Source organism: Pseudovibrio ascidiaceicola (assembly GCF_900114245.1).
GTDB lineage: Bacteria > Pseudomonadota > Alphaproteobacteria > Rhizobiales > Stappiaceae > Pseudovibrio > Pseudovibrio ascidiaceicola.
Window position 1 is genome coordinate 229,842 of sequence record NZ_FOSK01000002.1, and the last position, 99,614, is coordinate 329,455.

Here is a 99,614-nt window from a genome sequence, read left to right on the forward strand (position 1 = left end):
ATCATTGATGTTGATGCGAAAAACGCTGCTATGGCACTTGGCCTAGAACTTGTTGAAGATGCAGGCCTTCTTGACGAAGTGGCTGGCCTCAACGAGTGGCCGACTGTGCTTATCGGTTCTTATGATGAGAGTTTCCTTCAGCTGCCTGACGAAGTTATTCAGCTCACCATTAAGGTGAACCAGAAAAACTTCGTACTGAGTGATCCAGCGACATCCCGCCTCTCCAACAAATTTGCGATGACTGCAAATATCGTTGCGAAGGATGGTGGTACCAAGATCATTGCTGGTAACGAAAAGGTTGTTTCTGCACGCCTTGCTGATGCCAAGTTCTTCTGGGAAACGGACCTGAAAACCAAGCTGGACAGCAACGTCTCCAAGCTTAAGGACATTGTGTTCCATGAGAAGCTGGGCACTGTCGCTGCCCGCGTTGATCGCCTTGAACGCCTTGCTGCGGAAATCGCTCCACTCGTTGGCGCTGATATCGAGCAGACCAAGCGGGCAGCACGTCTTGCGAAAGCTGACCTCGTTTCTGCGATGGTCTTCGAGTTCCCTGAGCTGCAAGGCCTGATGGGTCGCTACTACGCGGAAGCGCAGGGCGAAGAGGCTGCTGTTTCTCAGGCGATTGAAGATCACTACAAGCCAGCTGGCGCGTCTGATGATGTGCCAACATCACCCGTTTCTATCGCTGTTGCTTTGGCAGACAAACTGGACATCCTTGCTGGCTTCTGGGCAATCGACGAGAAGCCGACCGGCTCGAAAGATCCATTTGCGCTGCGCCGTGCTGCGCTGGGTGTTATCCGCCTTGTGCTGGAAAACGACCTTCGCCTGCCACTTCGTGACGTTCTGGTTCAAAGCCTGCGCCGCAATCTTGCAGACATTGCTGCTGCTCGCGGTGAAAGCGCGCTGTCCGACCTTCCGTTTATCGGTAAAGGCAAAACTGGCGAAGGCGTTGTTAAGGACATCTTCTCCATGGTTTCCAAAGCTGCTGATGTGGTGCTGGCAAACGTTTCCGACAAGATCCCTGAGACCTCTCTGGAATCCGGCCTGATTGACGATCTCCTTGGCTTCTTTGCAGACCGCATGAAGGTGGTTCTGAAAGACAAGGGTGTACGTCATGATCTGATCGATGCTGTCCTAGCTCGTGGTGGTCAGGACGACATCACGCTGATCGTCAAGCAAGCGGAAGCTCTTGCTGGGCTGCTTGGCAGCGAAGACGGCGTCAATCTGCTGGCAGGTTACAAACGCGCTGCCAACATTCTGCGTGCGGAAGAGAAGAAAGACGGCAAAGCCTTTGCGGGCAAACCTGATGCTGCTCTGCTGGAAGAACAGGCCGAGAAGGATCTGGCAACCGCACTGGATAGCGTTCTGGTTGAAATTAAGCCGTTGCTTGATGCTGCTGACTTCTCTGCTGCAATGGCTGCTCTTGCCAAACTGCGCGGTCCTGTTGACGGCTTCTTTGACGACATTCACGTGAATGCTGAAAAGCCAGAGGTTCGTGAGAACCGTCTGAAGATCCTGTCAGAAATTCGTGCAGCTGTTCATCAGGTTGCTGATTTCTCAAAGATCGCTGGCTAAGCTGACATCATAAGACATTTTAAAGCCCGGTTCTCGCTTGAGTTACCGGGCTTTTTATTTGATTAGGTTTTGACGGCCTTTTCGTATTCAACCGCTGTCTGTGCGATCTCTTCTTTCAGCCAATCCCGCAGCTTGCGAACGCTGGGGCTGCGTAAGGCCCCTTCTCTGCAGATGAACCAGTAGGATCGCCCTGTTGAACAGCGGTGATCGAACGGAATCTTCAACTGACCTTGCTTCACAGCATTGGCGACCAGCGTATCCCAGCCCAGAAAGACCCCGTGACCTGCAATTGCAGCATCCATGCAGAGCGATGCATTGGAGAAACCATGACCTCGTGGAAGCTGGCTTTCCTTGAGACCAAACGGGGCCAACCAGTCGCTCCAACGGTAATAGGAGTTATAGTCGCGGATGATCACTTCATTCAAAAGATCCTGCGGCTCTTTGAGGCGCTCCGCGATCTCAGGAGAGCAGACCGGATAAATGAAGTGCTCGCACAGGCGCTCTGAGTAAACGTCATCAGGTGCTCGTTTATGGACGCGCACGCAGGCGTCCACGTCGGAGTGGTTGAGGTTCACCAACTGATCGTTGGCATCCAGTCTGAGGTTAATGTCCGGGTTTGCCTTCATGAAACTGCTGAGGCGCCAGACAAGCCATTTCTCAGCTAAAAGCGGGGCTACAGACAGGAAGAGGCTTTCTTCTCTGTCCCGGTCTGCCAGTGCGACAGCTTCAGAGATTTGCTTTAAGCCCAGTGTGAGTTCTCGGCAAATCTCGGTGCCAAGGCTTGTCAGCTTCAATCCGCCTGTCTCTCGTGTAAACAGCGGGCGGCCCAACTGATGCTCAGTTTTATGCAGTTGCTGGCTGACGGCGCCGGACGTAATGCCCAGTTCTTCAGCCGCATTTTTCAGGGAGCCCAAGCGCCCGACAGCTTCAACAACGCGGAGGCCAGCAAGACTGACTTGATTGAGATTTTTCATCGAGGACAGTTCCGAGCAGTAAATCTAAACCGGGGTTTAGTTATTCCAGATAGCACTTGCAACGCAATTGACGCATTGTCGCTCCATCAAGTCACAAAGGAAATGACAATGAAAAATCTTTTTAAAGATCTGTTGCGCGGAAAATCCCCCCGAAAGGCCAAAGTAGCTGCAGGCTCAAAGCCTTATTGTGCTGACCCACTTTCACACCCTGCTCTTCAGCGGATGGATACGCGCGAAATTGGTGATGTTTACATCAACCCAGAAAAAACGCTGCCTTAAGAGCAGCGTTTTTTATTTTGTCCCTCAATATGGGATGCCAATCTTTTTATAAATGAAATGCATTAGCCACGCAGGTCCAACCATCAGGAACTGAAGATCCTTAAAGAAGGACGGCTTTTTCCCCTCAATATGATGGCCGATAAACTGGCCGACCCATGCAATCACAAACACTATCAAAGCTGTCTGCCAGAGTGGGATACCAAGCCCAAATTGCTGATAGGTCATGTTAATCCAGATCATCAATGCTGAGAACGCGGCCATGCCGATTGCCAATGTGATGGACAATGACAGATAGTAGATGATCGACAGCCCCAGCCCGATCGTGCACCAGTTCAACCACGGTGAGATATTCGAAAAACCGATGGGTGTTGGAACAGACCACAGCAGTGCAGTCACCGTCCAAAAAATGATCGGCACACAGATCCAGTGAATGGCTTTGTTTTTGTGATTTTGGTGGCTTTCGCCGTACTCGCCCAAAAGGCGATCAATGCGACGCCCGGTTGCTTCTGAAAAGCTCATACTACCCTCCCCGTAATATCAAGCGGTATCAATGCAGCCAGCATGCCGTATGGGGAAAGTATTTTCAAGCTGACAAAACTTCGGCGGGCATATTAACCAGTGCCCGCCGAAGGAGTTGTTTTAGCTATGTGGTGTCAGGCAAACGCCGGCATTTTCCTTACGACATTGCGCATCAACTGCTGAAAGTGCAGTCATATTGACGATGCCGCGTGAGGTCACGGATGGTGTGATGATGTGGGCGGTTTTCTTCGCGCCCAGCAAAATCGGACCGACATGAAGCGCGTCTGTCATTGCCTTGATGAGGTTCAATGCGATGTTGGAGGCGTCCAGAGTTGGGAACACCAGCAGGTTTGCAGGACCGGAGATATGCGCATCTGGCATGTAGCGTTTCAGGATTTCCGGCTTCAATGCTGCGTCACCATGCATTTCGCCTTCTGCTTCCAGATCAGGCATTTGCTTCCAGACCATCTGCAGGGCTTCCCGCATTTTGTTGGAGGTCTCGGACGGACGAGAGCCAAAGTTGGAGTGCGAGAGCAATGCAACGCGTGGTGTGATACCGAAGCGTTTGATCTGCTCGGATGCCAAATGGGTGATCTCGGCGATCTCTTCCGCAGATGGGCATTCTGTAACGTAGGTGTCTGCCAGGAAGTAAGCACCACTGGAGTTGATCAGCAGAGAGAGCGTGGAGAAATCTCTGATGCCTTCGGAGCAGCCAATGATGTTGTTGATGTCGCGCAGGTGCTTATCAAAACGGCCTTCGAGGCCTGTGATGAGCGCGTCAGCTTCTTCTCTATGCAACGCCAAAGCGCCAATGACGGTTGAGTTCGTGCGCACCATGGTTCTGGCGGCTTCTGGCGTTACGCCTTTGCGGCCAACCAGTTGCACCAGTGTATCAACATAGGAGCGGTAGCGCGGATCGTCTTCCGGGTTCACAAACTCAAAATCTGTGCCTGGACGGATGCGCAAGCCGAAGCGCTCACAGCGATTTTCCAGAACCTGAGGACGACCAATGAGGATTGGTGTCGCGAGGCCCTCTTCAAGCACCACCTGAGCGGCGCGCAGCACGCGTTCGTCTTCACCATCGGCATAGATCACGCGCTGTTTGTCTGCTTTTGCCTGCGCGATGATTGGCTTCATCACCATACCGGAACGGAACACGAAACGGTTCAGCTTGTCCATGTAGGTGTCGAAGTCTTCGATCGGGCGGGTTGCTACGCCAGTTTCCATGGCGGCTTTTGCAACAGCAGGGGCAATGCGCAGGATAAGGCGGTTATCGAACGGAGATGGAATGAGGTAGTTCGGGCCGAATGTGTGGGTGACACCGCCATAGGCTTTGGCCACCACATCGGTCGGTTCTTCCCGTGCCAAAGCAGCAATTGCCTCAACAGCGGCCAGCTTCATTTCTTCGTTGATGGCAGTTGCACCAACATCCAGAGCGCCGCGGAAGATGTATGGGAAGCAGAGGACGTTATTCACCTGGTTCGGGTAATCCGACCGGCCTGTACACATCACCACATCATCACGAACGGCCAGTGCATCTTCTGGCATAATTTCCGGGTTTGGGTTGGCAAGTCCCATCACCAGAGGGCGTTTTGCCATCTTTGCAACCATCTCCGGCTTCAGCACACCAGCTGCGGACAGGCCGATGAAGACGTCAGCGCCTTCGATGATATCATCCAGCGTGCGCTTGTCGGTTTTCTGCGCGAAGACGGATTTCCACTCATCCATAAGGGCTTCGCGGCCTTCGTAGACAACGCCCTCAATGTCAGAAACCCAGATATTCTCGCGCTTTACACCAGAGGCGACAAGCAGGTTAAGACAAGCCAGCGCCGCAGCGCCCGCGCCGGATGCGACGACCTTGATCTCATCCAGCTTTTTGCCGGAGAGTTCCATGCCATTGCGCACCGCAGCTGACACGATGATCGCGGTACCGTGCTGATCATCATGGAAAACCGGGATATTCATTCTTTCGCGCAGGCGTTTTTCGATCTGGAAACACTCTGGCGCCTTGATGTCTTCCAGATTGATACCGCCGAAGGTTGGCTCCAGAACGCCAACGGCATCAACGAACTTATCAACGTTGGTCTCATCAACTTCGATATCAAAGACATCAATGCCAGCGAACTTTTTGAAGAGGACAGCCTTACCTTCCATCACCGGCTTGGATGCCAGAGGACCAATCGCGCCCAGACCAAGGACTGCGGTACCATTGGAGATCACTGCAACAAGGTTTTGACGTGCGGTGTAATCAGCCGCTTTTGACTCATCCTTATGGATTGCCAAACACGGAGCAGCAACGCCCGGAGAATAGGCAAGCGCCAAATCTCGCTGGTTTCCCAATGGCTTCGTTGCCTGAATTTCCAATTTACCCGCGCGCGGATACTCATGGTAAAAGAGCGCTTGTTCATCGAGTTCGCCGGAGGTAGGGCGTTTTTTGTCCGTCATCGTCTATTCTTGCCTGACCGAGTGAATGAGCGGCTCGCCACCGGGAATCATTATGACTTCCGGTTCAGATGTCGCAGTTTTGCAAAACCTAGACCATCGCCTAGGATTTTGCAGTATCTCAATACGTCTTAAAGCGTATAAATGCGCGAATTAGAATAAGCAAAACGATTGCATTCAAAATATGCCACAAGGAATGTGTTCCAACGGGCAAAATCGAGCAAATTGGTTCGTCTAAAATCCGGAAACTCATCGAAAGTGCGAAGACCACGCCTGCGGCTAGCAGAGCGTTGGATGTTTGCCTGTTTTTGCTGCGGGTCAGGCCTGCAAAAAGCAGGATTGCGAGGAGTGCCGGGAAGTAGCCAGCAGTGGATCCGAGTATCCCTTCAACCAGCCTTGGGCCAAATGCCATTGCCCCAAAGAAGAGCAGCGTTGCGCCCAGTGATATCAAGAGGTTGGCACCCATATATCGACGTGTGGCAAGGTAGAAGTAAACCAGCATGAAGATCGCGATCGGGATGACATCAGCCAGCATGGACCAGAGGGTTGCGAAGGTGTGAAACAGGAACGATCCGATCCCGATAATGGCCAGCAAAGCGATGAGGACCAGCGCTGCGTTATCTTGTGCGTTGGTTTGCGTTGAACGCGTTTTTTTTGCGTTGCTGCGTGCGTTCAACCAAAATTGAAGGGCAATTAGCGCAGCAATGATAAAAGCAGCGTTGCTCACTGCATTGAGTGGCTCAGACCAGAACGCAGCGGAGGTCCTCTCGCAGTATTGGTTCAGATGCTGATTCCAATTCATGAGACCTCCAAACCGGTACCGTGCTACCTCGTGGCGTTTTGAAAGATCATAGTACCGTTCAACCAATGGACCCGGCTAGCCTTCAAAACCTTCTGGAGCTGATCCTGTCGGCTCACTCCTGACGCATTCGCGAGCGCTTGTTGTAGATGGTCTTTGTGCATCAGCATGGGGAGCTGGTGGCATGATGTTTTCAGCAACCGATGCCTGAGGGTTATAAGCTTCTGCTTGAGTTGTGCGACAGTGCCGAATTCTTCTGTGCGGCTGGGAAACACGCCAATCAGATTTTTAGCAGTTCCTACCCGCTCCGCACGCTCTATAAAGGCAGCTGCTTCTGCCTGCCAGCCCGCTTGTAATATGGCTCCGGGTTGGATCACCAAAATCCAGTTGGAACGAGTGCACTGTTTGAGCCCTTGCGCCAGAGCTGAGCCCGCTTTTGCAGTGGTGCTGACGAAATCTGCGCCGCTGGCATCCGCGACGATCTCGGTCCCATCAGATGAACCTTCATCGGCGATAATGACTTCTTTCAGGATACCTTCTGCGGAAGCTGGGACCAGGGCGGACAGGGTGAGAACCAGTCGGTGCTCACTGTTGTGGGTGGGAATAAGTGCACTAATCATTCCAACAGCTTACAGTGATTTGCCTTATCTTTGGAAAGTAAAGGCTTGCAAATCCAGATATTTTGAGCAATGTTCCACTTATGTTCTCATGAGAAGACGAAAGTGCATGCCCCATGTCAACTGCACAAAATCACAGGGCCGAAACTGAGGCCGCTGATCCTTTAGGGTCTTCGCTTCCGGTCAACATGACAGGGCGAGGCCGTGCTGCACATTCCAACAAGGCTGGCCGGTTTGAGGCGGAAAGCCGGGAACTGATGGATGACGGCTGGGGAACAATTGATGAACTTCCGCCGATTAAGACGGAAGTGCAGATTGAAGCTGCACGGCATGTGATCACTAAAAACAGCTCTCCTGACCTTCCTTTTGATCGCTCGATCAATCCGTACCGGGGGTGTGAGCATGGCTGCATCTACTGCTTTGCGCGACCAACTCATGCGTATATGGGGTTGTCGCCGGGGTTGGACTTTGAGAGCCGTTTGTTTGCCAAACCCAATGCAGCTCAGGTGCTGGAGCGGGAGCTGGGTGCATCCTCCTATCAGCCGAAACCCATTGCGATTGGAACCAATACTGATCCTTATCAACCGATTGAACGCACGCACAAAATCATGCGTGATGTTCTGGAGGTGCTGAACAAGACGGGGCATCCGGTGACGATCGTCACCAAGTCCGCCTTGGTTATGCGGGATATCGATATTCTCAGTGAAATGGCCGAGCGCAATCTGGCCAAGGTGGCTATCTCGGTGACGACGCTAGACCGGAAGATTGCGCGGAGCCTTGAACCGCGCGCCTCTACTCCGCCTCGCCGTTTGCAAGCAATCAAAGCGCTGTCTGATGCGGGTATTCCAACCGCTGTGCTGGCTGCTCCTATCATTCCCGGACTGACGGATCATGAGCTTGAGAGCATTCTTGAGGTCTGTAAGGAACACGGCGCAACAGAGGCCAGCTATATTCTGCTGCGTCTTCCTCGTGAGGTTTCTGAGCTCTTTAAGGAATGGCTTTTGCGGGAAGCTCCAGGGAGTTACCGGCGTGTGCTCAGCCTTTTGCGTTCCATGCGTGATGGAAAGGACTATGACGCCCAGTGGACGCAGCGCTTTAAGGGCAAAGGCCCTTATGCAGACCAGCTGGCAAAGCGCTTTCAGCTGGCGTGCAAGAGCAAGGGTTTATCCTCACGTTCACTAAAGCTGTCCTGTGACCAGTTCATCAAACCAACTTGCGGCGGTGTGCAGCTTTCATTGCTGTAGACGAGGCATGTTGTGATGCTTGAAAGCTGATGGGCTGCGTGGCAAAGAGAGGCATGTCGTATTTTGCAAACTCCCTCTTTGATATCGCCTTTCCTGATGCTCCCGATATGCGCTTTGAGCGCTCCGTTGAGCGCGACTTACAAGGACGTTTTGCTGGTATTGATGAAGCTGGGCGCGGACCATGGGCTGGCCCTGTGGTGGTTGCTGCGGCCAGCCTTGACTACGACAACCTGCCAGAGGGGCTGAACGATTCCAAAAAGTTGACCGAGGCCAAGCGCGAGGAGCTCTTTGAGCAGATCCTTGAGATGGCTGATGTGAGTGTGTGCGTGCAAAGCGCGCGAACCGTTGACCGGATCAACATTCGCGAAGCAACGCTGCAAGGTATGCGCACCTGCGCCCGCTCGCTCAGCGTTCCGGTGAAACGGTTCTTCATTGATGGCAAGGATGTGCCCCATCACTTGCCGCAGGAAGGGCAAGCACTGATCAAGGGTGATGGCCGTTGCCTCGCGATCTCCGCCGCCTCAATCGTTGCCAAAGTGACCCGAGATCGTCTGATGGTGAAGATGGACAGGGACTTCCCAGAATACGGCTTCGCCAAACATAAGGGCTACGGCACCAAACAGCACCAGGAAGCCCTAGCAGCACACGGCGTAACCCCGCTCCACCGCTGCTCCTTCCGACCTATTCGGGAGATGATTGAAGCAGGGTAACGCTTCAATCAAACTTGGCCAGCACTGCCAGTATACCGGCTTGTTATACTCTGCCTCTGAAATAGCCTTAGATCGAAACATTCTGTTTGTTTAACTCGCCTCTATGCTTGTCTAAATACAGTGCCTTCAATGCGCTGTGTTTAGATTTTTCGAGGTGAGCCCCACACTGAGGTGCGGCATTGGAGGCCATAGCCATCAAATAGATGGGTATAAACCAAGCGCAAATTTCCAAGTATCAAGCTGCTATCATCTCAAAAAAATAGAATACGTACTTTATTTTCAGCAAGTTATGCCTGTGTGTAATTTTGACTTTTCCAAACTTAGTCGATTACCTAAATATCTTACAATTGTGATAGCAATCGAAATGATATCATTTAAAAATCAGTAATTTGATTTATGTTCAGTAAGTTAAAATGTTGATTTACCTTAGATCATGGAAAATCGATTCACATGACAAAGCTGCTCCATAATTTAAATTGGAATTTTAAATTCTTTTTCCCTTTCACTTTTATTCTTTCATTTTTTGCAATTACACTTCTAAATTTGATTTTAGCTACACCAACAACTGCTGCCGTTAGCTGCAACTTCCCTGATAGTACGAACAATGGAATTGCAGTTAATCTGACATTGGACACCTGCACGGTCACGCTCACCCCTACCAATGATGAAGCATTTTTCACTTTCTTTGATAATACATTAGAGAATGCTGGAATTGCGGTATCTACAGACATTCCAAGCACAGGTTTGGGAGTGAATTCCCTCTCTATCAACGGCACACCACAAATTATTAATAATGGTGTCAATGCTTTCAATGAGAACTTACCGGACAATACGACAATTACGCTCACGGGAACTCATAATAACAACACCCAAAATTTCGCCCTTTCACTCACTCGCGCTGGTGGAACAATCACTCTTTCAGGTTCAACCAGTGGAGGAATACCAAGTGCGATCTCTGTTACTTCTGGCAATAATCAAAATATAGAGGTCTCTACCTCGTTTACAAATCCACTCGTTGTTACCGTAACTGACAGCGGGGGGGACCCTGTCGCCGATGAAACTGTTACTTTCACAGCTCCTGCAACTGGTGCCAGCCTAAGCTCTGTCACTCAGACCGCAACAACAAATGCTTCTGGCGTGGCAAGCTTGAGTGCAACAGCTAATGCGACCAGTGGCAGCTATGTGGTAGAGGCCAGCGTTGGCGGGGTTGTAACGACAGCGGACTTTTCCTTAACCAACGATGCTGGAGCAGCCTCTTCCGTTTCGGTGACTTCCGGAAACAACCAGAACACTGCCATTTCTTCTGCCTTCACAAATCCATTGGTTGTGACTGTAACAGACAGTGGCGGCAACCCTGTTGCCAGTGAGACTGTGACGTTTGCTGCTCCCGCCACGGGTGCGAGCTTGAGCTCCGTTACACAGACAGCAACAACAAATGCTTTTGGTGTGGCGAGTTTGAGTGCAACAGCTAATGCAACCAGTGGCAGTTATGTGGTGGAGGCCAGCGTTGGCGGGGTTGTAACGACTGCAGACTTTTCCTTAACCAACGATACCGGATCAGCCTCTTCAGTTTCCGTGACTTCGGGAAACAATCAGAGCACTGCTATTTCTTCTGCCTTCGCAAATCCGTTGGTTGTGACTGTGACTGATAGTGGCGGCAATCCAATTGCTAGTGAGACCGTGACATTTACCGCGCCCGCCACGGGTGCGAGCTTGAGCTCCGTTACACAAACAGCAACCACAAATGCTTCTGGCGTGGCAAGCTTGAGTGCAACAGCTAATGGAACTGGTGGAAGCTATGTGGTTGAAGCCAGTGTGAGCGGCGTAGTCTCAACTGCAGATTTTTCTCTTTCCAACACAACAGGACCCTCTTTGATTGTTGTAAGCTCAGGTAATAGCCAGAGCACTGAGATTTCAAGCAGCTTCTCTGATCCGCTTGTTGTTACAGTCACCGATACGGGCGGAAATCCCGTCGCAAATGAGACAATTACATTTACAGCACCGTCCTCCGGTGCAAGCCTAGCTGTAGTTACGCAAACAGCCACAACCAATGCGGCTGGAGTAGCGAGTTTGAGTGCAACAGCAAACGGTATAGCAGGGAGCTACGTGGTTGCAGCCAGCGCTGTTGGTGTTAGTAGTTCGGCAGACTTTTCACTGACAAATGCACGCGACAGCAACGCTGATATTGTGCGAACAAAAGCAGTCATAGGTGCCTTCATCGGTGCACGAGCTAATCAAATTGTGGCTGAACAACCGAAGCTGGTACAAAGGTTAAGAACCGGGAAATTCGGTCAACAAAAAGGCTTAAACAGCTTCTTTTACGATGTTTCCTCTGCACGTCAGCAGGCTTCCTTCCAGTTCAGTTACGCCTCCTTTATGAACAAGCTGACTTCCCTCAATAACGATAGCTCTTCGCAATCCAGAAGTCGCATCACCAATGGGTTTGAGCAGGTTGAACAGCAGAAGCAAAATATAGAGCTTAGCTGGGCCGCGGATACAATCACGCAACCTCATAAAGCCACAGCAGCGATTAATAGTCTCGTTTCGGATAATGAACTATCGGATGACGGTTATTCACCCTCTGGGTTTGATATTTGGGCACAAGGGTCCTACATTCGCGTCGAAAACAACGATTTTGGAAGCAACAATGGACTGTTCTATGTTGGTGTCGATTACCGCCATGAGGATACTTTCCTTTTAGGCTTTCTGACACAACTGGATATCTCTGAAGAGAACAACAATACAGCCAACACTTCAGCCAGTGGTGTGGGCTGGATGTTTGGTCCTTACGCGGTTCTTCGCCTACAACCTAATCTCTACATGAATGGCCAGATCACTTATGGGCGTTCCAGCAATGACGTTGATGCACTTGGGCTGGGAACTGATAATTTTGATACTGAGCGACTGCTGCTCCAAGCTGGTTTAACTGGAGATTTTAGTCTGAATGAGCTGACGATCAATCCGTTTGCCAACCTCACTTATTATTATGAGAAACAAGAGGAGTATGTTGACCAGCTAGGCAACACAATCTCCGATCAAACCTTTACTCTTGGGCGATTAGAATTCGGGCCACGTGTCTCCTATGACTATTTGAGCGAGACAGGCTACTTGTTCTCTCCCTTCCTATCTGTTTCAGGAATTTATGATTTCAATCGCCTGATTAGTGACATTCCAACAGACGCAACGTTGGCTTCAGCGGATGAGAACTTCCGCGCCAGGGTAGAAGGTGGGGCAGAACTGTTCATTCCAAGTCCTGGAATTCGGGTTCTGGGAGAAGGATTTTACGACGGGATTGGAGTTTCAGGCTATGAGGCATACGGCGGCAAACTGAGCGCAAATATTCAGTTTTAAAGTCCGGCTAAAAGGCGAGTTGTTTGATAATCATCCAAACCGCTTGAACTCCAATAATAAGGATGCCGTAAGACCTCACAAGCTCTACCAATGCTCTCGCATTATAACGCAGAGTTGAATGACCTTGCGGCACTTACTCCCGTTTGAGTGCATTTTGGCACAACCTGGGGGCGTAACAGCTCACATCATGGCGGCATTGCAACTCTAAATTCAGGAGCATTGAAATGCCAGTTATCACAGGTGCCGTGCGGAACGAGACCCTCCCAGTCCAACCACAGGCGGTTCAGAACACTGCCAAGCCTGCTGAGCTGCAAGACACGTATAAGGAGCGTCATCTTGGAGATCTTGGTATCAACGTAAAATACAATCCCGCTATTCCAGAGCGGCAAGTGGATTCCAGCCTTGCTGCAGTTTCAGTGCACCGCATGGTCAATGACAAACTTGGGATGACGACAAATGCGCTTCACAACGTCGTGGAGGGCGGTAAGGATGCAGTGCTGTCTGCTAAAGCCCCATTCCTAACCAGCGCCTCACCCGCTCAGGAAACAGCTGGGACACACAAGTCAGTTGCTGCCTCTCCTGCTGATATCGCGAATTTGCCGGATGGATCATATCTGCAAACGCAGGGCAGATGGCTGGATGCTTCAACCGTGCAGGTGCCTGCGCCTGGAAATGTGTTTGGCGCAAGCGGGCTGTTTGCCTCTGCTGAGACGAGCCTCGATATTCCTCTTGTGACGCCAATCAGTCCTAACCGGGATGACATCGCAGCTGCCTTCGGTGTCAAAATCTTTGATGAGGGACAGACAGTGCCGCTGAAGTTTGATGGCAATCTCAATGCAGTTGAGTATGAGTTCGGCAAGGCCTACCCACAATACCGGCTGGATGTGGCAAACGGCTTCTTTATTGAAACGCACGACTTCCCGCATGTGTTCATGCCAGCTTCTGAGCAGAGCGAGATTGTCATCACTGTGGGGACACAGCTTGAAGAAGATCAGTTTGCTCTCACGAACTTCCTTGTTCCACATGGCAGCGGAATTTTGGTGCCGGGGAATACAATTCACGCCGATGCGTTCAGCTCAGGCAGCATCATTGCGTTGCTGACACATTGTACGGAAGCTGATGTTGTTTTGATGCACCAGCCGGATGACAGCCCATTGCCAATTAAAATCGACACCTCAGAGAGACTGGGACTTGCTGAGTGGCATGTCTAAGACACTAAGAACGAGTAGTGTTTAGACAAAGAAAAAGGCTCCCGAAATTCGGGAGCCTTTTTTGATATTCTTGTCAGAAATTCTGAGGATCAATTCAGGTTTTCAGAAACCTGTTTGATGCTCTGCTTGAGCACTTTATCCTGAACTTCTTCTTTGGCAGTGCTGGAAGCGACGATGGTTTCAGCTGCCTGAACTGCAACATCTGCAGCACGGGAGCGAACCTGTGCAATCGCATTTGCTTCAGCCTGAGCGATTTTCGCTTCGGCTGCTTTGGTGCGACGTGCAATCATCTCTTCGAGAGCTGCCTTGGCTTCTTCAGCCAGACGATCAGCTTCAACTTTTGCGTCAGCAACGATCTGATCTGCTTCCGCTTCAGCCTCTTTACGCTTGCGCTGGTACTCGGCCATCAGAGCCTGAGCTTCTTCACGCAGCTTACGGGCGCCTTCAAGCTCTTGCTTGATGTTGTCCGCTTGCTGGTCAAGCATTGCACCAACCTTGCCAGGTACTTTCAGGTACCACAGCAGGGCAAAGAAGAGGATGAGACCAACGAGTGCCCAAAGGCTTGCATCGAACATTCTGTCACCCCTTACTTAAGTGCAGCATCAACGGCTTTGGCAACTTCAGCTTTCGCTGGAGCACGGCCACCGATAAGTGCCTTCACAAGCTCACCTGTCGTCTCGGCGGCGATTTCGCCAACATGAGACAGGCTTTCAGCTGTGATCTTGGAAATGCTCTGTTCAGATTCGGAAAGCTTAGCTGCCAGCTGCTCTTCAGCCGCTGCGCGGGCGCTTTCTGTCTCTGCTTTCACCTTAGAACGTGCATCATGAGCCATGGTAGTGGCTTTTTTGCGCGCTTCAGCTAGAGCACTTTCGTAGGATGCAATGGCTTCATCTGTCTCTTGCTTGAGACGGGATGCTTCTGCCATATCACCTGCGATGCGATCGCGACGATCTTCAAGGATACCGCCGATGCGTGGAAGGACCACTTTCGACATTACCCAGTAGAAAACGCCGAAGGAAAGAACCAACCACAACAGCTGAGACGGGTAAGTCGTGCTGTCGAACGGAGGAAAGCTACCGCCATCCTCTACAATGCCAACTTCGGCAGTTGTATTCAGGTTGCCTTGAGTATTCGACATCAACTTCTCCGTGAACGCTCTTCGTACGTTTTATGATTTTAGAGACGGTCCCTACCATGAGGAACCGTCATCATAAAACGCTCTAATCTTTGTCGTCGATTATACTGCGAACAGCAGCAGAAGTGCGACGAGAAGGGAGAAGATGCCGAGAGCTTCGGTCACAGCAAAGCCGAGGATGAGGCGGCCAAACTGTCCATCTGCAGCAGATGGGTTGCGCAGTGCGCCGGCAAGGAAGTTGCCGAAGATGTTACCAAGACCGAGAGCTGCACCACCCATACCAAGGCAGGCGATACCGGCACCGATGTATTTTGCTGCTTCTGCTTCCATGACATGTGCTCCTAAACTAGCAATATCGTCTATGACTTTGTTTTGGGTTTGAAACCCGGATTCTACACGTTACTTAGTGGCTCGGATGGAGCGCATCTGCAAGATACATGCACGTAAGAACGGTAAAGACGTAGGCCTGAAGGAATGCCACGAGGAACTCAAGAGCCGTGATGGCAACTGTGAGTATCAGAGGCAGGACCGCAGATGCGACGCCAACTGCACCGAAGCCGGTGAGCATGACAACAAAACCTGCGAAAACCTTCAGAGTGATGTGACCAGCAAGCATGTTTGCGAACAAACGAACGGACAGGCTAACTGGACGTGAAAGGAAAGAGATAACTTCAATCGCGGACACCAGAGGAATAACCCCTGCTGGAACCCCACTTGGAACGAACAGCTTAAGGAAGCCTGCGCCGTGCTTGAAGAAACCGTAGATCGTTACAGTGCCAATCACGAGAATTGCGAGTGCAAATGTCACGATGATCTGACTTGTAACGGTGAAGAAGTATGGGAACATCCCGAGCATGTTTGCAACGAATACGAACATGAACAGGGAGAAGACGAGCGGGAAGAACCGCATTCCGTCATTGCCTGCTGATCCTCGCAATGTGGCAGCAACAAACTCGTAGGACATTTCCGCCATGAGTTGAGCGCGGCTTGGGACCAGACCACGTCTGTTGGTAGACAGAACGAGGAACAAGGTCGCTACAGCGACGGTGACAACCATGAACAAGGAAGCGTTGGTAAAGGAGAAATCAACACCGCCAATCTCCACAGGAAAGATCTTGGAGATATGAAACTGGTGGATCGGATCGATCGCGTTGCCTGAATTTCCAGCCACAGGTAGTACCCCTGAAGTGCCAATTTACGAGCGCAAGAGCGCGATGAATTAGTTAGTCCTGCTTCTTGCCGGAATTCATCCGTCTTTCAGGACCGGCGACTTTGCCCGCCTCCCGAAGGACGTTTAATATTCCCGCAACAAAGCCAAGCATAAGGAGAATTATCATCCCCCACGGCTTGGTCCCGATCCAGCTATCCGCCATCCAGCCGAGTGCCCCCCCGACAAAGATAGCGGCAATAAACTCGGAAGACATCTTCCAAGCCTGTGACAAGCCTGACATCGCGCTGGTCTTGTTCGGCACCTCTTTAGCAGAGGCTTCGTCCAAGCGTGTATCCAACGTTTTGCCGAGCTTTTCTAGCCGCTCAGACAGGTGACGATCAGTTTCTTTCATGTCTTTTTTACTCTGCTTATTCTCATCGGGAGACATGTTCATTCTTCCTAGATACCGGCAGATAGTTCAAAGACATGGATGCCCCTGAAAGTCGGGGGCACCATAATGCTCGTGATCTGCACTGTCAAGGTTAGAGCTACTTAAGCTAAATAACTGATATCTAAGGATTTTCCAGAGTTTCTAACAGAGAATACGTATAAAGGATACTTTCAAGGCCGTATTGTACCCTATTTTAGGCCGGTTCAGTGAATCGCTCAGCCGTCTCAAGATCTACTGATACGAGCTGTGAGACCCCTCTTTCAGCCATGGTTACACCGAACAATCTGGACATGCGCGCCATGGTAATCGGGTTATGTGTAATCACGGTAAAGCGGGTCTGGGTGTTCTGTGCCATGTCCTCCAGCAGAGCACAATAACGCTCCACGTTGGCGTCATCCAACGGAGCGTCAACCTCGTCCAGAACACAGATTGGGGCCGGATTCGTAAGGAAAACTGCGAATATGAGTGCCATGGCGGTGAGAGCCTGCTCTCCACCTGAAAGCAGTGTCATGGTCTGTGGTTTCTTGCCCGGAGGACGTGCAAAGATCTCCAGACCAGCATCGAGCGGGTCTTCCGCATCCACCAGTTTCAGCTCTGCAGTTCCACCGCCGAACAAGTGTGTGAATAAACGCTTGAAGTGGCCGTTGACCTGATCAAAAGAGTTCAAGAGACGCTCTCTCGCTTCCTTGTTCAGGTTCATGATTCCTGTGCGCAACTTCCTGATGGCCTCAATAAGGTCGTCTCTTTCGGTGATCAGCGTGTCTCGCTGCTCCGTAATTTCCTGCATTTCCTCATCGGCACGTAGGTTTACGCCTCCAAGACGTTCACGCTCAGCCTTCAAACGATCAAGCTTGCGTTCGGCACCTTCGGCATCCGGCAAAGGCGCATCTTGTGACAGTCCGGCCATCTCGTGCAGACGAGAGACATTGACTTCCAGCACCTCATCCACGCGGCGCTCAATTTCCAAGCGGCGTTCTTTGGCTGCCTCAAGACGTTCTTCCGCACGAACCTTGCGCTCACGGGCGCCGGATAAGCCCTCCATAGCCTCGCGGGCTTTCTGGTCAGCGATCAGCTGGCGCTTTTCGCCTTCTGCGAGTTTGTCGTCAGCAGCCTTGCGAGAATCTTCTGCGCTCGACAGGCCATTTAACAGATCCTGACGCTTGAGTTCGATTTCCTCTGGGCTCTCTAAAAGGATGAGACGCTCTTCTGCCGCGTCATCCCGGCGCTGACGCAGGACGGAGATTTGTTTGTCTGCATTTTGCGCGCGCTGAACCCAGTTTTGCCTGTCGCGCTCGATGGTCTCAAGGCGCCTCGCACGCAGCTCCCCTTCCCGCTTGAGTGCATCAGTGGCCCCTTTGGCCTCTGCCAGCTTGCTGCGGCAGGTGGAAACATCTTTGGACGCGCTTTCTAGTTCAGCCGTTACGCCTGCAATGTCTGGCAACTCATCGAGTGCGCCTTCCGCCTCTTCGAGTGAGGCTGCTGTTTCCTCGTAGTCTTCGTTTGCACGGCGGAGCTGTTCTTCAAGCGTTGTTTTACGAACCGACAATTCAGTCAGGGCACGCTCAGCAGTCGCGAGCTCTTCGCGCAAGGCGACAATGCGAGATTGCTCCAGACGCAGCTTCTGACGCATGTCCTGCTCAGTAACTTCAGCTTGACGTCGATGCTCGGTCGCGGTCTCCAGCGCTTCTTTCTTTTCTTCCACCAGATCTCTCGTCTGCTCGACAAGGTCTTCCAGTTCCGCCAAGCGGTTTCGTTGTGCGAGGCGTTGTGCGGCAGGTGTTGGAGCGTCGGCTGCGATGATCAAACCATCCCAGCGCCACAGATCCCCTTGCTTGCTGACCAGTCGCTGGCCGACTTTCAGCTCTTTGCGCAAAGCTGAGCCGTGTTCAGCCTCAATCAGCCCAACCTGAGAGAGACGACGTGCCAGCTCATTGGGCGCCTGCACATATTCGGAAAGCGGTGTAGCACCTGCTGGAAGGCTCGGGTCACTGCCCGTACCCGCATTCAGGCTCCAACGAACGGGCGCATCTTCTTCCATTGCAGCATCAAGGTCTTCACCCAAGGCGGCACCCAGCGCTGTTTCCAACCCCGGGTTCACACTCATGCGGTCTACAGCGGGTGTCCAGTCTCCGCTTTGGCCAGCAGAAAGGACGGCCTGCAGTGTCTTGGCTTCTGTCTCATATCTAGAGAGAGCTGAATGTGCTTCATTCAATGGGTTGCGGCAGTTGTTTTCTGTTTCGCGTGCCGTTGCCAGAGTTTCTTCCGCCTCAACTGCGGTTTCTTCTGCTTCAGCCAGCTCCTCAAGAGCCATTTCCAGCTCTTCTCGTTTATCGCTTGGGCCACTGGCTGTTTTCAGCTCCGCTTCCACAGCCTCAAGCTGCCCCTTGAAGCGGTCTACCTCTTCTTTAAAGCGGGCGCTCTTCTGGCGAATGCCTGAGATCTGATTGTCGAGCTGTGTGTGCTTGGCAAGGAGACTGGCGTGATCCTGTGTGATCCGCGAGTGCTTCATCTCACTGGCATCAAGGTTGTCTTCCGCGGTCAACACCAGTTCCTCAGCTTCAGCAGCCCGCTCATCCAAGGTCTCGGCAGCTTCGAGGAGTTCTTGTTTTTCCTCTTCCAATTCTTCCAGATGGCTGGTGTTTTCGCTGGCAAGCTGGGCTTCGCGCTCGATGTCCTGCTCCATCTGAGCAAGACGCGCCTGAAGGTCCATCAGCTTTTCTTTGATGCGCCGATCTTCTGACTCAAGATCGTTTTTCGCGATAATCAGATGTTGGAGCGCAGCAGCAGCACCACCGGCAGCTTCTCGAAGCTTTGGAATTTCATGGGCAGCGAGGGCCTGCTCTTTCGCAGTAGAGGCCTGAAGACCGGCGATGTCTCGCATACCGATCTCAGCATCCGCATATTGCTTGCGGGCGGCATCCAGCGCGGCTGTTGCTTCCTGCCAGCGCAGATACAGGATCGTCGCTTCGGCCTTGCGGATTTCTGAAGAGAGGTTGCGGTAGCGGGTGGCTTGTCTTGCTTGCCGTTTCAGGCCGTCGAGTTGGCCTTCAATCTGAACAACCACATCTTCCAGACGTTCCAGATTGGTTTCAGCAGCCCGCAGACGGATTTCAGCTTCTTTCCGGCGACTGTGTAAGCCAGAGATGCCAGCGGCTTCTTCCAGGATCTTTCTGCGCGAGGTTGGTTTGGACGAAATCAGCTCGCCGATTTGCCCCTGCCGCACCATTGCCGGTGAGCGTGCGCCGGTGGACGCGTCGGCAAACAGCAGCTGTACGTCTCTTGCGCGGGCGTCCTTGCCGTTGATCTTATAGACAGAGCCAGCTTCACGTTCGATGCGGCGGGTGACTTCCAGCGTATCACTGTCGTTATACCCAGTGGGTGCTGTTCGATCTTGGTTGTCGAGAAAGAGTGTAACTTCGGCTGTGTTACGTGCCGGACGGTTGAGGCTACCCGAGAAAATAACATCATCCATTCCGGAGGCGCGCATGTTCTTATAGGAGTTCTCTCCCATGACCCAGCGCAGCGCTTCTACAAGATTGGACTTTCCGCAGCCATTGGGCCCGACAACGCCTGTCAGGCCGTCTTCAATGACAAACTCCATAGGCTCAACAAAGGATTTGAACCCGAGGACACGGAGGCGCTGAAACTTCATAGAGCGCCCCCTATTCTTACAACAGGGTGTAAGCGATCATACGCGCATAGATCTGCGAGCAGGAGATTCAGCCCTGAGGGCTGCCCGCTTGCCTTACAGATTCTTATCCACGTACTTGCTGAACTCCTCAAGAGAGAGCGCTCCGCTTACTTTCTCACCGTTGATAAAGAAGGTCGGTGTTGAATCTACACCCAGCTTGTCTGAGCCGTAGTCACGAACTTCGGTTACTCCGTCTAGTATTTCCTGATTCGTCAAGCAAGCCTTTACAGCTTCTTCAGTGAAACCGATCTGCTTGCCCATATTCAACAGGGCGCTGTATGGATCATTGGTGAATGCCCAGTTGCGCTGCTGTTCAAACATCAAAGACATAATGTCGAAGTATTTGTCCTCTGGTGCACAGCGCGCAAGCATAAAGCCAGCTGCAGCGACTGTATCCAGCGGGAATTCACGGAAGATGAAACGCACTTTGCCAGTGTCGATGTATTTCTTCTTCAGCTCTTTGTATGTGGTGTTGTGGAAGTTGGCGCAGTGACCACATGTCAAAGATGCATATTCAATGATGGTGACTGGAGCATCTGCCTGGCCGATAACCTTATCACCCAGTGGGCCAACCTTGTTCAGGTCTGCCTCGGAGTAGGACTGAGCAGAGGCAACAGTTGGCATAGCAGCAAAGGCCAGAGAAGCAGCAGTAAGAGCACTGGTGCGCTCAAGAAACTTACGGCGAGAGAGTGTCACGTTTTTCTATCCCAAGTTAAAAAGTGTTGCCTGTTGGCTGACCCGGCGCTTTTTTCGCCAAAAGACAGCCAGCGACTGGCCCAGAGTATAACCACTCCAATCCAAGAGCCATTGATCACAAACTGGTGAACATCCGCAGAATACAGCCATGCCCACAGCTCGCTTTCCAGCAACAATTGGTTTTCAGGAAACTATGGCAAATACTTGTCAGATGCCACCGATTATCCTGAGTAGTCATATTAAATTTTGGTAAGGCAGCTGGATTGACGTTTGCGTTAGGCGAGAAAACGATTTTCTTCGTTTAAAACAAAGGACTTCTGCCATTTCGCGGTAAACGAGCGGAAACCGCCCTAAGATATCCGCTATGATTAAATTTGCACTGCTAATACATACCCACAGAATTTATGCATGGAAAACAACAATAATTTCTCGCGTTGTTTTGTTTTTGCCTCATTAATGAGTTATTAAATATTTACAGAACTCTCTAACAAGATATACGGATACATTATGAAGCGCTTGACTGCCTTAATGCTTCTCAGCACACCACTGATTGCCTGCCAAGCCTCTGTATCTGAAGATTTCGTTGAAGCTATACCTACAGCTACTCAAGAAACGACGATTGAAACGACCGCTATACCTGCAACGTCCAATACAATTTATACAGGCACAGCAGATTTGGGTGCACTTACCTCTACGAACTGGGTCGTCAGCGAAGGCAGCGGGAACAGCTCTGCCCCTTGCCGGGTTCAGTTTAGCAAGACCCCGTCAGGCGAAGCTGTTGTGACACCAGCTGTGACCAGCAGTTTTCCAAACGGGCATGCGGCAACAAGCGGCTGTACCAATGAAGAGCTGAGCAGCGTGACGGCGTGGGCGGTGAATGGTGATACCATTGAGCTGCGGAATGCGCAGGAAACAACGACAGCCTATCTTTTGATGGAACGCCCTGACCTCTTGCTGGGTTATACTGCAAAGGGACATGATCTGGTCGTCAGCCAGTAATCACTCTTCCAGCGCATCAGGACTTTATGGATGGATCAGGAGTTGCTTGCAGGTGTGCGGGCAATGAGGTTCTTGCCGAGCTTTTCCAGCGCATTCTTCAACCGCTCATCAGAGACTGCCGCAACCTTTTGCTCGATGCGGCGGTTTTCAATTTCTGACAGCTTACGAAGAGGTTTTGGTGTGATCTTTTTGGTTCTGAGCGCCGGCCGTTGCACAACCTTGATGCGGCCAACGGCATTCCAGCCTAAAAAGGCGTTTATGCGATCTCGCAGTTGTGGAGCTTCATGCGTGAAGAACAAAGCAGTGGAGCCATCTGCATGAACAAGAAGGGTTGCAGGTTCTGCAACTGGCTCTCCGTCAGAGCTTTTAGCTCTTGGCCAAACAAGCCTACCGGGCTGTACTTTTCCGTGATACTTCTTGCCGACAAGTTCTGGCCAAGCGGTGAGAAGGTCGGCACTGGCAAATCCGCGCTTGCGCGCGACAGGGTGCATGGTCTTACCAATCAGCTCGTTTAGCTGATGGCTTGATCTCCTGGAAACCCGATTTTGCGCAGTTGCTTTCATCGTCTTCATCACGCCATTAGATTAAGGCACATATATGACCATTGCTTTATATTAGTCTTAATTCAGTCCCGTTTTCCGCGGTACCATGAATTACCAAGGGAACCCCAATTATTTAGGGATCAAAACCAAGGTTAACCCACAAAACCATGCAAGATAATCTAGTTGTTCTTTACTGGTATGACAGAAATTCTCGCCAACTGCCATGGCGAACAGCTCCTGCTGATATACTTTCCGGTGTAAAACCAGACCCTTACCACGTCTGGCTCTCCGAAATCATGCTTCAGCAGACTACTGTTGCGGCGGTAAAAAACTACTTCAAACTCTTCATAAAGACATGGCCTACACTTGCTGATATGGCCAATGCGGAGGAAGAGGACATCCTAAAAGCGTGGGCTGGGCTTGGTTATTATTCCCGTGCAAGAAATCTGTATAAGTGTGCAAAATTTGTCCAATTGCATCACAATGGACGTTTTCCAGAGGAAGAAGAGCGGCTTTTGAAGCTCCCTGGCATCGGTCCCTACACGGCTGCTGCAATCTCCACGATAGCCTTTGGACGCCATGCAGCTGTGGTTGATGGCAATGTGGAGAGGGTTCTGTCCCGTCGCCATGCATTGCTGACCGAGCTCCCTGCCCTCAAAGCTGAAGTGAAGCCATTGATGGCTGAAGTGACGCCGCATGACCGTCCCGGCGACTTTGCCCAGGCCATCATGGACCTTGGCGCCACAATCTGTACGCCGAAGTCTCCGGCCTGTGGCATCTGCCCATGGATGGATGTTTGTGAGGGTCGCAAGCAAGGCATTGCGGACACTCTGCCACGCAAAGCCCCCAAGAAGGTGAAACCAACGCGACGTGGCATGGCCTTTCTGCTCAGCGACGCACGTGGTCGCATTCTTCTGCGCAAACGCCAAGATAAAGGACTGCTTGCAGGCATGAGTGAGCCAATCACCACCCACTGGGCGGACGATGCGGCGATGGCAGACCTTTCACATGCTCCGATCACTGCGGATTGGGTGCGTACGCCGAAGGATGTGAAGCACACCTTCACGCACTTCCATCTGGAAATGAGCGTCTGGCAAGCACAGGCACCCGCTCACTACGATGAGCCTGACGGGTATTGGTGGTCCGCGCCAGATGAGCTTGAGGGAGAAGCCTTGCCAACAGTGATGATGAAAGCTCTTAAGGCTGGTAGCGTGATTTAAGTGCGCAGCAAAAAGCCGGGTCTGGGCCCGGCTTTTCATATTCTTGCAGATGCTGATTGGCGCTTATTGGAATGCGGTTTCCATAAAGCTGCGGAGTTTACGAGAGTGGAGCCGTTCCAACGGCATTTCCCTCAGGACCTCCATGGTCTTCACGCCAATCTCCAGATGCTGGTTCACTTGCGTCCGGTAGAAGTCTGTTGCCATGCCGGGCAGCTTCAACTCCCCATGAAGCGGCTTGTCTGATACGCAGAGCAAAGTCCCGTAGGGAACGCGGAAGCGGAAACCGTTGGCGGCGATGGTTGCGGATTCCATATCCAGCGCGATCGCACGGGACTGGGAGAAACGCTGCACCGGCTCGCGGTGGTCACGCAGTTCCCAGTTGCGGTTATCGATGGAGGCTACGGTTCCTGTGCGCATCACACGCTTCAGATCATAGCCGCTGTAACCAGTGGTCTTTTCAACCGCATCTTCCAGCGCGACCTGCACTTCTGCCAGTGGCGGGATTGGAACCCATGTTGGCAGGTCAGCATCCAGCACCTTGTCTTCACGTACATAACCATGAGCCAACACGTAATCACCCAGCTGCTGGCTGCTTCTGAGCCCAGCGCAGTGACCAAGCATCAACCAGGCATGCGGGCGAAGCACTGCAATGTGGTCGGTTATGGTCTTTGCATTGGATGGACCTACACCGATGTTCACCATGGTGATACCGGAGTTATCTTCTCGCAGCAGGTGATAGGCTGGCATTTGTGGCAGGCGCGGCGGGGCCACACCTTCGCGCGGCTCTTTATCACCGGCATAGGTGATGAGATTGCCCGGTTCTACAAAGGCTACATATCCGCTGTTCGGATCGTTGATCAGCTCCTTCGCCATCTGCGCAAAGCCATCAATGTAAAACTGATAGTTTGTGAAGAGCACGAAGTTCTGGAAATAACGCGGTGCGGTTGCGGTGTAGTGCTGCAAGCGATGCAGGGAATAATCCACACGCGGTGCCGTAAACGGCGCCAACGGCTCAAAGCCATCTTTTGAGCGGTAGGTGCCATTGGAGATGGCATCATCCATGACAGCAAGATCAGGCACATCAAACACATCACGCAACGGGCGCTCTTCGCTGGATGGCAGAGCGCCTTCCACGTGTGCGCCATCATAAAAGGCAAAGTGCAGAGGGATTGGCTGATCACTTTCAGCGATCACGACTTCAAGGCCATGGTTTTTGATCAGAAGATCAATCTGGTGTTCCAGATAGTGTTTAAAGAGATCTGGCCGGGTGACTGTGGTTTTGTATTTGCCAGGTCTTGCCACAAAGCCGTAGGACAGGCGCGTATCAACGCGGATGTGGCTGGATACTTCAAACCGTAGCTCCGGGTAAAATGCTCTGACCCGGTTTTCTGGCATGCTGCCCTGTGCAGCCTCTTTAAAATTCTCACGTAGAAAATCAGTCGCCCGATCAAACAAATAGATCAGGTGCGCAACAGCTTCACTGGCATCTTTAAAGGATTGTGGGGGAATTGTCTCAGGCGTACGGATGGAACGGCTTTCCATCACAACGTCGCTATCGGATATAGTCGACACGTTCGGTTTCTCCTCTTTCGTGTCACTATATATCTGAGGGATGTTTACGACAGGGTCAAGACAAACTGCGGACAAATATGGTTTATTTTTTAGTGAGTGAGGATATTTTCACGCAGCGTCAGATTCAGCTCTGCACACAGAATTGAGAATTATAGCTACGTTTTTCCCCTTATCTCCTTCAGTTTATTCTGTAAAACTATCCCGAAAATTGCATGGGCGAGCTCTAGAGGCACTTTACGGGGCTACGCTTCAGATGATCGGGAGGGATCTTTTTATGCATTTTGTTCGTACTGCTGCGCTTGGTTTGGTGGCTGGCACCTGCCTTACTGTGAGCGCACAAGCTGCCCAGTTGGGGCCACGGCCTGCTTTTCTCGTAGAGCAGATGCAAGAGAGCCCGTTGAAGGATAAGTTGCTCGCCTGTATCGGCAATCCTGCAAAGGCTTCCAGTTTCACGATCGGGCATCGTGGGGCACCACTGCAGTTTCCTGAGCATACGTTAGAGTCTTATCAAGCTGCGGCTGTGATGGGTGCGGGTGTGCAGGAATGTGATGTTACCTTCACCAAGGATAAGGAGCTGGTCTGCCGTCATTCTCAAAATGATCTGGCGACAACAACAGATATTCTCGCGACTGATCTGGCAAGCACGTGTGTTGCTCCGTTTACTGCTGCTGCCAATGGCGAGAAAGCAGCGGCAGAGTGCAGAACCTCTGAGATCACATTGGCGGAGTTCCAAGGTCTCACTGGCAAAATGGACGCCTCAAATCCAGCAGCAACAACGGTTGAGGACTTCCTGAAAGGCACAGCTGACTGGCGCACAGACCTTTATGCGGCAGCTGGCGCAGGTGGCACTTTGATGACCCATGCTCAATCCATTGAGCTCTTCAAAGAACAGGGCGTCAAGTTTACGCCGGAGTTGAAGCGCCCAAGTGTGAAGATGCCGTTTGACGGGTTCACTCAGGAAGATTTCGCTCAGAAGCTGATTGATGAGTATAAAGCAGCAGGTATTCCGGCTTCTGACGTTTATCCGCAGTCCTTCTTTTTGGATGACGTGCTGTACTGGATCAAGAATGAGCCTGAGTTTGGCAAGCAGGCCGTGTTCCTTGATGGCCGCTTCCGTATGCAGGGCTTTGACACATCTGATCCAACCAGCTTCAAGCCGTCCATGGCTGAGTTGAAAGAGATGGGCGTGAACTATATCTCCCCTCCTCTCTGGATGCTTGTCACTCTGGATGACGGGAAGATCGTGCCGTCTGCTTATGCAAAGGCTGCGAATGAGGCTGGCATCAAGATCTTCACATGGACGCTGGAGCGCTCTGGCCTGCTCTCTCACAACAAAGGCGGCTGGTATTACCGCAGCATCAACGATGCAATCACCAGCGAAGGTAGCGTTTATGAGCTGCTGGATGTGCTGGCGCAGGATGTGAAGGTGAGCGGCGTGTTTTCTGACTGGCCAGCGACCGTCACGTTCTACGCCAACTGCATGGGGATTGAGTAAGCCCTTCTCCTGCACTGATTTGCAATTTGGAAGCGCGCCTCATATGGCGCGCTTTTTTTGCGCTGTCCGCTGCGTAAGCCCTGCCATACTCGTTAACCGATTTACCCGCTGTCCCCGCAGTGCGTTTACCTTGTTCTTTTTAGCCAGCAAAAAAGCTTGACTCTCAAAAAAATATTTAGGGTCTCTATTTTCGCCATTTTAACTCCTCATAAACCTCTACCCCAAGGGAATCTGCGGTCGAATATTAATGAGGGTTAACTTCGAGACGAATATTCGAATCTGTAAATAAAGCGTTGATTCTAAAAGAATAAAAGATATCCACTATTAACCTCTGGTTTACCATAGTGGGTAACCATAGCACTCATGAATTGCGTGAGGTGTTGCGTCGCAATGAGAGTACAGCGTAAAGAAGGGGTGTCCTTGATGGCACCCCACATTTCCACCAAGCCAGACTGGCTTGATACAATTATTAAGGGCGACTGTGTTGAGGCTTTGAACAAGCTTCCGGACAACAGCGTGGATGTGGTTTTCGCCGATCCCCCTTATAACCTACAGCTGGGCGGAGATCTGCACAGGCCTGATCATTCGAAGGTAGATGCCTGCGATGATCACTGGGATCAGTTCTCCAGCTTTAAAGCTTATGATGAGTTCACTCGTGCTTGGCTGCAGGCGGTTCGCCGCGTGTTGAAGCCAAACGGGTCCATCTGGGTTATTGGCTCTTATCACAACATTTTCCGCGTTGGTGCGGTGATGCAGGACCTTGGGTTCTGGATCAACAATGATGTGGTTTGGCTGAAAACAAACCCGATGCCGAACTTCCGTGGCAAACGTTTTACTAATGCTCATGAGACGCTCATCTGGGCCTGCCCTTCACAAGAGAGCAAGCCGACCTTTAACTACGATGCGATGAAGACGTTTAACGACGACCTTCAGATGCGGTCTGACTGGGTGCTGCCTATCTGTACTGGTCATGAACGCCTGAAGGACGACAACGGCGACAAAGTGCATCCAACTCAGAAGCCGGAGAGCCTGCTTTACCGCGTGCTGCTCTCCACTTCAAACCAGGGCGATGTGATCCTTGATCCATTCTTTGGCACAGGCACCACTGGTGCTGTTGCCAAGAAGCTTGGCCGCCACTTTGTGGGATGTGAGCGTGAAGACTCTTACATTAAAGCCGCTTCCGAACGGATTGACCGGGTTACACCTGCCAACGATGATTTTCTGGCGATGACACAAGGCAAACGTGCTCTTCCACGAGTTCCGTTTGGCAACCTGTTGGAGACCGGATTATTGACACCGGGCGCGGAACTAACCGATGCCCGTGGACGCTTCAAGGCTACGGTTCGCGCCGATGGTTCCTTGATCTGCGGCGAGCATTCAGGATCCATCCATAAGGTGGGTGCGCTCGTTCAGGGTCAGCAAGCCTGCAATGGCTGGACCTTCTGGCACATTAAACGTGGCAAGGCCCTTGAGCCGGTTGACGCCCTTCGGGAAGTCGTCCGTTCACAGATGCCTAAGTAGCGTCTTACACAGTTCGTGTGGCGATCTCGCCCCACGGTTTACAGGGTTTGTCCCTGCTTCATATCCATATGACTTGGCCCCTGCCTTTCTAGGCGGGGGCTTTTTTTTTATGGTTTGGTACAAAACCTCTGGCAAGTAAGTCGCTTTACCCCTTGCGCTTTCCAAACGGCCAGAATGATTTACGAGGCGATGGAGGCGCAGCCCGATCCTCGGCCCCGACACCTTCCAACTTGTTTTCGTCTGCGTCGGGCAGAACAACATGAAGAGATGGAATTTCCTGCCGATATCCCTGAGGTTTATAGAATACTCTGATCCTTTCCTCCTCCGTTCCACCAATGGTGTCACCATCATTGATTATCGGACCATTTTTAATGAGGTAGATGCCAAGGTTAAGCAGGAAGTCGACTTTATCTGAGGTCAAGTTCGCTGATGCAGAGGTCTCAACTTCTCGTCCGATAAAAGGAAGCAGTCCATTTGTTGCTAAAATTGCTTTCTGCTTACCGTCTGACGTTACGCCTCCATTAAAGAACATCACAGACGCCCAAGCAAAAAGAGGTATCTCTCCCTGCGCCAAAGATTGAGCATAGGCTTTTAGATTTTGAGGTGGGATAACAGTTTTCCCATCTACTCCCACTTGTGCCATTACAGACAATTTCTCACTCAGATACGATGAGAACAGCGTCATTGTCTTAGCTGCCTTAAGCACATCAGGGTGCTCTTTGGCCGCCCCTAGAACCGACAGCACAATATGCGATTTGTGTTCTGATAAAACCGCTCCTGCCTCTGGCCACTGCTTGTCAATTTTTACCGCTTCTTCATATGCATTTACAGGCAGAGGAAAACCAATATTCATAACCGCGAGGGTTACGCCGTTGACCTGAATGACATGTGCATCTGTGTTTTCATCTTCACTCACCGGACATTCAATATGGAACGGCTGATCCAGATATGTATCTGAAGAATTCTGGCACAAATCTGCCATTGAAAGATCAACTGGTTGCGCCAAAACCAGATACGTTAAAAACAAACTCATAATACCCTCGCAAGGAAATCTCTAATAAATCAGAGCAATAGTCATATCCTGATCCCACATCGCAACCTCGCAATTCACTGAGAGTATAAGGATCAAACCAAGTTCTATAGAACACAGTTTGATTGATACGCTCAGAAGCTTTAGCGTGGCAGAATGACTATTGAGCACACTCTATTTGAAGAAGCTAAGCTGCTGATTGAGCGCCGCTATCCTATTGGGTGGGGTGGTGCTGCTTCTATTAGAACTGAGAGCGGCAAAATCCTGACCAGTATTGCACCAGATACCAAGAATGATGGCCTATCCCTTTGCATGGAAGTAGGTGCAATTCTGGAAGCGCATAAGCTTGATGAGGTTGTCACTCATTCCCTGTGTATCTACCGCGAAGATGAAAACAGCACTTTTGTTATTCTAACTCCTTGTGGAATTTGTCAGGAGCGGTTGGTGCATTGGGGTGGGGATGTGAAGGCGGCGATTTCTAACAGCGCAAATGAGCTGATCTTTAAGAACCTGCGAGACTTGCAACCCCATCATTGGTCCATCGTCAATTGTGAAGTGCTGTAGTTTGCAATGAGGTGGCCAGATCTAAGCTGACCACCCTCTTTTCGATTACACAAACTCCACCAGAGCCTTACGCCGCTTGCCAACTGCGAGCGTCAAACGCTCACCCGGTTTCAGGTCTCCCTCTGAGATCATCCGGGTTTCTTCCAGAACGATAGATGTGTTGAGGCGGACGCCGCCGCCGCGGATGAGGCGGCGGGCTTCGCTGTTGGTGGTGACGAAGCCGGTTTTTACCAGCAGGTCCAGGAGACCGAGTGGTTTGGCAAGGAGGGATAGAGGTAGCTCGTGGGTTGGCTGAGAGAGGTCTTCCTGACCGCTGAAGAGCGCCTCGCCTTGCTGGAGAGCAGCTTCTGCTGCGGCCAGACCGTGGACGATGCCGGTGACTTGTGTTGCTAGTATCTTCTTAGCCTCGTTCAGCTCTTGCCCCTGCAAGGAAGACAAGCGATCAATCTCGCCCAGTGGCAGATCGGTGAAGAGTTTGAGCAGTCGCGGCACATCTGCATCGTCTGCATTGCGCCAGAATTGCCAAAAGCCGAAGCTGGACAGGCGGGATGGGTTAAGCCACACCGCGCCTTCTGCGGTTTTGCCCATTTTGCTGCCCGAAGCTGTTGTCAGCAGTGGCAATGTGAAGCCGAAGAGCTGGCTGCCGGAACGGCGACCAAGGTCTACGCCATTGACGATGTTGCCCCACTGATCGGAACCACCGATCTGCAATGTACAGTCGAAACGTTGGTTGAGCTCAACAAAATCAACAGCTTGCAGCATCATGTAGCAGAATTCCAGCACCGACAACGGTTGCTGCGCCTCAAGGCGAGAGCGGACGCTGTCAAAGGTCATCATACGGTTGACGGTGAAGTGCGTGCCGAAGTCGCGCAGGAACTCGAGGAAGCGGAATTCATCCAGCCACTCAGCGTTGTTGACGATTTGGCCCTGCCCTTCAGACAAGTCGAAGAGACGTTCTACGGTTGCGCGGATACCTGCGAGATTGTGCTCAATCTGGGCATCATCCAGCAGCGGGCGGCTTTCACTGCGGAAGCTCGGGTCACCAACGCGGGTTGTACCACCGCCCACCAACAAGATCGGTTTATGTCCGGTTTTCTGCAGCCAGCGCATGGCCATTAATGGCAGCAGGTGCCCCACATGCAGACTGTCAGCCGTTGCATCAAATCCAGCGTATGCGGTGATAGGACCTGCTTGCAGCTTTTCATCCAGTGCTTCCAGATCCGTGCATTGATGCAGGAAGCCGCGATCGATCAGCAGTTGAAGGGCTTCAGATTTGGGGCGGAAGCAGCGCGTTGTATCTACCATTGTGTGTTTCATAATGCTCTCCTTCGCCGCGCAGGAGAGCTAAAACACGAAAGCCGCCTACGCGGCGGCTTTTGGTTCTGACCTCAATTTTACATGAGTTTATAGGAACGCGGCCGCCGATATGTCGGACGCATAATAATAAACCGCAGAAATGATGGTCAGGTTCTTGTTCATGCCCAAGTGTATGACCGCAACGCCCCTGCCCTGTCAAGAAAGTTTTGGCAGTTTGTGCCTCAAACATAAATCAAAAAGCTTACTTTCAGCATATTCGATCCTCTCGAGCAATTTTCCTTGGACAGATTTAGTGTACTGTAACTCATTGAGGTATAACCGGAAAAGCCTCCTTAGATGTCTATATACCTTCAATTTAGATTGCCTACAGCTAGTTTTCACAGATGGTCGAGCTATCTGCATTGAAATAGTCTTGAGATGTGAAGAGGAACATACCGTTGAGGCCGCATGATCATTGTAAATCTGAAGGGGAGGTTGGGTAACCAGCTGTTCCAATGGGCTGCTGCACGATATCTCGCGGACGCCTCAAAGAGCGAAATTGTTCTGTATTCCGGAGAGCGCGATCGGAAGGCTGGCAGGACACCACCTCTGATGGGATTTCCCCTCCCCACACGTGTGGCACAACCAAAAGACTTCAGGAAGGTTTTCTTTCCATTTGGAAAATTTTCCAAACAACTTCAGCAAGTGTTGCGGCATGTAAGAGCCTTTAAATCCAGACAGATTCTATCATTGGATGAACTGGAAGCTGCAAGAAGATCTCCATGCAAAAACTATCTTTTAAATGGCTACTTCATGTCTTCTCATATAGCGGATGCCATAAGAAAGACGTTGCAACAGGATTTAAACCTACTGGACTTTACACCATCTCGATATCCCTATCTTGACATTGTTGATCACCCACGCGCTGTCGCACTTCATATACGCCGAGGTGACTTTGCGACTGGGCCGGCGAGACAAAGTTATGGACTGTGCAGCGTGGAGTACTATCTCCGCTCGCTGCAAACTCTGGAAGACAAAATAGGCCCTGTGAAGCCTGTTGTGTTCTCTGATGACATCAGCTGGTGTGAAGACGTGTTAGCGCATGTTCCAAATGTTACCTTCTTCAAAGCGCCAACAGATGGAAGAGATTTCGAGGACATGATGCTTATGTCCCGCTGCGCCCACCAAATTATAGCAAACAGTACCTACAGCTGGTGGGCTGCTTATCTGAACAAAAACCCGGAGAAACAAGTGTTTGCTCCATATCCTTGGCGCGCAGCCAAAGAACATCAAAACCAATATTTCCTGCCTGAGAACTGGCAAAGAGTAGCAAAGTACGCTTCATCAGTTTCCCCAAGTCCAATGCTCCAGAGTACCTAGGGTAACTCTGGCGCTCCGGGCTAATAAAAACGAGCTAGCCTTTTTTTTGAAACAGCTCGCAAACGTTAAGCTGTACTTTTGAGCATATTCAGCTTTTTGATGAGGCTGGCTAACTCTTTCATATCATTAAAGATTGCCATTGGGTTTTGCTGTTCAAGGCGGTTGTGTAAATCTGCGTTGCCGTGGGAGGCTCCGGTGAAGCCGAGGGCTGTCATGCCTGCTGCTCGGGCAGCTTGCAAGCCGAGGTGGCTATCTTCAACAACCACGCATTTTTCGGGGGCGACGCCCATCTCGCTTGCTGCTTTCAGGAAAACGTCCGGCGCCGGCTTGCCCTTTTCAACCAGATCTGCCGAGAAGTACTTGCTCTCAAACCGATCGTATAGATTTGTTAGTTTGAGCGTATGATCCAAACGATCCATGGAACTGCCGGAGGCGATGCACATTTGCAAATTCGGAAATGAGTTGTCCAACTCATGCAATGCTTCATGGATACCAGCAATTGGTTTGAGATGCTGCTCAAAGGCTGCCTTTAACGCCTCATCCTGATTTACGAGTGCCTCATGGTGACGGATGTTTACGCCAATTTCCGCTTCAACCTGGCTGAACACTTCTGCTGATGACACACCGCAGAAGCGTGCGATCATTTCTTCCGTGCTGATGGGGTATCCAGCTTTGGTGAAGCCTTCGGCCTCAACCTGACACCCAATCCACTCGCTATCAATCAGACAGCCATCACAATCCCAAATAAGTAAATCGTAGTTCATAAGCAAATCCAGTTGGTTACATCCGGTGCAGTGTTGTCAGCAAGCATGGCTTTTTCATGATACCACTGATGCGCATTACAACTTATCCTTGCAGACCTAGCATGGTTTCGGCTCAACCTAGGAGATTTACTCCCAAAAACCTAGTAGTGAGCCTTTGCCAAAGCTCCGCTAGGCTGAGAGGCAAACATACTGATTTGTGTACGGGGGACGTATGTCAGTTGCTTCTCAGGTGCGAAAGTCTGGTGCTGCGCGACGGCGCAAGCTCAAACCAACATTGATTGTCCGTATCCGCGGCGGCATTGGCAATCAGCTTTTTCAGTATGCTTTCGGGCGGAAAATCGCGCTTGAAACGGGGATGAAACTTCGTTTCGACCACAGTGAGTACGAGCAGTACTTCAACCGCTCCTATTGCCTCAACCTTTTCAAAACGCAGGGTTTATCTGCCACTGAATCTGAAATGTCCGCAGTGCTTTGGCCTGCGCAGGCGTTTGGGCAAACCGTCAAGATATGCCGCAAGTTCTATCCCTTTTATCAGCGTCGTTACATCCGCGAGGACGAGTTGCTACGAGATGGAGATACTCCCATCTTCAAGCAAAGCGCTTATCTGGATGGGTACTGGCAGAAGTGGGAGGCTCCCTTCTCCATTATGGAGCAGTTACGAGAAGAGATCACACTCAAGAAACCGATGGTGCTTGAGCGACAGAAACTGCTGCAACGGATTAACTCAGGTCCGTCTGCTGCCCTCCACGTACGTTATGGCGATTATAGTCAGGCGCACAATTTGCAGAATTTTGGACTGTGCTCTGCTGGCTATTACAAGGGTGCGATGGACTTCCTTTCAGAGCGTATTCCCGGCCTGACCTTCTATGTCTTCTCCGACAGCCCTGAACGAGCACGTGAGGTGGTTCCTCTGCAAGACAACGTGTTTTTTGCGGATCCGATGCAGGATGGGAAAGACTATGAAGATCTGATGGTTATGTCATCATGCGATCACATCGTCACCGCCAACAGCACCTTCAGCTGGTGGGCTGCTTTTTTGAATAAGAATGAAGAGAAACACGTGATTGCGCCGCTTAAATGGTTCAAGAACCCCAATCTGGACGACAGTTTGATTGTTCCGCCGCACTGGCAGCGATTATAGCGCCTGCATTTTTGCAACTAAAGCAGTTCGCATTTAAATTGAAGCATCTGAACTGCTTTAGCCTTTGTGTTTGCGTATCTTTATCCGAAAACCGGTTCCCACTTTTCGGCGATACGCTGTAACTTAAGCAAACTCCAAAGCGTCGACTTCGTGCAGGATCTGCCCGATTGCGTTTTGCGACAGAGAGAAGTGTTGGTGTGCCCCACTCTTTTCACCAATAACTGGTGCGTATCTTAGCCCCCTCACATGCGCCAGCCATGCATAAGCGCTCTGGACGTAATCAGCTGGAAAGATCTCAATCAGTTTGCCGCCTGCTTGTGCAAACAGCAGGTTCGTCAGGCCTGCGCCATGGGTTCCAACGATGATCCTTGCGTTGTTGAAGAGTTCAACCTGCTCTTTGTGGCTGAGTTTGCCGGGAATAACACTTTGGAAGCCACGTGCCTCCAACTGCTCTTTGAGTGACTTCTCGTTCAAGATTCGGCGTGTTTTTGCATCGTCTCGTGCAATATAGAGCCTTGTGGCTGGCGTCTTGTGCATATCAAGTTGATAGGCGGCCAGATAATGTGTCGCGACCATAGATGCTGCTTGCTCGCTGGCAGGGACTCTGTATTCGCAGTTCATTGCTGGCGTGCAGTGAAACAACGTCTTGCAATGGATGCGTTCGTTCGCTTTGCACTCTTCCAGACTTAGAAGCGGTGTCTCTTGGGTCAGATGCTCGTAAAACTCTTTCTGAAACTCAGGAAGGTCTTCCCGAAGCAGTATTTTCAACGGGAATATCAGTGGCCCCAGTTGCTCCAACAGAAACAGAAGCGGGAAGGCCACATCACATAGGAAATGGTAGTAGTGGCGATGACCAGCGGCCATGCCCAGCATGTTGATGGCTGCGGTCTGGATCGTTCTGTCCTTTAACCGCGCAAACCGCATGGTGTTGGGCGCTGCGGCTTCTATCTGGCGATGCTGCGCCTTTAAGACAGTTGCTCCAGTGCTGCCGAGGACCAGTGCATCAACGAGTTTATACATCCTGAGCTGCGTGTGACCGGCTGGCGTGATTGGCAAAGGGTAGCGGCTTTGCTCCAATGCGCCATGCTCTTCAAAAAACGCCTGCACCTCTTGCGGCAGCGCACGAGAGCTGCGCTCATCAACGGTTAGCAGGTGCTCATTTGGCGCAAGCCTTGGATTTGCGTTGTCTGGAAAGAAGTTGTTTCGATCTCCAATGGACGGGAAGGTTCTGGCAAGGGTTGATTGCGCCCGGAACCGAAGTTGCCGACTTGTTGGCAGCCAACTGCGCCATTTAGGTGCCTTACGCATCCCCCACCTCACCCGTTTTATCTGCTAAGCACGAATGACCGTATACCGGGCAAGACACCTCCAGTATCCGCGTATTCTGATAAATCAATAATCGTGGGTATGGATTGGGTACGCGCAGAAAAAAAAGCCCGGCGTCTTTTGCAAGAGCCGGGCTGTAAGTTTTTCCAAAAAACGCGTTGTTACGCGAGTTCCGGTTCCACCTTGGTTGGTTCTGGAGCCACCCATTTTAGGATTGGTTTACGCGCTGCCGCTGTTTCATCCAGACGACGGCGCGGAGCCAGGAACGGAGCACCTTCGAAGCGATCTTTTTCGCCTGCTTTTGCACTCATCACCAGATCGCGCATGGTAGCGACGAACAGGTCGAGAGATGCGCGGCTTTCGCTTTCGGTTGGTTCGATCAACATTGCACCACTTACGACCAGTGGGAAGTACATGGTCATTGGATGGTAGCCTTCGTCGATCATCGCTTTTGCGAAGTCGAGCGTGGAGACGCCAGTGTCATTCAAGAAGCTGTCGTCAAACAGAACTTCGTGCATGCATGGTTTCACACCGAATGGCAGAGTCATCAGGTCCTGCAAGCCAACGCGGACGTAGTTGGCGTTCAGCACAGCATCTTCAGATGCCTGCTTCAGGCCATCAGAACCATGAGACTGCATGTAGGACAGAGCGCGTACATACATGCCCATCTGACCGAAGAATGCGGTCATACGGCCAAATGGCTGTTCACCGTCCTTCAACTGATCGGTTGTCTCAACAACTTCCAGCTCATCGCCGTTTTTACGGATGAATGGAAGCGGTGCGTATGGTGCCAGACGATCAGACAGAACAACCGGACCAGAACCTGGGCCACCACCGCCATGCGGCGTGGAGAAGGTTTTGTGCAGGTTGATGTGCATGGCGTCGATGCCAAGATCACCCGGCTTTGCCTTACCAACAATCGCGTTGAAGTTTGCGCCATCGCAGTAGAAGTAGCCACCAGCTTCATGGATTGCGTTTGCAATCTCAATTACTTCTGGCTCAAACAAACCACAGGTGTTCGGGTTGGTGAGCATAAGCGCTGCCACCTGACCTGCGTGAGCTTCGATCTTTTCGATCACAGCTTCCACAGCCACCGTGCCGTCTTCACGTGCAGGAATGGACACAACTTTGTAGCCAACCAGTGCAGCAGTTGCCGGGTTGGTGCCGTGAGCACTTTCCGGAACCAGAACGATGGAACGTTCTTCACCTTTGGCTGCAATTGCATGCTTGATAGACATCATCCCGCACTGCTCACCGTGAGCACCAGCTTTCGGGCTCATGGCCACAGCGTTGGTGCCGGTGAGTTCCATCAGCCAGTCAGCCAGTTCAGAGATCAGCTCGAAAGCGCCCGGAACTGTGGAGATTGGCTGCAATGGGTGAATGTCAGCAAAGCCCGGCAGACGCGCCATCTTTTCGTTAAGGCGCGGGTTATGCTTCATGGTGCAGGAACCCAATGGATACAGGCCTGAATCAATCGCATAGTTGTTGCGGGACATGCGGACGTAGTGGCGCATGGTTTCCGGCTCGGACAGAGCTGGAAGCTCTACCGGCTCAGAACGCATGTGGTTGCCGAGGCGTGGAACGAAGTCCATTGGCTCGTCAAGATCCACACCACAATTGTCCATGTGGCCGATCTCAAAGATGAGCGGCTCTTCCATGTCCAATGCTTTGTTGCCCGTAAAGGTCTGGTGCGGCATTGGGGGGCCAGCTTCACCAGCGCGTGTTGGACGTCCCTGATGGTTCATAGTCATGCCAGCACCTCCTTCAGAGCCTGCGCGTAGGCTGCACGGTCCTCATCGGTGTTCACTTCTGTGCTTGCAACAACGATCAGGTTGTCGATATCACCACCGGATTTGTCCAGACGGCAAACAGGAACACCGCCCAGAACGCCCTTTGCAGCAAGAGCTTCAATCACATCATGTGCATTCTTTGGCGTGCGAATTGTGAACTCGTTGAAGTACGCGGAGTTCAGAACTTCAACACCGTCAACCGCAGAAAGGGCATCTGCCAAAGCAACTGCGCTCATGTGGTTGATGCGAGCAAGGCGTGCGAGGCCTTTGCCGCCCAACAAGGTCATGTGGATGGTGAACGCCAAGGAACACAGACCGGAGTTGGTGCAGATGTTGGAGGTCGCTTTGTCACGACGGATATGCTGCTCACGGGTGGAGAGGGTCAACACAAAACCGCGCTTGCCTTCAGCATCCGTTGTTTCACCACAAACACGACCCGGCATATTGCGGATGTATTTCTGACGTGTTGCAAACAGACCAACGTAAGGGCCACCGAATGTAAGTGGGTTACCGATGGACTGGCCTTCACCAACCACGATGTCCGCACCCTGAGCGCCTGGGCTTTCCAGAAGGCCGAGGGAAACAACTTCGGTGAACACTGCGATCAACAGAGCTTTGTGCTTGTGCGCTTTTTCTGCAATCGGCTTCAGATCGATCAGCTGACCGTAGAAAGACGGAGACTGAACCACCACACAGGAGGTTTCGTCGTCGATCTGCGCCAGAATGTCTTCTGTGCCAGTTGGGTCTGCCGGGAGGGCCGCAACAGATGCACCAGGCAGCTTTGCAGAAACACCTTCAACCACTTCACGGTACTGCGGATGCAAACCGCCGGAAAGAACCGCTTTTTTCTTGCGGGTTACACGGTGCGCCATCAACACAGCTTCAGCTGTACCGGTAGATCCATCGTACATGGACGCGTTGGCGACTTCCATTCCGGTCAGGTTTGCCACCTGTGTCTGGAATTCGAAGAGTGCCTGCAGCGTGCCCTGTGTGATTTCTGGCTGATACGGTGTGTAGCTTGTCAGAAATTCAGAACGCTGGATCAGGTGGTCAACTGTTGCTGGCACGTGGTGTTTGTACGCCCCTGCCCCAACGAAGAACGGTAGAGATCCAGCACTGACATTCTTGTTCGCCATTGCGCTGAGCTGGCGCTCAACTTGCATTTCTGTCTTGCGACGCGGCAAGGTTGTCAGTTCTTCAAGGCGAACGGCCTCTGGGATATCGGCAAACAGCTCATCGATTGAGTCTACGCCGATACGCGCCAGCATGTCGGCGCGGTCGTTGTCTGAAAGCGGAAGATACCGCATGTTCTCTCTCCATCAGATTGTCTGATGCACATTGCAGCAAAAGCGAACAGGGCTTCTGCCATTTCCTGCCATGCGGCTGTCGTGCATGGCAGGTGATGAACGGCTTTTGGCTTATTGCGTATTCTTATTCCGAAAACCGGTCGGGCTTTTCGGGAGTACGCTTTGCCTTAAAGCGTTTCTACAAATGCTTTGTAGTCAGCTTCGCTCATCAGGGCTTCAAGCTGTGCAGCATTCCCGAGCTTCATTTTGAAGAACCAGGCAGCGCCTTCTGGGTCTTCATTCACTTTTGCAGGCTCATCAACGAGCAGTTCGTTGCCTTCAACGATCTCACCATCGAGCGGCGCATATACTTCAGATGCAGCTTTCACGGATTCCACGACAGCAACTTCATCGTCCTGATCGACGTTTTTGCCGTTTTCTGGCAGTTCGACGAACACAACATCGCCCAGCTGGCTCTGTGCGAACTCAGTGATACCGACGGTTGCTACGTCTCCCTCAACCTTCAGCCACTCGTGGTCTTTTGTGAAATATGTGCTCATTTAAGCGTTCCCTACACTGTCGTTTGTCGATTGGATTGTGATTGGGGCAGCCCGCTGCCCTCACCGGAATTATTTTGGTTTGCGGTAGTAGCGCTGCGCTACAAACGGCATCTCAGCAACCTTGGCAGGAAGCGCGCGGCCACGAACCACAAGCTCCAGTTCTGTGCCAATTTCTGCCAGATTGGACGGGACATAACCCATCGCAACTGGTGCGCCGAGAGTTGGCCCATAACCGCCAGATGTGACGCGGCCAATAATTTCTTCTGTACCCGGGACGCGGATTTCCGCGCCTTCACGTGCTGGTGCGCGGCCTTCAAGCAGCAAGCCTACACGGAGGTTTTCAGTGCCTTCTGCCAGCTGTTTCAGCACACGCTCACCACCTGGGAAATCACCTGCTTCTTTACGGCGCTTCTGCATGCAGAAGGTGATGTTGCCTTCAACCGGTGTGGTGTTTTCGTCGATGTCGTGGCCATAAAGGCAAAGACCTGCTTCAAGGCGCAGGCTATCACGAGCACCAAGCCCGATGGATTCAACCCGCTCATCTGCGAGCAGCGCTTTTGCAACTGCTTCAGCAGCGCCAGCAGGAATGGAAATCTCATAGCCGTCTTCGCCAGTGTATCCTGAGCGAGAGGCGATAACGGAGATGCCGTCAAATTCCAGAGGACGCGCTTCCATGAAGCCCATTTCTGCAGCTTCTGGTGCATGCAGCGCCATCACTTCAGCAGCTTTTGGACCTTGGATTGCGATCAATGCGCGATCTTCAACGATCTCAAGCTTTACGTTTTCTGGAAGGGCTGCTGCGATGATTTCATAATCGTTGTCTTTACATGCAGCATTTACGACGAGCATGAGGCGACCATCATCTTCGCTTGCCAGCGGGCGAGAGACCATGAGGTCATCAATGATGCAGCCATTGTCGTTAAGCAGAACGGTGTAACGCTGTTTGCCCGGCTTCAGTTCCTTCATGTTGGAAGGAACGAGCGTTTCCAGAGCAGCCGCAGTGGTTGCGTGGTCTGGGCCTACAAGCCAAGCCTGCCCCATGTGAGACACATCGAAGAGGCCTGCGCTTTCACGTGTAAAGAGGTGTTCTTTCATCACGCCGAGCGGGAACTGCACTGGCATATCATAACCAGCGAACGGCACCATTTTAGCGCCAAGCTCTACATGAAGATCGAAAAGCGGTGTTTTTAGCAGGTCTGCAGCTTCAGCCATATGGTCCCCTCAGACAGTGGCGTACACATCGAAAACCATTCCAAATTCGCGGAATGATCGAGTACGCCCCCTCTGTCTCGAGAACCTGAGAGATTTCCCGCGCTGGTAGCTACAAATACCAAAGCGGTTACTCCTTCGGTGAGAGCCTTAACATGCGATCCATCAGGATTGCGTGCTCGGCACTGCTTTCCAGAGTGTTGCTTACTGTGCGGTCCTTTTGCCTGAGAGTTTCCGGGGCGGTTGCTCCTTCGGCGATAACCCAATGGGTGGCTTATTCTCTCCCGCACAGCTCTATCACTCGCCAGCCCTCCTCAGACCCGGCGAATGTATTCCCCCTGAATGACTGCAACGTGTCATTCAAGAAGGCTGGCGCGACACTTTGACGCCAAGCTGTAATCACTTACTAACCTATTTTTCACTTTTCGTCGAATCCAAATACAACATTTTGTCGCGGTTCATTCGGAAGAATAATATTTTCTTCCACAAATGCCCATGTTGCAGACGGTGATCCGGCCCCTAAAGTGACAGGAACGCTGAAGAGTTTGGAGTAGATTGTTTTTTCTCCGCCATCCACATCTTGTGTGACTGCTACACGCACAGGAAGCAATATTTCGCCGCCTTTCCAGGTTGGACCGGGCGTAATGTTACCCGCGATGCCCAATTTCATTGCGGAATTCTGGCCGGACTTTTTACAAGTACGCGCCCAATCCGTAATGATGGCCTGATAGCTCAGATTCTCAGGCGTCTTTTCTTTTCCGCGCGGGTACACCGTCAGGATGGTTGTTCCTGAAAGCTCCTGCAAAGCGGGGCATAAGGCTGGTGCCTGGAGAACGGACAGATCAAAGGTCTTTTCAGTTGCAGGCGGGTTTGCAGAGGATGCTTCCAGCTCGTTGTCTGATGACATAAAGCTGCCGCAACCTGCCAGTGAAGCACCAAGTGCTACCAGAAGAATTGCCCGTCCTGTGTTTTTGAGCAGTGATTTTGCCAATAAATTGCCCACCATTCGAATCCCAAATTTACCTGCAGTTTTTGTTTCTATATCAGCCACAAACGCAAATGGCGAGATACATCAGGCACCTGAAACACAGTAGAGGAAGCTGACAGGCTGAATATTGGAGAAAATCAGCGCTTGTTGCCCGATTAAAAACTCTTTTTCTTGACAGAGGCAGTCAACATCCTTCAATTGCTCAAAGTCAAAACTCAGGAATACGTCATGCAGGTTACGCCGACCACAAAGGCACCGGTCAAAATTCTTCTTTGCGCTCCACGTGGCTTTTGTGCCGGTGTTGACCGCGCGATCCAGATCGTCGACCTCGCGCTCGAGAAATACGGTGCCCCTGTTTATGTGCGCCACGAGATCGTTCACAATAAGTATGTGGTTGAATCTCTGCGCAACAAAGGTGCTGTTTTTGTTGAGGAATTAGATGAGATTCCGGTAGACGACCGCCCTGTTATATTCTCTGCGCACGGTGTACCGAAATCTGTACCTGAGGCTGCACGACTGCGTAATCTGTTCTTTCTTGATGCAACCTGTCCGTTGGTTTCCAAGGTGCATAAAGAGGCTATTTTGCACGACAGACGCGAGCGCGAAATTCTGCTGATCGGTCATAAAGGCCATCCAGAAGTTGTCGGCACCATGGGGCAGCTGCCGCGCGGACGCGTCTCTCTTATTGAGACTGCAGAGGATGCTCGCCAGTTTAAACCGAAGACTGACCGGCAATTGGCGTGGATTTCTCAGACAACTCTTTCTGTTGATGACACCGAAGAGATTGTCCAAATTCTTGAAGAGCGCTTCCCGACCATTGCGAAGCCGCACAAGGATGACATCTGCTACGCGACAACAAATCGCCAGCACGCCGTGAAGGAAATTGCACCTAAGTGCGATGCCATGATTGTGGTTGGCGCGCCAAACTCTTCCAACTCCAAGCGCCTGCGCGAAGTTGGTGAGAGAGCGGGTTGTGAGAAGGCTTTCCTCATTCAACGGGCCTCTGAGATCTTCTGGGATGATTTTAAAGGAGCAAAGACAATCGGCATCACTGCTGGTGCATCTGCTCCCGAAATCCTTGTTGAAGAAATTGTTGAATCCTTCCGTGAGCATTTTGATGTGACACTGGAAACCGTTACAACTGCTGAAGAAGACATTTCATTCAATCTACCGAAAGAGTTACGGACCGCTGCCGCGCCTAGCGGAACAAGTCCGGCTGAATAGTTATGGCTGTATATACCGATGTTTCCGATGAAGAGCTGGGCGCTTTCATCGACCGTTTCAACATTGGCAATTTGCTCTCTTACAAGGGCATTGCTGAAGGTGTCGAGAACTCCAACTATCTGGTTCATACGGAGACGGGCTACTACATCCTGACGCTCTACGAAAAACGGGTTAATCCTGATGATTTGCCGTTTTTCCTTGGATTGATGCAACACCTTGCCGCTAAGGACCTGAACTGCCCTACCCCACTGATTGACCGCGACGGGCAGATGCTTGGTGAGCTTGCGGGACGTCCTGCAGCCATGGTCACTTTCCTTGATGGTATGTGGGTTCGTAAGCCTCAGCTGGTACATTGCGCAGAGCTGGGCAAAGGCATGGCACGGATGCATCTGGCGGGCGCTGACTTTGAGATCAAGCGACCAAACTCATTGAGTGTTGACGGCTGGGCACCCTTGCTGGATGCCAGTCGTGAGCGTGCGCATGAAGTGAAGGCTGGCCTTGCAGAAGAGCTGACTGCAGAACTGGATGAACTGCAGGCGCTGTGGCCGAAAGAACTGCCAAACGGTGTTATTCACGCCGATCTTTTCCCGGACAATGTATTTTATCTGGGCAAGGAACTTTCCGGTCTGATCGACTTCTATTTTGCCTGTAATGATGCTTTTGCCTATGACGTGGCGATCTGCATCAATGCATGGTGCTTTGAGCCAGATGGCATGTTCAATGTCACGAAAGCACGGGCATTGCTGGAAGGCTACCGTAGTGTGCGCCCGTTCAGTGAGCTTGAGTTCGACAACCTGCCTTTGCTGTGCCGTGGTGCAGCGCTGCGCTTCCTGCTGACGCGTCTTTACGACTGGTTGTCAGTGCCGGAAGGTGCGCTTGTTGTTCCTAAAGATCCACTTGAATACCTGCATAAACTCAGGTTCCATCGTGGCGTATCCAATGCGAGTGCATACGGGCTGGATAAATGACCGATACCAAACGTGTTGAGACGTGGACTGATGGAGCTTGCTCCGGCAACCCTGGGCCTGGTGGCTGGGGCGTGCTGTTGCGCTTTGGTGAACACGAGAAAGAATTGTGCGGCGGCGAACCCGCAACGACCAACAACCGCATGGAGTTGATGGCAGCCATTCAGGCTCTTGATTCCCTGAAGCGGTCCTGTGCCGTCGATCTTTATACCGACAGCTCTTATGTGAAAAACGGCATCACACAGTGGATGCATAACTGGAAGCGTAAGGGTTGGCGGACTGCGTCCAATTCACCCGTTAAAAACGCTGATTTATGGCAACTGCTGGATACAGCGGCACAACGCCATGATGTTGCGTGGCATTGGATCAAAGGTCATGCCGGGCACGAAGAAAACGAGCGTGCTGATGAACTTGCGCGTAAGGGTATGAAACCCTTTCAGAAATCCAAGTAAGTCGGGAAGGCAAGGTCAGGTTTATGGAAAACCAGCTTCCCCACTCTCGGCCGGATGAGGCGAAGAAGAAATCGCGCAAGGCCAAGCGCGTGCTTATTCTTGCCAATCCAACAGCAACGTCTTTCCGTTTTCAGAGCATCACTGAGATCGTGAAGTGCCTTGAGGACGCTGGGATGAAGGTGGAGTTGAAACTCACCAGCCGTGCCAGTGAAATCGCTGAGACCTGCATGGACCCTGATCTGAATACGGATATTCTGGCTGTCGCTGGTGGGGACGCCTCTGTCAGTGAGGCTGCATCTGCCATGCTGGGGCGTGGAATGAAGCCGCATCTGGCAATTATTCCATTTGGCACTGCAAATGTACTTGCCCACGAACTGGGTGTGCCGAATACCCCACGTGAGATTGCTAAAACCATCATCGCAGGCAAGACGACGAAACTGCACAATGGCTTTGCCAACGGGCGCCCGTTTTTCCTTTCCACCTCAACCGGCTTTGATGCAGAAGTGGTGCATGTTGTACCTTTGCGCCTGAAGCGGCGCTATGGTCGGTTTGCTTATCTCTTCATTGCCGCCCAGCTGGCCTTTTCGCGCCGTAAAGGCAGCTTTAAAGTCCGTGCAGACGATGAAGAACTGCAATGTGCCATGGTGTTGATCACCAATGGTCGCTATTACGCTGGTAAGCACCTCGTCGTGCCGGATGCTTCCATTTTAGAGAAGAAGTTGCACCTACTGATCTTCAAAGAAGACGGAGTGTGGGCGCTCTTCAAATACGCATGCCGCTTACTTACTGGCAGCGTCGCCAAATCCCATAATGTTGAGTGCCGAACCATCAAAACAGCCCGTATAGATGCCTATCGCGCGGCAGCTGTTCAAATCGACGGAGAGCCGTTTGGTGGCACACCGCTTGAGGTTTCTGTTGGTGACTGTGAATTATCAGTTATTTCTGGTAACTAGAACAGTCCCTCCCTTCAGAAGCCCGTTTGATGGTTACAGCCTCAAATTTACGTAGTGCTTCCCGCAGGTTACAGGCGACACATCCCTTCAGTATATTTTAGAGTTGAAGCTTTCACAAATTATCTCATGATATGAATAGCTTAGGCTGAGACAATAGGCCGCCTGCGCGTTAATATCTGCGCAATATATAATTGATAATGCGTACATCAGTTTCCAAACTAATGATTCTAGTTACCGTATATTGATGTAAAGGCCGGTGGTCACATGATACCTCGTCCGAAACTTTTAGAGATAGAGAACCGAGACTTCAAACGGCATGCCTGTCATTGGCCTGCGGTTCTGCTTACGGATAATTTCAACCGATCCTGCGTGATTGAAGATATCAGCAACGGTGGTTGCCGATTGCTGATCAATACCGGAAAGCTCGTTTCCGGAGACACGGTGAAAATTCAAGTACCAACCCGCAAGCTTTCCTTCAGCGGCAAGGTCGTCTGGCTGCATTGCGAAGAAGCAGGCATCAAGTTCACTTCCAAGCCTGCCAAACTCTGATAAGTGACAGGCATTGCCGGGAGTTACTTCGGTTTTGGATAGGGTATTGGGCCGCTAAAACCAACAGCAGCCTTCCAAGTGCGGATGCTATGACTTTTGTGCTTCACCGCTGCTTTCAGGTAACTTTTGTTCCTGCCGATGCCCATTGGATAGCGCTTATTTTGCTGCGCTTCGTAGGCTGCACTTTGGCTGCTACAAACCTGTTTGCGCATGTTTTCAGGCTGACGGTGCAGATCGTTTGCAATTTCTTTTAGTTGCTGACCATTGGGGGGCAGTTCACCAGCCATTGCCTCAGTCAGGAGTTTGGCTGCTCTTTCGCTACGCTCCCGCCCCGTCGTCGCGCCAAGAACGATTGCCATAAAGCGCTGCCCGCCACGATCTGTAAGTGCAACGATATTGCGGCCAGATGAACAGACAAAGCCTGTCTTCATACCGACGGTACCCGGCAGTCGTGTCAGCAACTCATTGTAAGATTTGATTTCTACGCCATTAATGAGCACTTTTGATGTGGCGAACACGTCACGATACTGTGGGAACCGCAGATAGACTTCACTCGCCAGAATTGCCAGATCACGTGCGGATGTTTGCTGAGCGGGTTCGAACAAGCCGTTGGCATTCACAAAGTGGCTTGCGGTCATCCCAAGACGTTGCGCGGTGGCATTCATACGCTGAGCGAATGCATCTTCACTCCCCGCGACACTTTCTGCCAGCGCAACTGCGACATCATTGGCTGATCCAACAAGCACCGCATAAAGCGCATCCTGCAGTGTCATGACGCTTCCGACCTTCAAGCCGGACTTCAAAGAATCCTGCTTCATCGCCCAAGGGGACATCACCACCGACGTTTCAAGGTCAACTTCTCTGTTGGCAAGAGCCTCAAAGGTTACGAGTGCGGTCATCAACTTGGTTGTTGAGGCGGGATACCAAGGATTGCCTGCATCTTCAGCGTAGAGGACCTTTTGCGTATCGAGGTTCAAAACCAGCGATGGTGTGGCGCTTGCCGGTGTTAGGACACCAGTTGAAACAAGGACCAAGCCCAAAGCGACGTGTAGTTTTCGACACGCATTACCAAAACAAAACATGCAGCTAATAATCTCAGATAGGGAAAAGAGAGCCCGAACAGATGTCCCTAGAAATTTGCTTCGAGTATGTCACCACATGAGTTATTCAGTGAAAATTCAGCGGTGATTGATCAAATTTTCTATAACAAAGATGCGAAAGTCGCATGGCCACAAATTCCCATTGCAACCACGCAGATCCTTTATAGTTTTCCTAGTCGCTTTAGCTCTGATTATTACGGTCCTGTTGGGCGAACTGCTCTTTAAGCATCCGGCCAGCTTCAGCAGCGCGCATTGGTTGGCCGAAGTGGAAGCCCTGAACATATTCGCAGCCGAGCTGGAAGAGCTCCAGCGCATCAGACTCAGTCTCCGCACCTTCCGCAACCACTTCCATACCAAGATCATGACCCAGCGCGACGATGGTACGCAGGATGACCGGACGAGCGCTCTGGCCGTTTGGACGGACGAAGGACTGGTCGATCTTGATGGTGTCGAACTGGAAGCGCTGCAGGTAGCTCAGGGATGAATAGCCGGTGCCGAAATCATCCAGTGACAGGCCAGCACCAAGCCCTTTCAAACGCTCAAGAACCTGCACGGAGAATTCCGGATTTTGCATGACCAGAGATTCAGTCAGCTCTAGTTTCAAAGAGCCAGGCGTTAGAGCTGTGCGTGCTAGCACGGCCTTCACATCATTGATGAGGTCTGGCTTCAAGAGCTGGCGGGACGAGATGTTTACGGAGACGAACAGCGGTAGTGCGTGTTTGAACTCACGCTGCCATTGTGCAAGCTGACGAGCGCCCTTCTCCATTACCCGCAGGCCGAGTTCATTAATCAGACCGCTTTGCTCAGCAACCGGAATGAACTCGGATGGTGGTATCAGGCCGCGGCTTGGATGCTCCCAGCGAGCCAGCGCTTCAAAGCCTGCTGTGGTCTTGTCGGAAAGACGGACGATTGGCTGGAAGACGACCTTGATTTCATCTTTTTCAAGAGCGGAACGCAGGTCATTGTCCAGTGCGAGTGTGTTACTGGCAACTGGCTTCAACGTTGGGCGGAAGATCTCGATGCGGTCACCACCGAGGCGCTTGGCGTGATTGAGTGCAATTTCCGCGTCGCGCATCAGGTCAGTTGCCTTTTCAGGGCCACCATCAAAGATTGAAGCGCCGATGGATGCTGTCAGGAACACTTCCTGATCACCAAAGGTGACTGGTGTGCGCAGAGATTTGCGCAGCTCATCCGCAAAGGATGCGATGCGTGTTGCGTCTTGCTCGGAGATCATGAGCACTGCGAAGGTATCTGCAGAGATGCGAGACAGAGAGTCCTGCGGTTTGATCAGGCGAGACAAGCGGCGTGCAGCGGTGAGCAGCATGGAATCGCCTGCCGTCTGACCGATACTGTCGTTAACCTGCTTGAAGCGGTCAAGATCAATCAGAATAACAGTCGGGTTGCCATTGCCTTCTGCTCGTGAACGAGCAAGCGCAGCAACGAGGCGGTCCATAAACAGTTCGCGATTTGGCAAGCCGGTCAGGTTGTCGTGCACGGCATCGTGCATCAGGCGCTCTTCAGCGGTTTTCTGAGAGGTGATGTCCAGCAGCGTACCAACGCAGCGGATCACTTCACCATCAGAGCCGAGCACCGGACGGGCACGCATCTTGAACCAGCGGTAATGACCATCTTCCCCGCGCAGACGGAACGCCTGATTGACGCGGCCACGGCGATGGTCAATTACTGCATCCAATGTGCCACGGAACAGGTCACGGTCCTGCGGGTGCAGAATTTCGAGCCAGAGACGAGCCGGACCGTCCAGAAGACCCGGCTTGATGCCTAGAGCTTCTTCCAGCCCACCACTGGTGTGGATTTTGTCGCGGTCCACATCCCAGTCCCAGATGATGTCACCGGAGCCTGTCAGAGCCAGTGCGCGGCGCTCAACATCGCTCACCACACTGTGGGAAAGGCCGGAGCCTGCGAAGGCGTGCTGCATGACGGTGAAACCGAGCAGTAGGACGAAGAGGACAAGACCACCTGCGAGCGCTGGCTGAACCAGATCGCTTTGCAACATGCCTGTCGTTGCCATCCACGCAGCGAACAGCCATGCGAGGAACAGGAACCATGTTGGCAGCAGCATAATCGCGCGCTCGAACCCGCGAACGGTGAGCATCAGGATGACACCGAAGCCAGCGATTGCCACACCACCCATCAGAATACGGGAGATGCCCGCAGCAATGGTTGGATCCCAAAGCGCCAAGCCAAACAGGCTGAGCACTGTGATGAACAAGCCGATCGCGAGGTGTGTGTAATGAATGTGCCAGCGGCTAAGACCGAGGTAGGCGTAAAGAAAGACCACAAGCGCGGCTGTGAGACTGATTTCCGCCACCGCTCGATAGAGCTGATCATCCCCTAGCGTTCGCCCGAAGACGAGATTCCAAAAGCCAAAGTCGATACACAAATAAACCAGAACGGCCCACGCAAGAGCCGCAGTTGCCGGGAAGAGAACTGTTCCCTTCACCACGAACAAGATGGTGAGGAACAGCGCTAAGAGGCCAGCAATGCCGAGCACGATACCACGGTAGAGCGTGTAGGCGTTGATGTTGTCTTTGTAAGCTTCCGGTTTCCAGAGGCGGAGTTCCGGCAGGCTTGGCGTATTCACCTCGGCAATGAAGGTAACATTAGCACCCGGATCCAGCGTGATGCGGTAGATATCCGCTTCCGTGCTGCGTTCACGGATTGGTGGGATGCCCTGACTTGGGGTCAGGGAAACTATGCGGCGTTGACCCAGGTCTGGCACTAGCACACCGCCGCCGGTCATTTTGTAGTAAGGCGCAACAAGCAGGCGATCGATCTGCTCCTCCCCCGGATTGGAGAGTGCGAACACGGCCCAGGAGCTGGCGGTATCATCAACAGAACGCACTTCAATGCGTCGGACGATGCCGTCAGAATCCGGAGCGGTGGAGACCTGAATGCTTTTACTGGTGTTGGGATAGATATCGACAGAGCTGGTCAGATCGAGTGCATCAACATCCTTGGGGACGACAATCGCCTCCAAAGCCAAGGCTTGTGACGCAACCACAATGAGCAGGAGAGCGCTTAACAGAACAGCCTGAATAACGTTCTGCATGCGCTGACAATAAGTCCCTGACACCGGCTTCTCCACGATAACGAAAAATTAACTGAATTCCTTGCCAAGATCATTACATCGTCAAGGCGCCAGTTTCATGGTTCAAGCATGTGTTACAGGCAATTTATCCCCATCTGCCTCTGATTGTGGCAGGACTTTGGCTGGTATAGGCGCAGAATCCCGGATTTTGCCAAACAAAATATGGTCTTGCCACATTCCGTTTATGAACAAATACGAGGGTGCAAAGCCCAGTTCAGAGAATCCAACCTTCATTAAGAGCGCCCTGGAGACTTCATTTGATGGCAGGCAGGCTGCTTCGATGCGGTGCAGATGCAAATCATTGAAGCAGAAACAACAGACACGCTGAACGGCCTCTTTCATAAAGCCATTGCCCGCAAAGGATGCTCCCATCCAGTACCCAAGCGAGGTTGCCTGTGCGACACCGCGACGGACATTGGAAAGGTTCAGGCCCCCCATCAACTCGTCGGTATCCCGGTTGAACAGAAAAAACGGGTAGTGAGAGCCTTCGCGGATATTGCGATTGTAGCGCCGAATACGTTTTCGGAAGGCAGCTTTTGTCAGATCATCTGCTGGCCACGTGGGTTCCCACGGCTGCAGGAAGTCTCTGCTCTGAGCTCGCAGATCAGCCCATTGCGCAAAATCCGCCATGGATGGCGCACGCAAGTACAGGCGGCCTGTGGTCAATACCGCAAGAGATTGGGGAGATGTGCTTGTTTTAAAAAATGACACAGCTTCTCTCCCCTCTTAATCAGAGCTCCATTATGCAAAAAGCATTACCTGAATTGCAACAGGCTTATGCTTTGATCCCTGCCAAACGCTCTTTTAATTCAGCATAGTTAAGCATAGGTGCCTTTGGTCCAACCTTCACATATGTGGGGTTGTCAGAGGCAAATAGTTTTTCTGCCAGCATCTGTACACGGTCAGAGGTTACAGCATTGAGGCGGCGTTCCAACTCTTCCAGTGCGACTGGATGACCGTAGATCATAACCTGACGAGCGATCTGACCTGCGCGCGCTGCCGGGCTTTCCAGTGCCATCAGCAAACCGGATCGCAGCTGGGCTTTTGCACGGGACACTTCTTTTTCGGTCACGCCCTTAGCAATTTCTTTCAGCTGCTCCACGAGCACTTCTGTCAGTTCAGCGGCATCTTCTGGTCCAGTCGCCGCATGAACGCCAAAGAAGCCGGTATCCGCGAATGCCCAATGGAAGGCATAGACAGAATAGCAAAGGCCGCGTTTTTCGCGCACTTCCTGGAAGAGGCGCGATGACATGCCGCCACCGAGAATGGAGGCAAGCACCTGCACCGCATAGTAGTCTTCATGCTCGTACGGCAGGCCTTCAAAACCAAGGATGACTTGTAGTTCCTGCAGTTCGCGCTCGATGGAGCCTTCACCGCCGACATACTTTGCCACATAGTCTTCATCTGGCGCGACATTCGACAGCTTTGAGAAACTGGCTTCAGCCAGTTCTACAAGCGCTTCATGATCGACTGCACCAGCAGCTGCAAGCACCATATCGGATGCAGTGTATTTACGCGCTACGTATTGACGGATGGCATCCGCAGAAAAGCCCGTGACGGTTTCAGGCGTGCCAAGAATTGGACGACCGAGTGGCTGGTCTGGCCATGCGGTTTCCAAAAGCACATCAAATACCTGATCATCAGGCATGTCTTGTGCTGCGCCAATTTCTTGAAGGATTACGTGCTTTTCGCGAGCAAGCTCTTCAGGGTCGATGATGGAATCCTGAAGGATGTCGGAGAGAATATCCAAACCCAAAGGCGCATCATCTGCCAAGGTGCGCACATAGTAATTTGTATGCTCAACACTTGTGGAGGCATTCATCTCGCCGCCAACGGCTTCGATTTCCTCTGCAATTTCGCGGGCATTGCGCTTGCTGGTGCCCTTGAAAGCCATATGTTCCAGAAGGTGGGTGATGCCATTTTCATGCTCGCCTTCAGAGCGAGAGCCAGCTTTCACCCATACCCCAAGAGCTGTTGTCTTGAGGTATTCCATTTGATCAGTAACTACAGTCAGGCCATTTTCTAGTTTTGTTAGTTTGACCGCCATTAAACGCCTGCTTTCACGGCACGTGCATTGCCTTCAACGAATTTCGCAATTTCCTGTGCATCTGCTGGAAGAACGGAAAACTTCTCTTCACGTTCCATCAGGTCAGCAAGATGAACTGGCAGGTCAGGATGAATACCTGATGCACTTTCTACTGCCGCTGGGAATTTTGCCGGATGTGCTGTGGACAGCACGATCATCGGAGTAACACCATCATTTTGCTCTTTGGAGACATGGATTGCGACCGCGGTATGCGGGTCAAGCAAATAACCACTCTCCTTAAGCGTTTCAGTGATGGTCTGAGCTGTCTCTTCTTCGCTTGCACGACCTGCAGAGAACTTCTCTTTGATAAAACCTAGGGCTTTTTCTGAGAGAGTGAAGCCACCGGACTGCTTGAGGCTGTCCATCTGAGCTTTAACAGTTGCACTGTCTTCCCCGTTTGCAGCAAACAGCAAACGTTCGAAGTTGGACGACACCTGAATATCCATGGACGGTGCAGTGGTTGCAACAACGCCGCGCATTTCATAGCGGCCTGTGTCCAGAGTACGCGCCAGAATATCGTTGGTGTTGGTTGCGATCACCAGTTTCTCAATTGGCAGACCCATCTGAGCTGCCACATAACCTGCAAACACGTCACCAAAGTTACCAGTCGGTACTGTGAAGGACACTTTGCGATGTGGAGCACCCAGAGACACTGCCGAGGTGAAGTAATACACCACCTGAGCAACAATGCGTGCCCAGTTGATGGAGTTTACACCCGACAGGCCTACGCGCTCGCGGAAGGAGAAGTCGTTGAAGAGGTCTTTCAGGATGCCCTGACAATCATCAAAGTTGCCTTTGATAGCTAGGGCATGAATGTTGTCTTCCTTAGAGGTGGTCATCTGACGCTGTTGAACAGGAGAGACACGACCTTCAGGGAACAGAATGAAGACGTCTGTGCGCTCACGACCGCGGAACGCTTCAATTGCAGCACCACCAGTGTCGCCGGAGGTTGCACCAACGATGGTTGCACGAGCGCCCTTTTGGGCAAGAACGTAATCCATCAAGCGGCCGAGCAGCTGCATTGCGACATCTTTGAACGCTAGGGTCGGGCCGTGGAAGAGTTCCAGCACGTAGGTGTTGGGTGCAGTCTGGACGAGCGGCGCCACAGCCTCGTGCGAGAAGCTGGCATAGGCTTCGTCGATCATCTTTTTCAGGTCATCATGCGGAATGGAGTCGCCAACGAATGGGGCGATAACCTTAAGAGCGACTTCGCTGTAAGGTTTTCCAGCAAATCCTGAAATTTCCTCAGTAGATAATTGCGGGAACTCTTTTGGTAGATACAAACCGCCGTCGCGTGCCAACCCCGTGAGCAGCACCTCAGAAAAGTTGAGTTCTGGTGCATCGCCGCGCGTACTTACATATCTCACCGTTACATCCCTTCTCGCTCAACCTGAATCAGGACATTTTAGTGCCATACCCCATTGGTATTTTTCAGGTTTTTAGCTGGAATCTGTAATTAGATTCCCAAAACTGTCGCATTTGCGTTTCAAGTGCGCACAGGGAAATAGCAGAAATTGTAGGAAGTTGCACGGCGAAATCTCGTTTAGGCACGTAAGATCATGCGTGGCCGATGTCGCTGGATAACATCCCAGGATCAATCCCAAGAATATCAAGCGCGTTGTGCCACTTCTGATCGCCCTCGCCTTCAAAGATCAATGAAGGATCTGTTTGACACGTCAGCCAACCGTTTGCCTGTAATTCCGTCTCAAGTTGACCGGGTGCCCAGCCAGCATAACCTAATGCCAACAAAGACTTCTTTGGACCTTTGCCTGCTGCGATGGCGCGCAACACTTCAACCGTGGCGGTGAGGACAACACCGTCTTCAATCTTGAGGCTCGTCTCCTCCAGAAAATAGTCATCTGAATGAAGAACAAAACCGCGACCGGCATCAACTGGCCCACCGCGATAGACTTTGCGTTCAGAAATATCGATTGCCAACGGATCTTCGTTTTCGTCTTCGACGATATTCAACTGACCTAAAAGTTGCCCAAATGTGATGTTAGGGGCCGGCTGATTGAGCACAATCCCCATCGCTCCCTCTTCTGAGTGAGCACACACGTAGATGACGGAATGGGCAAAACGGCCATCCTCCATAGTGGGCATGGCAATGAGATATTGTCCGTCAATGTAACCCGGTTTTTCACCAGACATGTTGGGGGCGCTCTCCTCATGCTTCAAACGGATTGCCTCAGTTCAGTGTAGAGGCAATTATATTATAGGTACTCACGGATTTTTCCGGTGATCAATGATCAGTGGAAAAAAGGTGAGATTGTTCACGGATCATTGATTGTCTGAGAGGCAATCTTAATGGGAATTTGAAAAGGGACCGTTTAAATAGACTCTATGATTTCTAGATTCTTCAAATCGACCCTCATCGCTGCTGCGGTGCTCTCCGCCTCTGTTTCAAGCGCCTTGTCATCAAGTGTGTCTGAATGGGTTATTGTTCAAGGCGGCGCAGTTCGCCTTTTACGTGCGAGCGAGCCTAACACCGATGGCCTCTATCGCGGCGGGATTGAATTTCGCCTTGAAGAAGGCTGGCACACATACTGGAGATATCCGGGTGAAGCCGGTATTCCGACAGAAGCCAGCTTCGTTAATTCAGTCAACATAGCTAGTGCGGAGCTGATGTTCCCTGCACCAAAGGCTTACTCTGACGGATTTTCCACATCTCTGATCTATTCGGATAAAGTGGTGCTGCCTTTGCTGATTAAACGCATGGATGACGGCCGCCCTGCCATCTTGAATGCAAACCTGACTTTTGGCATTTGCAAAGACATTTGTATCCCCGGACAGGCAGAGGTTTCTCTCGTCTTTCCTGCGGCCACTATGAAAGATGACGTTGCTGACAAACTGGTCAATGATGCGTTTGCGCGGGTTCCAATTACGCAAGGCGACATGCCGAGCTTGTTTCCAGAGATAAAGATCACAGGCGAAGGCAAAGACCGCACTGTAAACATCAGCGCTAAAGTCTCCTCCAAGGACAAATCGCCGAAGCTCTTCATTGAAGGGCCTGCAGGTTCTTATCATGGAGTACCGAAGCTGACCTCTGTGAAAAAAGGCATGGCTCATTGGACTATGTCCTATATTGGACTACCAGAAGACGTGAGCGACATTGAACTCCGCCTTACACTGGTGACCAAGGATGGCGCTTTTGAGGAAACCCAAAGTGTTTCAGTGCCTCAGGCCAGCGCTTCGAAATAAGCTTGTTTACGGGCTACAGTTGTATTTGCGAAATAAAGAACTCGCAGCTACAACTGGAGCCCGTTTCTTTTTAGATGCAGACCTCAGATTGAGATGTCTGCTATGTTGTGATCAGCAAAAGCAAATTGGGGGAACTTTCCATGGTCATTCAAGTCGGCGAAAAACTGCCAAGTGTTACATTCAAATGCATGAGTGCGGACGGACCAGTAGATACGACCAGTGAAGAACTGTTTGCCGGTAAAACTGTGGTGCTCTTTGCAGTTCCTGGCGCGTTTACGCCAACCTGTCACCTGAACCACTTGCCAGGCTTCATCGACAATGCAGAAGCTATCAAGGCAAAAGGCGTCGAAACAATTGCCGTTGTCTCCGTGAACGACGCATTTGTCATGGGTGCTTGGGCGCGGGATACACGCGCTGATGACAAGATCCTGTTTCTTGCTGATGGCAGCGCTGACTTTACCAAGGCAGTTGGTCTTGAGCTTGACGCCAGCGCCTTTGGTATGGGCATCCGCTCCAAGCGCTATTCCATGATCGTGAAGGATGGCGTACTGACTTCTTTGAATATTGAAGAAGCACCGGGAGAAGCAACAATCTCCTCTGCTGAGAACATTCTTTCTCAGCTATAAGGCAAGATGCCCAAAAACGTTTAAGGGGAGCTGTGCTCCCCTTTTTTTGTGCTCTATCGCTGAAATTTATTTCCGTTTACGCCGTGCCGCGTCAGATATCATCCGGAAGCGATCAGCCTTCCGTTTTTCTTCTTCCGCATCAAAATCATCGTCGTCTTCTTCATCGTCCTCTTCCTTTTCAGAAGAGATCTTGCCTCGATCCAGCCATGCTTTAATCAGGAAGGCAAAGTAGACGCCGACCAGAGTAAGCGCGAGGCCTGCCCATGTGAAGGCATATTGCAGATGATTGTTGGAGAACGTCATACGGGTCTCACCTGCCTGAGGCAGATCGCCAGCAACGCTCACTGTCTTCAGAAGGTCAACTGTGTAGGGCGCGGTCTGATCCGGCAACAGCCCCATTGCTTCGGCCATAACCTTTGGTTCGCGCACATACCAAACATTGGTCTTCTGATTTGGCTCTGCGGAGAACATGCTCGCCACTTCAGCTCTGCGGGCAAGGCCGGTGATGGTTATTTGCCCGCGCGGCGGCGCTGAACCCAAACGTGTGCTGAACTCCTTGCGATCAATTGGAACAAAGCCGCGGTTGACCAAAACGTTCCAGCCATCATTCGTGATGAAGGGTGCGTAAACAAAATACCCCTGTCCGCCCAGTGGGCCTTTCGGTTTGGTCAGAGTATCAAAGTAGTACAGCTCTCCGATAATAAACTGGCCAGACAGCTCCACAGGCATATAGTCGATTTCGTCACTCGACATATCGTCCCACGTTGCCGGGCCGGGCGCGGCAACAGCTGGCTCAGTCGCGCGCACTTCAGCGCGCGCAATCAACGCCACCTTTTCATCCAGACGATTGAACTGCCACAAACTGAGATTGGCCAGAATAGCCAGTCCTACAGCAGCACACAGATGCAAAATCCAGTAGTGCTTGAGAAATGCAACTAGCCCTGGCTTTGCTGTAGCTTCCTCAGCATCGGTATCATCATGTTCCATTTGATCATCAGTCACGGTGTTATCTTTGTTTTTTCTCGTGTTGCGATGAGTGTGTGCAGAAACCGGCTCCGGTTCCTCGTGCCAGGCGACATCGTTTTTTCGCACAGGCTTTGAATCAGATGAAGCATCGCCAATCTCCCTTTCAGCGATCATCAAGTTTCCCCTCCGCTGCATTGTTCTTGTACTGCAATGCAATCAGCAGGCCTTTGAGTATGCGCAGAAGTATCACACTCAACACCACAGTCACGGGTGCCCAGATAATTAAATGCAACCAGAGTGGCGGCTCGTACGCAAACTCAACAAACAGAACACCACCGACAAGAATAAACCCAAGAATGAGAATGACAAAGACTGCAGGTCCATCACCAGAATCGGCAAAGTCATAGGCAAGACCGCATCTGGAACAGGAGACACGCAGGTTTAGAAGCCCCTGAAACAATGGCCCTTCACCGCAACGTGGGCATTTTCCGCGCAGACCTGCGGAAAATGGGTTGGCAGGAAGGCCAAGATAGGCCTTTGTCTTCTTCCTCTCACTCATGTGAAGCCTCGGATACACAGGTGACTTTGAACGCTCGCAAGGCACCTAGGTCATATACATATAGAAAAGGCGGCTTGCGCCGCCCTTATCTTTTTTCGTTTTTCGTCTGAATTCCAGATCCACTCTTGGCTAATGCCGCGAGCTTAGCCGCCCCAGATGTAAACGGATGCAAACAGGAACAACCAAACCACATCCACAAAGTGCCAGTACCAGGCAGCAGCCTCGAAGCCAAAGTGCTTGGTGGTGGAGAAGTGACCAGCCAATGCGCGGAACAAACACACAGCAAGGAAGATGGTGCCCACAATCACGTGGAAGCCATGGAAGCCTGTCGCCATGAAGAAGGTTGCGCCGTAGATGTTCTCAGAGAAGCCGAAGGCTGCATGAGAGTATTCGTAGGCCTGACAGATGGTGAAGATCACACCCAGAACCACTGTCGCAATCAGACCCCATTTCAGGCCGTCACGATCACCATGAACCAGTGCGTGGTGTGCCCAGGTTACGGTTGTACCAGACAGAAGCAGGATCAAGGTGTTCAGCAGTGGCAGGTGCCACGGGTCAAAGGTCTCAATGCCCTGTGGAGGCCAAACACCACCAGTGTGCTCAACACGGCCAAACTGTGCAGCTTCACCCGCGAACAGGGATGCATCAAAGAATGCCCAGAACCATGCTACGAAGAACATAACTTCGGACAGAATGAACAGCAGCATGCCGTAACGCAGATGCAAGGATACAACGCGTGTATGGTGCCCTTCGCGAGATTCCTTAACGGTGTCACGCCACCACATAAACATGGTGTAAAGAACGATACCAAGACCAATTGCAAACAAGCCCCAACCGTTCAGCGTAAAGCCAACGGTTGTTTCGCCATCAGCATTGCTCAGAAATGAGAAGCTTACGCCGCCCTCACTCATGCGCATGAAAACAATCGCGCCGATTGCCATAACCAGCGCCCCAACAGACCCAACAAATGGCCATGGGCTTGGCTCGATAATGTGATAATCGTGGTTTTTAACACCAGCCATATCTTTCTCCCCATTTCAAAAAAGGTCGCTTCTGCAAAAGGCAGATCCGTCTCGCAACCTAAAGCTTGTCAGTGGCCGCGTCGCTTGGAGAAGCCACTGCAGCTGTTTCTTCCTCGCCGTCTTTCGGCAATTCAAAAAATGTGTAGGACAAGGTGATTTCCTTGATATTCTTCAGGCTCTCGTCCTTGTCCAGTTCCGGGTCGATAAAAAACACGACCGGCATATCGATCTTTTCTCCTGCCTTGAGCGGTTGCTCAGTAAAGCAGAAGCAATCAATTTTGTTGAAGTAGCCCCCTACTTCGAAAGGCGTTACATTAAACGTAGAAGTTCCGGTAGAGACCTGCTGCGCCAAGCTTTGGGCCTCGTACATAATCTCGGTCATCTGACCCAGCTTCACGCGGACTTTCTTTTGTTTTGGTTTGAAATCCCAATCCAGACCCGGAGCGACGTTGGCGTCAAAGCTCACGATGATCTCACGATCAAGGATCGTTTCGGATGCCTCTTCTGCACGCTGCGTGGTACCGCCATAGCCCGTCACCTGACAGAAGAGCTGATAAAGCGGGACAGCTGCAAAGGACAAACCAACCATTCCAAAAAACACGCCACCGCAAATCACAGCGACGGTTGCGTTGCTGCGGTTTACTTTGGCTTGTTCTGCTGTCTTTGGTTTTTGATCAGTCATTTGCGTCTCTTACAGTGGACGATCCATGATGCCCGGACCGAGCTTCACGATGGTGATCACATAAAACATGGCAACGAGAACGCCGAGTGTGACCGCAAGAGCCACTGAACGTCCGCGGCGGGTCTTGATTTGCTCTTCAGAAAGAACTGCTTTTTGCTTGCTCATTTTCTTCTCTTTCCAGTTATGCGTTAGACCAGACCAATCATGTTCTCAGCGAGCAACCCAGCAAAAATCAGCATGAGATAGAACAGGGAGAACTTGAATAGAGACATTGCTGTTTTCTTGGCTGCATCGCCCTCGCGCACTCTCCAAACACGGATTGCGTAACCGAGGAATACCAAGCCAAGCACGGCAGAACCAACACCATAAAACACCGAGGCGAAGCCAAGGAAGTATGGTGCCATGCCAACTGGCAGCAACAACAAAGAATACAAAACGATTTGATGACGGGTCGCTGTTTCGCCTGCGACGACCGGCAACATTGGGACGCCTGCAGCCTGGTAGTCGCCGTTTTTAACCAGCGCCAAAGCCCAGAAGTGTGGAGGTGTCCAAGTGAAGGTGATCATGAACAGTGCAATGCTTACGAGAGTAACGTCACCTGTTACTGCGGCCCAACCGACCATTGGTGGCAGCGCGCCAGCTGCACCACCGATAACGATGTTTTGCGGTGTGCTGCGTTTGAGCCACATTGTGTAGATGACGACGTAAAAGAAGATCGTGAATGCCAACAGGCCTGCAGCGACCCAGTTGGCTACCAAACCGAGAGTCAGAACAGAGCCAAAGGACAGCACCATGCCAAAAGCAAAGGCTTCCTGACGCGTGATTTTGCCTGCCGGGATCGGGCGCTTTTTAGTGCGGGACATAACAGCATCAATGTCTGCATCCCACCACATGTTCAGCGCACCGGATGCACCACCACCAATGGCGATGCAAAGAATAGAAATAAAGCTAAGGATCGGGTGTTGATTGCCCGGAGCCATGACCAGACCAACAGCTGCTGTAAACACAACAAGAGACATTACCCGCGGCTTGAGCAGCGCGATGTAATCAGAAACGCTTCCACGACCACCAAGATCGGTTGCGTCCTCGTGAAGTCCTTGTGTCTGTTCCAGCATTGTCATGCCTGTACCTCTGTCGCGATATTGAAACCTGTGCCGTTTTTCAGCGTTCTAGACTTCATCCCCGGAACATTGGAGCACTTCCGGGCTTGTGCTTTACTTAGAACCGAGGGCGCTGACACGCCCCCGGCAATTTCGGTGCAGTTACTTGATCTTTGGAAGGATCTCGAACTGGTGGAATGGAGGAGGTGAAGACAGGGTCCATTCCAGAGTGGTTGCGCCTTTGCCCCATGGGTTATCGCCAGCCACACGCTTTTTGAGGAATGCGTCAAGGACACACCACAAGAAGATGAGCACTGCAAAACCAGTGAGGTAGGAACCGTAGGAGGAAACCATGTTCCAGCCAGCGTATGCGTCCGGATAGTCGGCATAACGGCGTGGCATACCAGCAAGACCAAGGAAGTGCTGCGGGAAGAACACGAGGTTCACACCGATGAACATGAGCGTGAAGTGCAGGTTGCCGAGGAACTCGGAATACATGTAACCGGAGATCTTAGGAAACCAGTAGTACCAGGCTGCAAAGATCGCGAACACAGCACCCAGAGACAGAACGTAGTGGAAGTGAGCCACAACGTAGTAGGTGTCATGCAGCGCGCGGTCGAGACCTGCGTTTGCCAACTGAACGCCGGTTACACCACCAACGGTGAACAGGAACACAAAGCCAATCGCCCAGATCATTGGCGTGCGGAACTCGATGGAACCGCCCCACATAGTCGCAATCCATGAGAAGATCTTGATGCCGGTTGGCACTGCAATCACCATAGTCGCGAACAGGAAGTACGCCTGAGTGTCTGCGGACAGACCAACGGTGAACATGTGGTGCGCCCAAACGACAAACCCAACAACACCAATCGCAACCATCGCGTAAGCCATGCCGATGTAACCGAATACTGGCTTGTGCGAGAAGGTGGAGATGATGTGGGAGATGATGCCGAATGCAGGCAAGATCAGAATGTACACTTCAGGGTGACCGAAGAACCAGAACAAGTGCTGGAACAGAATTGGGTCACCGCCACCAGCAGCTTCAAAGAAGGTGGTGCCGAAGTTACGGTCTGTCAGCAGCATGGTGATCGCGCCAGCCAGAACAGGCAGAGAGATCAACAGAAGGAAGACTGTTACCAGCACGGACCACACGAACAGCGGCATCTTGTGCATGGTCATGCCAGGTGCGCGCATGTTGAAGATAGTGGTGATGAAGTTGATGGCACCCAGAATAGAAGATGCACCGGCAACGTGAAGCGCCAGAATTGCAAAGTCCATTGCAGGACCAGGCTGACCGGAAGTGGACAGCGGAGGATAGATGGTCCAGCCACCGCCAACACCGTTTGCACCCGGAGGACCTGGCACAAAGAGTGACAGGAGCAGCAGGATGAATGCTGGTGGCAGAAGCCAGAATGAGATGTTGTTCATGCGTGGGAACGCCATATCAGGCGCACCGATCATGATCGGAACAAAATAGTTCGCAAAGCCACCGATAAGCGCTGGCATAACCATGAAGAAGATCATGATCAGCGCGTGCGCTGTGGTGAACACGTTGAACAGATGTGGGTCGGAGAAGTACTGCATCCCCGGTTCTTGCAGTTCCATACGCATTGCGATGGACAGAAGACCGCCGATGATGCCAGCCATGATCGCGAAGATCAGGTAAAGGATACCGATATCCTTGTGGTTGGTGGAGTAGACCCACCGCACCCATCCAGTTGGATGGTCATGTGCATGCGTTTCAGACGCAGACATAGTTGTGCTCCCTCGTAAAGTTCTTGCTCGTATGCGCAGCAGCCCTTGACGCGCGCATACTCGGCTCAATCAGTGGTCCCGATTAACGGGACGCAACCTTCACGTCGGTGGCTGCTGTGGCAGCAACCTTCTTCTCATCAGCAATCAGTTTTGCGAGAAGTGTGTTTGCTTCGTCGACGTCGGACTTCGCAGCTTCGGCCCAGGCCTGATACTGCTCTTTGGTCACGACTTGCACGGCGATTGGCATGAACGCATGGTCTTTACCGCAAAGCTCTGAACACTGGCCGTAGAACATGCCGGTGTTATCAGCACGGAACCAGGTTTCGTTGAGGCGGTATGGAACAGCGTCGATCTTGATGCCGAATGCAGGAACAGCAAATGAGTGGATCACGTCTGCTGCCGTTACCTGAACACGCACTGTGGTGTCGACTGGAACAACAATGTTGTAGTCCGTCGCAAGAAGGCGAGGAAGCTCAGCGTTTGTCAGGCCTTTTTCAGCCATGATGTCTGCACGCTCATCGTCCTGAATCATCAAGGCGTCGAATGAGACATCTTCCATGCCTTCATCCGCGTACTCATAACCCCAATACCACTGGTAACCAGTTGCCTTGATGGTCATTTCGTATTCAGGAATATCAAGCTGTTTGAAGAGCAAACGGAAAGACGGAACTGAGATCATCACCAGAATGAGGATTGGAACAACCGTCCAAACAACCTCGATCATAGTGTTATGTGAAGTGCGAGATGGCGTTGGGTTCGCCTTCTTGCGGAACCTGATGATCACAACGAGCAGCAGTAGTGCTACGAAAACCGTCACGCCGGCCATGATGATCAGGGTAAAATCGTTAAACCAGCGAATGTCTTCCATCACTGTCGTCGCCGCAGGCTGCATGCCCATCTGCCACGGCGTTGGCTGTGCTGCATTGGCTGCACCGGCCATAAAACCCGTCAATCCGATTGCCATAGTTGCGGCAATGGTCGCCAGGTGATGCTTCAAGAGCTTCATCACGTCTTGCGCTCCCTGTCCCTCTTAATGCCGCCGAAACGGCAATCCTCTTCTTGTCCACACATGTGGGGTGCCCACTTTGGCCCGTCCGACCAGTCCTCACACCTGCGTGAATGTCTGCGACATAATAACCCAATAAGGGTTTCTACGCGATTCCCCTAAGGTTATAGCGACTATAAGTCGCAGTATCATTTGACTTGAATCAATGAGTTGGACAAAAAACATAAGAAATCCGCAGATGCAATTGGATTTTGAATGATCTCCGCTGTTTTCACCTAGTTACTTTTCCCTATATAGATAATCGATCATTTCTATCCATGCGTCCAAATTCACTCACTAAATCGTCACTTTATCGGCAAAAAGGACCGTTACCTCGGCGTGAACAATGTGAGTCGGATCCCTCCTTCCTCGTCAGTTAAGTGGACAGCCAATAATGCCAGTTTGCGCTTTGACGTCAGGAGCGGTATTCCAATATTTTAGGGAAACACCCCACGCTGGCTGGCTGGGGAGACAGACACTGCACAGCCGGTGAACTGGAGGAAGGTTTTTTGAAGCAGTTTTTACGCACGCTGACTTTAACAGTTGCGATGACAGTGGCGGGCGCCGCAGGATTTTCCGGAGCAGGTCATGCCCAACAAGCGCTCGGCGAACTCAAAGGTGAGTTTGGTGATTGGCAGCAGCGTTGTGCCAAATCCCCGGGATCCAACGTTGAGCAGTGCGCTCTCATTCAAAGTGTGACAGATTCTGCACGTGATACTGTAGGCCTGACAGCGATTATTCTTAAGACGGCTGACCAACAAGCGACCGTTTTGCGCATTCTCGCTCCACTTGGCGTTTTGCTGCCGATGCAGCTTGGTCTGAACGTAGATGGTAAAGATGTGGGTCGGATGCCATTCATCCGCTGTTTGCCTGCGCCAAGCGGCTGTGTTTCTGAAGCGATGCTGGAGAAGGACCTGATCGACAAACTCACAACTGGTCAGACTGCAACCTTCATTATCTTTGAAACACCAGAAGAAGGTATCGGTATTCCGATTTCCCTGACTGGTCTGAAAGAAGCAATCGCGGCCCTGCCTTAAGCATGAGTGCTTCTCTTTGAATATGATCTAAAAGCCGGGATGATGAAAATCGCCTCGGCTTTTGTCTTTTCAGTCGCGGGAAACGGTACTGCATACCTATCTAATCACCCGCGATCGGGCCAAATGTCTGCCTCACAGAACTCGAGTGCGGCAAAGTCATCCTTACGGGCCTTCTGCTCCATCTCATTGCTGAGAAAGAACTCATCGAGCTGAGGTGGTGCGACTGAAGTTCCGCTCAACATGGCATGCACTTGCCCGCGATGGTGTGTCTGATGTTGGAAGAGATGCAGAAGAAGCCTGTCTGCTCGCTCACTCAAAGGCTTGTCATCTCTCAGCACATGTATTTTGGAGAGATCAGCGAGATCCATTGAACCTATGTGTGTAATTAGTTTCTGATCTGAGTTTCTTTGAGCTTCGAAAAGAGGTGGCAGTTGCTCAAAAGGGGACTCGGGATCAAATGCAGTAGTCCCGAGCGGCGTTCCTTCCAGAGCGCTGACATAGAACCAATCCACAGTGACGATATGATTCAGTGTCATAAGGATTGAAGGGAAAAAGCTTGTCCGCTGTGCAGTTAGCTCGTCGTCAGAGAGCTTCATGCAACTGGAAAGTAGTCTATAATTTGCCCAGGCATTGTTTTTAGCCTGCGCTTGAAAATACTGAAGCACTTCAATTTCCGTCATGTATAAGTTTGAGATCAGGCTCTGCCACTTCAAAGAGAGCTCTTGGTTTTCCTAAAAACAAACACGCATAGCAAAGGGTTTTTGCACCTTAAACTCTGTGCGCTGTTTTCTATGACAGCACATTCTGTTTGATTGCGGCAGCATCTGCCTTCTGATGCAAACAGATCGGACCTTTGCAGGTGATCCGTGCCCATAGCAATGCATGTCTATATTGCGTTTGTTGCCACAACATTGATTATCATGTCTGTGCCTGACGCCAGCAAAATGTTGATCCTTTCCAGATCCGCATCTGGAGGAACGTTTGCAGGTCTCTTTACACTCATCGGCGTCAAAGCAGCGGAAGCCATTCAGGTAGTGTTGGTCTCTTTTGGTCTTTCCTGGCTCATTGTCAGCTATCCTTATGTCTTTGAGGCCGTGACTGTTTTAGGGGCGGCTTATCTGATTTACCTCGGCCTTCGAAGATGGAGAGCTGCAAGCCGCAGGATTGCCGAACCCAGCAGTCAGGGCTCAGACTTTCTCACGGGTTTCATGATCAGCATTGCCAATCCGAAAACTCTCATTTTTCTAGCAGCTCTTTTCCCTCATTTCCTCAACCACGCGCATCCGGTAGATGCCCAGTTTGTCGTTCTCGGTACAACATTTCTATTAATTGCGACCTGTCTGGACCTGCCACTTGTACTTGGCGGCGGATTGGTTGAACGGTTGTTCCGATCTCCACGAGTAGAAGACGTATTGAAGCGCTTCAACAGTGGTGTCCTGCTCACTGCCGGAGTTTTCCTTATGGGATTATTGGTTTTTAGATGAAACACGGAGCATGCATAAAACTCTTCGTGAAATCCCAAGAGTTTGATTGGGGAACTCATGCATGTTTGGGACCATACTCTACAATAGCTCGCACTCAGCTGCTTGCGTTCACCATTACAGATTTGGGTATCAAATCCAGATGATGAATATCAGCCTTTACCTTGGATTTATTGCAGCAACATTCGTTTTGCTGGCGATCCCCGGCCCTAACGTGATGATGATATTGGCCAAGTCCACTCGTGAAGGTACTTCAACAGGTCTGATTGTTATGGCTGGCATGACAATCGCACAAGCTATTCAGATCCTTGCCGTTGTGCTTGGCCTTTCCTGGGTGGTGCACACCTACCCTGACGCCTTCGAGATTATACAGCTTGGGGGAGCAGCCTATCTGATCTTTCTGGGCATCTCCAGCTGGCTGCGAGCGGGGCGGCATGACAAGATAGAAAGCCGAGGCCGGAAGCATTTGAAAGTTGGTTTCTTTGTTGGTCTTTCAAACCCAAAATCACTGCTGTTCATGACTGCTTTTTTTCCGCAGTTCATTGATAAGGCATATCCGCCAGACCCACAGCTGGCGGTGATGGGTGTGACTTATCTTGTCATGGCGGTGCTCATTGACGGGCTAATTGCCGTGCTTGGCGGGTATTCCCGCAACTGGTTGTCAGCACCCACTGCGAAATTCAAGCTCGATCGGGTTTCAGGAGCTGTTCTGGTTTGTGCCGGATTGGTACTCGCCTTCTTGCATTGACCCTCAAATACTTGGGAGCGATGGCCTTCCCTCCTCCTTTATTGAATAGTAAGCCTTGAAAGTGCACGGATTGTTCGCCACAACAGAGCAAATCCATTATTTCGGAGTTTTACCCATGAGCGATAAACCGATTGATCTTCTCCAGACTTCTGGACTGGACGAGGAGACAGCGCGCCAGATTACTGCTGCAGCGCTGAAAGGCGCCGACGATGGGGAACTTTATCTGGAGTACAGCCAGAACGAGGGACTTGTGTTCGACAACGGACGCCTGAAGTCCTCCACCTTCAGCACTGGTCAGGGATTTGGCCTGCGTGCTGTTGTGGGTGAAGCTTCTGGTTATGCCCATTCCGACGACATTTCTGAGGCTGCTTTGAAACGCGCAGCTGATGCAGTGGCTTCTGTAAAGAGCGGCCATTCCGGCACCTATGCAGCACCTCCAGCTCGCACCAATCAGAAGCTCTACACAGATGAAAACCCGATTGGCAGCCCGAGCTTTGCTGAAAAAGTGCAGCTGCTGCAGGAAATTGACGCCTATGCACGCGCAAAAGATCCGCGTGTGCAGCAGGTAACTGTGTCTCTTGCTGGCAGCTGGAAAACAGTCGACATCCTGCGTGCTGACGGTCACCGTATTCGCGATGTACGTCCTCTTGTGCGCCTCAACGTTTCCATTGTGGCTGGTGACGGCGGCAAGCAGGAGACCGGCTCTTTTGGCTCTGGTGGCCGCGAAGGGTTTGGTGAGTTTGTTGCTGAGACCAGCTGGCAGCATGCCGTTGAAGAAGCTCTGCGTCAGGCTCTGGTCAATCTGGAAGCGATCCCTGCTCCTGCAGGAACGTTTGACGTGGTGCTAGGTAATGGCTGGCCGGGCATTTTGCTGCATGAAGCCGTAGGGCATGGCCTTGAAGGTGACTTCAACCGCAAGAAAACATCTGCGTTTGCAGGCTTGATGGGACAGCAGGTTGCCGCAAAAGGTGTGACCATTGTTGATGACGGCACAATCTCCAAACGTCGCGGCTCTCTCTCTGTTGATGATGAAGGTACGCCGACTGGCCGTACCACACTCATCGAGGATGGTGTTCTTGTTGGATACATGCAGGACCGTCAGAACGCCCGTTTGATGGGAGTTGAGCCAACTGGTAATGGCCGCCGCGAGTCCTTCTCACACCAACCTTTGCCGCGCATGACCAATACGATCATGGAGGCTGGCAATGATGACCCGCAGGAGATCATCGAGAGCCTTGAAGACGGCATTTATGCTGTTTCCTTTGGCGGTGGTCAGGTGGATATCACTTCTGGCAAGTTCGTGTTCTCCTGCACGGAAGCCTATCGTGTTCAAAACGGCAAGATTGGCGCCCCAGTGAAAGGTGCAATGCTGATTGGTAATGGTCCAGATGCGCTCAAACGCGTGTCCATGATCGGCAACGACATGAAGCTGGATCCGGGTATCGGAACCTGCGGTAAGGCCGGCCAAGGCGTGCCGGTTGGTGTTGGACAACCGACCATGCGCATCAATGAAATGACGATTGGTGGCACGGCAACCTGATTGGTTCAGACAGATGCTATGAGTTTGAAAGGGGCAGAGATGCCCCTTTTTCTTTGTGGTGATGCTTCTAATCCCTCAGAGGGATTACGGGCACTTTCCCCGCACGGATGCGGTTGGTTCTCCAGTTCATCACGTGACGAATACCGTTCTCATAAAGCATCTTCATCACTGGCGAAAACGCCTGCATGTGCTCGGCGTAGAAATCGTCTGGGCTCGTATATGTACCAAAGTCATTGTTGATGCCTGTTTTCTGGATGTAGGTGTCCTGCCCTACCCAATTGACTTGTGGCGCGCTGAGGCAGTTGGTGCCAACGCCATAACCACATAGAGATTGTCTGCTTGGTACGAACTTCTGCTGCAAGGCGCAGAGAAACACATCATCCAGAATGAAGCCTTCCAGATTGATCCAGCGGTCCTCCAGATAGATCTCAACCCACGAGTGGAGAATGTTATCCGGGGCGATCTTATAGACCAACTCCGGCACCACACCACGCTGTAGCTCTTTATGGATAGTGAAGCCGTGCAGACGGCAGGGAATTCCAACGGCTCGCATCAGTGCCATGAGGAGAATGCCTTTGGTGTTGCACTGCCCTATTCCATCAGCCAGCACCTGACTTGCTGGAATATTGTCTGCTTTGTTGTAGCCAAACAGGATTTCATTGCGGACAAAGTCGTAGACTGCTCCAACGCGATCAAAGAGAGGTAGGTCCTTCCATTTGCGCTGATCGACAAGCTTCCAGATTGTTGGCGCTCTAAAGTTGAGTAGTGGGGTTTCCTTGAGCAGGATGTCTGAGTGCGTGTTGGGTTTGTCTAGCATTTTGCGCCTCCAATCGAGAATGAATCGACTGTAAATGCTCTAGTCACTGTAGGTTCAAGCACCAAATTGCATCTTGTTTCACTACAACCTGAGAGCTCAAACTGGCACTTCGTTAAGGGTCCTGAAGATTTACCTCAGCTTGTCTGCAATCCGTTCAAACCGAATTTACGCTGGGTCTGTAGCTTCTTGCAAAAATAATGATGAGCCGCACCCTTTCATGATCACACTCCACCAACTGGATTTTGTGACAGACATCATGCTGTTTCTAAGCATGGCGATTCTGGTGGTGCCGTTTGCCAAGTTGATCCGGGTCGGAACCATTGTCGGGTATCTGATTGCGGGCGTTATCTTAGGACCGTGGGGGATTGGGCAGTACCTTGGTAGCCCTTTTAGCGCTCCTGATGAACTGCGACCCATTGGTGAGCTTGGCGTGGTCATGCTGCTGTTTCTGATCGGGCTTGAGCTGAATCCTGGCCGTCTATGGTCTTTGCGTAAGGAGATTTTTGGCTCAGGATCTGCTCAGGTGGGTCTTTCAGCGCTTCTTATTGGACTTGTTATCTATTTTTCGGGGCTGACCTGGCAGAAATCTCTCATTATCGGTCTTTCGCTCGCCCTTTCCTCAACGGCTCTTTCTTTGCGCATTTTGCAAGATCGCGGTGACCGCACAACACCCATGGGGCAGACTTCCATCGCAATCCTGCTGTTTCAGGACATGATGATTGTTCCCATTCTGGCTTTGATGGCGATTGTTGCACCTGTTTCCATCGATACAGGGCAAAGACCGGGCTGGGAAACAGCGCTGATTATGGCTTCTACCGTGTTGCTGTTGGTTGCTGTTGGCCGTTATTTGCTTACGCCATTGTTTCGGCTTTTTGCCCGTATCGGTGCCAGAGAGATGATGACAGCTTCTGCGCTACTTACGGTGCTCGGCGCAGCGGCGCTGATGAAGGCAGTTGGGCTTTCCAGTGCGTTGGGCGCGTTTATTGCGGGTGTTATGCTGGCCGAAAGTTCTTTCCGGCATGAGCTTGAGGCTGATCTGGAGCCTTTTCGCGGATTGCTCCTCGGGTTTTTCTTCATCACGGTTGGCATGTCGATCGACCTCAACTTCGTCTATCAGAACTGGGTAATGGTGCTGGCCTGCAGTTTTGGTTTGATGGTCGTAAAATGCATAAGCATCTTTTCTGTCACCCGCCTGTCCGGTCACACATCAGAAAACAGTTTACAGATCGGCGGATTGTTGGCTCAGGCTGGGGAGTTTGGGTTTGTCATTTTCTCAGCGTCTGTCGCCGTTGATTTGCTGAACCCACATCAGAGCAGCCTGCTCTCTGCGATCATCTCTTTCACAATGGCATTTACACTCCTGAGTGTCCGGGTCTCGCAATGGTTTGGGGTAAAACTCAGACCGGAGCCCGTGAAGCCGGATATACCCAATACAGAAGGAGGCCGCACCAATGTGCTGGTGATTGGGTTTGGGCGCTTTGGGCAGCTTGCCTCTCAGATGTTGATTGCGCAGGGTTCAACCGTGACTGTTCTGGATACAGACGCACAGCACATTCGTGAAGCTTCTCGTTTTGGCTATCGGATTTATTATGGAGACGGGCGACGCCTGAATGTTCTACGGGCCGCAGGGGCGGAAAATGCCAGTGTGATTGCAGTTTGTACGGAACGGGCGGAGACAACCAGCCAGATTGTACGCATGACGAAAACACAGTTTCCGCTCGCCAAAATATTTGCCCGCGCGCATGACCGCCGTCACGCTATCCAGCTTGTAACAGCAGGAGCGGACTATCAGCTTCGGGAGACGTTGGAGTCAGCTTTGCAGTTCGGACGGGAAATACTGGAGGAGTTGGGAGAGGATGAAGACCGCACCTATGACATTCTTGCGGATGTGCGTCGCAGAGATGCTGAGCTTTTAGCGTTACAGCAGGTTGGTGGGCTTTATGCCGGTTACAAGCAATTCAAGTTGCCCGATGTGCCAGTTAAGCCCTTGATCAAACCGAAATCAGAATCAACTGCTTTGAATGAGCCTGCACGCCGCCTTGCTGAAGCTGAAAAGAAGGCAGAGAAGGAGCAATCAGAGAAATCTGAAAAAACTTCGCCAAACAAGCCATCTTCAGACTAGCTTTATACGGAAAACTACATTTTCTCTTAGATAGAATTAAGGTATTTCCCTCAGAATCGACATAAATCAGAAAAGTCTGTTTTAGTAATTTGAATTCCGCTTTTTAGGATGCCAATGGCAGAAGCTCACGTCCCTCCGTTCTTTATCGAAACCATTGTGGTTCTTTCCGCTGCAGTTATCGCTGTGCCCATCACCAAACGGCTTGGCCTTGGTGCTGTCGTTGGCTTCCTTGCAGCTGGGATGGCAATTGGCCCATATGGCATCGGCTTCTTCAACGAGCCGGAACGCATACTGGGCTTTGCTGAACTTGGGGTCGTTTTGCTGTTGTTTGTGATTGGGCTGGAATTGGAGCCCGCTCGATTATGGACCATGCGGCGAGACATTTTCGGGCTTGGGACGGCGCAAGTTGTTATCTCGGGCCTGATACTGACAGTGGGCGCTATGGTGTTTGGTCTGTCCTGGCAGGTTGCGCTGATTGCCGGACTTGGTCTTGCCTTGTCCTCCACGGCTTTCGCCCTGCAAATGCTGCAGGAGCGCGGACACCTGAGCACCAAGTATGGCCAACGCGCTTTCGGCATCTTGTTGCTGCAGGACATGGCTATTGTGCCTCTGCTTGCGATGGTCAGCATTTTGGCACCTGCTGAAGCGGATGTGGAGGAAGCTTCCATTGCGATGCAGGTAATCACCGTCATCGCGGCAGTTGGCTTTGTGATCTTTGCAGGTCGCTTCCTGCTTTCTCCCCTTTTCCAGCTTTTGACGGCCTCTGGCGCTCGCGAGTTGATGATTGCCGCAGCACTGCTGGTTGCGCTTGGCAGTGCCGGGCTTATGAGCCTTGTTGGCCTTTCCATGGCCTTGGGCGCCTTTCTTTCTGGCGTGATGCTAGCGGAATCCAGTTACCGGCATACGCTGGAAGCGGATATTGAGCCGTTCCGCACTATGCTCATGGGCCTGTTCTTCATGACTGTGGGGATGGCGCTCGAACTTGATCTGATTGTCGCAAACTGGCAGCGTGTGGTTTCTGCGGTTGTCTTGCTCATGCTCACCAAGGGCGTTCTGCTCTGGGGCCTGTCGCGTTTGTTTGGCTCTTCTAACTCTGATGCTCTGCGCGTAGCGGTCACTCTGCCACAAGGCGGGGAGTTTGCCTTTGTGCTGTTTTCAACGGCCACTGCGGCGGCAATCCTGCCAGAGGAGACTGCGAATATCCTCAGCGCTATTGTTATTTTGACCATGCTGCTCACTCCACTTGGGGCTGTGGGCCTGGACTTTGTTGCTGAGCGGATGAAGAAGCGTGGTGACACCACCAACAAGATTGAAACCTTTGAGGATGCTTGTCCGAGCGTGCTAATCGTCGGATTTGGACGCTTTGGTATGATGGTCGCACAGATGCTGACCTCTGAGGGTATTTCCGTCACGGCTCTCGACAACAAGCCGGACCGGATCAACTATGCCCGCCAATATGGCTACAAGGTTTATTACGGGGATGCGACGCGACCCGACGTGCTCAAGGCTGCTGGTGGTGATAGCGCGACCCTGATCGCACTCTGCATTGAGGATGATCGCGTCATGAAACAGGCAATCCTGCAAATCAGATCCGCGTTTCCAAATGCTGCGCTTTATTGCCGGGCCACAGACCGCGCTCATGCGCTTGACCTCACCCGTTTGGGCGTTGACTATCAGATCCGCGAGACTTTTGAGTCCAGTTTGACCTTTGGACGCAAAGCGCTTGAGTTCCTTGGTTTGCCAGCAGACCGTATTGACGAAGTTGAAGATGATGTTCGCAAACGGGACGATGAACGTCTGACACTTCAGCTTGCCGGTGGTGATCTTGCAGGCTCTGACAAGTTGCACCAGCGTACGCCACGCGACGACGGCAAATCAGAAAAACCTGACTGATTAAATCAAGTTATCAGAGTGCGGCTCTTGACGCTGGTTGATTTGAAGCACATTTATTGCGGGGGCGTGGCGCGCTCTCATTTCAACATTACGTGATCTGCGGCACTGCTTTTTCGCAGAGACCACATTAATCCCTATGGTTCGATATGGCTGGTGAATACTCAATCGGTGATCTTGCGAAGAAGGCTGGTGTTAAAGTCCAGACTATTCGTTTTTACGAGCAAAAAAAGCTGCTTCCAGAGCCCCCACGCACTGAAGGTGGCCAGCGCCGTTACAGCGAAGATCATCTGAACCGACTGTCTTTCATTCGCCATGGTCGCGATCTCGGTTTCTCTCTGGAGATGATCGAGAGCCTTATGCTGCTCAAAGAACATCCTGAAGACGATTGCGAAGGCGCAGACGAGATTGCACGGGCTCACCTGACTGAGGTGGAAGACAAAATTATTCGTCTCCAAAGCCTACAAACCGAGCTGAAGAAAATGCTGAAACACTGTTCCAGCGGAAAGATACATGATTGCAGGGTCATTGAGGCCCTCTCTTGCGATTGCTATCAGCATCGCCAAAAGTGAGTTTTTATGTCCAGACCAACTTCATCCGGCACACGGGATGCAAAGTTCACCTATGGCTCGACCATGCGCCATGTTCTGGTGATGACATCCACCGGCTCAGTCGGATTGATTGCTATTTTCCTCGTTGATTTTGCGAACCTTTTTTACATTGCACAGTTGGGTATTGAAGAACTTGCGGCGGCAATTGGCTATGCCGGAACCATCATGTTTTTCAACTCAGCTATTGGTATCGGGCTTTCCATTGCCGCCAGCGCATCCGTTGCACGCCGTATCGGGCAAGGTGATGTTAAAGGTGCGCACCGCCTTGTAAGCATGTCGCTTATAATATCGACATTGATATCACTCGCTGTGGTAGCTGGAAGTCTGGCGTTTCTGGATGATCTGGCGATGTTGCTTGGTGCTTCCGGGCGCACGCTCGATTTTACGCTGCTCTTCCTTTACATCGTCGTGCCCTCCATGCCCTTCCTTGTTGGCGCAATGGTGCTTTCTGCGCTGCTGAGATCAGTTGGCGATGCACGTGGTGCGATGTTTGTGACCTTATCAAGCGGTTTTGTGACAGCCATTTTAGATCCGATCCTCATTTTCGGATTTGATATGGGTATCACTGGCGCAGCAATCGCTTCTGTTGTCTCTCGCCTGGTGATGGTTGGCGTTGGTCTTTATATCCTGATCATCAAGCACAACATGCTCGGCAAGCCTGAGATTTCAAAGACTGTCAGCGATACGGTAGATTTGTTCAAAGTGGCGACACCTGCGATGTTGACCAACATCGCAACACCAGCAGGCAATGCCTGGATCATTGCAGAAATGGCTCAGTTTGGTGATGGAGCGGTGGCGGGTTTCGCGATTGTTGGCCGGATTATTCCTGTCGCTTTCGGCGCGCTGTTCGCACTTTCCGGTGCCGTTGGTCCTATTATTGGTCAGAATTTTGGAGCCCTGGAGTTTGACCGACTTAGCAAGGTTGTGAAGGATTCTCTTTTACTGATCGTGGTTTACACACTGTCAGCCTGGGGTTTGCTGTTTGTGCTGCAGGAGCCACTGGTGCAGTTCTTCAATGCTGAAGGTGACAGCGCCTCGCTGGTCTTCTTCTTCTGTACATTTGCGGCAGCTGGTTTCTTGTTCAATGCGGCTTTGTTTGTCACCAATGCTGTGTTCAACAATCTGGGTTTCCCAATTTATTCCATGCTGTTTAACTGGGGCAGAGCAACTCTTGGGACTATCCCGTTCACCATTGCTGGCGCCTACTTCTACCAGGCAAATGGCGTTCTGGCAGGGCAAGCTATTGGCGGTGTTGTCTTCGCCTTTCTTGCCCAATATGTTTGCTGGCGAACGATTGAGAAAATCCGCAAGGAGAAACTGGCAGCTGCTTAATTGCTGCCAGATTGATTTGCATAAGATGCTTATTCTTCCCGCTGGCCTTTTTAAGGTTTGAGCGGTAAGAAAGGAAAAACACAACAACTCTGGATGCTGAAATAATGAACCGTTTTGAACAGCCACGCGTTCCAACAGAAGCACGTATCCAATACTTGGATGGTGATTATCAGGTGAAAGCACCAGGTAACTTTGTAAAGTGTGCGATCACTGGCAAAACGATCATGCTTGAAGAGCTCAAGTACTGGAGTGTCTCCCGCCAGGAAGCTTACATTGATGCGGATGCTGCCCTTAAAGCCTATGAGAGCAACGGCCTACAAGCTTAAGGCCTTCCAACGTCCAATACAGGTTCCAGACGTTCAATGAGGGCGTCTGGATCAGCAATCTTCATCTCCACTTCCAGCACACTTGCCACGTTTGCAAGCCGCGCGATCGACTGCTCTTCACGGCCATCCAAACGCACGTAATCCTTTGTGGTCGTGATTGGCAGTAAGTCCTGCGCTTCAGCTTCACGCAGTATGAGGCGTGCGTCCTCTTTCGTGAAGTAGTGATGATCTGGGAAGGACATGGTCTCAATGACCTCAGCTCCAGCCTCCCGCAGGCTGGCATAGAGCTTTTCAGGTCGACCAATTCCAGCAAATGCAAGTACGCGCTCCCCATCCAAGGCATCTGCAGATACAGGACGGATTGCAGCGTGCATCAAATTGATCCCAGCTTGCTGTGCCGCCATCTGCTGATCAATACTCGCATCGCCCTCACCCACAACCATCAGCAGACCGACCCGTTGCAGCTGTTTCGTGAACGGCATTCTCAGTGGGCCAGCTGGAATACATCTGGCATTGCCGATCCCAGTCTTTGCATCCAGAAGAACGATGGAGAAGTCCTTATGTAAAGACGGGTTCTGGAACCCATCATCCATAATGATGACAGAGATATCTTGTTCTTCCAGAAGCTTGGCACCTGCTGTGCGATCAGCGGAGATCACCGTTGGACCGCGGCGCGCCAGCAACAGCGCTTCATCACCGACTTCTGCTGCAGCATATTTTGACGGCTCAACAAGCAGCGGTCCTTTAATCGAACCACCGTAGCCACGCAGAAGAAAGCCGGGTTTGTGGCCAGCCTCTTTCAACAGAGCGTTCAATGCCAACGCGAATGGTGTTTTACCGGTACCGCCTGCTGTGAAGTTGCCAATGCAGATGACAGGCTGGCGGGCTTTGTATCTGGGATTGTACTTGAAACGACGTGTCGCCATGTAGCCGTAAAGAGCACCTAACGGGCTCAAGAGTTTGGCTTGCCAGGTTCCGTTTCGTGTCCACCAGAAGTCAGGAGCGTTCATCTTCTACTCCTTCCCTGCTGCTGGCTGCTTCACAGGCAAATACTGCTGCAGCTCAAGCTGTGTTGCCGCGAGAGCACCGCGTCCAGATTCGACCAGCGCTTTTGCTGTATCAGCCCGTTTTTGAACATCTTCTGGATTGTGAAGCAGGTTTTCGATCTGATCGGCTAACTCACCTGTATTGTGTACCAGAAGAACGCCTTCTTCCTTTGAGAAGTGACGATAGATCCATGCAAAATTCTGAGTGTGCACACCAGATAGGATCGCGCAGCCCACTTGAGCCGGTTCAAGGAGGTTGTGCCCACCGATTGGCCTCAGAGAGCCGCCCATAAACACAATCGGTGCAACACGATAGAACAAGCCTAACTCGCCAAGCGTGTCAGCTATATAAATGTCGGTCGCGTTGGTAATAGCTTCGCCTCGAGAGCGCTGAGTGCACACAAGGCCCATCTGCTCCAGCTCGTCGCGGATTTCTTGTGCCCGAACAGGGTGTCTTGGAACGATAATCGTCAGCAAACGATCAAACTTGTGCTTGAGCTCTTGGTGAGCCTTGGCAATCTCAACTTCTTCCTCTGGGTGCGTGCTGGCTGCAAGCCATCGTGGGCGACCTTCGAGCTGATCTTTAAAGTCAGCGAGTTCTGCCGGGTCACACTCAGGGATATTGCCGTCAAACTTGATATTGCCCGTAGGCCTGACGCGGATTGCACCCAATTGCTTGAACCGGGCCGCATCGTCATCTGATTGGGCGAGCACGCAATCAACGGTTCCAAAGACTGAATGGGCAAAGGAGGGAACACGGTTCCAATTTGAAAAGGAGCCTTCTGACATGCGCCCGTTGACGATGATCAGAGGGATCTGACGCTTTTCAAGCTCGTGGAATGTTGCGGGCCAGATTTCTGATTCAACTGTGATTGCCAGACAAGGTGACCAGTGGTTCAGAAATCTCTTGATGTTGCCGCGCGTATCATAAGGAACAAACTGATGGATCACGCCCTCTGGCGCGGAGGCTTCCACCACCTGCGCAGATGTCAGCGTCGCGGTTGTCAGCAAAACTTTGGAACCACCGTCAACGACCTGCTTGGCAAGTGGCAGGACGGCATTGGCCTCTCCTACACTTGCTGCATGGATCCAGATCAGGTTTCCAGATGGCCGCTCTTTGGAAGCGACACCAAACCGTTCCCCCTTGCGGTTCTGATCTTCTTTGCCCTGACGGGCGCGCAACTTGTACAAGCCAACAAGGAGCGGCGCGGCCAGGCGGCCAAGACCTTGATAGACTCTGAAGATCACTGAACTCATGGGACCCAGTTCTGCCAGTGTTTGTTATTTGCCTGATTTGGCGATTGCGTAAGCTTTGTCAGTTATTTCGTTCATGCTGTTTTCCAGACGCTGACGAATTTCCTCGACCTGTTCATCGCTTGCATCAGCCGGCACCGGAATAGGTTTACCAAAGCATAACCCAATATGGCTGAACGGCAAATTGATGGATGCCTTATCCCAAGTATCAAGGTCATAATGACGGCTGGTTGCCATTGCTACGGGCAGGAGTGGCCGACCGGAGTGCTTGGCCAGCTGTACAATGCCTTTGCCAGCCTTACGCGCAGGGCCTTTTGGCACGTCTGCTGTCATGGAGACTGTGGCGCCTGCTTTGAGTACGCGCACAGCTTCAATAAAGCCGCGCATGCCTCCACGTTTCTTAATTTGGTTAGAGCGCTGCGCACCAGCGGCCCGGATCGTACCGAGCCCCAGTTTTGATGCGCAAACCGCTTGCATCTCGCCGTCTGCACTGCGGGAAATCATAACCCTGATATCCCAATGCTTCGGACAAGCAAAGGGCAACATGAAATGCTGACCGTGCCACATGGACGCGATGAATGGTGCACCCTCCTCATGTTCCTCATAAACCTCTGGAGGATCAATGGTGAGTTTACTGCTCTTGTAAACAAAGAGCAGATAATACGCCATGGCAGTGCCCGCTAGCTTCATGACAAGCGGGTGTTTGCCTAGTTTTTTCAACATTTCACAAGCCCATTTGAGTTCGGGCAGAATTCCCGGGAGGCGCAGTACTTACTTGGTTTCTGCGCCCGGATCAAGCAGGCGGTGCATGTGTACAATAAAGTAACGCATCAATGCGTTATCAACGGTACCTTGCGCCTTTGCTTTCCACGCGACATGTGCCTCAGCGTAGTTCGGGTAGATGCCTACAATGTCCAGATCCTTAAGATCTTTAAAGCGAACATTGCTGATATCTTCTAATTCACCACCAAACACGAGGTGAAGTAGCTGTTGGTTTTCTTCTTGAGCACTCATAGTGTTCGCTCACCTTCTTCACAGAGAGTCCGACCGGAAACCGATAAGGATTAATCCTCTACGGATATTCCCTGAAGCCTTTTAAACAATTTGGCAGAAGATGCCACTAGTCCGGGGTGATTTGTTCTAGTTTTATTGTAGTAGAGGGGCGATCCAGACAAGTCTACCAACTGCCCACCAGCCTCACTGATGATTAAATCCGCTGCGGCAAGGTCCCAATCGCGGGCTCTTGCACGAGCCAGACCTGCATCCAATTTCCCACAGGCAACCAGTGCAAAACGGTAGGCAAGTGAACCCAGATAGGGACTAAAACGAATCTGCTCGCTTTTTACGCCTTCTTTTTCAAGGAAGCTGACGGGTCCTGCGATGTAGGCTCCGGTGACAGACGGACGGTCTGAAACCACAATCTTTTCCTGATTGAGATGACTGCCCCCTCCCTTTACGGAGGTGTAAAGCTCATCACGCACCGGGCAAAAAATCACCCCGACTGTCGGGCGACCATTTTTGACCACGGCCAGTGACAGGCACCATTCATCGCGCCCATTCAAGAACGCTCGTGTTCCATCAATAGGGTCGATGATAAAAACTGTCTCATGGTCCTTGCGGACGAGATCATCTTCCGTTTCTTCCGAAAGCCAACCGTAGTCGGGGCGAGCTTCACGCAGTTTGGAGGCCAGAAACTGATCGACTTCGATGTCGGCGACAGACACCGGCGAGTCGCCTTCTTTGGTCCAGTTTTTTGGTGAGTTCCCAAAATAAGAAAGGGCGATCTTGCCACCCTCCAGAGCTGCTGAAACCAGCAGCTCCAAATCTTCCTGCAGGCTATGTTTGTTAGCTTCCGGCAATCGTCAGTCCTTCGATAACCACTGTTGGTGTGGCCACTGCATATCGTTCGTCCAGGTCAGATGCCGGTGTCAGGTTCAGGAACATGTCCTTGAGGTTCCCTGCAATGGTGATTTCGCTCACTGGATAGGCAATTTCGCCGTTTTCCACCCAGTAGCCAGAGGCTCCTCGGGAGTAGTCACCTGTTACACCGTTTGCACCGTGACCAATCAAATCCGTTACCAGAAGACCTTCGCCGATATCTCTTAAGATTTCTTCCGGTGTTTTCTCACCTGCCTGAAGCGTCAGGTTGGTTGCGCTTGGGGAGGTGGAGGACCCAGACCGGCGTGCTCGGCCATTTGAGATCAAGCCAAGCTCACGCGCTGCGTATCCGTCAAGGAACCAATGACCCAGAATACCGTCCTCGATCATATTAAGGTATTCAGCTCCGGTTCCTTCCGCATCAAAAGGAGCGGTCCCGCCACCGCGCGCCTTGAACGGATCATCGGAGATGGTGATGCCTTTACCGAAGACCTGTTGCCCCATTTTATCTTTCAGGAAGCTGGTTCCACGGGCGATGGCTGCTCCGTTGATCGCGCCTGCAAAGTGACCAAGCAGGGAGCGCGCTGTGCGTGGTTCATAAACCACCGGCGCCTTACGGGTTTCCAGCTGGCGTGGATTGAGGCGGCGCACGGTGCGCTCTGCTGCAATCCGGCCCACTTCTTCCGCAGACATCAGATCATCCCAATAGGTGCGGGAATCGAATTCGTAATCACGCTCCATGCCAGTGCCTTCGCCAGAGATGGCCGTCATGGAAAAGCCTGAACGGGAACGCTGATAGGCTCCAACAAAACCGTGGCTTGTCGCCAGCACGATGCCAGAAAGCCCCCAGCTTGCGCCAGCACCACCTGATTTGGAGACGCCCTCAACTGCGAGAGCCGCAGCTTCTGCTTCGAGCGCGGTTCTGGTCAGTTCCTCAGCATTCACCTCACGTGGATCTATCAGATCCAGCTGAGGGATGTCTTTCAGGAGACGCTCAGGTTCAGCAAGGCCAGCGTATGGATCTTCGGGTGTAACCTTTGCCATTTCAACGGCACGGGCAGCAAGCTCAGCAGGATCATCACTTGCATTGGAAGAAATGCTGGCAACCTGCTTGCCGACAAATACGCGGAGTGTAACGTCGTTGCCTTCTGCGCGATCGGTGTTTTCAACCTTGCCTTCGCGCACGGAAACAGACAGTGACATGCCCGTAACTGCGATTGCGTCTGCTGCATCGGCGCCGGCTGCTTTTGCAGCTTCCACCAAGCTCACTGCCTGCTCTTCAAGCTTTGAATTGGCAATTGCGTCAGACATTCGCATGGACCTCCTGTTATCTTGCTCTTCGTGTTTAGGGCGTGCCTGTCTTAAGAGCAAGCACACCTGCCAATAATCGCGGGGCTGTACGCAGAAATTGCAGCAACTTGCCAAGTATGGCTTGGCGTATAAATGAGCCCACTTAAAGATAGTTAGAATTTTATCAAGTTCGGAAGAGGTTCGCTAAGCCTCTTTAAAAACAGAGTTTTTTAACCATTCGAGTTAAGAACTTACGCAGATTCTACCCTGTAATTTTCCTCTAGTTTGAAAAGAAGATGAATTGAAACCTCCACACCTGTGGAGGGAGGGGCAGTTCCGTGATCAACTACAAATCGCAGTTTTTGGGCCTTGCGAGCAACGACAACCACATTAATCGTGTGAGTGTCTCGCTGCCGTTTCGTATGCAAGCGGACCTCCCAGATGATCTTCTTGAAACACCGGGCGTTAACAGATCCGATATTCGCATTGATCCAGACAAGGTGCTTATACGCCGTGAGATGGGTGGTCTTCCGCTGACCTTAACGGTTCCGCTTGGGTCTTACTCTGGTGTTGGTGCCAGAGCGACAGTCAATGAGATTAGTGATGAGCTTGAGTATCAGGTCATTTTACTGCATCGCGATCATGCCTTGAGCATTCCGCTTTATACCAGCACAGATATGGAGCTGACGGCGGATTACTGGGAAGCCTGGTCAGATATTTTGGCACTACCGCTGCTCATGATTGATAGCGATGGCACCTCAAAGTTGGCCCGTCTTGGACTTAACACTTGCTCTAAAGGTGAGGCGCTGCCACGCAGAAAGCTTCGTGCCTTGACTGGACGACGTCCGCGTTTTCTTGTTGGCCGCGAAACAGGCAAGCCAACACGACTGCAGAAGATTTTCGCCAGCTCCCGCCGTTTCACATCTTTGCGGCGTTGAAACTCTTAGAGCCTGTTGTGTTCATTTCCATTCACATAACATGCTCTCAGCCTTTATTTTCACGCGTGTTTTTATCTGAAAACCGAAACCACTCTTCAAGAACACGCTCTAAAGGTAATAGGTCGCGAGGCCGTCCAGCACCAATCCGATAAACAGGATCAAGCCGAAGGTTGAGTTGGACTTGAAGAGCTGAAGGCACTGGTCGCCATCGTCAATGTCCAATACACGGATCTGGTTCAGCAGGTGAAACGCACCAAGCGCCAATCCGGCAAATGCAAGTGGGCCACTGCCTGCAGCAATGAAGGCGCCTGCAAACAGAACAACTGTTGCGCCATAAAGAATGACCAGAGCCTGACGGGTTTTTTCACCAAACAACCGCGCTGTTGAGCGTACGCCGACCAAAGCATCGTCCTCTTTATCCTGATGGGCGTAGATGGTGTCGTAGCCGATTGTCCAGAGGATGCCACCGCAATACAACAGAACTGGCGCCAGTGACAGGCTGCCAAATACAGCTGCCCATCCCATCAGCGCCCCCCAAGAAAACGCCAGACCAAGCACGAACTGTGGCCAGTCAGTGATGCGTTTCATGAATGGGTAGGCAGCAACAATTGCCAGAGAGGATATGCCCAGGACTATGGTGAAGGTGTTGAACTGCAGCAATACCACCAACCCGGCGAGCGCCTGTAACGCCATAAAGATTTTGGCTTGTTTGCTGGAGACCTGACCAGAGGGGATTGGGCGAGAGCGTGTGCGTTCGACCTTATCGTCAATATCTTTATCGACGATGTCGTTGTAGGTGCACCCTGCCCCACGCATTGCCACTGCGCCAATAAACATCAGCACTGCGTACCAGATGTTTGGAATGGCAGCTCCTGCCGCATTGGATGCAAGGGCTAACGACCACAAACACGGCCACATAAGCAGGTACCAGCCGATTGGCCGCTCCCACCTTGCAAGACGGGCAAAGGGACGAAGGCCTGGTGGCAAGCGCGTATCAACCCAATGACGCTTTACTGCATCTGCAACTGGACCAGTGTCTTTGGTATTGAACATTGCCACCTCACCGTATTCTTAGAGTCTGTCTGCATTCTCTTGCATTTTTGCAGCCAGATCCAATTTGGCTCTAAAAGCTGAGAGGAAATTCCTCTTCGTAGTGAATTGTCTTTTCCAACAGATCAACACTTTGCGTCAAGAAGCCAAATTCCTCGAAGAACTGTTTTCTGGTCTTTCGCTCCGGTCTCTTCAACGAAACTTCCATTTTAACGACAGACTTTTGTGCCAGATCATCCTCCAATGCTTGCAGCACAGGAGGTAACAGCCGCTCAATCCCTTCCATTGGAGCGAGCGCTACCTGCTCAATGAACCCGACTTTGCCGCCGGCCCGTACGCTATACCGATAGCTTACGAGCACAAACCCGAGGCTTTTTCCCGTGCTCCTGATCAACCATGCTTGCCCTGCACTTGGGTCAACCAGCAACCTGCGGGCAGTTTCTTCCAATGAGCGAACCGGCTCTGAAAGGGTGTCTTGCTCGCCCCATTTTGCCAGCAGCTCGAAGAATTCATTCATAAACAGTGGTGTAACCAGCAACAGTTCGACTGATGGACGGGGCATTTTGGTCTCTCCAGAGCTGTTGTTCGTTTACTGTGAGCCATACTCATGCTACAGGCTGCATCACATCCTAGACGCACAACTGGGGAACCTGTTCCCTTCTTATTTTCAGGGTCTACTTCAATGAATATTCTGCTGATCGGTTCTGGCGGGCGTGAACATGCGCTGGCATGGTCTCTGGCGAAATCTCCGGTGCTGAACGAACTGTTTGTTGCCCCGGGCAATGCAGGCATCGAGCAATTTGCCAAGTGTATTGCACTGGACCCGACTGATCATCGCAGTGTTATCGAGTTCTGCCGCCTCCACGACATCAATTTTGTTGTAATTGGCCCGGAAGCTCCACTGGTTGATGGCCTGTCTGACAGTCTTACTCATGCTGGTTTGCGTGTGTTTGGTCCTTCTTCTGCTGCTGCTCAGCTGGAAGGGTCAAAAGGCTTCACCAAGGACATGTGCTCCCGCGCAAACGTGCCAACCGCTGCATATGGCCGGTTTGATAATGCCGAGGCTGCCAAGTCCTACATTCGTGAGCAAGGCGCTCCGATCGTGGTGAAAGCAGATGGCCTTGCTGCTGGCAAGGGCGTCATCATGGCCATGAACGAGCAGGAAGCGCTCGATGCAGTCGACAGCTGCTTTGACGGTGCCTTCGGTGATGCCGGTGCAGAAGTGGTTGTTGAAGAGTTTCTTGAAGGTGAAGAAGCCAGCTTCTTTGTTCTGTCAGACGGTAAGAATGCTCTCCCGCTGGCGACAGCACAGGATCATAAACGAGCCTTCGATGGCGATGAAGGTCCGAACACCGGCGGCATGGGTGCTTACTCCCCTGCCCCTGTGATGACCGAGGAGATGATGGACCGGGTGATGAGAGAAATCATTCACCCAACCATTGCAGACATGAAAGCGCAAGGTTGCCCGTTCAAAGGCGTGCTTTATGCGGGTCTGATGATCACCAAGGACGGTCCGAAGCTGATTGAGTATAACGTGCGCTTTGGCGACCCGGAATGTCAGGTTCTGATGATGCGCCTCAAGACCGATCTACTGCCGATTCTGCTTGGCTGCGCTGAGGGGACACTGGATCTGGTAGATGCAGAATGGCACACAGATCCTGCTATCACTGTTGTGATGGCAACCAAGGGCTATCCGGGTTCCTATGAGAAACTGAGCGAGATTAAAGGCCTGACTGAAGCCGCAGCTGACCCGGACGTGGAGATTTTCCATGCGGGTACGGTTTCTGCTGATGACAAATTGCTTTCAAATGGCGGGCGTGTTCTGAACATCACAGCGCGGGCGGCGACAGTTTCCCAAGCGCGTGAAAAAGCATATGCGGCCGTTGAGAAGATCAACTGGCCGGGTGGGTTCTACCGCAAAGATATCGGCTGGCGCGCTGTTGAGCGTGAGCAGCAGGACTAAGCGGTTCTTTACCCAATAACCTGAGTTCACAGAGAGCGGCTTTTCGAGCCGCTCTTTTTTGTGTCGACTGAAGTCATTGCCAAAAAAAATCCTCCGAAGCGAACTTCGGAGGAGTTAAATTTATCTACACTTTCAGTCGGACAACGACAGCCTGTGCCCAACCAACAGATCAAATTGATAAACTACCACAAACAACTGCACGAGGCGAAAAGTTGCCATGCAGGAGCTAAAGTGCAACCTCTAGCGACTTTGATTATGCATAAATGCACAACTCATAACAATGGGGGATTTTCCCTGATGCCTTAAAGTTGCAGAGGCCTAGGGCGAAAGCAACTGAAAGGTCATGGCACGGGCTACGGCATGCGTACGGTTCGTCACTCGCAGCTTTTTGCAGGCTCTTTTGATGTGATGTTCTACGGTTTTCTCTGAGAGATTCAGGATGTGGGCGATCTCTTTATTTGCCCTCCCCGCCGTCAACCACAGCAGACATTCATGCTCTCTCGGCGTGAACCCGAAAAACTCACTCAGGGTTTCAGGTTCTTGCGCGTAGGTATGGAAAAGCTGCACTGCACCTTTCAGGATCGGATACTTCGCCGTCATCTGTGCATCAAAGCCGAGTTGTGTCCGTTCACAGGAGGCAAAGCTGGCGCCGCCAACCAAATGCTTATTGGAGCAGTCCACCGGGATGGTCACACCGAACTTCAGACCTGCAGAGCGGACATCATGGAAGAAGCCTTCATCAATTTTCCCGGTTGGTCTGACGGTGTAATCGGTCCAGAGCTGATCCGCTTTCTTACCGCTGAGCAGGTGATCCATACCAGGATCTTTGAAGTAGTAATGATGGCTGTTGTAATGATCGACCCAATCATCTGCGTGATTTGACAAGCAAATCGGCTGCCGGTCTTCTACGCGGCCCTCGATTTTGGGAACGATGATGTAGGCGCCCTTTTCAAACCCCAGCTTTTCAGCAAAACTGGTCAGCTCTTCCCAGCGGCTTTGCAGGGACGAACAGTTCCATAGATCTTGAGAAAATTGCAGTAGGTTTCGATCAAAGCCTGCCGGATAACCCATGGAATAGTTCATCATTTACACCGCAAGATTGGAGCCTTGCTTCATATCAACCAGCCAAGCTGTGTGCTTAACTGCCACCAAATCAATTGATATGTTTGCCCCAGTGCCCATCTATTGTTTATCTATGTTCGTCATTCATGATTATCACGTTATTTCTCTCGGTTTTCAATTGGAAAGCAAGCGAGAGCACCTATATTTTTAATGAGAGTTATTAAAGGATCAGGCTTTCAATGAGCACTCCCAAGATTGGCCTTGCCCTCGGTGGCGGAGGCGCCCGTGGTCTCTCCCATATCCCGGTTTTGCAAGCTCTTGATGACATGGGCATCACACCTCATGCCATTACCGGCACCTCCATCGGCGCTTTGATTGGTGCAGGATATGCAGGTGGCGTGAGCGGAGACGAGCTTGAGGCGTATACTCTTGAAACACTTGGCGAGTGGAAGAAGGTGCTCAGCAAGCTGGTTGAAGTGAGTATGCCCAAACGCTTTGCGGATCTGCTTGGTGGTAAGTCCAGCATTGGTCAGTTTGATTCCAAACGCGTGCTTGAAGTCTTTGTGGGGGATGTGCTGAAGAACGATTTTTCCGAGCTTTCCATCCCGTTTCAGGCCATTGCCGCGGATTACTACAAGGCAGAGGAAGTTCGGTTTTCAGAGGGTAATCTGGTGGATGCGGTCTCAGCCAGTATCGCTATTCCGTTTGTCTTCCGGCCTGTGCACCTGAACGATACCGTTCTTATTGATGGCGGCGTTGTAAACCCGCTGCCCTTTGATGTGCTGCCCAGCGATTGTGACATCGTGATTGCAGTGGATGTTGTGGGCACACCCAAACGAGATGAAAAACGCGGGTTTCCCAGTGCAACGGAAAGCGTGTTTGGGGCGACCCAGATCCTCATGCAGACCATTTCTCAGGAAAAGTTGAAGATACGCGCACCTGATCTTTCAATATTCCCAAACATTAAGCAATATCAAGTGCTTGATTTTTTGAAGGCGCGAGAAATATTGGAGGATAGCGCCGGGCTTCGTGATGAGGTAAAGGTTGAACTTGACCAAAAGATCGAGAACTACCTAATCTCTTGATAAGAAGAATAGAAAGAAGTGGAGTCTGGGTTGTCTATTCTGGACCCTGAGTGGCAAACACCGATTGCTGAAGGCAGAAAACTTCCTCCAGAAGTCCCGGTTGCGGTGACGCTGAATGGAGAAGGCTTTGCTGTGTTTATGGCCACGCCCAGAGACCTGGAAGACTTTGCCGTTGGCTTTGCAATCAGCGAGTCGATTGTATCCTCCATCAGTGATGTGCATTCAATCAACCTGAATGAACACGGCGAGGAAGGCATCAGCGTCAATCTGGATATTGACGATGAGTTGTTCTTCACTGCTTTGAAGCGCAAGCGCCTGCTGACTGGCACGTCTGGCTGCGGCCTGTGCGGTCTTGATAGCATTCGTGCCGCCTTACGCGCCCTCACCCCGCTTTCCCAGCAACCTGCTCCGAAAACCAAGAGCATTGGGGCGATGTTTGAAGCGATGCAATCCAAGCAAACGCTCAATGGCATTTATGGCGGCGGCTTGCATGCAGCTGCAGTGTGTTGTGGTGACAAGCTACTGGCGGTGCGCGAAGATATTGGCCGACACAACGCCATGGACAAAGCGCTTGGTGCTGGTGTGCGCAGTGGTGAACCGGTTGATCTGGTCATCACAACAAGCCGGTGCAGTTCTGATCTGGTGCAAAAAGCCGTCAGTGCCCGCGTGGGAACGCTTGCCGTGATGGCGACGCCCAGCGATCTGGCTGTCAAGCTAGCACAAGAGAATTGTTTAAATCTGTTTAGTTGCAACCGTGGATACAGCTTCACACGCTACAGCTAGCGACTCATCAAGTTCGTGGGCGTTTTAAGAGCCTGAGGAGTCCGGCGTGTCCGACACTATTATTGCAAAGAAATCAACAGCTCCCGCTGGTGGCTGGGGTGCCGTGTGGAGCTGTGGTCAGGCTCTGTTGCAAAACACGTCGCTTACTTCAGGAATCCAGACAGTTTTGAAAACCAACCAGCCTGACGGTTTTATTGGTCCGGGCTGTGCGTGGGTTGACCCTGAAAAGGCCTCGTCCATCGAATTTTGTGAAAACGGCGTCAAAGCCGTGGCCGCCGAGATGACAGATAAGAGGGTTACAGACTCTTTCTTTCAGGAATACACGGTTTCTGAGCTGCAGACTTTCTCTGACATTGACCTTGAGGATCAGGGCCGTCTGTCTGCGCCACTGCGCTACAACAGAATAACGGACCGCTATAACGAGATTAGTTGGGCTGAGGCTTTCAAGGAGATTGGTGCAGAACTGCGGGGCATCAAAGATCCCAAAGAGGTCGTGTTTTACACTTCCGGTCACGCGAGCAACGAGGCCGCCTTCCTTTACCAGTTGTTTGGGCGTGTTTATGGCTCCACAAACTTCCCGTCCAGCTCCAACATGTGCCACGAAGCCAGCGGAATTGCGCTTGAAGAAGCGATTGGCAGCGGTTTAGCTACTGTTCGTCTGGAAGACTTCTCCAAAGCGGATGCCATCTTTGTTTTTGGCCACAATCCGGGCGCGACTGATCCACGTATGTTGCCGGTGTTACGCGCAGCCACTCAGCGCGGCGCACATGTGGTCTCCTTTAACCCGCTTAAAGAGCGCGGACTGGAGCGCTACGCAGACCCCAAGAACCAGCTGGAGATGATGCGGTTTGGTTCCGCGCCTGTTGCGAGCCATTTTTTCACCCCGAAGCTGGGCGGTGACATGGCGGCTGTACGCGGCATGGTGAAGACCATTCTGGCGTGGGACTATGAGCGCATACTCACCCATAGCCATATTGACCGGGTGTTTATTGAAGAGAACTGCAACGGGTTTGAGAGCTATGAGAAAGCGCTTGAACTGACGCCTTGGAAGGAGATTGAGGACCAGTCTGGCCTCTCCCGCGACGAGATTGAAAGAGCTGCTGCGATTTATGTGCAGGCAGATCGCCCGATCATCACGTGGGGCACAGGGATCAGCCAGCACAAACACTCTGTTGCAACAATCCGCGAGATGATGAACTTGCTGTTTATTCGCGGAAACGTTGGCAAGCGGGGGGCTGGAGCTTGCCCTATGCCGGGCCATGCGAACACGCAGGGTATTCGCCGTATGGGCATTACCTCTGACCCTTCTGAGGAATTTCTGACCTCTTTGCAGCAAGCCTTTGAGTTTGAACCGCCGATGGATGCCGGTGTTGATGCCGTTGAGTCCATCAAGATGATGAATGAAGGCAAGCTGCGGGTCTTCATGAGCCTTGGAGGCAATTTTACCCGCTCTGCGCCGGACACAAACCTGACAGAAGAAGCCATACGCAAATGTCGCCTGACGGTGAGCATAGCAACCAAGCTGAACCGCAGTCATCTGATGACAGGTGCCCTCTCCTATATTCTGCCTAGTTTGGGCCGCACTGAATACGACGACCAGCGTTCTGGTGAGCAGATGGTCACCGTGGAGGATTCACTCTCCAGAATCCATGGATCTACTGGAGTAAATCCGCCAGCCTCTGATCTTTTGATGTCAGAACCTGCGATTATTGCCGGACTGGCCAGAGCGACCGTTGGCAACAAGGTGGTCAACTGGACGCATTACATTGAGAATTATGATCGCATTCGGGAAAAGATTGAGGAAGTGCTGCCTGAGTTTGCCGGATTTAATGGTCAGGTGCGTACCCCGGGCGGATTTTATCTGAGTAACCCAATTGCTGACCGCAGATGGGCAACAAAGTCCGGCAAAGCGGAGTTCTCCGGCTACTCCCTTCCACTTGCGACCTCAGCACAGCAAACCTCCAGAGCCCCCAAGCTCACGTTCACGCTGCAGAGCTTGCGCTCCAACGATCAGTTCAACACCACCGTTTACACACTAAACGACCGTTACCGAGGAATCTCTGGCGGACGCAAAGTGGTGTTCATGAACCCGATCGACATGCGACGGGCGGGTGTTTCCAAGGGTGAAAAGGTTGATATCGGAACGGTGAGCGAAGATGGACGCAATCGGCGTGCTCTCGATTTTCAGGTGGTGCCCTACGACATGCCACAGGGCTGCATCGCCTCTTACTTCCCGGAGGTGAATGTCCTCGTACCAGTTTACTCCGTAGGCGACCAATCCGGCACCCCAACGAGCAAGGCTATTCCCGTGTCACTGTCTAAGTCTCGCAGGCGTTCTTGATTTCGCTGTTTTGAGAGAGGCACAAGATGCAGGATGGAAGAGTGGTTTCATCTTGAAAGAAACTGCCTGACATTGGAGTTTACTGGCACCAGCTTTAATTTTTGGGTGCCAAGTGTACAACTATGTCGATGCTCGTCACCTGATACCCGTCTGGGGGATCGGCAAACTTGGCGAGTGATAGCTTTTGATCAGGGCAATCCATAATGCGATTTTCAGTGGGAACATAGAAATGGCGATGATCGCCAATATCCGTGTCATACCACACCTTATCTGCTGAGACTGCAATGCGCCGGATGAGATTATGCTGCTCAAAATCGCGTAGTGCGTTGTAGATTGTGGCAAGAGACAGGTGCTTGCCGTTTGCCAGAAGCTCTGAATACAGCATGGCAGCGTCTATATGCCGATGACCACCAGAAAATAAGTGCTCTGCAATGAGGCACCTTTGCTTTGTGAAACGCAATCCAGCACTTCGAAATTTAGTAGGTAAGTCAATTGAGGTATCTGCAGCTGTATTTGTCGACATAAGATGCCTTCCTTGATGGTGTGCGCAAAGTCGGGCTTATTCCGTCCTCAACAGTCGAAGTCTTCGAGCTGAGTTTCACTAGAGACAAACTTATTGCAATTAAGAAGCATTCGCAACTAGAAATCAAAACTTCAAATACAGCAGGTGGCGTCGAGGGACGAACGATCAGAATCCCTCGCTTAGCGGTCCCATCGAGGACTGAGACAATTCGTTCAGATGATGTCGCTACTCAGATAAAGTTTACTAGGTGGCTGAAAGCCTCATCCCGTAGCTACCAGTCACAAAACACGATCATGTGAAAATAATTTATATGTAGTCAGAATATTTCCATAGTTAAATAAATAAACTCCGGTAGGGGAAAGGCTCTATTTCTTCAGCTTGGAGTTTATGTTGGGCTTCTGTTGCATTTAACTTTATGTCCCCCACGTCGAATTAGTTTCACAAGAAGGATAATGATTTGCGTAGTTTGTTTCTGGCCTCAGCTCTAATACTTGGAAGTTTGTATCCCGCCATGGCTCAAGATATTATCAAGGTCAACACCAATAAGGCAGTGCAAGAGACTATGGATGCACTGGAGGCTACTGCTCAAAAGGCAGGGGCAACAATATTTGCTCGTGTTGATCATGCAGCGGGAGCCGAAAAAGTTGGCATGTCCATTCCAGCGAACCAGTTACTGATTTTCGGTAATCCGGCTCTTGGCACACCTGCGATGGAGATCGATCCGCGGGCAGGTCTATTCCTACCACTCAAAGTGCAGGTCTATGAAGATTCCGAGGGTCAGGTCTGGTTGGCTTATGAGGATCCGAAAGAAACAATGAAGGATCTGGATGATGTCGATAAGTCCCCAGTAATCGAGAAAATGCGCGGTGTTTTGGCGAAGCTGACCTCCAAGGCTGCCAAATAGTCGAGACTTCACGTCAAAAACTTTAATCTAATCCAGGGTCTGTAGAACGACCCTGGATATGTAAAAATGGCCATCTACGTCGAACCTATAAGTACTTGTTGTTTCAGTGACTGCTGATAGCGAACACGATCAGAACCGACTGGTGTTTCTCCAAAGCATACTGGCAAGAACCAACTCCAGCTTACCCGAACTGAGCCTGCTTGTAGTTTAGGATGTCAGTACCACCTCCCCTAATCATCTTCCTAAAGGATGTTCAGTTGACGCTCTCCGCTGTCGCAAATGAGGACGGAGCCTCCCTGATCGCATTCCATCATCTTTTTGGCCAATGCCAGAACTCCATAAAGGTTTGCACCTGTTGAGCCGCCGCGTTTGCGCAGGATTAAACTTTTCAGCCATCGCGACATCTCTAAAGACTGCATCCCCTCTTCCTTCCCAAAAGGGGAACATGCTTGAGACCGTGACACTCTCAATATTCCGGGACCAAAAGAGGTGATGTTGACAAATCGCCTTATGTACATAAAGTATAGTTACTATATTTAAATCATAAAGGAAAAATTATGTCGTTTAATTCGTTGCAAGATATAATCACCGTCATTCGCAGGTTCGCATTGGTCTGTGTTGCCTCGTTGGCTTTCGCGAGTATTGTCTCGGCAGAGCCATTTCAAGAGGTGACTATTGGCGTGCCTGTGCCTTCATTGGCAGAAGCAGAGGTGTGGTATACGAATTTTCTTGGCCCAGACACTGAAGTAATCAGACCAGTTCCCGGCATCGTGGAGTTCAAGGTTGCGCCGGGAGTTTGGCTTCAAATCTTTGAAGCGGATGACGCACAATCAAGTGGCACCATCCTTCGTTTTCTAGTGGAGGAGATGGCAGCTGCTCAAAAAGTACGATCTGAGTTGAATATCGACACTGGTGAAGCAGTCGAAATACCAGAGGTCGTTACCTATTCGGAGTTTGCCGATCCTTCTGGCAATGCTTTAGGTTTCTATGATCTGCCTTGATGGTGCAGACGACGACCATATTGTCGTCGGTTCGAGATCCACACAGTCTGTGACCAGTTGGAACAGACTGTCTTACCTGACAAGCACGCTAGATACCGTCGATTTCGGCGAAGTCGATGAGCTTGTGCATGTAGGGTAAGAGATCCAGATTTTTACTGGCCACCCAGTCATCATTGTAAAGGGTGTCCAGATACCGCTCTCCGCTGTCGCAGATGAGAGTGACGATGGAGTCTTCCTGGTCGTTTTCCATCATCTCCTTGGCCAATGCGAGAGCTCCATACAGATTTGTACCTGTTGAGCCGCCACACTTGCGCAGGATCACGCCTTCCAGCCATCTGATTGTCGCGATGCTCGCCGCATCTGGTATGTCGATCATTCTGTCTATGACATCCGGCATGAAGGATGGTTCCACTCTCGGTCTGCCGATCCCCTCAATCAGCGAAGGTTTGTTCCTGACGATGCTTTTGTCTCTGTTTCGATAGTACTCATGAAACACCGAATTTTCAGGATCGACCACACAGAGCTGTGTTTTGGAGTAGTCCTCAGTATGGAGCCGGATGTATCGGCCAAGGGTTGCCGTAGTTCCGCCTGTTCCAGCGCTCATGACTATCCATTTGGGTGCCGGGAAGCGTTCTAACTCCATCTGGGAGAACAGGCTTTGCGCGATATTGTTGTTGCCGCGCCAATCGGTTGCGCGCTCCGCGTAGGTGAATTGATCCACATAATGACCACCCAGTGCTTTCGCCAGTCGCGCCGCTTCCTTGTAGATCTGATAGGGCTCAACCAAATGCACCTCACCGCCCAGCGCTTCGATCTCTCTTATCTTGCCTGTTGCAGTTGCCTTGGGAGCGATTGCGACGAAAGGATTTCCGATCAGCCGTGCAAAATACGCTTCTGAGATCGCCGTTGAGCCTGACGAGGATTCTACAATTGGTGTTCCCTCCCGGATCCAGCCGTTGCAGATGCCGTACAAGATGAGTGAGCGTGCCAACCTGTGTTTGAGACTTCCGCTTGGGTGGGTGCTTTCGTCTTTCAGGTAAAGATCAATCCCTGCCCTTGTGAGTTTGGGAATGTTCAGTTTGATGAGGTGGGTATCTGCCGAGCGATTGTAGTCCGCCTCAATGTTCTGGATCGCCTGCAGCGCCCATGCTCTGCCTGAGGGATTTCTGTGATTGGTATGGCTGTTAAACTCCAGCATGGACCTACCTGATCTGCCGTTACCACGGTGCCCTGCTTGTGACGCACCTCTTCGGCCCGATTATATCGGCTGCACGACTAATGGCATGGGCTGATCGTTGCCGTACGAAACAGAGAGTAAAGCTGCTGGTGAAAATGAGAGAGTTTCAGAAAGAACTCACAGCTGCACGGATTTAGCCGTGACTGGCTTTGGAAGCACGGTACTGGGCTCTGTAGTCAGAGGGTGTCAGGCCGAAGTGTTTTTTGAAGATGTTGGTGAAGGACGAGGCGTTCTCGTAGCCAACCTGGAAGGCGATGGCGGCGATGGAGTGATCGGATGATCTGAGTAATGTGAGCGCTTTATCCAGACGCATCTCCAGCTGGAGTTGTTTCGGGGATTTGCCGTAGGAGGCTTTGAGTTTCTTTTGCAGGCTGCTGACCGAGAAGCCGCCCTCTTTCGCGATATCCGAGATCTTGTTGTGAGTGGGCAGTTGCTCTTTTACGCTCTGCAATCGCTTTGTGACTGTGCGTTGATTGAGGAAGTCAGTCGTCCGACCTGTTGCCAGTTCAAGCGCTGTGTTCAGGATGGAGGCAGTGCCGTTTTCGTCTACCACAAACGTGTCTGCGAGTGAGGCGACGAAGTTGAGGTACTTTAGTGCGAGTGGTGAAAGTTCCTGGTGGCAGTCGTTTGCGTGTCGGAAGAATTGAGAGATGGCTGCTCTGTCGCTGACATCGATGATCAGGAAGCGGCTGCCGGAGGTTGTTTCGCTGTCATGCAGGGTTTCTGGTGCGATGAGACCGACGGAGCCGACTGTGAGTTCCTTGAAGTGGCCGCCTATTTCAATCTGCATTTCGCCCTTTAACGGAACAACAGCCTGCGCGAACGCATGGTGGTGTCCGAGTTCCAGCCGGTCATATTCACGGATGACAGCTTGATAGGGCATGACTTAGTTCCAAATCTCCATTCATAGTCCATAGGCTTGTTAAGAGGACTGCTCGCTCAGGGATACAGTGCCCACTCGAAAATCTCAAAAAGAAAATCTATTTCCTATTTTGCCTAATTCTAATATGCAGGAAATGGGGCAGGATCTGGTCGGTCTCGTTGGAACCTCCAGCGATGTGATGGCCCCAATCTTCAAGCGGAATTTTTAATGCTACAGAACCAAACAGCTGGCAAGGTCAGCGCTGCGACTTCCATCGGGAGTATCTCCATTGTGCTATGGGGCACGCTTGCTGTGCTGACCAAGCTGACAGGCGATCAGTTTCCGCCGTTTCAGCTGCTGGCCATGACGTTTACGGTGGCGACGCTCACACTCTCCGGCAAACTATTGACGGGCAAGGCTGATGTGCGTTCCGCCTTCAAACTACCTCTCACCGGATGGCTGCTTGGTGTTGGCGGATTGTTTGGTTTCCATGCCCTGTACTTCGTTGCTTTGCAGAATGCGCCTGCTGTTGAAGCGGGACTGATCGCCTACATCTGGCCGTTGCTCATTGTATTGTTCTCTGCCTTGCTGCCGGGAGAAACCATCACAAAATGGCATGTTGGCGGCGCTCTTGTCGCGCTGGCTGGATATTGGGTTTTGCTGGGCTGGGACAGTTCTGCAGGCAATCTGCAATGGGAGTATGTTGTTGGCTATGTGGCGGCGGCTGGTTGTGCATTGATCTGGTCCAGCTATTCCGTTTTAAGCCGACTGATCAAGAACACCTCTTCTGATGCGGTGATCGGCTATTGTGCTTTAACTGCTGTGTTTGGGTGGCTCGCACACTTTCTCTGGGAGACCACCGCCGTCCCTCAAGACCTCACCCAAATCATCGCTGTGATTGGTCTAGGGTTGGGACCAGTGGGCATTGCCTTTTACACTTGGGACTTTGGCGTGAAGCACGGCAACGTACAACTGCTCGGTGTCCTCGCCTATGGTGCGCCTTTGATCTCGACACTTCTGCTGATTGTATTTGGCGAAGGCACCCTTGCAGTAAACATCGTGATCGCAGCACTGGCAATTGCAGGCGGGTCCTTGATTGCGGCGAAAAGTGCAAGTAAATATTGAGGCCAATTTTCGCTGCATTTCTGGCTCTATTATTCTCCACTACTCGAATCGCAAGGTTTTTCAATAGGATATTTTATGAGCAATAATAGTATTAAGTTTTATCAGGATAATGCCAGCGAATACGCGACGCACAAGAGCCAGCCTAACTCCATGCTGTTTCCATTCCTCAAGCAGTGCAAAGCAGGCGGACGGATTTTGGAACTTGGAACAGGTGCGGGTGTTGACGCCCAAGCCATTCTTGAAGCAGGCTTTGAGCTTGATGCAACTGATGGCTCATCAGAGTTGGCAGCTCTGGCGACACAACGCCTTGGTCAGGAGGTCAAGGTGATGATGTTTGGTGATCTAGCTGCAATCAATACCTATGACGGTGTATATGCCTGCGCCTCGCTTACACATGCCTTGAGAGAGGATCTGCCGTCTATCTGTGAGAAGATCTATAGCGCTTTAATCCTAGGAGGTTTGGTCTGGGCCAGCTTTAAAGTGGGCACTCATGACGGCACCGACCGCTTCGGCCGCTACTACAACTACATATCAAAGGATGAGTTGGATACTTATTGGAAACAAGCGGGTCCATGGTCTTCTATCGCCTATGAGAGTTGGGAGGGCAGCGGGTTTGACAAAGTACCGACCAGCTGGGTTGCTATCACTGCAACCAAATAACTGCTGAAGCACAATCGTTGTTGAGTTGCGGTTCGGTTAAGCTGTCGGGGGACCATGGAGACTTTTCAAACCATAGCGCCAAATGTGAGGCCAGTTGGGCGACTTTCTGACGCCGACGAGCACGGAATGCTACCCGTCATTGGTCAAGCCCCAGAAGAACCATTGCTAAGTGAGTTAGCTAATGTTGCAGAGGAACTTCAAGCCCAATTGGGCGAACAGTTTCACAGTCTGGCAGTTCGCGGCTCAGCCTCTCGGCAAACCTTTGTCAAAGGCGTGTCTGATATAGACTTGATCATCTTTGCACAAAGCTCAGAAGTTCCAAATCTATTCCCAAGCCATTGGATCACTCAGACATCAGAAATCGACTTGGAATGGATCAAGCCTGAAGATTTTCTGTTTTCCTCTAAGTATCGTTGGTTGAGGTTTTCACTCAGTTTTTCCGGATATTGTTTTGGTCCTCAGAGTATTCTGAGTAAGCTGCCTGCCCCATCTCTTGGACCGCACGCGATCGCCCATCTTCATGGAGCCCACAAATGGGCTACATCATGGAAGATTTTTTTCAGCGAAGCTCAAACTGATGCTGAACGTAAACGCGTATGCAGCTGGTTGATGAAGCGAATTGTTCGTTCGCTTTTTGAAGCAGAAATGTTGGTGTTGAATGTTTACTCCCGAGACATTTTTCCATGCGCGAACGTCGCTTCCTCTGCCTTTCCGCAGTACTCATCGATGATTTGGCAGGCCGCAGAACTTGCAATAGCTCCGTCATCAGAGTTTCAAAAAATCTCTGAGGTTGCCGAGACTTTGCTTCCGTTCCTGCTCAAGTTGCAGTCAGAGCAAAGATTGAGATGCCTCAATCCCGTTTCCCCTGAAAGAACGCTTTGAGCATTGTGGCTGAGTCTGTTTCGGCGAGGCCGGAGTAGACGTCGGGGGTGTGGTGGCAGGTTGGGGAGGAGTAGAAGCGGACGCCGTGGTCTACGCCGCCGCCTTTGGCATCCCCTGCCCCATAATAGAGTCTGCGGATGCGGGCGAAGGAAATGGCAGCGGCACACATTGGGCATGGTTCCAGCGTCACGTAAAGATCGCAACCTTCCAACCGCTGAGAACTGAGCTTCTTTCCGGCTTCGCGAATGGCCAGCACTTCTGCGTGGGCGGTGGGGTCATTCAGCTCCAGTGTGCGGTTGCCCGCAGAGGATAAGACACTTCCATCTTTCACCACAACACAGCCAATGGGGACTTCGCCGCGCATTTCTGCTGCGCGCGCTTGCTCCAATGCCAGATCCATAAAAGTAGAGTTCAATGTGGGCGTCTTCATAGGGGCCAAGCTAGTGCGTATTGGTGAAAAGTGGAAGCAGGTTTTGGATAAAGACATGCAAAACAAGAGATAAAGCGGTTCAACAACAGCTGGCCCTATGCCTAATGCAGCTGTTCTGGTCGCACAAGCTGCCATCATTTGTGAAAGTGTCAGGAGTGTCTGAGCCAACAAAATCATAAAAAAATTCCAGAGTCTGCTTTTGCCCCTTTGCCAACTGGCGCCGCTTAGGGTATGACCGGGTTAGGTCACGCCCGCGTTTTGAATGCATCCACGCGTCGTGCTCCGATTTCTTTTTATGAGTGAATTCTTATCGTCTGGTTCTATGCAATCAAACGGAATGCACTCTAGAGCACGTCGCGTTCATTAGCATTCACGCATCGTGCTCTGACATCTTTGGTGAGCGAATTCTTCTCGTTTGATTGAATCCAATCAAACGGAACGCGCTCTAACGACATTCGAATATTGTGTGGCATCTGGCAGACTGCTGGGCAGCCAAGGCGGTGACGCCTATGCGAGCTCATCCAGTGTATCTGATCAGAGTGTAGAAAGTTAAAGGCCCCGGTTCGCCGGGCAAGAGCCAATGAAAAACAGCGGTAAAAAACCATCTAGCTCCCCCCGCAAATCTGGCGAGCAGACCAAAAAATCCTCCGGCGACAAAAAACCAAAAGAAACAGCGACCGTTGCAGGTGAACGCATTGCTAAAGCAATGGCACGTGCAGGTCTATGTTCTCGCCGTGATGCAGAAACATGGATTGAAGCTGGCCGTGTCAGCGTCAACGGCACCGTGCTGGAAACACCAGCTTTTACCGTTACCCAGAAAGACAAGGTTGTCGTTGATGGCAAACCTCTGCCAACCCGTGAGCGGACGCGCCTTTGGCTCTTCCATAAACCACGTGGCACGGTAACCACCAATAAAGACCCTGAGGGTCGTAAAACTGTTTTCGATATTCTGCCTGCTGACATGCCACGCGTTGTGACTGTTGGCCGCCTGGACATCAACACTGAAGGTTTGCTGCTGCTGACCAATGACGGTGGCCTTTCCCGCGTGATTGAATTGCCTGCAACTGGCTGGCTGCGCCGCTACCGCGTGCGCGCCTACGGTAAGGTGACTCAAGAGCAGCTGGATGCCCTGAAAGATGGCGTTGCCATTGACGGTGTTCTGTATGGCGCTATTGAAGCGACACTGGACACTGAAAAGGGCGACAACGTTTGGCTGACCATTGGCCTGCGTGAAGGCAAGAACCGCGAAGTTAAGCGCATTCTTGAGCATCTTGACCTTTCTGTGAACCGCTTGATCCGTATTTCCTTTGGTCCGTTCCAGCTGGGCGACCTTGGTGACGGTGAGCTGCAGGAAATCCGTGGCCGCGTGCTGCGCGATCAGCTGGGTGAACGCCTTGTATCTGAAGCTGACCTGGACTTTGACGCTCCTATCGTCAACCAGATGGATACCCGGACCAGCAAGCAAGCTGAGTTGAAGAAGAAAAAGAAATCTTCCGGTGGTGCCGGCGGTGGCTGGATCAGCGCAAAAGATGCTGCTGCTGTGCTTGCAAAGAATAAGAGCAAACCGCTGCGCCATGGCAGTGACAAGAGAGATGGTGACGGCGAGCGCTCTGAGCAGAACCCATTTGGTGACCGCAAGCGCGTTGGTGTGAAACCAACCTTTGGCGATCGCAAACCTTCTGAAGACCGTGGTGAGCGTAAATCATTCGGTGACCGCGATCGCGGTGATCGTAAGCCATTCGGCGATCGTGATCGCGGCGAGCGCAAGTCATTTGGTGACCGTGATCGTGGTGAACGCAAGTCATTTGGTGATCGTGACCGCGGCGACCGCAAATCATTCGGCGATCGTGACCGTCAGGCTGGGCCTTCCCGCTTTGGCAGCAACGAGCGTGGTGGTTACAGCAAGCCGCGCCGCGTGTTCAGCGCAGACGGCAGCGTAGATACATACACTCCAAGTTTTGACGAGGACGAAGGCAGAAGCGCTGCTAAGCGTAAGCCGGAAGAGCGTCGTTTTGGCACCCGCACCAAGCGCGGTGATTTCGATCTGGCTCATGGCGGTACAAAACGTTCAGCTGAGGCAGATGCTCCAAAACGTGACGGTCGTCGTGATGGTGGCTTTAACCCAGCAGACAACGCAGGTTATTCTGGCGATACCGGCCCAACACCGGGTGAGCGCCGCTTCTCCAACCGTCGTTCACGCGATGATGGACCTTCTGATGAAAAGCGTGGTGGCTTCAATAAGGGACCACGCGGCGATAAGCGCGAAGGTGGTCGTGACGGTGGTCGCGATGGTGATAAGCGCGGCTTCAGCAAAGGTTCTCGTGACGGCGGTCGTGATGGCGAAAAGCGCGGCTTCAGCAAAGGCCCTCGTGAAGGTGGCCGTGACGGCGAAAAGCGCGGCTTCAGCAAAGGCCCTCGTGAGGGTGGCCGTGATGGCGAAAAGCGCGGTTTCAGCAAAGGCCCTCGTGAAGGTGG

Annotated in this window: 93 protein-coding genes and 1 riboswitch (1 of these 94 only partly in view); of the genes, 40 read left to right on the forward strand and 53 right to left on the reverse strand. The window is 51.7% G+C overall.

Going from position 1 to position 99,614, the window contains the following annotated elements:
- Positions 1-1,575 carry the 3' portion of a glycine--tRNA ligase subunit beta gene (gene glyS / locus BM231_RS05300; protein WP_093517369.1) on the forward strand. The gene continues 663 nt to the left of window position 1, outside the view, so only the last 1,575 of its 2,238 coding nucleotides appear in the window; its start codon lies off the left edge, out of view; it ends in the stop codon at positions 1,573-1,575.
- Positions 1,576-1,637: 62 nt separating this feature from the next.
- Here the strand turns inward: glyS and BM231_RS05305 are convergent, their stop codons facing one another.
- Positions 1,638-2,549: a LysR substrate-binding domain-containing protein gene (locus tag BM231_RS05305; RefSeq protein WP_093517370.1), complete on the reverse strand. Its 912-nt coding sequence runs from the start codon at positions 2,547-2,549 to the stop codon at positions 1,638-1,640.
- A 108-nt stretch (positions 2,550-2,657) separates the two neighbouring features.
- Between BM231_RS05305 and BM231_RS27045 the strand changes: the two genes are divergently transcribed.
- Positions 2,658-2,828, forward strand: coding sequence for a hypothetical protein (locus tag BM231_RS27045; RefSeq protein WP_167550265.1), 171 nt, complete (start codon positions 2,658-2,660; stop codon positions 2,826-2,828).
- A 24-nt stretch (positions 2,829-2,852) separates the two neighbouring features.
- Here BM231_RS27045 and BM231_RS05310 read toward each other — a convergent pair whose 3' ends face one another.
- From BM231_RS05310 to BM231_RS05325, 4 genes are all read right to left on the reverse strand, one after another.
- Positions 2,853-3,347: an Mpo1 family 2-hydroxy fatty acid dioxygenase gene (locus BM231_RS05310; protein ID WP_093517371.1), complete on the reverse strand. Its 495-nt coding sequence runs from the start codon at positions 3,345-3,347 to the stop codon at positions 2,853-2,855.
- A 120-nt stretch (positions 3,348-3,467) separates the two neighbouring features.
- Complete coding sequence (locus BM231_RS05315; protein ID WP_093517372.1) at positions 3,468-5,792, reverse strand: NADP-dependent malic enzyme; 2,325 nt, start codon at positions 5,790-5,792, stop codon at positions 3,468-3,470.
- A 118-nt stretch (positions 5,793-5,910) separates the two neighbouring features.
- The gene (locus BM231_RS05320) at positions 5,911-6,591 is read right to left on the reverse strand and encodes a ceramidase domain-containing protein (protein WP_093517374.1); all 681 of its coding nucleotides are present in this window, start codon (positions 6,589-6,591) and stop codon (positions 5,911-5,913) included.
- A 23-nt stretch (positions 6,592-6,614) separates the two neighbouring features.
- A complete protein-coding gene (locus tag BM231_RS05325; RefSeq protein WP_093517376.1) occupies positions 6,615-7,208 on the reverse strand; it encodes a glycosyltransferase family 2 protein in 594 nt (197 codons plus the stop codon).
- A gap of 113 nt (positions 7,209-7,321) precedes the next feature.
- On the opposite strand from BM231_RS05325, the gene BM231_RS05330 reads away from it, so the two are divergent.
- From BM231_RS05330 to BM231_RS05345, 4 genes are all read left to right on the forward strand, one after another.
- On the forward strand, positions 7,322-8,449 hold the full coding sequence (locus tag BM231_RS05330) for a PA0069 family radical SAM protein (protein WP_093517378.1): 1,128 nt from the start codon (positions 7,322-7,324) through the stop codon (positions 8,447-8,449).
- 53 nt (positions 8,450-8,502) lie between these two features.
- Positions 8,503-9,159: a ribonuclease HII gene (locus tag BM231_RS05335; protein WP_093517859.1), complete on the forward strand. Its 657-nt coding sequence runs from the start codon at positions 8,503-8,505 to the stop codon at positions 9,157-9,159.
- Positions 9,160-9,609: 450 nt separating this feature from the next.
- Positions 9,610-12,510, forward strand: coding sequence for a beta strand repeat-containing protein (locus tag BM231_RS05340; RefSeq protein ID WP_093517380.1), 2,901 nt, complete (start codon positions 9,610-9,612; stop codon positions 12,508-12,510).
- Between the two features lie 224 nt (positions 12,511-12,734).
- Positions 12,735-13,721 carry a hypothetical protein gene (locus tag BM231_RS05345; protein WP_208860104.1) on the forward strand — a complete coding sequence of 329 codons (987 nt, stop codon included), beginning with the start codon at positions 12,735-12,737 and terminating at the stop codon, positions 13,719-13,721.
- Positions 13,722-13,810: 89 nt separating this feature from the next.
- Here the strand turns inward: BM231_RS05345 and BM231_RS05350 are convergent, their stop codons facing one another.
- From BM231_RS05350 to BM231_RS05380, 7 genes are all read right to left on the reverse strand, one after another.
- Positions 13,811-14,296, reverse strand: a complete 486-nt coding sequence (locus BM231_RS05350) for a F0F1 ATP synthase subunit B family protein (RefSeq protein ID WP_063293756.1) — start codon at positions 14,294-14,296, stop codon at positions 13,811-13,813.
- A gap of 11 nt (positions 14,297-14,307) precedes the next feature.
- Positions 14,308-14,859 (reverse strand): F0F1 ATP synthase subunit B, encoded by a 552-nt coding sequence (locus BM231_RS05355; protein ID WP_093517382.1) that lies wholly within the window; start codon positions 14,857-14,859, stop codon positions 14,308-14,310.
- Between the two features lie 99 nt (positions 14,860-14,958).
- Complete coding sequence (locus tag BM231_RS05360) at positions 14,959-15,186, reverse strand: F0F1 ATP synthase subunit C (protein ID WP_008549639.1); 228 nt, start codon at positions 15,184-15,186, stop codon at positions 14,959-14,961.
- A gap of 73 nt (positions 15,187-15,259) precedes the next feature.
- Positions 15,260-16,027 (reverse strand): F0F1 ATP synthase subunit A, encoded by a 768-nt coding sequence (locus BM231_RS05365; protein WP_093517384.1) that lies wholly within the window; start codon positions 16,025-16,027, stop codon positions 15,260-15,262.
- A 52-nt stretch (positions 16,028-16,079) separates the two neighbouring features.
- Entirely contained in the window at positions 16,080-16,454 is a 375-nt protein-coding gene (locus tag BM231_RS05370) for an AtpZ/AtpI family protein (protein WP_093517386.1), read from the reverse strand.
- A 196-nt stretch (positions 16,455-16,650) separates the two neighbouring features.
- Entirely contained in the window at positions 16,651-20,109 is a 3,459-nt protein-coding gene (smc, locus tag BM231_RS05375) for a chromosome segregation protein SMC (RefSeq protein ID WP_093517388.1), read from the reverse strand.
- 93 nt (positions 20,110-20,202) lie between these two features.
- Positions 20,203-20,844, reverse strand: coding sequence for a DsbA family protein (locus BM231_RS05380; protein WP_093517389.1), 642 nt, complete (start codon positions 20,842-20,844; stop codon positions 20,203-20,205).
- 507 nt (positions 20,845-21,351) lie between these two features.
- On the opposite strand from BM231_RS05380, the gene BM231_RS05385 reads away from it, so the two are divergent.
- Entirely contained in the window at positions 21,352-21,843 is a 492-nt protein-coding gene (locus BM231_RS05385; RefSeq protein ID WP_139226334.1) for a hypothetical protein, read from the forward strand.
- A 35-nt stretch (positions 21,844-21,878) separates the two neighbouring features.
- Here BM231_RS05385 and BM231_RS05390 read toward each other — a convergent pair whose 3' ends face one another.
- Positions 21,879-22,406, reverse strand: a complete 528-nt coding sequence (locus BM231_RS05390) for a DUF721 domain-containing protein (RefSeq protein ID WP_208860105.1) — start codon at positions 22,404-22,406, stop codon at positions 21,879-21,881.
- A gap of 146 nt (positions 22,407-22,552) precedes the next feature.
- On the opposite strand from BM231_RS05390, the gene mutY reads away from it, so the two are divergent.
- A complete protein-coding gene (gene mutY / locus BM231_RS05395; RefSeq protein WP_093517392.1) occupies positions 22,553-23,605 on the forward strand; it encodes an A/G-specific adenine glycosylase in 1,053 nt (350 codons plus the stop codon).
- Positions 23,606-23,668: 63 nt separating this feature from the next.
- Here the strand turns inward: mutY and BM231_RS05400 are convergent, their stop codons facing one another.
- Entirely contained in the window at positions 23,669-25,147 is a 1,479-nt protein-coding gene (locus tag BM231_RS05400; protein WP_093517863.1) for an AMP nucleosidase, read from the reverse strand.
- A gap of 304 nt (positions 25,148-25,451) precedes the next feature.
- Here BM231_RS05400 and BM231_RS05405 point away from each other — a divergent pair, with 304 nt between their 5' ends.
- On the forward strand, positions 25,452-26,672 hold the full coding sequence (locus BM231_RS05405; RefSeq protein WP_093517393.1) for a glycerophosphodiester phosphodiesterase family protein: 1,221 nt from the start codon (positions 25,452-25,454) through the stop codon (positions 26,670-26,672).
- A gap of 423 nt (positions 26,673-27,095) precedes the next feature.
- Positions 27,096-28,193, forward strand: coding sequence for a site-specific DNA-methyltransferase (locus BM231_RS05410; RefSeq protein ID WP_093517394.1), 1,098 nt, complete (start codon positions 27,096-27,098; stop codon positions 28,191-28,193).
- Positions 28,194-28,338: 145 nt separating this feature from the next.
- Here the strand turns inward: BM231_RS05410 and BM231_RS05415 are convergent, their stop codons facing one another.
- On the reverse strand, positions 28,339-29,226 hold the full coding sequence (locus tag BM231_RS05415; protein ID WP_093517397.1) for a DUF4261 domain-containing protein: 888 nt from the start codon (positions 29,224-29,226) through the stop codon (positions 28,339-28,341).
- Positions 29,227-29,379: 153 nt separating this feature from the next.
- Here BM231_RS05415 and BM231_RS05420 point away from each other — a divergent pair, with 153 nt between their 5' ends.
- Complete coding sequence (locus BM231_RS05420; protein ID WP_093517399.1) at positions 29,380-29,787, forward strand: cytidine deaminase; 408 nt, start codon at positions 29,380-29,382, stop codon at positions 29,785-29,787.
- Positions 29,788-29,832: 45 nt separating this feature from the next.
- Here the strand turns inward: BM231_RS05420 and tyrS are convergent, their stop codons facing one another.
- Positions 29,833-31,104, reverse strand: a complete 1,272-nt coding sequence (gene tyrS, locus BM231_RS05425; protein WP_093517401.1) for a tyrosine--tRNA ligase — start codon at positions 31,102-31,104, stop codon at positions 29,833-29,835.
- 447 nt (positions 31,105-31,551) lie between these two features.
- Between tyrS and BM231_RS05430 the strand changes: the two genes are divergently transcribed.
- Entirely contained in the window at positions 31,552-32,463 is a 912-nt protein-coding gene (locus BM231_RS05430) for an alpha-1,2-fucosyltransferase (protein ID WP_093517403.1), read from the forward strand.
- A 65-nt stretch (positions 32,464-32,528) separates the two neighbouring features.
- On the opposite strand, the gene BM231_RS05435 is transcribed toward BM231_RS05430, so the two are convergent.
- Complete coding sequence (locus BM231_RS05435) at positions 32,529-33,227, reverse strand: HAD family hydrolase (RefSeq protein WP_093517405.1); 699 nt, start codon at positions 33,225-33,227, stop codon at positions 32,529-32,531.
- Between the two features lie 211 nt (positions 33,228-33,438).
- Between BM231_RS05435 and BM231_RS05440 the strand changes: the two genes are divergently transcribed.
- On the forward strand, positions 33,439-34,368 hold the full coding sequence (locus BM231_RS05440) for an alpha-1,2-fucosyltransferase (protein WP_093517407.1): 930 nt from the start codon (positions 33,439-33,441) through the stop codon (positions 34,366-34,368).
- A 123-nt stretch (positions 34,369-34,491) separates the two neighbouring features.
- On the opposite strand, the gene BM231_RS05445 is transcribed toward BM231_RS05440, so the two are convergent.
- From BM231_RS05445 to BM231_RS05470, 6 genes are all read right to left on the reverse strand, one after another.
- Positions 34,492-35,676: a glycosyltransferase family 61 protein gene (locus BM231_RS05445; RefSeq protein WP_093517409.1), complete on the reverse strand. Its 1,185-nt coding sequence runs from the start codon at positions 35,674-35,676 to the stop codon at positions 34,492-34,494.
- 179 nt (positions 35,677-35,855) lie between these two features.
- Positions 35,856-37,445 (reverse strand): aminomethyl-transferring glycine dehydrogenase subunit GcvPB, encoded by a 1,590-nt coding sequence (gene gcvPB / locus BM231_RS05450; RefSeq protein WP_093517411.1) that lies wholly within the window; start codon positions 37,443-37,445, stop codon positions 35,856-35,858.
- Complete coding sequence (gene gcvPA, locus BM231_RS05455) at positions 37,442-38,791, reverse strand: aminomethyl-transferring glycine dehydrogenase subunit GcvPA (protein WP_093517412.1); 1,350 nt, start codon at positions 38,789-38,791, stop codon at positions 37,442-37,444. Before gcvPA ends, gcvPB begins: the two co-directional genes overlap by 4 nt.
- 167 nt (positions 38,792-38,958) lie before the next feature.
- Entirely contained in the window at positions 38,959-39,330 is a 372-nt protein-coding gene (gene gcvH, locus BM231_RS05460) for a glycine cleavage system protein GcvH (protein WP_063309899.1), read from the reverse strand.
- Positions 39,331-39,399: 69 nt separating this feature from the next.
- Positions 39,400-40,542 carry a glycine cleavage system aminomethyltransferase GcvT gene (gene gcvT, locus BM231_RS05465; RefSeq protein ID WP_093517413.1) on the reverse strand — a complete coding sequence of 381 codons (1,143 nt, stop codon included), beginning with the start codon at positions 40,540-40,542 and terminating at the stop codon, positions 39,400-39,402.
- A 199-nt stretch (positions 40,543-40,741) separates the two neighbouring features.
- Positions 40,742-40,836, reverse strand: a riboswitch (glycine riboswitch).
- A gap of 121 nt (positions 40,837-40,957) precedes the next feature.
- A complete protein-coding gene (locus BM231_RS05470; RefSeq protein ID WP_208860107.1) occupies positions 40,958-41,590 on the reverse strand; it encodes a hypothetical protein in 633 nt (210 codons plus the stop codon).
- 165 nt (positions 41,591-41,755) lie between these two features.
- On the opposite strand from BM231_RS05470, the gene ispH reads away from it, so the two are divergent.
- The 5 genes from ispH to BM231_RS05495 all read left to right on the forward strand — a co-directional run bounded on the left by ispH (position 41,756) and on the right by BM231_RS05495 (position 45,670).
- The gene (ispH, locus tag BM231_RS05475) at positions 41,756-42,751 is read left to right on the forward strand and encodes a 4-hydroxy-3-methylbut-2-enyl diphosphate reductase (RefSeq protein ID WP_181952033.1); all 996 of its coding nucleotides are present in this window, start codon (positions 41,756-41,758) and stop codon (positions 42,749-42,751) included.
- 2 nt (positions 42,752-42,753) lie between these two features.
- The gene (locus tag BM231_RS05480; protein WP_093517418.1) at positions 42,754-43,719 is read left to right on the forward strand and encodes a homoserine kinase; all 966 of its coding nucleotides are present in this window, start codon (positions 42,754-42,756) and stop codon (positions 43,717-43,719) included.
- Positions 43,716-44,168 (forward strand): ribonuclease HI, encoded by a 453-nt coding sequence (gene rnhA / locus BM231_RS05485; RefSeq protein WP_093517421.1) that lies wholly within the window; start codon positions 43,716-43,718, stop codon positions 44,166-44,168. Before BM231_RS05480 ends, rnhA begins: the two co-directional genes overlap by 4 nt.
- Positions 44,169-44,191: 23 nt before the next feature.
- Positions 44,192-45,121 (forward strand): diacylglycerol/lipid kinase family protein, encoded by a 930-nt coding sequence (locus BM231_RS05490; protein ID WP_093517423.1) that lies wholly within the window; start codon positions 44,192-44,194, stop codon positions 45,119-45,121.
- A gap of 264 nt (positions 45,122-45,385) precedes the next feature.
- The gene (locus BM231_RS05495) at positions 45,386-45,670 is read left to right on the forward strand and encodes a PilZ domain-containing protein (protein WP_093517425.1); all 285 of its coding nucleotides are present in this window, start codon (positions 45,386-45,388) and stop codon (positions 45,668-45,670) included.
- 23 nt (positions 45,671-45,693) lie between these two features.
- On the opposite strand, the gene BM231_RS05500 is transcribed toward BM231_RS05495, so the two are convergent.
- From BM231_RS05500 to BM231_RS05525, 6 genes are all read right to left on the reverse strand, one after another.
- Positions 45,694-46,752 carry a D-alanyl-D-alanine carboxypeptidase family protein gene (locus tag BM231_RS05500; protein WP_093517427.1) on the reverse strand — a complete coding sequence of 353 codons (1,059 nt, stop codon included), beginning with the start codon at positions 46,750-46,752 and terminating at the stop codon, positions 45,694-45,696.
- A gap of 199 nt (positions 46,753-46,951) precedes the next feature.
- Positions 46,952-49,840 (reverse strand): EAL domain-containing protein, encoded by a 2,889-nt coding sequence (locus BM231_RS05505; protein ID WP_093517429.1) that lies wholly within the window; start codon positions 49,838-49,840, stop codon positions 46,952-46,954.
- 102 nt (positions 49,841-49,942) lie between these two features.
- Positions 49,943-50,590, reverse strand: coding sequence for a GNAT family N-acetyltransferase (locus BM231_RS05510; protein ID WP_093517431.1), 648 nt, complete (start codon positions 50,588-50,590; stop codon positions 49,943-49,945).
- A 64-nt stretch (positions 50,591-50,654) separates the two neighbouring features.
- Positions 50,655-51,926, reverse strand: a complete 1,272-nt coding sequence (locus tag BM231_RS05515) for a M16 family metallopeptidase (protein ID WP_093517433.1) — start codon at positions 51,924-51,926, stop codon at positions 50,655-50,657.
- On the reverse strand, positions 51,926-53,332 hold the full coding sequence (gene thrC / locus BM231_RS05520) for a threonine synthase (RefSeq protein ID WP_093517435.1): 1,407 nt from the start codon (positions 53,330-53,332) through the stop codon (positions 51,926-51,928). The genes BM231_RS05515 and thrC overlap by 1 nt, the downstream gene beginning before the upstream one ends.
- A gap of 190 nt (positions 53,333-53,522) precedes the next feature.
- Complete coding sequence (locus tag BM231_RS05525; RefSeq protein WP_057462914.1) at positions 53,523-54,116, reverse strand: YqgE/AlgH family protein; 594 nt, start codon at positions 54,114-54,116, stop codon at positions 53,523-53,525.
- Positions 54,117-54,308: 192 nt separating this feature from the next.
- Between BM231_RS05525 and BM231_RS05530 the strand changes: the two genes are divergently transcribed.
- Together BM231_RS05530 and BM231_RS05535 are read left to right on the forward strand one after the other, a co-directional pair.
- The gene (locus tag BM231_RS05530) at positions 54,309-55,166 is read left to right on the forward strand and encodes a protein-disulfide reductase DsbD domain-containing protein (RefSeq protein ID WP_093517437.1); all 858 of its coding nucleotides are present in this window, start codon (positions 54,309-54,311) and stop codon (positions 55,164-55,166) included.
- Positions 55,167-55,306: 140 nt separating this feature from the next.
- Positions 55,307-55,792: a peroxiredoxin gene (locus tag BM231_RS05535; protein ID WP_093517865.1), complete on the forward strand. Its 486-nt coding sequence runs from the start codon at positions 55,307-55,309 to the stop codon at positions 55,790-55,792.
- Between the two features lie 66 nt (positions 55,793-55,858).
- Here the strand turns inward: BM231_RS05535 and BM231_RS05540 are convergent, their stop codons facing one another.
- From BM231_RS05540 to coxB, 8 genes are all read right to left on the reverse strand, one after another.
- Positions 55,859-56,932 carry an SURF1 family protein gene (locus tag BM231_RS05540; protein ID WP_093517439.1) on the reverse strand — a complete coding sequence of 358 codons (1,074 nt, stop codon included), beginning with the start codon at positions 56,930-56,932 and terminating at the stop codon, positions 55,859-55,861.
- Positions 56,922-57,317: a DUF983 domain-containing protein gene (locus BM231_RS05545; RefSeq protein ID WP_208860108.1), complete on the reverse strand. Its 396-nt coding sequence runs from the start codon at positions 57,315-57,317 to the stop codon at positions 56,922-56,924. The genes BM231_RS05540 and BM231_RS05545 overlap by 11 nt, the downstream gene beginning before the upstream one ends.
- 143 nt (positions 57,318-57,460) lie before the next feature.
- A complete protein-coding gene (locus BM231_RS05550) occupies positions 57,461-58,339 on the reverse strand; it encodes a cytochrome c oxidase subunit 3 (protein ID WP_063293734.1) in 879 nt (292 codons plus the stop codon).
- A gap of 58 nt (positions 58,340-58,397) precedes the next feature.
- On the reverse strand, positions 58,398-59,021 hold the full coding sequence (locus BM231_RS05555; protein ID WP_093517441.1) for a cytochrome c oxidase assembly protein: 624 nt from the start codon (positions 59,019-59,021) through the stop codon (positions 58,398-58,400).
- A gap of 9 nt (positions 59,022-59,030) precedes the next feature.
- Positions 59,031-59,186: a hypothetical protein gene (locus tag BM231_RS27050; protein ID WP_167550270.1), complete on the reverse strand. Its 156-nt coding sequence runs from the start codon at positions 59,184-59,186 to the stop codon at positions 59,031-59,033.
- Between the two features lie 23 nt (positions 59,187-59,209).
- Positions 59,210-60,142, reverse strand: a complete 933-nt coding sequence (locus BM231_RS05560; RefSeq protein WP_093517443.1) for a heme o synthase — start codon at positions 60,140-60,142, stop codon at positions 59,210-59,212.
- A 141-nt stretch (positions 60,143-60,283) separates the two neighbouring features.
- On the reverse strand, positions 60,284-61,876 hold the full coding sequence (ctaD, locus tag BM231_RS05565; RefSeq protein ID WP_063293733.1) for a cytochrome c oxidase subunit I: 1,593 nt from the start codon (positions 61,874-61,876) through the stop codon (positions 60,284-60,286).
- An 82-nt stretch (positions 61,877-61,958) separates the two neighbouring features.
- The gene (coxB, locus tag BM231_RS05570; RefSeq protein WP_373456180.1) at positions 61,959-62,840 is read right to left on the reverse strand and encodes a cytochrome c oxidase subunit II; all 882 of its coding nucleotides are present in this window, start codon (positions 62,838-62,840) and stop codon (positions 61,959-61,961) included.
- Positions 62,841-63,430: 590 nt separating this feature from the next.
- On the opposite strand from coxB, the gene BM231_RS05575 reads away from it, so the two are divergent.
- Entirely contained in the window at positions 63,431-63,958 is a 528-nt protein-coding gene (locus BM231_RS05575) for an invasion associated locus B family protein (protein ID WP_082826817.1), read from the forward strand.
- A gap of 104 nt (positions 63,959-64,062) precedes the next feature.
- Here the strand turns inward: BM231_RS05575 and BM231_RS05580 are convergent, their stop codons facing one another.
- Complete coding sequence (locus BM231_RS05580; protein ID WP_093517445.1) at positions 64,063-64,638, reverse strand: DinB family protein; 576 nt, start codon at positions 64,636-64,638, stop codon at positions 64,063-64,065.
- 186 nt (positions 64,639-64,824) lie between these two features.
- On the opposite strand from BM231_RS05580, the gene BM231_RS05585 reads away from it, so the two are divergent.
- From BM231_RS05585 to tldD, 3 genes are all read left to right on the forward strand, one after another.
- Positions 64,825-65,442, forward strand: a complete 618-nt coding sequence (locus BM231_RS05585) for a LysE family translocator (RefSeq protein ID WP_208860109.1) — start codon at positions 64,825-64,827, stop codon at positions 65,440-65,442.
- A gap of 139 nt (positions 65,443-65,581) precedes the next feature.
- Positions 65,582-66,187: a LysE family translocator gene (locus tag BM231_RS05590; protein WP_208860110.1), complete on the forward strand. Its 606-nt coding sequence runs from the start codon at positions 65,582-65,584 to the stop codon at positions 66,185-66,187.
- A 115-nt stretch (positions 66,188-66,302) separates the two neighbouring features.
- The gene (gene tldD / locus BM231_RS05595; RefSeq protein ID WP_093517456.1) at positions 66,303-67,727 is read left to right on the forward strand and encodes a metalloprotease TldD; all 1,425 of its coding nucleotides are present in this window, start codon (positions 66,303-66,305) and stop codon (positions 67,725-67,727) included.
- Positions 67,728-67,794: 67 nt separating this feature from the next.
- On the opposite strand, the gene BM231_RS05600 is transcribed toward tldD, so the two are convergent.
- Positions 67,795-68,544 (reverse strand): transglutaminase-like domain-containing protein, encoded by a 750-nt coding sequence (locus BM231_RS05600; protein WP_093517458.1) that lies wholly within the window; start codon positions 68,542-68,544, stop codon positions 67,795-67,797.
- Between the two features lie 217 nt (positions 68,545-68,761).
- Between BM231_RS05600 and BM231_RS05605 the strand changes: the two genes are divergently transcribed.
- From BM231_RS05605 to BM231_RS05625, 5 genes are all read left to right on the forward strand, one after another.
- Entirely contained in the window at positions 68,762-70,666 is a 1,905-nt protein-coding gene (locus tag BM231_RS05605; protein WP_093517871.1) for a monovalent cation:proton antiporter-2 (CPA2) family protein, read from the forward strand.
- Positions 70,667-70,780: 114 nt separating this feature from the next.
- The gene (locus tag BM231_RS05610; protein ID WP_167550271.1) at positions 70,781-72,559 is read left to right on the forward strand and encodes a monovalent cation:proton antiporter-2 (CPA2) family protein; all 1,779 of its coding nucleotides are present in this window, start codon (positions 70,781-70,783) and stop codon (positions 72,557-72,559) included.
- A gap of 146 nt (positions 72,560-72,705) precedes the next feature.
- Positions 72,706-73,128, forward strand: coding sequence for a MerR family transcriptional regulator (locus BM231_RS05615; RefSeq protein ID WP_063309882.1), 423 nt, complete (start codon positions 72,706-72,708; stop codon positions 73,126-73,128).
- A gap of 6 nt (positions 73,129-73,134) precedes the next feature.
- Positions 73,135-74,499 (forward strand): MATE family efflux transporter, encoded by a 1,365-nt coding sequence (locus BM231_RS05620; RefSeq protein ID WP_063317840.1) that lies wholly within the window; start codon positions 73,135-73,137, stop codon positions 74,497-74,499.
- Positions 74,500-74,603: 104 nt separating this feature from the next.
- Positions 74,604-74,825, forward strand: a complete 222-nt coding sequence (locus BM231_RS05625; protein ID WP_093517470.1) for a DUF2093 domain-containing protein — start codon at positions 74,604-74,606, stop codon at positions 74,823-74,825.
- Here BM231_RS05625 and lpxK read toward each other — a convergent pair.
- The 6 genes from lpxK to BM231_RS05655 are packed head-to-tail and all read right to left on the reverse strand — an operon-like array spanning position 74,822 to position 80,314.
- Complete coding sequence (lpxK, locus tag BM231_RS05630) at positions 74,822-75,835, reverse strand: tetraacyldisaccharide 4'-kinase (protein WP_093517478.1); 1,014 nt, start codon at positions 75,833-75,835, stop codon at positions 74,822-74,824. The genes BM231_RS05625 and lpxK overlap by 4 nt on opposite strands.
- A gap of 3 nt (positions 75,836-75,838) precedes the next feature.
- Positions 75,839-77,128, reverse strand: a complete 1,290-nt coding sequence (locus BM231_RS05635; RefSeq protein WP_093517480.1) for a 3-deoxy-D-manno-octulosonic acid transferase — start codon at positions 77,126-77,128, stop codon at positions 75,839-75,841.
- Positions 77,129-77,152: 24 nt separating this feature from the next.
- Positions 77,153-77,848 (reverse strand): lysophospholipid acyltransferase family protein, encoded by a 696-nt coding sequence (locus BM231_RS05640; protein WP_093517482.1) that lies wholly within the window; start codon positions 77,846-77,848, stop codon positions 77,153-77,155.
- Between the two features lie 48 nt (positions 77,849-77,896).
- Positions 77,897-78,139: a DUF4170 domain-containing protein gene (locus BM231_RS05645; RefSeq protein ID WP_057462263.1), complete on the reverse strand. Its 243-nt coding sequence runs from the start codon at positions 78,137-78,139 to the stop codon at positions 77,897-77,899.
- Between the two features lie 50 nt (positions 78,140-78,189).
- Complete coding sequence (locus BM231_RS05650) at positions 78,190-78,984, reverse strand: 3'(2'),5'-bisphosphate nucleotidase CysQ (protein ID WP_093517484.1); 795 nt, start codon at positions 78,982-78,984, stop codon at positions 78,190-78,192.
- The gene (locus BM231_RS05655) at positions 78,971-80,314 is read right to left on the reverse strand and encodes a TldD/PmbA family protein (RefSeq protein ID WP_093517487.1); all 1,344 of its coding nucleotides are present in this window, start codon (positions 80,312-80,314) and stop codon (positions 78,971-78,973) included. Before BM231_RS05655 ends, BM231_RS05650 begins: the two co-directional genes overlap by 14 nt.
- Before the next feature lie 317 nt (positions 80,315-80,631).
- Between BM231_RS05655 and BM231_RS05660 the strand changes: the two genes are divergently transcribed.
- Positions 80,632-81,231: a DUF6101 family protein gene (locus BM231_RS05660; protein ID WP_063298798.1), complete on the forward strand. Its 600-nt coding sequence runs from the start codon at positions 80,632-80,634 to the stop codon at positions 81,229-81,231.
- 108 nt (positions 81,232-81,339) lie between these two features.
- Here the strand turns inward: BM231_RS05660 and ubiA are convergent, their stop codons facing one another.
- Positions 81,340-82,284, reverse strand: coding sequence for a 4-hydroxybenzoate octaprenyltransferase (gene ubiA, locus BM231_RS05665; protein WP_063298797.1), 945 nt, complete (start codon positions 82,282-82,284; stop codon positions 81,340-81,342).
- Between the two features lie 70 nt (positions 82,285-82,354).
- Positions 82,355-82,843: a hypothetical protein gene (locus BM231_RS05670; protein WP_063295488.1), complete on the reverse strand. Its 489-nt coding sequence runs from the start codon at positions 82,841-82,843 to the stop codon at positions 82,355-82,357.
- Between the two features lie 120 nt (positions 82,844-82,963).
- On the opposite strand from BM231_RS05670, the gene purD reads away from it, so the two are divergent.
- Positions 82,964-84,244, forward strand: a complete 1,281-nt coding sequence (gene purD, locus BM231_RS05675) for a phosphoribosylamine--glycine ligase (protein WP_063309874.1) — start codon at positions 82,964-82,966, stop codon at positions 84,242-84,244.
- A 318-nt stretch (positions 84,245-84,562) separates the two neighbouring features.
- Here purD and BM231_RS05680 read toward each other — a convergent pair whose 3' ends face one another.
- Positions 84,563-85,330 carry a helix-turn-helix transcriptional regulator gene (locus BM231_RS05680; protein ID WP_208860111.1) on the reverse strand — a complete coding sequence of 256 codons (768 nt, stop codon included), beginning with the start codon at positions 85,328-85,330 and terminating at the stop codon, positions 84,563-84,565.
- Positions 85,331-85,545: 215 nt separating this feature from the next.
- Between BM231_RS05680 and BM231_RS05685 the strand changes: the two genes are divergently transcribed.
- Genes BM231_RS05685 through BM231_RS05695 form a run of 3 tightly spaced genes read left to right on the forward strand, consistent with a single transcriptional unit; the run spans position 85,546 to position 89,515 of the window.
- Positions 85,546-86,391 carry a patatin-like phospholipase family protein gene (locus BM231_RS05685; protein WP_093517489.1) on the forward strand — a complete coding sequence of 282 codons (846 nt, stop codon included), beginning with the start codon at positions 85,546-85,548 and terminating at the stop codon, positions 86,389-86,391.
- A 30-nt stretch (positions 86,392-86,421) separates the two neighbouring features.
- A complete protein-coding gene (gene fdhD / locus BM231_RS05690; RefSeq protein ID WP_093517873.1) occupies positions 86,422-87,174 on the forward strand; it encodes a formate dehydrogenase accessory sulfurtransferase FdhD in 753 nt (250 codons plus the stop codon).
- Between the two features lie 46 nt (positions 87,175-87,220).
- Positions 87,221-89,515 carry an FdhF/YdeP family oxidoreductase gene (locus BM231_RS05695; protein WP_093517490.1) on the forward strand — a complete coding sequence of 765 codons (2,295 nt, stop codon included), beginning with the start codon at positions 87,221-87,223 and terminating at the stop codon, positions 89,513-89,515.
- A gap of 94 nt (positions 89,516-89,609) precedes the next feature.
- Here BM231_RS05695 and BM231_RS05700 read toward each other — a convergent pair whose 3' ends face one another.
- Complete coding sequence (locus BM231_RS05700) at positions 89,610-90,038, reverse strand: Fur family transcriptional regulator (RefSeq protein WP_093517492.1); 429 nt, start codon at positions 90,036-90,038, stop codon at positions 89,610-89,612.
- A 511-nt stretch (positions 90,039-90,549) separates the two neighbouring features.
- On the opposite strand from BM231_RS05700, the gene BM231_RS05705 reads away from it, so the two are divergent.
- Positions 90,550-90,942, forward strand: coding sequence for a DUF302 domain-containing protein (locus BM231_RS05705; protein ID WP_093517494.1), 393 nt, complete (start codon positions 90,550-90,552; stop codon positions 90,940-90,942).
- A 242-nt stretch (positions 90,943-91,184) separates the two neighbouring features.
- Here BM231_RS05705 and BM231_RS26840 read toward each other — a convergent pair whose 3' ends face one another.
- Positions 91,185-91,361, reverse strand: coding sequence for a hypothetical protein (locus BM231_RS26840; protein WP_208860112.1), 177 nt, complete (start codon positions 91,359-91,361; stop codon positions 91,185-91,187).
- Between the two features lie 138 nt (positions 91,362-91,499).
- On the opposite strand from BM231_RS26840, the gene BM231_RS05710 reads away from it, so the two are divergent.
- Positions 91,500-91,943 (forward strand): VOC family protein, encoded by a 444-nt coding sequence (locus tag BM231_RS05710; RefSeq protein WP_093517496.1) that lies wholly within the window; start codon positions 91,500-91,502, stop codon positions 91,941-91,943.
- 88 nt (positions 91,944-92,031) lie between these two features.
- On the opposite strand, the gene BM231_RS05715 is transcribed toward BM231_RS05710, so the two are convergent.
- Entirely contained in the window at positions 92,032-93,141 is a 1,110-nt protein-coding gene (locus BM231_RS05715; protein WP_093517498.1) for a PLP-dependent cysteine synthase family protein, read from the reverse strand.
- 172 nt (positions 93,142-93,313) lie between these two features.
- Positions 93,314-94,063, reverse strand: a complete 750-nt coding sequence (locus tag BM231_RS05720) for a helix-turn-helix domain-containing protein (protein ID WP_093517500.1) — start codon at positions 94,061-94,063, stop codon at positions 93,314-93,316.
- 207 nt (positions 94,064-94,270) lie between these two features.
- On the opposite strand from BM231_RS05720, the gene yddG reads away from it, so the two are divergent.
- From yddG to BM231_RS05735, 3 genes are all read left to right on the forward strand, one after another.
- Positions 94,271-95,167, forward strand: a complete 897-nt coding sequence (gene yddG / locus BM231_RS05725; protein ID WP_093517502.1) for an aromatic amino acid exporter YddG — start codon at positions 94,271-94,273, stop codon at positions 95,165-95,167.
- A gap of 75 nt (positions 95,168-95,242) precedes the next feature.
- Entirely contained in the window at positions 95,243-95,827 is a 585-nt protein-coding gene (locus tag BM231_RS05730; protein ID WP_093517504.1) for a class I SAM-dependent DNA methyltransferase, read from the forward strand.
- Between the two features lie 126 nt (positions 95,828-95,953).
- Complete coding sequence (locus tag BM231_RS05735) at positions 95,954-96,709, forward strand: hypothetical protein (RefSeq protein WP_139226335.1); 756 nt, start codon at positions 95,954-95,956, stop codon at positions 96,707-96,709.
- On the opposite strand, the gene BM231_RS05740 is transcribed toward BM231_RS05735, so the two are convergent.
- Positions 96,678-97,109 carry a nucleoside deaminase gene (locus BM231_RS05740; protein WP_093517508.1) on the reverse strand — a complete coding sequence of 144 codons (432 nt, stop codon included), beginning with the start codon at positions 97,107-97,109 and terminating at the stop codon, positions 96,678-96,680. The genes BM231_RS05735 and BM231_RS05740 overlap by 32 nt on opposite strands.
- A 610-nt stretch (positions 97,110-97,719) precedes the next feature.
- Here BM231_RS05740 and BM231_RS05745 point away from each other — a divergent pair.
- The coding region (locus BM231_RS05745; RefSeq protein ID WP_093517875.1) for a pseudouridine synthase at positions 97,720-99,614 on the forward strand (1,895 nt) is incomplete at its 3' end.

Excerpts from the sequence above, each read along its gene's own strand:
- BM231_RS05620 (WP_063317840.1), top strand. The coding sequence starts at position 73,135 with ATGTCCAGACCAACTTCATCCGGCACACGGGATGCAAAGTTCACCTAT.
- BM231_RS05710 (WP_093517496.1), top strand. The coding sequence starts at position 91,500 with ATGTCGTTTAATTCGTTGCAAGATATAATCACCGTCATTCGCAGGTTC.
- BM231_RS05315 (WP_093517372.1), bottom strand. The coding sequence starts at position 5,792 with ATGACGGACAAAAAACGCCCTACCTCCGGCGAACTCGATGAACAAGCG.
- ubiA (WP_063298797.1), bottom strand. The coding sequence starts at position 82,284 with ATGTTCAATACCAAAGACACTGGTCCAGTTGCAGATGCAGTAAAGCGT.
- BM231_RS05600 (WP_093517458.1), bottom strand. The coding sequence starts at position 68,544 with ATGCTAGACAAACCCAACACGCACTCAGACATCCTGCTCAAGGAAACC.
- BM231_RS05655 (WP_093517487.1), bottom strand. The coding sequence starts at position 80,314 with ATGTCTGACGCAATTGCCAATTCAAAGCTTGAAGAGCAGGCAGTGAGC.
- BM231_RS05560 (WP_093517443.1), bottom strand. The coding sequence starts at position 60,142 with ATGACAATGCTGGAACAGACACAAGGACTTCACGAGGACGCAACCGAT.
- BM231_RS05625 (WP_093517470.1), top strand. The coding sequence starts at position 74,604 with ATGAACCGTTTTGAACAGCCACGCGTTCCAACAGAAGCACGTATCCAA.
- BM231_RS05325 (WP_093517376.1), bottom strand. The coding sequence starts at position 7,208 with ATGATTAGTGCACTTATTCCCACCCACAACAGTGAGCACCGACTGGTT.
- BM231_RS05610 (WP_167550271.1), top strand. The coding sequence starts at position 70,781 with ATGGCAGAAGCTCACGTCCCTCCGTTCTTTATCGAAACCATTGTGGTT.
- tyrS (WP_093517401.1), bottom strand. The coding sequence starts at position 31,104 with ATGAAACACACAATGGTAGATACAACGCGCTGCTTCCGCCCCAAATCT.
- smc (WP_093517388.1), bottom strand. The coding sequence starts at position 20,109 with ATGAAGTTTCAGCGCCTCCGTGTCCTCGGGTTCAAATCCTTTGTTGAG.
- BM231_RS27045 (WP_167550265.1), top strand. The coding sequence starts at position 2,658 with ATGAAAAATCTTTTTAAAGATCTGTTGCGCGGAAAATCCCCCCGAAAG.
- BM231_RS05685 (WP_093517489.1), top strand. The coding sequence starts at position 85,546 with ATGAGCACTCCCAAGATTGGCCTTGCCCTCGGTGGCGGAGGCGCCCGT.
- BM231_RS05335 (WP_093517859.1), top strand. The coding sequence starts at position 8,503 with ATGTCGTATTTTGCAAACTCCCTCTTTGATATCGCCTTTCCTGATGCT.
- BM231_RS05435 (WP_093517405.1), bottom strand. The coding sequence starts at position 33,227 with ATGAACTACGATTTACTTATTTGGGATTGTGATGGCTGTCTGATTGAT.
- BM231_RS05530 (WP_093517437.1), top strand. The coding sequence starts at position 54,309 with ATGATTTCTAGATTCTTCAAATCGACCCTCATCGCTGCTGCGGTGCTC.
- BM231_RS05735 (WP_139226335.1), top strand. The coding sequence starts at position 95,954 with ATGCTACCCGTCATTGGTCAAGCCCCAGAAGAACCATTGCTAAGTGAG.
- purD (WP_063309874.1), top strand. The coding sequence starts at position 82,964 with ATGAATATTCTGCTGATCGGTTCTGGCGGGCGTGAACATGCGCTGGCA.
- BM231_RS05390 (WP_208860105.1), bottom strand. The coding sequence starts at position 22,406 with ATGAAAGCAACTGCGCAAAATCGGGTTTCCAGGAGATCAAGCCATCAG.
- BM231_RS05340 (WP_093517380.1), top strand. The coding sequence starts at position 9,610 with ATGACAAAGCTGCTCCATAATTTAAATTGGAATTTTAAATTCTTTTTC.
- ispH (WP_181952033.1), top strand. The coding sequence starts at position 41,756 with ATGCAGGTTACGCCGACCACAAAGGCACCGGTCAAAATTCTTCTTTGC.
- BM231_RS05420 (WP_093517399.1), top strand. The coding sequence starts at position 29,380 with ATGACTATTGAGCACACTCTATTTGAAGAAGCTAAGCTGCTGATTGAG.
- BM231_RS05505 (WP_093517429.1), bottom strand. The coding sequence starts at position 49,840 with ATGCAGAACGTTATTCAGGCTGTTCTGTTAAGCGCTCTCCTGCTCATT.
- BM231_RS05310 (WP_093517371.1), bottom strand. The coding sequence starts at position 3,347 with ATGAGCTTTTCAGAAGCAACCGGGCGTCGCATTGATCGCCTTTTGGGC.
- BM231_RS05345 (WP_208860104.1), top strand. The coding sequence starts at position 12,735 with ATGCCAGTTATCACAGGTGCCGTGCGGAACGAGACCCTCCCAGTCCAA.
- BM231_RS05305 (WP_093517370.1), bottom strand. The coding sequence starts at position 2,549 with ATGAAAAATCTCAATCAAGTCAGTCTTGCTGGCCTCCGCGTTGTTGAA.
- BM231_RS05645 (WP_057462263.1), bottom strand. The coding sequence starts at position 78,139 with ATGAGTGCTCAAGAAGAAAACCAACAGCTACTTCACCTCGTGTTTGGT.
- BM231_RS05515 (WP_093517433.1), bottom strand. The coding sequence starts at position 51,926 with ATGGCGGTCAAACTAACAAAACTAGAAAATGGCCTGACTGTAGTTACT.
- BM231_RS05555 (WP_093517441.1), bottom strand. The coding sequence starts at position 59,021 with ATGACTGATCAAAAACCAAAGACAGCAGAACAAGCCAAAGTAAACCGC.
- BM231_RS05550 (WP_063293734.1), bottom strand. The coding sequence starts at position 58,339 with ATGGCTGGTGTTAAAAACCACGATTATCACATTATCGAGCCAAGCCCA.
- BM231_RS05385 (WP_139226334.1), top strand. The coding sequence starts at position 21,352 with ATGAAGCGCTTGACTGCCTTAATGCTTCTCAGCACACCACTGATTGCC.
- rnhA (WP_093517421.1), top strand. The coding sequence starts at position 43,716 with ATGACCGATACCAAACGTGTTGAGACGTGGACTGATGGAGCTTGCTCC.
- ctaD (WP_063293733.1), bottom strand. The coding sequence starts at position 61,876 with ATGTCTGCGTCTGAAACGCATGCACATGACCATCCAACTGGATGGGTG.
- BM231_RS05430 (WP_093517403.1), top strand. The coding sequence starts at position 31,552 with ATGATCATTGTAAATCTGAAGGGGAGGTTGGGTAACCAGCTGTTCCAA.
- BM231_RS05410 (WP_093517394.1), top strand. The coding sequence starts at position 27,096 with ATGGCACCCCACATTTCCACCAAGCCAGACTGGCTTGATACAATTATT.
- BM231_RS05320 (WP_093517374.1), bottom strand. The coding sequence starts at position 6,591 with ATGAATTGGAATCAGCATCTGAACCAATACTGCGAGAGGACCTCCGCT.
- BM231_RS05615 (WP_063309882.1), top strand. The coding sequence starts at position 72,706 with ATGGCTGGTGAATACTCAATCGGTGATCTTGCGAAGAAGGCTGGTGTT.
- BM231_RS05540 (WP_093517439.1), bottom strand. The coding sequence starts at position 56,932 with ATGATCGCTGAAAGGGAGATTGGCGATGCTTCATCTGATTCAAAGCCT.
- coxB (WP_373456180.1), bottom strand. The coding sequence starts at position 62,840 with ATGGCAATCGGATTGACGGGTTTTATGGCCGGTGCAGCCAATGCAGCA.
- BM231_RS05635 (WP_093517480.1), bottom strand. The coding sequence starts at position 77,128 with ATGAGTTCAGTGATCTTCAGAGTCTATCAAGGTCTTGGCCGCCTGGCC.
- BM231_RS26840 (WP_208860112.1), bottom strand. The coding sequence starts at position 91,361 with ATGCAGTCTTTAGAGATGTCGCGATGGCTGAAAAGTTTAATCCTGCGC.
- BM231_RS05535 (WP_093517865.1), top strand. The coding sequence starts at position 55,307 with ATGGTCATTCAAGTCGGCGAAAAACTGCCAAGTGTTACATTCAAATGC.
- gcvPB (WP_093517411.1), bottom strand. The coding sequence starts at position 37,445 with ATGACTATGAACCATCAGGGACGTCCAACACGCGCTGGTGAAGCTGGC.
- BM231_RS05495 (WP_093517425.1), top strand. The coding sequence starts at position 45,386 with ATGATACCTCGTCCGAAACTTTTAGAGATAGAGAACCGAGACTTCAAA.
- mutY (WP_093517392.1), top strand. The coding sequence starts at position 22,553 with ATGCAAGATAATCTAGTTGTTCTTTACTGGTATGACAGAAATTCTCGC.
- BM231_RS05640 (WP_093517482.1), bottom strand. The coding sequence starts at position 77,848 with ATGTTGAAAAAACTAGGCAAACACCCGCTTGTCATGAAGCTAGCGGGC.
- BM231_RS05405 (WP_093517393.1), top strand. The coding sequence starts at position 25,452 with ATGCATTTTGTTCGTACTGCTGCGCTTGGTTTGGTGGCTGGCACCTGC.
- BM231_RS05720 (WP_093517500.1), bottom strand. The coding sequence starts at position 94,063 with ATGCCCTATCAAGCTGTCATCCGTGAATATGACCGGCTGGAACTCGGA.
- BM231_RS05545 (WP_208860108.1), bottom strand. The coding sequence starts at position 57,317 with ATGAGTGAGAGGAAGAAGACAAAGGCCTATCTTGGCCTTCCTGCCAAC.
- BM231_RS05525 (WP_057462914.1), bottom strand. The coding sequence starts at position 54,116 with ATGTCTGGTGAAAAACCGGGTTACATTGACGGACAATATCTCATTGCC.
- yddG (WP_093517502.1), top strand. The coding sequence starts at position 94,271 with ATGCTACAGAACCAAACAGCTGGCAAGGTCAGCGCTGCGACTTCCATC.
- BM231_RS05360 (WP_008549639.1), bottom strand. The coding sequence starts at position 15,186 with ATGGAAGCAGAAGCAGCAAAATACATCGGTGCCGGTATCGCCTGCCTT.
- gcvH (WP_063309899.1), bottom strand. The coding sequence starts at position 39,330 with ATGAGCACATATTTCACAAAAGACCACGAGTGGCTGAAGGTTGAGGGA.
- BM231_RS05740 (WP_093517508.1), bottom strand. The coding sequence starts at position 97,109 with ATGGATCTGGCATTGGAGCAAGCGCGCGCAGCAGAAATGCGCGGCGAA.
- BM231_RS05730 (WP_093517504.1), top strand. The coding sequence starts at position 95,243 with ATGAGCAATAATAGTATTAAGTTTTATCAGGATAATGCCAGCGAATAC.
- tldD (WP_093517456.1), top strand. The coding sequence starts at position 66,303 with ATGAGCGATAAACCGATTGATCTTCTCCAGACTTCTGGACTGGACGAG.
- BM231_RS05355 (WP_093517382.1), bottom strand. The coding sequence starts at position 14,859 with ATGTCGAATACTCAAGGCAACCTGAATACAACTGCCGAAGTTGGCATT.
- BM231_RS05415 (WP_093517397.1), bottom strand. The coding sequence starts at position 29,226 with ATGAGTTTGTTTTTAACGTATCTGGTTTTGGCGCAACCAGTTGATCTT.
- BM231_RS05490 (WP_093517423.1), top strand. The coding sequence starts at position 44,192 with ATGGAAAACCAGCTTCCCCACTCTCGGCCGGATGAGGCGAAGAAGAAA.
- BM231_RS05680 (WP_208860111.1), bottom strand. The coding sequence starts at position 85,330 with ATGATGAACTATTCCATGGGTTATCCGGCAGGCTTTGATCGAAACCTA.
- BM231_RS05440 (WP_093517407.1), top strand. The coding sequence starts at position 33,439 with ATGTCAGTTGCTTCTCAGGTGCGAAAGTCTGGTGCTGCGCGACGGCGC.
- BM231_RS05715 (WP_093517498.1), bottom strand. The coding sequence starts at position 93,141 with ATGCTGGAGTTTAACAGCCATACCAATCACAGAAATCCCTCAGGCAGA.
- BM231_RS05370 (WP_093517386.1), bottom strand. The coding sequence starts at position 16,454 with ATGTCTCCCGATGAGAATAAGCAGAGTAAAAAAGACATGAAAGAAACT.
- BM231_RS05445 (WP_093517409.1), bottom strand. The coding sequence starts at position 35,676 with ATGCGTAAGGCACCTAAATGGCGCAGTTGGCTGCCAACAAGTCGGCAA.
- BM231_RS05700 (WP_093517492.1), bottom strand. The coding sequence starts at position 90,038 with ATGTCGACAAATACAGCTGCAGATACCTCAATTGACTTACCTACTAAA.
- BM231_RS05670 (WP_063295488.1), bottom strand. The coding sequence starts at position 82,843 with ATGCCCCGTCCATCAGTCGAACTGTTGCTGGTTACACCACTGTTTATG.
- BM231_RS05330 (WP_093517378.1), top strand. The coding sequence starts at position 7,322 with ATGTCAACTGCACAAAATCACAGGGCCGAAACTGAGGCCGCTGATCCT.
- lpxK (WP_093517478.1), bottom strand. The coding sequence starts at position 75,835 with ATGAACGCTCCTGACTTCTGGTGGACACGAAACGGAACCTGGCAAGCC.
- BM231_RS05500 (WP_093517427.1), bottom strand. The coding sequence starts at position 46,752 with ATGTTTTGTTTTGGTAATGCGTGTCGAAAACTACACGTCGCTTTGGGC.
- BM231_RS05605 (WP_093517871.1), top strand. The coding sequence starts at position 68,762 with ATGATCACACTCCACCAACTGGATTTTGTGACAGACATCATGCTGTTT.
- gcvT (WP_093517413.1), bottom strand. The coding sequence starts at position 40,542 with ATGGCTGAAGCTGCAGACCTGCTAAAAACACCGCTTTTCGATCTTCAT.
- BM231_RS05705 (WP_093517494.1), top strand. The coding sequence starts at position 90,550 with ATGGCTCAAGATATTATCAAGGTCAACACCAATAAGGCAGTGCAAGAG.
- BM231_RS05350 (WP_063293756.1), bottom strand. The coding sequence starts at position 14,296 with ATGTTCGATGCAAGCCTTTGGGCACTCGTTGGTCTCATCCTCTTCTTT.
- BM231_RS05580 (WP_093517445.1), bottom strand. The coding sequence starts at position 64,638 with ATGACGGAAATTGAAGTGCTTCAGTATTTTCAAGCGCAGGCTAAAAAC.
- gcvPA (WP_093517412.1), bottom strand. The coding sequence starts at position 38,791 with ATGCGGTATCTTCCGCTTTCAGACAACGACCGCGCCGACATGCTGGCG.
- BM231_RS27050 (WP_167550270.1), bottom strand. The coding sequence starts at position 59,186 with ATGAGCAAGCAAAAAGCAGTTCTTTCTGAAGAGCAAATCAAGACCCGC.
- BM231_RS05590 (WP_208860110.1), top strand. The coding sequence starts at position 65,582 with ATGATGAATATCAGCCTTTACCTTGGATTTATTGCAGCAACATTCGTT.
- BM231_RS05480 (WP_093517418.1), top strand. The coding sequence starts at position 42,754 with ATGGCTGTATATACCGATGTTTCCGATGAAGAGCTGGGCGCTTTCATC.
- BM231_RS05400 (WP_093517863.1), bottom strand. The coding sequence starts at position 25,147 with ATGGAAAGCCGTTCCATCCGTACGCCTGAGACAATTCCCCCACAATCC.